Annotated in this window: 92 protein-coding genes, 2 tRNA genes, 1 pseudogene, 1 riboswitch and 1 other annotated feature (1 of these 97 running past the window's edge); of the genes and pseudogenes, 33 read left to right on the top strand and 62 right to left on the bottom strand. The window is 37.8% G+C overall.

Annotated elements, in window-relative coordinates; translation table 11 throughout:
• A protein-coding gene (locus tag AC07YC_RS11340) for a bifunctional 3-deoxy-7-phosphoheptulonate synthase/chorismate mutase (protein ID WP_008176746.1) crosses the window boundary here: on the bottom strand, positions 1 to 880 show its 5' portion. The gene continues 206 nt to the left of window position 1, outside the view; 880 of the gene's 1,086 nt are visible here — the first part of the coding sequence; its start codon is at positions 878 to 880; its stop codon lies beyond the left edge, outside the window.
• A gap of 174 nt (positions 881 to 1,054) precedes the next feature.
• Here AC07YC_RS11340 and pilM point away from each other — a divergent pair, with 174 nt between their 5' ends.
• Positions 1,055 to 3,208 (top strand): pilus assembly protein PilM, encoded by a 2,154-nt coding sequence (gene pilM, locus AC07YC_RS11345; protein ID WP_336635353.1) that lies wholly within the window; start codon positions 1,055 to 1,057, stop codon positions 3,206 to 3,208.
• A gap of 53 nt (positions 3,209 to 3,261) precedes the next feature.
• Here pilM and AC07YC_RS11350 read toward each other — a convergent pair whose 3' ends face one another.
• The 9 genes from AC07YC_RS11350 to AC07YC_RS11390 form a co-directional block, all read right to left on the bottom strand.
• The gene (locus tag AC07YC_RS11350) at positions 3,262 to 3,753 is read right to left on the bottom strand and encodes a YtxH domain-containing protein (protein ID WP_336635352.1); all 492 of its coding nucleotides are present in this window, start codon (positions 3,751 to 3,753) and stop codon (positions 3,262 to 3,264) included.
• Positions 3,754 to 3,890: 137 nt separating this feature from the next.
• Entirely contained in the window at positions 3,891 to 4,388 is a 498-nt protein-coding gene (locus AC07YC_RS11355) for a DUF948 domain-containing protein (RefSeq protein ID WP_043990204.1), read from the bottom strand.
• A gap of 108 nt (positions 4,389 to 4,496) precedes the next feature.
• Positions 4,497 to 5,810 (bottom strand): UDP-N-acetylmuramate--L-alanine ligase, encoded by a 1,314-nt coding sequence (gene murC / locus AC07YC_RS11360; RefSeq protein ID WP_008176739.1) that lies wholly within the window; start codon positions 5,808 to 5,810, stop codon positions 4,497 to 4,499.
• Positions 5,811 to 6,039: 229 nt separating this feature from the next.
• Entirely contained in the window at positions 6,040 to 9,177 is a 3,138-nt protein-coding gene (locus AC07YC_RS11365) for a DNA translocase FtsK (RefSeq protein WP_336635351.1), read from the bottom strand.
• Positions 9,178 to 9,438: 261 nt separating this feature from the next.
• On the bottom strand, positions 9,439 to 10,053 hold the full coding sequence (ytpR, locus tag AC07YC_RS11370) for a YtpR family tRNA-binding protein (protein WP_336635350.1): 615 nt from the start codon (positions 10,051 to 10,053) through the stop codon (positions 9,439 to 9,441).
• Positions 10,050 to 10,874, bottom strand: a complete 825-nt coding sequence (locus AC07YC_RS11375) for a DUF1444 domain-containing protein (protein ID WP_036149456.1) — start codon at positions 10,872 to 10,874, stop codon at positions 10,050 to 10,052. Before AC07YC_RS11375 ends, ytpR begins: the two co-directional genes overlap by 4 nt.
• A 72-nt stretch (positions 10,875 to 10,946) precedes the next feature.
• Entirely contained in the window at positions 10,947 to 11,465 is a 519-nt protein-coding gene (locus AC07YC_RS11380) for a hypothetical protein (RefSeq protein WP_336635349.1), read from the bottom strand.
• Positions 11,466 to 11,570: 105 nt separating this feature from the next.
• Positions 11,571 to 12,092: a DUF84 family protein gene (locus AC07YC_RS11385; protein WP_336635348.1), complete on the bottom strand. Its 522-nt coding sequence runs from the start codon at positions 12,090 to 12,092 to the stop codon at positions 11,571 to 11,573.
• Positions 12,093 to 12,152: 60 nt separating this feature from the next.
• On the bottom strand, positions 12,153 to 13,229 hold the full coding sequence (locus AC07YC_RS11390) for a M42 family metallopeptidase (protein ID WP_494919403.1): 1,077 nt from the start codon (positions 13,227 to 13,229) through the stop codon (positions 12,153 to 12,155).
• Between the two features lie 164 nt (positions 13,230 to 13,393).
• On the opposite strand from AC07YC_RS11390, the gene AC07YC_RS11395 reads away from it, so the two are divergent.
• Positions 13,394 to 13,708, top strand: coding sequence for a peptidase M4 (locus AC07YC_RS11395; protein ID WP_025116981.1), 315 nt, complete (start codon positions 13,394 to 13,396; stop codon positions 13,706 to 13,708).
• A gap of 54 nt (positions 13,709 to 13,762) precedes the next feature.
• Here AC07YC_RS11395 and AC07YC_RS11400 read toward each other — a convergent pair whose 3' ends face one another.
• The 7 genes from AC07YC_RS11400 to pepV all read right to left on the bottom strand — a co-directional run bounded on the left by AC07YC_RS11400 (position 13,763) and on the right by pepV (position 21,192).
• A complete protein-coding gene (locus AC07YC_RS11400) occupies positions 13,763 to 14,989 on the bottom strand; it encodes a carboxylate--amine ligase (RefSeq protein ID WP_494919405.1) in 1,227 nt (408 codons plus the stop codon).
• Positions 14,990 to 15,107: 118 nt separating this feature from the next.
• On the bottom strand, positions 15,108 to 15,971 hold the full coding sequence (locus AC07YC_RS11405) for a YtnP family quorum-quenching lactonase (RefSeq protein WP_336635345.1): 864 nt from the start codon (positions 15,969 to 15,971) through the stop codon (positions 15,108 to 15,110).
• A gap of 11 nt (positions 15,972 to 15,982) precedes the next feature.
• Positions 15,983 to 16,633: a tRNA (guanosine(46)-N7)-methyltransferase TrmB gene (gene trmB / locus AC07YC_RS11410; protein WP_494919407.1), complete on the bottom strand. Its 651-nt coding sequence runs from the start codon at positions 16,631 to 16,633 to the stop codon at positions 15,983 to 15,985.
• 97 nt (positions 16,634 to 16,730) lie between these two features.
• Positions 16,731 to 17,666, bottom strand: coding sequence for a diacylglycerol/lipid kinase family protein (locus AC07YC_RS11415; RefSeq protein WP_494919409.1), 936 nt, complete (start codon positions 17,664 to 17,666; stop codon positions 16,731 to 16,733).
• A 2-nt stretch (positions 17,667 to 17,668) separates the two neighbouring features.
• Positions 17,669 to 18,673: a nuclease-related domain-containing protein gene (locus AC07YC_RS11420; RefSeq protein ID WP_336635343.1), complete on the bottom strand. Its 1,005-nt coding sequence runs from the start codon at positions 18,671 to 18,673 to the stop codon at positions 17,669 to 17,671.
• A 230-nt stretch (positions 18,674 to 18,903) separates the two neighbouring features.
• Complete coding sequence (gene dat / locus AC07YC_RS11425; RefSeq protein WP_336635342.1) at positions 18,904 to 19,758, bottom strand: D-amino-acid transaminase; 855 nt, start codon at positions 19,756 to 19,758, stop codon at positions 18,904 to 18,906.
• A 27-nt stretch (positions 19,759 to 19,785) separates the two neighbouring features.
• Entirely contained in the window at positions 19,786 to 21,192 is a 1,407-nt protein-coding gene (pepV, locus tag AC07YC_RS11430; protein WP_494919412.1) for a dipeptidase PepV, read from the bottom strand.
• 357 nt (positions 21,193 to 21,549) lie between these two features.
• Here pepV and AC07YC_RS11435 point away from each other — a divergent pair, with 357 nt between their 5' ends.
• Both AC07YC_RS11435 and AC07YC_RS11440 read left to right on the top strand, forming a co-directional pair.
• Positions 21,550 to 21,771: a DeoR family transcriptional regulator gene (locus AC07YC_RS11435; protein WP_004226074.1), complete on the top strand. Its 222-nt coding sequence runs from the start codon at positions 21,550 to 21,552 to the stop codon at positions 21,769 to 21,771.
• A 327-nt stretch (positions 21,772 to 22,098) separates the two neighbouring features.
• A complete protein-coding gene (locus AC07YC_RS11440; RefSeq protein ID WP_336635340.1) occupies positions 22,099 to 23,268 on the top strand; it encodes an MDR family MFS transporter in 1,170 nt (389 codons plus the stop codon).
• 57 nt (positions 23,269 to 23,325) lie between these two features.
• Here AC07YC_RS11440 and AC07YC_RS11445 read toward each other — a convergent pair whose 3' ends face one another.
• The 4 genes from AC07YC_RS11445 to asnB form a co-directional block, all read right to left on the bottom strand.
• Positions 23,326 to 24,843: a GGDEF domain-containing protein gene (locus AC07YC_RS11445; RefSeq protein WP_494919414.1), complete on the bottom strand. Its 1,518-nt coding sequence runs from the start codon at positions 24,841 to 24,843 to the stop codon at positions 23,326 to 23,328.
• A 160-nt stretch (positions 24,844 to 25,003) separates the two neighbouring features.
• A complete protein-coding gene (locus AC07YC_RS11450) occupies positions 25,004 to 25,717 on the bottom strand; it encodes a pseudouridine synthase (RefSeq protein ID WP_336635338.1) in 714 nt (237 codons plus the stop codon).
• Between the two features lie 10 nt (positions 25,718 to 25,727).
• Positions 25,728 to 27,341, bottom strand: a complete 1,614-nt coding sequence (locus tag AC07YC_RS11455) for a putative polysaccharide biosynthesis protein (protein ID WP_336635511.1) — start codon at positions 27,339 to 27,341, stop codon at positions 25,728 to 25,730.
• A gap of 269 nt (positions 27,342 to 27,610) precedes the next feature.
• On the bottom strand, positions 27,611 to 29,458 hold the full coding sequence (gene asnB / locus AC07YC_RS11460; protein ID WP_089985632.1) for an asparagine synthase (glutamine-hydrolyzing): 1,848 nt from the start codon (positions 29,456 to 29,458) through the stop codon (positions 27,611 to 27,613).
• A gap of 287 nt (positions 29,459 to 29,745) precedes the next feature.
• Between asnB and AC07YC_RS11465 the strand changes: the two genes are divergently transcribed.
• Together AC07YC_RS11465 and AC07YC_RS11470 are read left to right on the top strand one after the other, a co-directional pair.
• Positions 29,746 to 30,996 (top strand): BaiN/RdsA family NAD(P)/FAD-dependent oxidoreductase, encoded by a 1,251-nt coding sequence (locus tag AC07YC_RS11465; protein ID WP_336635336.1) that lies wholly within the window; start codon positions 29,746 to 29,748, stop codon positions 30,994 to 30,996.
• 331 nt (positions 30,997 to 31,327) lie between these two features.
• A pseudogene (locus AC07YC_RS11470) lies at positions 31,328 to 31,501 on the top strand (transposase); the annotation flags it as partial.
• Positions 31,502 to 31,688: 187 nt separating this feature from the next.
• Here the strand turns inward: AC07YC_RS11470 and AC07YC_RS11475 are convergent.
• The 6 genes from AC07YC_RS11475 to AC07YC_RS11500 all read right to left on the bottom strand — a co-directional run bounded on the left by AC07YC_RS11475 (position 31,689) and on the right by AC07YC_RS11500 (position 39,801).
• The gene (locus AC07YC_RS11475; RefSeq protein ID WP_008176687.1) at positions 31,689 to 32,381 is read right to left on the bottom strand and encodes an AIM24 family protein; all 693 of its coding nucleotides are present in this window, start codon (positions 32,379 to 32,381) and stop codon (positions 31,689 to 31,691) included.
• 254 nt (positions 32,382 to 32,635) lie between these two features.
• Positions 32,636 to 33,904: an L-lactate MFS transporter gene (locus AC07YC_RS11480; RefSeq protein ID WP_494919417.1), complete on the bottom strand. Its 1,269-nt coding sequence runs from the start codon at positions 33,902 to 33,904 to the stop codon at positions 32,636 to 32,638.
• Between the two features lie 762 nt (positions 33,905 to 34,666).
• Positions 34,667 to 35,572, bottom strand: a complete 906-nt coding sequence (locus tag AC07YC_RS11485; RefSeq protein WP_336635333.1) for a DMT family transporter — start codon at positions 35,570 to 35,572, stop codon at positions 34,667 to 34,669.
• 168 nt (positions 35,573 to 35,740) lie between these two features.
• Positions 35,741 to 36,952, bottom strand: coding sequence for an amidohydrolase (locus tag AC07YC_RS11490; protein WP_494919418.1), 1,212 nt, complete (start codon positions 36,950 to 36,952; stop codon positions 35,741 to 35,743).
• A complete protein-coding gene (locus tag AC07YC_RS11495) occupies positions 36,949 to 38,199 on the bottom strand; it encodes an amidohydrolase family protein (RefSeq protein WP_494919419.1) in 1,251 nt (416 codons plus the stop codon). Before AC07YC_RS11495 ends, AC07YC_RS11490 begins: the two co-directional genes overlap by 4 nt.
• Positions 38,200 to 38,241: 42 nt before the next feature.
• Positions 38,242 to 39,801 carry a glutathione ABC transporter substrate-binding protein gene (locus AC07YC_RS11500; RefSeq protein WP_336635330.1) on the bottom strand — a complete coding sequence of 520 codons (1,560 nt, stop codon included), beginning with the start codon at positions 39,799 to 39,801 and terminating at the stop codon, positions 38,242 to 38,244.
• 181 nt (positions 39,802 to 39,982) lie between these two features.
• Between AC07YC_RS11500 and AC07YC_RS11505 the strand changes: the two genes are divergently transcribed.
• Genes AC07YC_RS11505 through AC07YC_RS11535 form a run of 7 tightly spaced genes read left to right on the top strand, consistent with a single transcriptional unit; the run spans position 39,983 to position 46,626 of the window.
• Positions 39,983 to 40,885, top strand: coding sequence for an ABC transporter permease (locus AC07YC_RS11505; RefSeq protein WP_336635329.1), 903 nt, complete (start codon positions 39,983 to 39,985; stop codon positions 40,883 to 40,885).
• A 14-nt stretch (positions 40,886 to 40,899) separates the two neighbouring features.
• Entirely contained in the window at positions 40,900 to 41,820 is a 921-nt protein-coding gene (gene nikB, locus AC07YC_RS11510; RefSeq protein WP_008176673.1) for a nickel ABC transporter permease, read from the top strand.
• Positions 41,821 to 41,835: 15 nt separating this feature from the next.
• On the top strand, positions 41,836 to 42,849 hold the full coding sequence (locus AC07YC_RS11515; RefSeq protein WP_494919421.1) for an ABC transporter ATP-binding protein: 1,014 nt from the start codon (positions 41,836 to 41,838) through the stop codon (positions 42,847 to 42,849).
• Positions 42,846 to 43,838, top strand: a complete 993-nt coding sequence (locus AC07YC_RS11520; RefSeq protein WP_008176669.1) for an ABC transporter ATP-binding protein — start codon at positions 42,846 to 42,848, stop codon at positions 43,836 to 43,838. The genes AC07YC_RS11515 and AC07YC_RS11520 overlap by 4 nt, the downstream gene beginning before the upstream one ends.
• A gap of 37 nt (positions 43,839 to 43,875) precedes the next feature.
• On the top strand, positions 43,876 to 44,628 hold the full coding sequence (locus tag AC07YC_RS11525; protein ID WP_336635326.1) for a sensor histidine kinase: 753 nt from the start codon (positions 43,876 to 43,878) through the stop codon (positions 44,626 to 44,628).
• A 38-nt stretch (positions 44,629 to 44,666) separates the two neighbouring features.
• Positions 44,667 to 45,365 carry a response regulator transcription factor gene (locus tag AC07YC_RS11530; protein WP_008176665.1) on the top strand — a complete coding sequence of 233 codons (699 nt, stop codon included), beginning with the start codon at positions 44,667 to 44,669 and terminating at the stop codon, positions 45,363 to 45,365.
• A 4-nt stretch (positions 45,366 to 45,369) separates the two neighbouring features.
• On the top strand, positions 45,370 to 46,626 hold the full coding sequence (locus tag AC07YC_RS11535) for a permease (RefSeq protein WP_494919422.1): 1,257 nt from the start codon (positions 45,370 to 45,372) through the stop codon (positions 46,624 to 46,626).
• Between the two features lie 36 nt (positions 46,627 to 46,662).
• Here AC07YC_RS11535 and AC07YC_RS11540 read toward each other — a convergent pair whose 3' ends face one another.
• Both AC07YC_RS11540 and AC07YC_RS11545 read right to left on the bottom strand, forming a co-directional pair.
• The gene (locus AC07YC_RS11540) at positions 46,663 to 47,610 is read right to left on the bottom strand and encodes a DUF4181 domain-containing protein (protein WP_494919423.1); all 948 of its coding nucleotides are present in this window, start codon (positions 47,608 to 47,610) and stop codon (positions 46,663 to 46,665) included.
• Entirely contained in the window at positions 47,597 to 48,118 is a 522-nt protein-coding gene (locus tag AC07YC_RS11545; protein WP_494919424.1) for a sigma-70 family RNA polymerase sigma factor, read from the bottom strand. Before AC07YC_RS11545 ends, AC07YC_RS11540 begins: the two co-directional genes overlap by 14 nt.
• Positions 48,119 to 48,606: 488 nt before the next feature.
• Between AC07YC_RS11545 and AC07YC_RS11550 the strand changes: the two genes are divergently transcribed.
• Positions 48,607 to 49,788, top strand: coding sequence for a NupC/NupG family nucleoside CNT transporter (locus AC07YC_RS11550; RefSeq protein WP_036119714.1), 1,182 nt, complete (start codon positions 48,607 to 48,609; stop codon positions 49,786 to 49,788).
• Positions 49,789 to 50,325: 537 nt separating this feature from the next.
• Here AC07YC_RS11550 and AC07YC_RS11555 read toward each other — a convergent pair.
• Entirely contained in the window at positions 50,326 to 51,054 is a 729-nt protein-coding gene (locus AC07YC_RS11555; RefSeq protein WP_391538288.1) for a hypothetical protein, read from the bottom strand.
• A gap of 661 nt (positions 51,055 to 51,715) precedes the next feature.
• Here AC07YC_RS11555 and AC07YC_RS11560 point away from each other — a divergent pair.
• Positions 51,716 to 51,862, top strand: coding sequence for a hypothetical protein (locus AC07YC_RS11560; RefSeq protein WP_494919426.1), 147 nt, complete (start codon positions 51,716 to 51,718; stop codon positions 51,860 to 51,862).
• A 33-nt stretch (positions 51,863 to 51,895) separates the two neighbouring features.
• On the opposite strand, the gene leuS is transcribed toward AC07YC_RS11560, so the two are convergent.
• The 4 genes from leuS to AC07YC_RS11580 all read right to left on the bottom strand — a co-directional run bounded on the left by leuS (position 51,896) and on the right by AC07YC_RS11580 (position 58,149).
• Positions 51,896 to 54,313: a leucine--tRNA ligase gene (leuS, locus tag AC07YC_RS11565; protein ID WP_494919427.1), complete on the bottom strand. Its 2,418-nt coding sequence runs from the start codon at positions 54,311 to 54,313 to the stop codon at positions 51,896 to 51,898.
• 86 nt (positions 54,314 to 54,399) lie between these two features.
• Positions 54,400 to 54,610 (bottom strand) — a binding site (T-box leader).
• Positions 54,611 to 54,675: 65 nt separating this feature from the next.
• On the bottom strand, positions 54,676 to 56,418 hold the full coding sequence (locus AC07YC_RS11570; protein ID WP_494919428.1) for a SulP family inorganic anion transporter: 1,743 nt from the start codon (positions 56,416 to 56,418) through the stop codon (positions 54,676 to 54,678).
• Positions 56,419 to 56,475: 57 nt separating this feature from the next.
• Positions 56,476 to 56,823 (bottom strand): ArsR/SmtB family transcription factor, encoded by a 348-nt coding sequence (locus AC07YC_RS11575; RefSeq protein ID WP_008176651.1) that lies wholly within the window; start codon positions 56,821 to 56,823, stop codon positions 56,476 to 56,478.
• A 144-nt stretch (positions 56,824 to 56,967) separates the two neighbouring features.
• The gene (locus AC07YC_RS11580; RefSeq protein ID WP_008176650.1) at positions 56,968 to 58,149 is read right to left on the bottom strand and encodes an MDR family MFS transporter; all 1,182 of its coding nucleotides are present in this window, start codon (positions 58,147 to 58,149) and stop codon (positions 56,968 to 56,970) included.
• Positions 58,150 to 58,375: 226 nt separating this feature from the next.
• Here AC07YC_RS11580 and mnmL point away from each other — a divergent pair, with 226 nt between their 5' ends.
• Both mnmL and mnmM read left to right on the top strand, forming a co-directional pair.
• Positions 58,376 to 59,332, top strand: coding sequence for a tRNA modification radical SAM protein MnmL/YtqA (mnmL, locus tag AC07YC_RS11585; RefSeq protein ID WP_036220958.1), 957 nt, complete (start codon positions 58,376 to 58,378; stop codon positions 59,330 to 59,332).
• On the top strand, positions 59,329 to 59,907 hold the full coding sequence (mnmM, locus tag AC07YC_RS11590) for a tRNA 5-(aminomethyl)-2-thiouridylate-methyltransferase MnmM (protein ID WP_336635320.1): 579 nt from the start codon (positions 59,329 to 59,331) through the stop codon (positions 59,905 to 59,907). The genes mnmL and mnmM overlap by 4 nt, the downstream gene beginning before the upstream one ends.
• A 59-nt stretch (positions 59,908 to 59,966) precedes the next feature.
• On the opposite strand, the gene AC07YC_RS11595 is transcribed toward mnmM, so the two are convergent.
• Positions 59,967 to 61,475 carry an alanine/glycine:cation symporter family protein gene (locus tag AC07YC_RS11595; RefSeq protein WP_336635319.1) on the bottom strand — a complete coding sequence of 503 codons (1,509 nt, stop codon included), beginning with the start codon at positions 61,473 to 61,475 and terminating at the stop codon, positions 59,967 to 59,969.
• A gap of 126 nt (positions 61,476 to 61,601) precedes the next feature.
• On the bottom strand, positions 61,602 to 62,408 hold the full coding sequence (locus AC07YC_RS11600; RefSeq protein ID WP_249659245.1) for an alpha/beta hydrolase: 807 nt from the start codon (positions 62,406 to 62,408) through the stop codon (positions 61,602 to 61,604).
• A gap of 134 nt (positions 62,409 to 62,542) precedes the next feature.
• On the opposite strand from AC07YC_RS11600, the gene AC07YC_RS11605 reads away from it, so the two are divergent.
• On the top strand, positions 62,543 to 63,055 hold the full coding sequence (locus AC07YC_RS11605) for a gamma carbonic anhydrase (protein WP_494919431.1): 513 nt from the start codon (positions 62,543 to 62,545) through the stop codon (positions 63,053 to 63,055).
• Positions 63,056 to 63,225: 170 nt separating this feature from the next.
• On the opposite strand, the gene metK is transcribed toward AC07YC_RS11605, so the two are convergent.
• Positions 63,226 to 64,422: a methionine adenosyltransferase gene (gene metK, locus AC07YC_RS11610; RefSeq protein ID WP_494919433.1), complete on the bottom strand. Its 1,197-nt coding sequence runs from the start codon at positions 64,420 to 64,422 to the stop codon at positions 63,226 to 63,228.
• A gap of 283 nt (positions 64,423 to 64,705) precedes the next feature.
• A riboswitch (SAM riboswitch) is annotated at positions 64,706 to 64,824 on the bottom strand.
• Positions 64,825 to 65,217: 393 nt separating this feature from the next.
• On the opposite strand from metK, the gene pckA reads away from it, so the two are divergent.
• Positions 65,218 to 66,804, top strand: a complete 1,587-nt coding sequence (pckA, locus tag AC07YC_RS11615) for a phosphoenolpyruvate carboxykinase (ATP) (RefSeq protein WP_494919434.1) — start codon at positions 65,218 to 65,220, stop codon at positions 66,802 to 66,804.
• A gap of 87 nt (positions 66,805 to 66,891) precedes the next feature.
• Entirely contained in the window at positions 66,892 to 67,848 is a 957-nt protein-coding gene (locus AC07YC_RS11620; RefSeq protein WP_494919435.1) for an alpha/beta hydrolase, read from the top strand.
• Between the two features lie 80 nt (positions 67,849 to 67,928).
• On the opposite strand, the gene AC07YC_RS11625 is transcribed toward AC07YC_RS11620, so the two are convergent.
• From AC07YC_RS11625 to AC07YC_RS11670, 10 genes are all read right to left on the bottom strand, one after another.
• Positions 67,929 to 68,705, bottom strand: a complete 777-nt coding sequence (locus tag AC07YC_RS11625) for an alpha/beta hydrolase family protein (RefSeq protein ID WP_494919436.1) — start codon at positions 68,703 to 68,705, stop codon at positions 67,929 to 67,931.
• Positions 68,689 to 69,180: an NUDIX domain-containing protein gene (locus AC07YC_RS11630; RefSeq protein WP_494919437.1), complete on the bottom strand. Its 492-nt coding sequence runs from the start codon at positions 69,178 to 69,180 to the stop codon at positions 68,689 to 68,691. The genes AC07YC_RS11625 and AC07YC_RS11630 overlap by 17 nt, the downstream gene beginning before the upstream one ends.
• 216 nt (positions 69,181 to 69,396) lie before the next feature.
• The gene (locus AC07YC_RS11635) at positions 69,397 to 70,320 is read right to left on the bottom strand and encodes an aminopeptidase (RefSeq protein WP_494919439.1); all 924 of its coding nucleotides are present in this window, start codon (positions 70,318 to 70,320) and stop codon (positions 69,397 to 69,399) included.
• An 11-nt stretch (positions 70,321 to 70,331) separates the two neighbouring features.
• Positions 70,332 to 71,093: an IclR family transcriptional regulator gene (locus AC07YC_RS11640; protein WP_494919440.1), complete on the bottom strand. Its 762-nt coding sequence runs from the start codon at positions 71,091 to 71,093 to the stop codon at positions 70,332 to 70,334.
• A 133-nt stretch (positions 71,094 to 71,226) separates the two neighbouring features.
• Entirely contained in the window at positions 71,227 to 72,495 is a 1,269-nt protein-coding gene (locus AC07YC_RS11645) for a M20 family metallopeptidase (protein ID WP_494919441.1), read from the bottom strand.
• Positions 72,488 to 73,441, bottom strand: a complete 954-nt coding sequence (locus AC07YC_RS11650) for a DUF1177 domain-containing protein (RefSeq protein WP_336635310.1) — start codon at positions 73,439 to 73,441, stop codon at positions 72,488 to 72,490. Before AC07YC_RS11650 ends, AC07YC_RS11645 begins: the two co-directional genes overlap by 8 nt.
• A gap of 61 nt (positions 73,442 to 73,502) precedes the next feature.
• Positions 73,503 to 74,510: an ABC transporter ATP-binding protein gene (locus tag AC07YC_RS11655; protein WP_336635309.1), complete on the bottom strand. Its 1,008-nt coding sequence runs from the start codon at positions 74,508 to 74,510 to the stop codon at positions 73,503 to 73,505.
• A complete protein-coding gene (locus AC07YC_RS11660) occupies positions 74,494 to 75,516 on the bottom strand; it encodes an ABC transporter ATP-binding protein (protein WP_494919442.1) in 1,023 nt (340 codons plus the stop codon). The genes AC07YC_RS11655 and AC07YC_RS11660 overlap by 17 nt, the downstream gene beginning before the upstream one ends.
• A 17-nt stretch (positions 75,517 to 75,533) precedes the next feature.
• On the bottom strand, positions 75,534 to 76,400 hold the full coding sequence (locus AC07YC_RS11665) for an ABC transporter permease (protein ID WP_008180364.1): 867 nt from the start codon (positions 76,398 to 76,400) through the stop codon (positions 75,534 to 75,536).
• A 2-nt stretch (positions 76,401 to 76,402) separates the two neighbouring features.
• Positions 76,403 to 77,365, bottom strand: coding sequence for an ABC transporter permease (locus AC07YC_RS11670; protein ID WP_036220980.1), 963 nt, complete (start codon positions 77,363 to 77,365; stop codon positions 76,403 to 76,405).
• A gap of 216 nt (positions 77,366 to 77,581) precedes the next feature.
• Here AC07YC_RS11670 and AC07YC_RS11675 point away from each other — a divergent pair, with 216 nt between their 5' ends.
• The 4 genes from AC07YC_RS11675 (at position 77,582) to AC07YC_RS11690 (ending at position 82,131) form a co-directional block, all read left to right on the top strand.
• The gene (locus AC07YC_RS11675) at positions 77,582 to 79,183 is read left to right on the top strand and encodes an ABC transporter substrate-binding protein (protein WP_494919443.1); all 1,602 of its coding nucleotides are present in this window, start codon (positions 77,582 to 77,584) and stop codon (positions 79,181 to 79,183) included.
• 61 nt (positions 79,184 to 79,244) lie between these two features.
• Positions 79,245 to 80,315, top strand: a complete 1,071-nt coding sequence (locus tag AC07YC_RS11680) for an amidohydrolase family protein (protein WP_494919445.1) — start codon at positions 79,245 to 79,247, stop codon at positions 80,313 to 80,315.
• Complete coding sequence (locus AC07YC_RS11685) at positions 80,312 to 81,487, top strand: amidohydrolase (RefSeq protein ID WP_494919446.1); 1,176 nt, start codon at positions 80,312 to 80,314, stop codon at positions 81,485 to 81,487. The genes AC07YC_RS11680 and AC07YC_RS11685 overlap by 4 nt, the downstream gene beginning before the upstream one ends.
• Complete coding sequence (locus AC07YC_RS11690; RefSeq protein WP_494919448.1) at positions 81,460 to 82,131, top strand: AroM family protein; 672 nt, start codon at positions 81,460 to 81,462, stop codon at positions 82,129 to 82,131. Before AC07YC_RS11685 ends, AC07YC_RS11690 begins: the two co-directional genes overlap by 28 nt.
• Before the next feature lie 66 nt (positions 82,132 to 82,197).
• Here AC07YC_RS11690 and AC07YC_RS11695 read toward each other — a convergent pair whose 3' ends face one another.
• Entirely contained in the window at positions 82,198 to 82,515 is a 318-nt protein-coding gene (locus tag AC07YC_RS11695) for a transposase (protein ID WP_494919469.1), read from the bottom strand.
• 137 nt (positions 82,516 to 82,652) lie between these two features.
• On the opposite strand from AC07YC_RS11695, the gene ytzI reads away from it, so the two are divergent.
• The 4 genes from ytzI to AC07YC_RS11715 all read left to right on the top strand — a co-directional run bounded on the left by ytzI (position 82,653) and on the right by AC07YC_RS11715 (position 84,376).
• On the top strand, positions 82,653 to 82,799 hold the full coding sequence (gene ytzI, locus AC07YC_RS11700) for a YtzI protein (RefSeq protein ID WP_094029594.1): 147 nt from the start codon (positions 82,653 to 82,655) through the stop codon (positions 82,797 to 82,799).
• Positions 82,800 to 82,850: 51 nt separating this feature from the next.
• On the top strand, positions 82,851 to 83,012 hold the full coding sequence (locus AC07YC_RS11705; protein WP_175423068.1) for a hypothetical protein: 162 nt from the start codon (positions 82,851 to 82,853) through the stop codon (positions 83,010 to 83,012).
• Positions 83,009 to 83,242, top strand: coding sequence for a membrane protein insertion efficiency factor YidD (gene yidD / locus AC07YC_RS11710; protein WP_008180348.1), 234 nt, complete (start codon positions 83,009 to 83,011; stop codon positions 83,240 to 83,242). The genes AC07YC_RS11705 and yidD overlap by 4 nt, the downstream gene beginning before the upstream one ends.
• 108 nt (positions 83,243 to 83,350) lie before the next feature.
• Positions 83,351 to 84,376 carry a metal ABC transporter solute-binding protein, Zn/Mn family gene (locus AC07YC_RS11715; protein WP_494919450.1) on the top strand — a complete coding sequence of 342 codons (1,026 nt, stop codon included), beginning with the start codon at positions 83,351 to 83,353 and terminating at the stop codon, positions 84,374 to 84,376.
• On the opposite strand, the gene AC07YC_RS11720 is transcribed toward AC07YC_RS11715, so the two are convergent.
• From AC07YC_RS11720 to AC07YC_RS11750, 7 genes are all read right to left on the bottom strand, one after another.
• On the bottom strand, positions 84,370 to 85,548 hold the full coding sequence (locus tag AC07YC_RS11720) for a transglutaminase domain-containing protein (RefSeq protein ID WP_494919452.1): 1,179 nt from the start codon (positions 85,546 to 85,548) through the stop codon (positions 84,370 to 84,372). The two genes, AC07YC_RS11715 and AC07YC_RS11720, sit on opposite strands and share 7 nt — an antisense overlap.
• A 143-nt stretch (positions 85,549 to 85,691) precedes the next feature.
• The gene (locus tag AC07YC_RS11725) at positions 85,692 to 87,116 is read right to left on the bottom strand and encodes an o-succinylbenzoate--CoA ligase (RefSeq protein ID WP_494919453.1); all 1,425 of its coding nucleotides are present in this window, start codon (positions 87,114 to 87,116) and stop codon (positions 85,692 to 85,694) included.
• 34 nt (positions 87,117 to 87,150) lie between these two features.
• On the bottom strand, positions 87,151 to 87,366 hold the full coding sequence (locus AC07YC_RS11730) for a hypothetical protein (RefSeq protein WP_494919454.1): 216 nt from the start codon (positions 87,364 to 87,366) through the stop codon (positions 87,151 to 87,153).
• A gap of 151 nt (positions 87,367 to 87,517) precedes the next feature.
• Positions 87,518 to 88,336, bottom strand: a complete 819-nt coding sequence (gene menB / locus AC07YC_RS11735; protein ID WP_008180343.1) for a 1,4-dihydroxy-2-naphthoyl-CoA synthase — start codon at positions 88,334 to 88,336, stop codon at positions 87,518 to 87,520.
• A 66-nt stretch (positions 88,337 to 88,402) separates the two neighbouring features.
• Positions 88,403 to 89,212 carry a 2-succinyl-6-hydroxy-2,4-cyclohexadiene-1-carboxylate synthase gene (menH, locus tag AC07YC_RS11740; RefSeq protein ID WP_494919456.1) on the bottom strand — a complete coding sequence of 270 codons (810 nt, stop codon included), beginning with the start codon at positions 89,210 to 89,212 and terminating at the stop codon, positions 88,403 to 88,405.
• Positions 89,209 to 90,924: a 2-succinyl-5-enolpyruvyl-6-hydroxy-3-cyclohexene-1-carboxylic-acid synthase gene (menD, locus tag AC07YC_RS11745; RefSeq protein ID WP_494919458.1), complete on the bottom strand. Its 1,716-nt coding sequence runs from the start codon at positions 90,922 to 90,924 to the stop codon at positions 89,209 to 89,211. The genes menH and menD overlap by 4 nt, the downstream gene beginning before the upstream one ends.
• Entirely contained in the window at positions 90,917 to 92,302 is a 1,386-nt protein-coding gene (locus AC07YC_RS11750; RefSeq protein ID WP_494919459.1) for an isochorismate synthase, read from the bottom strand. The genes menD and AC07YC_RS11750 overlap by 8 nt, the downstream gene beginning before the upstream one ends.
• A gap of 248 nt (positions 92,303 to 92,550) precedes the next feature.
• Here AC07YC_RS11750 and AC07YC_RS11755 point away from each other — a divergent pair, with 248 nt between their 5' ends.
• Positions 92,551 to 93,468, top strand: a complete 918-nt coding sequence (locus AC07YC_RS11755) for a 1,4-dihydroxy-2-naphthoate polyprenyltransferase (RefSeq protein ID WP_008180339.1) — start codon at positions 92,551 to 92,553, stop codon at positions 93,466 to 93,468.
• A 14-nt stretch (positions 93,469 to 93,482) separates the two neighbouring features.
• Here AC07YC_RS11755 and AC07YC_RS11760 read toward each other — a convergent pair whose 3' ends face one another.
• From AC07YC_RS11760 to AC07YC_RS11770, 3 genes are all read right to left on the bottom strand, one after another.
• On the bottom strand, positions 93,483 to 94,412 hold the full coding sequence (locus tag AC07YC_RS11760; RefSeq protein ID WP_494919461.1) for a dipeptidase: 930 nt from the start codon (positions 94,410 to 94,412) through the stop codon (positions 93,483 to 93,485).
• A gap of 45 nt (positions 94,413 to 94,457) precedes the next feature.
• Positions 94,458 to 94,910, bottom strand: coding sequence for a TraR/DksA C4-type zinc finger protein (locus tag AC07YC_RS11765; RefSeq protein ID WP_494919462.1), 453 nt, complete (start codon positions 94,908 to 94,910; stop codon positions 94,458 to 94,460).
• Between the two features lie 73 nt (positions 94,911 to 94,983).
• Complete coding sequence (locus AC07YC_RS11770; protein WP_336635293.1) at positions 94,984 to 95,745, bottom strand: MerR family transcriptional regulator; 762 nt, start codon at positions 95,743 to 95,745, stop codon at positions 94,984 to 94,986.
• A 176-nt stretch (positions 95,746 to 95,921) separates the two neighbouring features.
• Here AC07YC_RS11770 and AC07YC_RS11775 point away from each other — a divergent pair, with 176 nt between their 5' ends.
• Positions 95,922 to 97,235 carry a trypsin-like peptidase domain-containing protein gene (locus AC07YC_RS11775; protein ID WP_494919463.1) on the top strand — a complete coding sequence of 438 codons (1,314 nt, stop codon included), beginning with the start codon at positions 95,922 to 95,924 and terminating at the stop codon, positions 97,233 to 97,235.
• A gap of 52 nt (positions 97,236 to 97,287) precedes the next feature.
• On the opposite strand, the gene AC07YC_RS11780 is transcribed toward AC07YC_RS11775, so the two are convergent.
• Both AC07YC_RS11780 and AC07YC_RS11785 read right to left on the bottom strand, forming a co-directional pair.
• Positions 97,288 to 98,496: a diaminopropionate ammonia-lyase gene (locus AC07YC_RS11780; RefSeq protein ID WP_494919464.1), complete on the bottom strand. Its 1,209-nt coding sequence runs from the start codon at positions 98,494 to 98,496 to the stop codon at positions 97,288 to 97,290.
• A gap of 118 nt (positions 98,497 to 98,614) precedes the next feature.
• Entirely contained in the window at positions 98,615 to 99,610 is a 996-nt protein-coding gene (locus AC07YC_RS11785; RefSeq protein ID WP_494919465.1) for an ABC transporter substrate-binding protein, read from the bottom strand.
• 146 nt (positions 99,611 to 99,756) lie between these two features.
• Here AC07YC_RS11785 and AC07YC_RS11790 point away from each other — a divergent pair, with 146 nt between their 5' ends.
• The 3 genes from AC07YC_RS11790 to AC07YC_RS11800 are packed head-to-tail and all read left to right on the top strand — an operon-like array spanning position 99,757 to position 102,626.
• On the top strand, positions 99,757 to 100,758 hold the full coding sequence (locus AC07YC_RS11790) for a FecCD family ABC transporter permease (RefSeq protein ID WP_336635289.1): 1,002 nt from the start codon (positions 99,757 to 99,759) through the stop codon (positions 100,756 to 100,758).
• A complete protein-coding gene (locus tag AC07YC_RS11795) occupies positions 100,758 to 101,813 on the top strand; it encodes a FecCD family ABC transporter permease (RefSeq protein ID WP_008180327.1) in 1,056 nt (351 codons plus the stop codon). Before AC07YC_RS11790 ends, AC07YC_RS11795 begins: the two co-directional genes overlap by 1 nt.
• Before the next feature lie 15 nt (positions 101,814 to 101,828).
• Positions 101,829 to 102,626 carry an ABC transporter ATP-binding protein gene (locus AC07YC_RS11800; RefSeq protein WP_494919466.1) on the top strand — a complete coding sequence of 266 codons (798 nt, stop codon included), beginning with the start codon at positions 101,829 to 101,831 and terminating at the stop codon, positions 102,624 to 102,626.
• Positions 102,627 to 102,746: 120 nt separating this feature from the next.
• On the opposite strand, the gene AC07YC_RS11805 is transcribed toward AC07YC_RS11800, so the two are convergent.
• Both AC07YC_RS11805 and AC07YC_RS11810 read right to left on the bottom strand, forming a co-directional pair.
• Positions 102,747 to 102,818: transfer RNA gene (locus tag AC07YC_RS11805), tRNA-Glu, on the bottom strand.
• A 2-nt stretch (positions 102,819 to 102,820) separates the two neighbouring features.
• Positions 102,821 to 102,911: transfer RNA gene (locus AC07YC_RS11810), tRNA-Ser, on the bottom strand.
• Positions 102,912 to 102,991 lie beyond the last annotated feature (80 nt).

Consider the following 102,991-nt stretch of genomic DNA (forward strand, 5'->3'; position numbering starts at 1 on the left):
CATCTACGAATACTGGCAAATGCGTTTCTTGTTTTAACACTGGTACGGCAGAAATATCTAATGTATTACGAGTCGCTTTTTCATAAGTACGAATACCACGTTCACAAAGGATAATATTTTCATTTCCTTTAGACATAATGTATTCCGCTGCATGGATGAACTCATCAATCGTTGCAGCTAAGCCTCGTTTTAGTAGGACAGGTTTATTAGTTGCACCTGCTGCTTTTAATAATTCAAAGTTTTGCATATTTCGTGCACCGATTTGAATCACATCAATATAATCTAATGCTTCCTCTAAATGACCTGGCGTCACAATTTCAGTAATAACACCTAAACCATATTCCTCAGACACACGTTTTAAGATTTTTAAGCCTTCTAATCCAAGACCTTGGAAGTCGTATGGAGAAGTACGTGGCTTATAAGCACCACCACGGATTAGCTTTTCACCTTTTGCCTTAATAGAAGCCGCTACTGCAGCTACTTGCTCATAAGATTCAACAGCACAAGGACCAAATACGAAAGATGGCTTCCCTTGTCCAATTAATTCACCATTAATATTAATGACTGTATCTTCGGATTTTTTCTTACGAGATACAAGTAATTCTTTCTTCTTATCAGCTTCAAGTTGTTTTAAAGCTGTTTTAAAGATTTGTTTAAATATATAATCTACCGTCATTTGGTTTAATGGACCTTGGTTGTGTTCTTTAATAAGATCAAGCATGTGTCTTTCACGCAGTGGGTCATAGCGATTTACACCTTGTTTTTCTTTAATTTTACCGATTTCATCAACTACAGCTGCACGTTCGTTAATAAGACGAAGAATTTCTAAGTTTAATCCGTCAATTTGACTACGTAAGCTTTCTAAATCTTTTTGGCTCATGCTTTCTTGCTCCTCTCCTCATGACAGACACTTTCAGAACTCTGAAATGTATGTTACATTTTTAGATAATAGCAATATTATAATCAATGTTGTTCAGAATGTCACGCATTTTTAATTTAGCGCTTCAACTCGCTAAATTGAAATTGAGATATAACGCGAAAGGAAGCGATTACATTGAGTTCTAAATTATTTGCACTTGATATTGGTACACGCTCAGTGGTCGGCATTATTCTTCAAGAAGAAAATGACCATTATCATGTAGAAGATATTGTAGTGAAAGAGCATAAAGAACGTGCCATGGTGGATGGTCAAATACATAATGTCATGTATGTGGCAGAATTAATAAATACAATAAAATATGAACTTGAAGAGAAACACGGTCCTCTGACGAAAGTAAGCGTTGCAGCAGCGGGCCGATCCTTGAAAACTGAACAAGCTAGCGTGACGATCAATATACGTAATCGTCCTATTTTTACAGAAGAAGATATAAGTCGCTTAGAGCTCCAAGCAGTTCAACAAGCCCAACAGCAACTTTTACAACATAAAGAAGATGCCAAAATAAGCCACTATTACTGCGTAGGCTACTCAGTCCTCTACTATCGCTTGGATGGTGAAGAAATTGGCAGCCTCTTGGATCAACAAGGAGACGAGGCACAAATCGAAGTCATCGCTACGTTCCTACCTCGTGTTGTAGTCGAATCACTAATTGCCGCTTTAAAACGAGCTGATTTAGAAATGGAAGCTTTGACATTAGAACCTATTGCAGCTATTAATGTCCTTATCCCTTCCACGATGCGTCGTTTAAATGTGGCTCTTGTCGATATAGGCGCGGGTACTTCTGATATTGCCATTACCGATAAAAGTACTGTTGTAGCCTATGGTATGGTTCCAACAGCAGGCGATGAAATAACAGAGGCTTTAAGTGACCATTATTTACTAGATTTTCCTGTTGCCGAAATAGCAAAGCGTCAGCTTCAAACGGCAGAAGAAATATTAATACAAGATATTCTTGGTTTTGATCAGTATTACCCAAAAGCTGAAGTTTTATTAGCAATTGAACCTGCTGTCAAACAGCTTGCAAAGTCCATTGGAGAAGAAATTTTACGTCTCAATAACCGTGTGGCTCCAAAGGCTGTTATGCTTGTTGGCGGAGGTAGCTTAACACCTAACTTAACAACAGAACTTGGACTAGTCCTTGATTTACCAGCAAACCGTATAGCTGTTCGAGGCATTGATGCTATTCAAAACCTTACTAAGGAAGAGCATATCAAAGCATCGCCAGAGTTAGTTACGCCAATCGGTATTGCCATAGCAGCGAAAAAAATGCCTATTCAATATATGAGTTTAACGGTAAATAATCAGGTGGTTCGTCTTTTTGAGCTAAAAGAAATGACGGTTGCAGATGCATTTTTAGCGGCTAATATCCGTGCTAAACAATTGTATGGAAAACCTGGTCACGGCTTATCTATTAGTGTTAACGGACAAGATATATTCATTCCAGGTGGTCATGGACAGCCAGCTGAAATAATAGTCAACGGACAACAAGCATCAACGAAAACACTAATTAAAACAGGCGATGAAATTCAGCTAGTGGAGGGACAAGATGGACAGCCAGCCACAGTAACGGTGAGAGATCTTATTGATGATGCTGCAATTAAAACCATTACTATCCAAAATACAAAATATGTCATTGAGCCGAAAATTTTAGTCAATCACTCCCCCGCATCGCTGGATACAGCTTTGAATGATCGGGATAGTGTCGTTTTTGAGATAGCTGAAACCATTGAGGAAATTTTTAAAGTCACAAACAACTGGCATTTATTGAAGCAATTTGAGTCTTATACAATACATGTCGATGGACAGCCATTATTTTTACCTGAGTTTTCTTCCCAATTAACGATTAATGGGAAAACTACTAAATTGAGCTATGCAGTGCAAGATGGTGACATGATTAACTTTCAGCAGCAATCATTGCCAACTGTTCAGCGCATTGCAGACCAAATGAATCTTTTACTGGAAGATAAAATCATCATTCATTTCCAAAATGAAGTAGTGGAGCTTTCCAAAACAGTACATGAAGCACTGGTCAATCAAATGATTGTAGCTCCTCTTTCAACTGTGCCCAATGGAGCCACTGTATTATTTACAGAGAAGGATCGCAGTCGTTGGATTTATCAAGATGTATTTCGCTTTTCTAATTGGCAGCTCCCAAGCACATTCAAAGGAAATTTCACGATTTTAAGAAACGGCCAACCTGCAAGTTTTGATATGGAAATTTTCGGTGGCGATCGACTTGAAATATTATTAGCTGAAACCCCTATCGCATAAAAAAAGGGATACGTTACACGATGATCATGTAACGTATCCCTTTTCGTTATGCATTATGCACGTACTTCTTCATTTGAGTCTTTTGTTTCGCCTTTTTTCTCTTCTGCTTTTACTTCTTCGTTAGGAACAAAATCCTCAAGTGGTTCTTCACCCTCAAAGGAAACCGTCCCATCATCAAAAACTGTAGGAGCCTTTGCTGTTTTTAAAGTTTTTACTTTCTCCACTAATTGTGTAGATTGTTCTTGAATTTGTTTAGAAAGTTGAACCGTTTTATCTTTTGCAGTTGTCGAGAAGTCTGCACTCTTATCTTTTAAATGAACAGCTTGTACAGCCACATCACTACGTAAATCTTTTCCTGATTTTGGAGCCAACAGTAGACCTGCTGCAGCACCTACAATTCCACCTACTAATGCGCCAATCACAAAATCTTTCATGTTTACACGCTCCTCTTCATAAATCGAATCTTGCGAATGATAAAGCTGAGGCAATGAACTTTCAAGCTGTTTTTCCTTTACTTCGTTAAAATTTGGCTTTTGAGTTGTCATGCAACAATTCCTCCCCATCGTATTATCAAATTTGTCTAGACAGGTTGTCCATCTACTTTTTACAGATGCATGTTCAACTTATGTCCAAGACTTTATTTTTATTCAGACCGTACCATGTACTTACTGAATAATTTTTACTATTTACGACCCCATTTTCTTTTCGGCTTTTCTACTTGAACTGTTTCAAAGCCATACACATCCTCAGATACAGTTTCTTGCTCTATGATTTTGCGCTTTTTCCATTTATCGGCAATGCCCATTGCAACATTGCTCCACTGTACTACTTGCGCAATTTTTTCCTCATTTTGTTCTACACTTTTAGAAACAGAAGAAGTAATTTGCTGTACAGAGTTATTTAAACCATTGACAGAATCACCAATACCTTTAACAGCTTGAACCACTGAATTTAACTGTTCAGATTTATGTTGAATATCCTCTGCTAAGCTATTTGTTTTGGATAATAAAGAAGTTGTTTCTCGTGTGACCCCTTCCATTTGTCCCTCAATACCTGATAAAGTGCCAGATAAACTACTTAAGATGGACTTGAGCGAGAATAATGTCATTCCTACACTCACGCATAAAATTAAAAACCCGATTGCAGCGATAATGGCTGCAATATACAAAATCACTTCCATAAGTTGACCTCCTGCTAGTAAATTCTCTTTACTATTACTTTCCCTATCTTCGACAAAAAAAACGGAATTCCTGCTCAAATTTTAAAAAAACAGCTTAACCCCTACGGACTAAGCTGTTTCATCGTTTTTAAGCACAGCTTCAAAAGCATCTTGGAATTTAGGAACATCTCCAGCACCCATAAATAAGAATACTGCGCCTTGATGTTTTGTTAGTATATCAATTCCTTCAGTGGTAATCACTGCACTGCCCTCGATTAATGACGCCAAATCTTGAATAGAAAGCGCGCCTTGCGTTTCTCTTGCAGAGCCAAAAATATCACATAAATAGGCTGTATCTGCAAGGCTTAGACTATCTGCGAAATCTTGTAAAAAAGCTTGTGTACGTGTAAATGTATGTGGTTGGAATATAGCAACTAGCTCACGATCTGGGAACTTTTGGCGCGCTGATTGAATGGTAGCACGGATTTCCGTTGGATGGTGGGCATAGTCATCTATTAATACATTATCCCCTATATCTGTTTCAGTAAAACGTCTTTTTACACCTTTATACGTGTGCAAACGATCCTGAATAATATCAGGTGAAATTCCTTCATATTCGCATAGAGTAATGACCGCTAATGTATTTAAAATGGCGTGATCCCCAAATAACGGAATGAAGAAAGTGCTATAAAATTCATTGCGAACAAAAACATCGAATTTTGTACCTTCTGTCGTTTTTTCAACATTACGAGCTTCGAAATCATTCTCAGATCCAAATCCATAATAAACAACTGGAACTTTTGCTTGGATACGTTGAAGCTGTTCATCATCACCACATGCAATAATAGCTTTCTTTACTTGTAAAGCTAATGATTGAAAAGCAGAATAGACATCATCTATATTTGCAAAGTAGTCTGGGTGATCAAAATCAATATTTGTCATCACCGCATAGTCAGGATTATATGCTAAAAAGTGTCGGCGGTATTCACACGCTTCCATCACAAAGAAGTCAGCATTTGCATGGCCAGCACCAGTACCATCACCAATTAAATAGGATGTTGGTTTATAACCACCTACCACATGTGCCATTAAACCAGTAGTTGAAGTTTTACCATGTGCACCTGTTATGGCAATGGATATATAGTTACCAATATATTCTCCTAAAAATTTATGGTAACGAATAATCTCTACGCCGATTTCTCGGGCACGAATTAATTCTGGATGATCATCAGGAAAAGCATTACCTGCAATTACAGTCATGCCTTCTTTAATATTATCTGCATTAAATGTAAAAATTGGAATATTACGTTCACGTAACGGCTGCTCCGTGAAGAAATATTTATCGACATCTGAGCCCTGTACTTGTTCACCAGCATCAAATAAGATTTGTGCAAGTGAACTCATGCCAGAACCTTTAATGCCTGTGAAATGAAAAACTGTCATTAATTAAACCCCCCGGGAATTTCAATATCCCATCTATCATCTATTAGGTGTAACGTATTATTTCACGATTGATTAGGTATTAATACCTTCACAAGTATTAAAAAATACGTACTATTCAACACATCTTGTCTATTATAGCACTTTTTATGCATAAGGATAGATGTGTAACTTTTCTAAAAAAACTAATTTCGGCGTAAATTAGATAATGTAGACGAAAACAAGACAATTCTTATTCAAACATAGTAATTAAATCTTCTTCCGTAATGAAACTTTCACGCGGCTTACTACCTCTTGCCTCTGAGATAAAGCCATGTGATTCCAACATATCAATTAAACGAGCAGCACGATTATAGCCAATATGATATTTTCGTTGAATCAAGGACGTAGAAGCTCCACCTTGTTCAAAAACAAAACGGCAAACATCTTCAAACAAATCATCCTGTTCTGCGGATACCTCTGTTTTCTTCAATAGCTCCTCTTGATCAAAAATATAATCGGGCTCTCCTTGTTCACGAACATGCTCGATGATCGCTTCAATTTCATCATCTGTAACAAATGTACCTTGGAGACGTACTGGCGCTGACATACCGTTACCTAAATATAGCATATCGCCTCTTCCAAGTAACCTTTCTGCTCCCTGCCCATCCAAAATTGTACGAGAATCAATTTGTGAAGATACTGCAAAGGCAATACGTGTAGGAATATTGGATTTAATTAACCCTGTTATAACGTCTACAGATGGTCTTTGTGTTGCAACAATTAAATGGATTCCACATGCACGTGCCTTTTGAGCAATACGGCAAATTGCCTCCTCTACATCTGCTGGAGACATCATCATTAAATCGGCTAACTCATCAATAACAATTAAAATATATGGCAATTTCAAACTATGTTCATTATTTTTATCTGCTATTGCATTATAGCGCGTAATATCCCTTGCCCCTGCATGCGCAAACAGTTGATATCGACGTTCCATTTCCTCCACTGCCCATTTAAGAGCTGCAGTTGCAGCCTTCACATCTGTGATCACAGGGCTAACTAAGTGTGGGATATGGTTAAATGGTGCCAATTCCACCATTTTAGGGTCAATCAACATTAGTTTTAACTCATGTGGTGCAGCTTTATATAATAAACTAACCAAAATAGAATTGATACAAACGGATTTACCTGAGCCCGTCGCACCGGCAATTAAACCATGAGGCATTTTTCGTAAATCCAGTGTCACAGGCTTACCTGTTAAATCAAGACCTAATGCTGCCTCTAATGGCGAATCTGATTCAAGGAAGGATGCACTATTCGTCACTTCTGATAATCGTACAGCTCTTGATACGCGGTTTGGAATCTCAATACCAATCGAGCTTTTCCCAGGGATCGGTGCTTGAATACGAATATCCTTTGCTGCTAAAGCAAGCTTTAAATCATCTGCTAAATTTCTGATTTTGCTTACCTTCGTACCATGACTCACAGTAATTTCGAATTGAGTAACTGCAGGTCCCTGCATAATCGATTCGATTTGGGCAGAAACCTGGAAATAAGAAAGTGCTTCCACCAATGTATCCCCTTGTTGCTCCATCCAATCTGTATCCTGTGTTTTTTCCTCTGGTAGCTCTAAATATTCGTCAGTTGGCTTTTGATAAACGTGCACAGGTATTGCTTTTTCCTCAACTGGTAGCTCTAGTTCAGCTTCTAAAACCTGTTCTAGATTTTCCACGGGTTTTACTGGAGAATCCTCTACAATTTCAGAATGAACTTCAGTTACTGAAATGATTTCTGATTCTAGTTCTGTTGTTGCAGCAACTTCATCAGCACTAATTCTTGCAATCTCTGCTTCTTCATTCGAGGATACACGAGTCATAGTTGTTACAGGAGCCATTGTAATAACCGCTACTGGATTATCTGATTGGGCTTCTGTAATGAGATCTTGTCTTTCATTTTCGTGCCGATTGTACTCAACATCTCCTTGAATTTGACTGAATAAAGCAGATTGTGAATCACTTTCTTCCTCTAGCTGTGGTTCAACTAGCTGTATAGCATCTGTATCTATGCTCACCGAAGGCAGGGATTGTTCCTCTTCTTTAGCTTCCGTCACATCCATCAGCACATCTTCTACTGCTTCCGGATTACTTTCCACACGAATAGGCTGCGCCATTTTGATTTGTTGTTGAATCCGCCATTTTTCTTTATCCGTTTTTAACATGAGGACATTGAATGGAATACGACTTTTTTCTTCCTTTGGCATAGCATCAGATGATTGTTCATCCATCCCCATCTGATAGTCCTCTTCATTACTCGAAGGCTGTACGACAGTTACCTCTCCAATATGAATGGTAGAATTTTCAATTTGAACTTGTTCCACAATCAATTCTTTCACATGAATCTCAGACTGATCTGCAGAAAGCTGCTGTAAGGTTTGATCTTGCATAGCAGCTTCCTTCACTTGATCTTCAAATGCCATGGCAAGAGGTGTGGTTGGTGGCACCACGATATTTGTTGGCGCACTGTCGGGTACACCCTTTTCTTCATCCAACAAATCAGCATCAAATGTAATAGGTTCGACAGTAGGTTCATGGAATTCTTGTTCCATTTCAACTTGATGACCTGTACTAGGCGGCTCTTTTTCTTCTAGTATATTTTCATTAGCCTCATTTGTTGTCGCTTCTTTTAATGGCTGATGAATTGTCCATACATCAGGGGTTGTCCTAGCCGTTTCTTGTAGCTCATGTTCTTCTTTTCTTTTATCTAATAATTCATTGATAGGACTTGGTTTTGCAAATCCATAAACGGGTGAAGGTACATCCGTTGGGATAAAGCGTTTCCGATTTTCAAGAAAATCGCTATCTACTTTTTGAGCTTTTTGTTCTTGCCACTGTGGTTTATCTTTTGGTGCAGATGTTGTCTTAGGTATAATTGACTCTTCACGATCTTGTGCATCTCGAAATACTAAACTTGCTCTTGAACGGTGTTCCTGTTCGACCGGCTGACTTTTCACAGTTGTTTTTCTACCAGTGCGTTTTGAACGACTCGCTAATAAATCTCGAATCCCTGATACATCTACATCATAAACGCTTGAATCAACAATATGATGATTTAAATGCTTGGGTAAGGATAAATCCTCGATTTGCCCATAATAATCATCATTCTCTACCTGATTGAACATTTCTTTTGGGGGTGCTTGTGATACAACGCCTTCCTCATCATCGTCAATCAATGGGAAACGGAAAGTTTTTTGCTTAGTCATTGGTGCCTCTTGCTGAGTATGTAACTGTTCTACTTGTTCCTCTCCGTAGTCCTCATAAAATTCTTCATACTCGTATTCATATTCATCTTTATTTAAAATTTTATTTATTTGTTTTTTAAACCAGTTCACTTCGTTTCACTCATTTCTCTTACACTTCATTTATAGCATTGTCTAGTATTGCACAAATCAATAGCTCAATGTCTATATCAAAAGCATACCATAAAAACGCTCGCGAAACTTGCATTTAGAGGCTCATTCTACACAAAAAAATCGTTATGTTACTAGCATATTAGTAACATAACGATTTAGGGAATTTCACCTTGATACATTGGATAATATCATGATAAAAATTTTGAATTTTAATAATTTTATTATCAAAAAATGAGTTTATTATTTACCCGATGATTCAAATGCACTACCTACGATAGCATCTTCAGGCAAAACTAAAATTCCTTTTTCAGATGGAGCATTAGGAATAGCTAGCTCACGTGCTGAACAAAGCATGCCAAATGAATCTACACCTCTTAAATTTCCTTCTTTTATAAGCATTCCTGAAGGCATTACCGCACCAATCTTTGCAACTACTACCTTTTGCCCTGCTTCTACGTTAGGTGCGCCACAAACAATTTGTAAAGTCTCATCTCCAACGTTTACTGAACAGATACTTAATTTATCAGCATTTGGATGTTTTTCTTTCGTTGCTACAAAACCTACGACAAATTTCGGAGAGAAATCAACATCTAGGCTAATGTTAGCACCGTTCTTTTCGATTGCTGCTACTAATTGTTCTACTAACTCTGGCGTAACCTCAACTAATCCTTTTGCATCTGTTTGTACATATTGGCTCGCATTAAATAAATTAAAAGCTTTAATTTCACCCGTTTGAGCTTCTTTTAATATAGCAATATCCCCAGCACGCTCTACTACTGTGTTAACGATAGACTCCGTTGCTAGTTGAACTAGTAATACATCTCCTACATGCTCTTTGTTGTAAAATACGTTCATTGTTTTTCTTGCTCCTTTTTCACTCTGTTTTTTGCTAAAATAAAGATCGGTTCTAATTCCCCGTCTTCATAGATAAAAGATAATGACGTGATCGGTACTGTACCGACTGCAAAAAAATGCATCGTCATCTGTGCTAATACATCATACCCTGTTTCATTCCGAATATCACCTATAATTAGCACATCTTGATGGGGCACAGATAATGTCATATCCCCCTCCACTTGCGTACGCATTTCTTTTAAAAAGCTCTCATTTAAAATTCGGCTTGCATCATAACCATCATTCATATTAACAAAATAAAAGATATTATTGGCGACCTCATCCTTTTTATAAGAGGTTGGTAATTGTTTAACTGAAAAACGTGCCATTTCACGAATTTGCTCTACACTTAATTGTAAAGCTTCCAGCATAGATTCATCGATAAAACGATAGGTTTTGCCTAAATCAAGCGCATAAAAGATGCGTGTTTCCGCTGTATGGTCTGTTGTAATAAACGCATGTCCCTCTTTTGATGCTTGAGGATAGGATGTCGCACGAATAACAGGATAAATTTGTGTAGCCGTTTGGAAACCCTGTTCTTTTTCTTGTTCCATCGCATTAAAAGTTTGCGTAATCGTATACACAACCTCATCAATAGCTGCTTCTTGCTTATCATTGTATTTGGCTAAAATCCCAGGTAGCGAGAGCTCCATACCTTTTTCAATCGTCTTATGATTCAATCTTAATTTATCGTGCTTTTTATCGAAATGAAAATCGTATTTCTCTTCGTTTAATCGTTTTCTTAATAGCTCTACAAGCTGCTCTGATTTCAATTGCTTCATATTTTCTCACATCCTATCTTCAAAATGAAACGGCTCACATGTTTGTGAACCGTCTTGTTCAATCTTGTTTATTTACTTCATCTTAACCGAATGAACGATTTTCGTCATCTCACGCAAATTATCTTCTATATGTTTGGCTGGAGAAATCGTGGTCATTTTCACGCCACCACTACTCACAATGAGCTCCATTTCATTCTCATCATCTGTTTTTAGTATAGCTGTAAAGCCAAAGCGACCATCTTTATCATAAGTAGTCTCCTCAATGATTTTATCAGCTTCATTGTCTTTTAAAAGATGATAGTAAAGTTTACTATCTTGTGCTTCTTTATCGTTAATGAAGAGGATATAGCTTTCTTTTCCTTTTGAAATAACAATATTGTAAGCATCTGAACTATCTTCAACTTTAAAATTTGAAGGTAAGTATAAATTAATATTCCCAATTTCCTCGGTATGTTCTTCAGGCTCTTCTGCAAAAACCGTTTCTGTGATTTGAAGTCCGTTGGCAATTTGCTCATCGATCGATTGATTGCAGCCAGAAAGCATCAGAAGTAACAGCGTCAGGCCAATAACTTGTAGCCATTTATATGACATGTCTCTCTTCCTTTCTCTTGCACTACTAACTAACTTTTTTTCTATTTTAAAAAAATTATTAGGAAGATGCAACCTCTCCGCATGCGCATCACTAATTCCATTTAACTATTTTTCGGTAAATGTGAACAAATATTGACCAACCAATAGTGATACAATATGCTCAAACATCATTTGTCTGCTTACTAAACCTTGTGTAAAAATCCCTACTGCTCCAGTGCCCTGACGAATATCCCTGCGCTGTGTATATTGCTCCATGAGTGGACCAAGCTCTCCGCCAGATCTGATTTCCTGGGCAATTTCTTTTGGTAAAATAATTTGTGCACCTGCCGCTGTAAATGTTGTCCCATCGGATACTGTTAATGCACCCCAATTACATACATATATTTCACCTTCTATTTCAGTTACACCACCTTCTAAACCAAAGGATAGTGATGCATCGGTTTTTATTATGGCATTTTTCGCGCGGTTCATCGCACCTAATCTCGTTTCTTCATTCGACATAGGCTGATCTGATACTTCTGAGGCAGCTTTCACATAGCTAAAGGTTGTATCCTCAAAATATTTTTGAACTACAGCTTCAACTGCTTCAGTTTTCGCTTTATTAGTTGTTCCAATTGCTATTTTCATCAAACCCCTACTTTCTTTCCATAGAAAAAGATGCCTTTTTACAGGCATCTTTCCAACTTCTTATACATTAGCGCGAATAGACTCTAAAGTCGAACGATCTGCTTTTTTCACTAATTCAACAATTAATGCTTTTGCAGCAGCATAATCATCAATGTGAATGATAGACGCAGATGTGTGAATATAACGTGAGCAAACACCAATTACTGCACTTGGTACACCGTCGTTAGCTGTATGTACTCGTCCAGCGTCAGTTCCACCCTGTGATACAAAGTATTGGTAAGGAATATGGTTGGATTCAGCTGTATCTAAAATGAATTCTCGCATACCACGATGTGTCACCATTGTACGGTCAAGAATACGAAGTAATGTTCCTTTACCAAGCTGTCCAAATTGATCTTTTTTACCTGATGTATCATTTGCTGGTGAAGCATCTAATGCAAAGAATAAATCCGGTTTTATCATGTTTGCTGACACTTGAGCACCACGTAAACCAACCTCTTCCATTACATTTGCACCTGAATATAAATGAGACCCAAGCTTATCATTTTTGACTTCTTTCATTAATTCAATTGCTAAACCACAGCCATAGCGGTTATCCCAAGCCTTGGCCATAATTTTTTTCGGATTGGCCATTGGTGTAAATGGACAAACAGGAATGATGGATTGTCCTGGACGAACGCCCAATGCTACAGCATCTTCCTTGCTGTCAGCGCCAATATCGATTAACATATTTTTTATTTCCATAGGCTTAGAGCGTTCTGCATCCGTTAATAAATGCGGTGGGATAGACGCGATAACACCAGGAATAGCCCCATTTTTCGTATAGACTTCTACACGTTGTGCAAGCATAACCTGGTTCCACCAGCCACCTAACGTCTGAAAACGGATCATGCCATTATCAGTAATAGAAGTAACCATAAATGCTACTTCATCCATATGACCTGCAACTAAAATTTCTGGTGCATCTGCAACATCACTATGCTTTACACCAAAAATCCCCCCCAAATTGTCTTGAACGATTTCATCTGAATACTTTTCCAACTCAGATCGCATGAACGCGCGAACAGCGTGCTCATTACCAGGAGCACCTGGTAGCTCTGTTAATGTTTTAAATAATTGCAATGTTTCCTCATTCATGTTGACTCTCTCCCCACGAAGTAGAATATTCTTCCTCGCCTATTGTAACATATTTATTTCCGAATTCGAAATATTGATACATTTCCTAAAACGGTTATCATGTGAACGTGCATTCACTCTATAGGCTATGCTAAAATATAGGTACAGAAAAAGGAGGAAGATGTATGAAATTACGTGATTTTTTAATTGGTGTTGCAACTGGCTTAGCTGCCGCAGTCATTATTAAAGAAGCTAGTGAAAAAGTTTCTCCGTTCGTACCTGCAGGACAAGTACTTGAAAACATAAAAAAAGAATTTAAAAAGGATGCACCGATTGACGGTTCCTGGATTTTTATGAAAACAGAAGATTTTACAAATGGTATCATTACAATTCCTGTCTACCGTGGAGGCATCTCCCGCATGCATGAGGGTGACATGCAAACATTTGAATTTGCAGCTGATGCACGCTCGGGCGTTGTAGTGGAATTAACAGAGGTTTAGCCCTAAAATAAGCAAAAGAAGCCATCTCATTTTTATTGAGATGGCTTCTCTTTATTATTCTGATAAACCTTTATTATTAAAGTATTTTTTATACTTGCGATAATAATTTAAGTTATTGAGTGTTAGCTTCACCCAACGCTTTGTATTCATATCTTCATTATAGTAAAGGGAGTTTGTGTATTTACCTTCACTAATTAATTTTTTCGCCTCTAATTTAAGCTTTTCGTTCGATGCATATTTGAATAATACACCTTTTGGAATAACCATCCACAGATGTTTATCCTCCACATAAGTAACTTCTTGCTCGATGTCTAACATATGATCATCAGCAACGTATTTCATTAAATTATGGCCACTTGCCGTAACATAATAGCTGGAACGTCCATTACGTAAATTAATTTCAAACAGCTTGTACTGCTTATCACGAATATCATATTTCATATCGAAATTGGCAAAGCCTGTATAGCCGATGTCCTCTAAGAAGAAACGTACTTGATCCATTAATTCCTTATCATATGTTGTTACGATTGCGGCATAACTTCCGATACCTTCAGGTGAATGCTCTTCTAGAATAGGATTTCCTAGACACATCAGCTTCACTTTCCCATCTTTGCCCACATAAGCGTTAAGCACACGCATATATGAATCATCACCAGGGATAAATTCTTGAATAATCATTGTATCTTGATAGCTTGAGCTATAAATCGCTTTTAAAATAGCTATTTTTTCTGCCTCATCATGCGCAACAAAAACTTTTTTCTTCCCTGGGAATTTACATGCCCAGTATTCAACAGAATTTGATGCCTTTAAAATAATGGGATACTCAAACGGAGGTGTAAAATTGTCATAATTATCTGCTGTTACAGTCGTTGTCCCTGGATATTTAAAATCGTATTTATCACACATCTTGTAGAAATTTTCTTTGAGTAAAATTTCATCCATTAGAGACTCATCGATGTAAGGTACTGTGAAATGCTCCTGTAGCGCTGGCTTATTTTTAATAATAAGCTTGGCATAATCGTCACCACACGCTAAGAGCAATAGTTTTTTATCCGCATATTGCTTTGCAACTTGTGCAAGGGCAGGAGCAAATACATCCTGTTCATTCAAACGGTCGATTTCTTGAAATTGTAAGATATGGCTATCTTGAGTAGCTGTTAAATGCGAACGTCCTAAGACAAGTGGTTTAATTCCATATGCTTCATAAAATGCACGGGCCATCCCATATGCATTCATATCTGATCCTAGTAAAACTGGTAAAAATGGTTGTTCAGTTGCCATGTTTATATCAACTCTCTTTTATATTTTAGTTTCGTGTTTAGTGTATCATATTTTCCATCATCATCACGAACAAAAAAGCGAGGTATCGACATTTTACATGTCAACTACCTCGTCATGGTTAGAATGTAATTACAGCTTGTCTACTACGCTCGAGCTTAGCTTTGATTTCTTTCCCCGTTTCATCCCATTTAATCATACGGTAATAGGCATCATGGTAGAAAATAAAGCCATAGTTATTGGCAAGAGCTTCTTTCATAAGACGCTCTTTGGCAAAAACACTTGTCATTGGGTAGTCATCATAAGCTAAAACCCATAATGGATTTTGATGAGCATGAGTAGGCATAATGTCTGCCATATGCAAAAGTACTTCACCTTGTTGAGTAAGTTTAATAACAGCATGTCCTTCACTATGACCACCTGTATGAATCATCTCGATTCCTGGTACTACTTCCAACATATCTTCATAGGTTTCAACTAAGTGCTGCACAGGCTCCCAATTTTCTTTCCAGTACGTATTTTTTGAGCGAATATTTGGGTTACGCATCTCATCCCATTCAATTTTTGTTACAAAAATTTTAGCATTTGGGAAAGTAGGCACAAGCACATCATCCTGCCACTGAGTTAAGCCACCCGCATGATCAAAATGTAAATGTGTCATTAGCACTGCATCAATATCTGCTGTCGTTAAGCCAAGCTCTTGTAAACTATCCGCTAACGAAGATTCCTCTGTTACCCCAAAGTTTCTTAGCTGTTTTTCATTTAATTTGTTAAAGCCAACACCCGTATCAATCAGATAGTTTTTGCCCTCATATTGAATAAGAATTGGTTCTGTTGGTAATTCAATTTGGTTTTTTTCATTGACTGGATATTTACGTGACCAAAGTGGTTTCGGTACAACTCCAAACATCGCACCACCATCTAGGCACGTAACACCCCCGTTAAGCCATGATAATGACATATTGTGAAACTGTAACTGATCCATCCATATTCCCCCTACAATTTAGTGATAAATTGCGACTCTAAGCGATAAATCGGTTGTCCTTTTGCAGAAAATTTCTGCTCATATTCAGTCATCACATTATCCTCAGGCATGTTTGCATGTAGGTTGAGTGATACATACTTTAGTAACATACCATATTCAGATATACTGATTAACGAAAATTCAAACAAACCACGGTTATCCGTTTTAAAATGGATTTCCCCATTATCCACCAAAATCGACTCATATAATTTCAAAAAACCCTCATGCGTCAAACGTCTTTTGGCATGACGTGTTTTTGGCCAAGGATCTGAGAAATTCAAATATACACGTGCTACATCATTTTTGTTAAAGAATTTATTTAAATCCGCACCATTTACTTTAAGCAAACGTAAATTGGCTGGAGATTTTGCTTCTAGAATTTTCTCTAATGCACAAACGATTACACTATCATAAAGCTCAATGCCAATATAATTAATATCTGGGTTTTGTAAAGCCATTCCCGTAACAAATTGTCCCTTTCCAGTACCAACTTCTATATGAATTGGGTTGTCATTTCCGAAAACAGCCTGCCAATTCCCTTTAAAGTCTTCAGGATTCGGAACGATTACCTCTGGATGATTTGTAATCATTTCCTCTGCCCAAGGCTTATTTCTTAATCTCACTGTTGTTCCTCATTTCTTTCTTATAAAATTATTGATTTTTTTATAGTATAACGTATTCCTCTTACATTCGCATAAAATTATTGCGCAATGATATTATTTAAGAATTCTTTGTCATAATGTTCCATGCATTCTGTTGCACTGTACAGTGAATGGTAGAACCCTGATGGACACTTCCACTATAATTACCATCCATATGACAATCAACCTTGTGATCATTCACGATAATATCGAAATGTTGTCCTTGTAAAAATGTGATTTCTTTAAATTTCGTATGCTTTTCAAAAAAAACAGTCGCAAAAATAAGTAATAATTTCAGACGGGAAATATCATGGACGATTGTCATATCGACTCGACCATCATCCGCTTTTGCAGCTGGTGATATTTTCATCCCTCCGCCAAAATAGGGCTGATTGCACATGGCGACAAACCATGCTCGTTGGAATTGCCACTCTTGTTGATCAGAACGTATCGTGACGTTAAAACATTCAAAGCTAAATAAGCCTCTAATGACAGCAATAGCATACGACAGCTTACCCAATCCTATTTTATTGAGGTAAAATTTAAGGCGAGATGTATTAATCGATTTTGTGACATAAGCATCAAACCCTATGCCAGCATTGTTGACAAAGTTTCCATCCCATCTATTGCTGAGCTGAATACTTCCCGCATCTATTTTTGTATAGGCCGTGGAAGCATTCAATACATAGTCCTCGATTTCCTGAGCATTGTAAAATGTGGGAAACGAACGCGCAAAATCATTACCAGAGCCTGCACGAACCACACCAAGCACTAACAATTCATTATGTACAACACCACTAAACACCTCATGGATGGTACCATCTCCACCAACAACTATTAGTAATTTTTGATCCTGCTGTTGTCGAGCCCATTGTTTGGCAAGTTCTCGTCCATGTCCTTCATATTCCGTAAAAGCCACTTCATAACCTATTGTTAGCTGCTTTCGAAGTTGAGACCATACTTTCTTCCCTTTACCATTCCCTGCAGCTTCATTGACAATAAATAGAATTTGCATACTCAATCCTCTGTTGTTTGTGAAGCTTGCTGCCAAATATCTCTATTAAACGAAGTAGTTTGTACAGTATTTAGAATCGCTTGAGCTGCACGTATTTGCATATGCTTCATTGGAGAGGATGCCTTTCGCAAATGCTCCATCCACTCTCCGTAATTTCGACGATCCACAAAACGAATCCCATACGGTGATCCCGGATAATCAAAATAACCATTTCGAGTTAATACCACTTTTCGAATAGGCATATCTATATTCTCTTCTTTAAACAATTGGGATAGTACCGACTCCATACGGGCTAAGTTTATCGTTGGATTCAGAACTTTAGAGTCCTTTGTCCCCACTTTTTTCATCCAAAAGCGATCACTTCCACCAACATATACAGCTTGATTATCCGCTTCCAAAACGGTAATACAAATACACTCCGTCGGAGACATTAACACAACATCAAGCTCAATCGGTGCTTTTCTTATTTGTAGAATAGGGTAATAAAACAACAAGAAATTATCTGGTAATGTTTGTAATAAAGTACGTAGTAACGAGTCACGCATGAAGCGAGGATCTACATATGATTTTTCACGTAATGTTGAACTGGCCCATTTCATTTGGAAATGGAAAAATTGATCAATAAACATGCGCTTCAATTCATGGATGGATTGCGGAGCATACACAATCTTAGGTTCAAATGTTAGTGTTGTTTCTTCTTCTGGAATGGTATCCTCACTGCTTATGAGCTCGTTTGATATTTCTATATCTTCAACGTCTTCTGCTGCTTCTTTTTGTCGTCCTGTAAATATTTTTTTAATAAAGGAAAATCGCTCTTTCTCCTCGAAAGTATCCGCTTCTGTCTCATTATCAATATGTTGCCATTCGCTTATATCTTCTCCCAATTCCCATTGACGCTTAATGCGATCCCATTGGCTTTTCTTCAAGCGTACAAATTGTGTAGGATATCTTGCTAAGTCAATTTGATAGCGAGAAATATAATCTTGTATTTTCACTAATTGTGCCATGTAAAGGTCACTCCAATCTTCCTTACCATCTCGTTAGTTCTCTCTTTTCTCGATTGCTTAAGAGATAAAAGGGTTTATGCATTCTTATGTATTCATTACATCGACATTTGTTCTACAAATTTCAATCTGTAAGATTATGCTACTATCCTTTTCATTTTACATGACGAGACCCAACATTACACCATAAATAAAGAGAACTATCCATACAGATAGTTCCCTACACGGTTCTTTTATTTTGTATTGATTGAAAGTGGTAATTTCGCTTCAAATGTTTGCTGTAATTGACGAGTCCATTCACCTGGAACGCCAGCACCAATTTGGTTGCCGTCCACATCAATGACTGGCGTAACCTCAGAAGATACAGACGACACAATGATTTCATCCATTGTTAGTAAGTCTGCTTTCGTCATCGGCTCTTCGATCACTGGTAAATTAATTTCTTCCGCACATTTTAAAATGACTTGACGAGTAATACCGTTTAAGATGAAATTATTAGCTGGATGTGTATAAAGTTTACCATCTTTAATGCCATAAACATTTGCTGAAGAGCATTCTGTCACGATATCTCCGCGATGTAAGATCGCTTCATAGCAACCTTTTTCAGCAGCTTCTTGTTTTGCTAAAACTGCACCAAGCAGGTTTAAAGATTTAATGTCACAACGTAACCAACGAATATCCTCAACAAAAGTAGCTTTAACACCTTTTTCAAAATTTTCATATGCACGTTCACCCGCTTTTACATTACCAGTTAATATAGCTGGAATACTTGCATCCGGGAAAACGTGATTACGGGAATTAGCTCCACGAGTGATTTGAAAATAAATATGTCCTGTTTCCAAATTATTCTTTTCAATTAACTCATGTAGTAATTTGTGTAAAACGTCTTTTGTATAAGGAATAACAAGGCGAATTTTTTCGGCGCTCGCATAGAAACGATCAATGTGCTCTTGTGCTGTAAACATATTTCCGTTATATACTTTGATTACTTCATAAATACCGTCACCGAACTGATAACCTCTGTCTTCTGGTGAGATTGCAATAGATCCTTCTTCAACAATTTGATCATTCCATAATGAATATGCCATTTTCCGTTCATCCTTTTCGTCTTTATGTTATTTTTTTCCCGCAAGCTCAACAATTGCTTCCGCATAAATAGCCGCTGCTTTTACAAGATTTTCAACCACTACAAACTCATCCGCTCGATGCGCCACATCCTGCTCCCCAGGGAATAACATGCCAAATGCCACGCCCTTTTTCAGCACACGTGCATACGTCCCACCACCTGTAGATAATAGCGGTGTTTCTGTATCACCTGATTGACGTCTATAAATGGACGCTAATGTTTGGATAAATGGGTCATCTTCGCTAACATAATGAGGCTTGGAGTCGTCTTGAATATCTAATGAAAATCCTCTTTTTACAACTAAACGTTGAGCCTCTGTAATTTTTTCATCGAATGGATAGGACACAGAATAGCGCATACTAATTACTAAACTGCCACCTTTACTAACATCATAGCTAACAATGCCTGGATTTAACGTTGTATGACCAGACATGGCGTCTTCAAATTGTAATTCAAGCTGATGGCCATAATGATCCTGATAAAAAACATCTGCGATAAAGTCGACAAATTGTTTACTTGACTCAGTCGTCAACTCTTGTTGTAAAAACGCAGCAAGATAAACAGCTGCATTGACACCTTTTTCTGGTTCCATTGCATGGGCTGCTTTACCTTTGATAGTTATTATATAGCGAGAGTCCTCCATTAATAAAGAGCCATCTAGCTGATTTTTGTTTAAAAATGTTTGAAAATTCTGTTCGAATTGCGCTGATGCATGCTGAACTGTTGCTTTGGCCAAATCTGGTACCATATTTGGGCGCTTTCCTGCATTAAATAGTAGTAGTTGTTCTTTCGTAGCATCACCTACTTTATTTTGAGAGAACACAAGCTCAGCAATGCCTTTCTCAGCATTAATGAGCGGGAAATCTGCATCGGGTGCAAAACCGATTGACGGCATTTCCTCCTGTTTGAAATAGTGGTCGACACAGCGGAACCCTGTTTCTTCATCCGTACCAACGATCATTCGCACTCTTTTATCTAATTGAATACCTGCATCTTTGACAAGTTTCATGGCCATCCATGCCGCAACTGTAGGGCCTTTATCATCAATTGCACCACGTGCATACAGCTTACCATCAGCTACAGTGCCGCTAAATGGTGGGTATGTCCAATCAGCTTCATCTCCAATTGGAACCACATCAACATGACATAAAATTCCTAATAAATCTTCACCTGCACCCATTTCGATATGTCCAGCATAGTTATCAACATTTTTCGTTAATAACCCTTCTTTTTGGCCCTTTGCTAGTAACCATTCAAGCGCTTGAAGTGGACCATTACCAAAAGGTATCTCAGTAGTTTTCGTATCCTCATCAAGAATACTATTAATTTGCACAAGCTCCTGTAACTCTTGTACTAATTCATCTTGCCTTTCTTTTGCAGCCTGTAACCAATTCATACCATGTACCTCCTTCAAGTATTAACATTATTCTACACCTTACAACATATATGACAATCTTCTTTCTGACAACTATTTTCAGTAACTTCTACTGACACTACCACATATAGCATGTTTTTCAGGTATTCCCACAAAATACAGTGAAAATTTTATGTTTCTATTGTAAATTTCTATTGCATTCACTAGAAAATCATGTAGTTTTTCTATATAATGAAGTTATCAGAATAATTCTTCTGACTATAAAAATTAGAAAAGGGGATGTCTAAGGCAGCTACTTAATAGCCTAAGTGCACTCCGCACATATTGTCGTCCGCTAGTCTTTGCCAAGAGAATTAAGATGAAGGAGTGGTTCATTTAATGAAACCAACTACTGATCGAATGCTTAATCGTATTAAAGACGTGTACATGTTTATTTTAGACAAAGGAACCGTGTCTACACAGGATTTAGTCGAAGAGTTTAGTATCACTCCTCGCACCGTTCAAAGAGATTTGAACGTGTTAGCCTTTAACGATTTGGTGACGAGTCCAAGTCGAGGCAGATGGACAACGACGAAGAAAAAAGTAAAATTGACGTCTTAGTTTTACGTAGAATGCGTAAAGCATTATGTATGGAAAAGAATGACCTTTCGTCGGGGTCATTCTTTTTTTGTTGTTAGAAGATTATTAGATATTGCTGATCTTCTTGGATCAATCGAAGACAATCATTATTTTGCTGTTTCATTGGCAGTTGGAATAAGAAAATAAATGAAAAGCTCATCTTGCTCCTTTAAATAAAATGAAGCTCGTTCAGTCATTTCTCGTTTAACGTTACTGAAACGTATCTCTCGAGAGTATTTTGACTATTTACAGTTGCTTAACAATCCGTTAAACTCGAAACATTCTAAATTGTTGAGAGGAGGATTTTATATGAAATTGTCAAATTTGTTTCATCCATTAGTTTGGATTATTTTAGGTGGAACAGTTTTCACACGTATTGCAAGCTTTATGGCGATGCCTTTTTTAGCTATTTATTTACATAATGAAATTGAAGCCTCTCCTTTACAAATTGGATTGACGATTGGGATTGCACCCCTTATATCTACAGTTGGGGGGTTTTTTGGTGGATATTTAACGGATCGTTTCGGTAGGAAAAGTGTCATTTTATTAACGATCATTGTATGGAGCCTCGTATTCTTTGGCTTTGCCACTGTCCATACAGTTTGGTTATTTATTCTATTCAACGCCTTGAACGGTCTGTGTCGCTCATTTTTTGAACCTTCTACTCAGGCATTAATGATTGATTTTACACCTGCTGATAAACGGAAAAGGCTTTTTTCATTACGGTACACGGCCATTAATATTGCCGCAGTCATTGGCCCAATAATAGGTGTCTATATCTCGCAGTTAGCAAGTCCAAGTATCCCTTTTATGCTAACCGGTATTATGTATATTATTTACGCCATATTTTTATTTTTCGTGTTAAATCGTTATCAAATGCAACAACAAAAAGCTGTTACGCAAACAAAAATTTTGCACACCTTTACAATCCTTTTAACAAATCGTGTGTTACTTAGCTTTATTTTTGGGGCGATCCTTATCAATATCGGGTACTCTCAATTTGATTCGACCTTGCCACAATTCATTGAATTAACTGTTGAAAATGGAACAAAACTGTATTCCCTATTGATTTCACTTAATGCAGCGGTCGTCTTATTATTACAATTACCTATTAGTATTGTGTCTGAACGATTCTCATCATCCGCCACTTTATTAATCGGTATTCTATTTTTTGCGATCGGCCTATTCATGTTCGGGCTCTCCGACAACTATACGCTCTATATCATCGCCATGATTATTTTTACGATTGGAGAAATCTTTGCCTTCCCTACAATGAATGTCATGATTGATGAAATTGCGCCTGACACTCAAAAAGCGACCTACCTTGGCGCTGCGCAGTTTAAAAATTTAGGGGGCTTTATCGGACCCATTATAGGAGGTTGGCTATTAACGCACTATATGGATGCCATGTTTGCAATTATAGCTGTCCTAGTATTGTGTAGTTGTATCTTTTATCGATCTAAAACATCAACACATTAAAAAACGCTCCATATCTATCAAATAGCTTAATTTGCTATTTATAGTATGGGGCGTTTTTTAAAGCTTGGCATCTTCGTCAGCAGCGACTTCAGCATAACTAGAGTATTGGTCTTTACCAGCATTTTTCGATTGATATAGTGCTTGATCCGCTCGCTCAAATAAGCTCATCTCTGAATCTTCGGGATGATGATAAATAGCCCCTCCCATACTCACCGATAGTACCGACCATTTCTCTATGGCTTGACCTTCGAATTTGAGCGTCCTTATTTGCGCCAAGATGGCATCTGCTAGCTGTTGCATATGATGCTCTGTTGTATCATACAAAACAATGGCAAATTCATCTCCACCAAACCTTACGACAAAACCATCTTTTCTCACTACTTTTTTTAAGATTTTTGCCGTTCCAATTAAGATATGATCCCCTTCCGCATGGCCAAACTGATCATTTACTTGTTTAAAATTATCTAAATCGATTAACAATAATCCAGGCTTATTTATTTTTCGTTTCTTTAGTAAGCTATCCATTTTTCGAATATAGGCTGCACGATTATAGACACCTGTTAACGGATCAAAAGTGGCGAGATGGATTGTTTTAGAGAGTATTTTATTAATAACTAACAGCATGACAAAGGCGGTTACTAAAGCAATGACTAGTAAAATCCAAAACTGTTTTGTGTTTTTTTGAAGCGCTTCCATTTTTGTGAAATTGGTATATTTCACATAAACAATTCTTTTGGAAGACTCCCCTCTGACCGTCTCAGCTTCATAGGGTAAAAAAAGATGTGTTTCAATCTCCCCCTGATTAAATGCTTGTTGATACTCGACAGGCTGCATCTTCTTCCTTGCTAGCTCAAAATATTTCTGAAACTGTTCGGATTGTTCTTGAACGGTTATCCGCTTCGATCTTGAATCATTAAAGAAAACCCCACCAGCACTAATCGTTTGAACTTCTACTAAATCAACATATTTTGCTACCAAATATTCTGAAGTTTTCTCAAAGTTAAAGGTTTGAAAGACTGAGTTTTTCAATAAGTCTATACTTAGTTCAAGTAGATATTTCTTATCATGTGTAGCAAGGTAGGCAAATTTTCGGTATTCTCCTGTCGTTGTGGAAATGTCTATCCCGTCTGTAAAAAACGCTCCACTCGCACGTCGCTCATCCAATAATGCAGAAAAACGCTGACAGCACTTAGAAAAATTAAAACCAATATCTTTATCAAATGTTGTGTATATCACTGTGTTAGACTGATCTACTATGTATATATCCATATTATGTTTATTTTTCATTTGTTGTAAATCCCATGTAGCAACATTCGGATTCTCACGATAATAGTTTTTTAAAGCTCTCAGTTCCTGCTCCATCTCGTCTGACATGTCTTCATCAAAATATAGATGAGCATTATCTACTGTTCGCATATCTGTAAGAATATGATTTTCTATTAACACTCTATTCCTGGCAACTTGTTCTTCTATATCATCAACTAATATTTGCCTATTCACACCTGAAATTACAGCAACCAGGATAACTGCAAAAGCTATTAAAGATAGTAATAATTTAATTCGCAGGTTCTTCATTATTGGCCCTCTACTTATTTTCACCATCATTTTTTGGAAATATTTTAGACAATAATACGCTTCTTCACTATACTAAGATAACACATTACATATTATACAGTTACTGTCATAAGGCTGTATATAAAAAATCCCCGATGCTAACTTAGCACCGAGGAACTTGTTAAGGGTTATTTTGTAAGCAGTTTAATTCTTCTGCAGTTAGCTCACGATATTCTCCTAACGCCAGGTGATCATCTAATTTTAGATTCCCCATAGATATACGCTTTAGATAGGTTACACGTTTACCTACAGACTCAAACATTCGCTTCACCTGGTGAAATTTGCCCTCCTGAATGGTTAGCTCAATTTCAGATTGTGGCGCAGATTTTAGAATAACAAGCTTGCCAGGCTTTGTCATATACCCATCATCTAGCTCCACACCTTCTGCAAATTTCTCTACGTCCTCTTCCGTTACAACACCTTCAATATGTGCGTAATAAACCTTTGGCACGTGTTTTTTAGGAGACAATAAATTATGAGCTAATATACCATCATTCGTTAATACGAGTAGGCCTTCTGTATCTTTATCGAGTCGGCCAACCGGAAAAGGTTGAAAATGCTGGTCTAACGGCTCCAATAGGTCAATAACTGTTTCATCTCTTAAATCTTCTGTTGCAGAAATAACACCTGGTGGTTTATTCATCATAAAATAGACAAACTCTGTATAAACGACACGCTCTCCATAGACGGACACATTTTGCTGTTCTGGGTCAACATGCATAGCAGCATCCTTAACAGAAGTACCATCTACTGTGACAGCTTTTTGCTTTAATAGCTGTTTCACTTCCTTGCGAGAGCCATATCCCATATTTGCAAGTAATTTATCTAACCGCATCTTACCACTCCTATTTCATTCCCAGCTTGCTCATAATACGAGTTAATCGTTCACCTAATAGCTTTTGTGCCAAACCTATACGGAGTGACAAGAAGCCATAGACAGCTACGCCAACAACTGCACAAATAACAGAGAACAATAATGCTGAGAATTTACTATCAACTGGACCCATTAGTAATTCCAGTAGCTTATGGACAATCATCACACTGACCGCCATCGCCATAGTCAATAATGCAATTAACATGACACGTCGAACGACCATCTCTGATCGATAATTTAATGTTTTACGTAACACAAGAATATTAATAATAATCGATACACTATACCCGATTGCAGTTGCTACAATAGCGCCATCTGCCTCCAACAAACGAATTAATGGGATATTTAGCGCTAGTTTAACGAAAATTCCTGATAATAAGCTGAAGACAATCCATTTTTGAAAATCAATTCCTTGTAATAGGGCAGCTGTCACTTGGAATAACGCAAATAAAATGGCAACAGGTGCATAGTGGGCTAAAATCATCGAACCCATTTCACTTTCTGAATACAGCATAAAGTAAATTTCATTTGCTAATAGAGAAATACCAACTACAGCTGGTAATGTAATGAAAATTAAAATTTGGTAGGTTTTATCCATCGCATGACGTAGCGATAAATATTCGCCCTGTGTGTAATATTTTGTAATCGTCGGGACAAGCGCCATCGAAAAACCTGTTGCTAGCATGACAGGAATAATGACAACCTTATGTGTCATAAAGTTAATCATTGATAGATAGGTATCTGTCACCTCAGCCAAGCCAATGGATGTCATAGCCCCATTAAATGTAAGCATATCGACTAATTGGAATAGTGGATTGGCTACACCTACAAACACCATTGGTATGGAGTAGGTAATAACTTCTTTATAAATATTGGACATGGGCAGCTGTGTAGAGGTTACACTTTGACTGCGTAATAAGTTAAATTCAGGCTGATATTTTTTCCAATAATAATAAAGAACACCTAAGCCACCAATCGCTCCGATAAAGGCTGCAAATACTGCGAAGGAAATGGCAGTCTCTGGTTTACCTTTGAACACAATCACCACGATGAAGGAACCGCCTAGTAACACGACAATTCGCACAATTTGCTCGACTAATTGTGAAACAGCGGTAGGCTCCATTTTGTCATAGCCTTGGAAGAATCCTCGCCAAAGACTCATAAAAGGTACAACAATTAAGGCAAAGCTAACCCATCTTATGACCGAAGCAATCTGATCTACTGTAAAAACTTGTTCTTCACTTTTAATCACCAATCCTGCTATCGGTGTAGCAAGGAAAAAGAGAGCAATAAATGCTGCAAAACCTGTCATCATCATAATGAGTATGCCCGATTTCATCAGCTTCCGACCTGATTGATAATCCCCCATTGCATTATATTTAGAAACAAATTTGGAGACAGCAATGGGCGCACCTGATATGGCGATTGCCAGCATAATAGAGTAAGGGATATATGCATATTGGTAGAGCGCGATATTTTTCTCTCCGACAATTGCATAAAACGGAAAAATATAAATTAATCCGAGCACCTTCGATAAAAACATCCCCAATGTTAATATCGCTGTACCTTTCATTAAATTGGACATCATACCCATCCATTCATTGTAAAATCAATATTATAGTTATATTTCCAAGTATACATATAAAAATCTTTTCGTTTTTTATAGTCACAACATGCAAGCGCTGTCGCTCGAAAGTTTCATAAGTAAACCAACTGTAATCTTAACATATTTATAGGAAATGAGACGCATAAAATCAGCAAAAAGTTCATTAAAAAGTATACTTGATGAAAAAAGACCTGAAAATAATCGGTGAGGATTACAAAAAACCCCACCGATTAAAGCCCATTTCTTTATTACATGTCCACAAAGAACTTTTTATACCACACTAGGAATACATAGGCTGTCCAAATATAACGACCTCGGTTTGCTTTTCCTTCATAGTGTTCATCTAAATAGCCAACTAATTGTTTTGTATCAAAAAATTCATTGGCAAAGTCAGTAGTAAACATTTCTTTTACCATGTTGTAATACTTTTCTTCACGCAACCAGTGACGAATTGGTACTGGGAAGCCTAACTTCGGACGTTTAGCCCATTCTTCTGGTAATTCCTGATGTGCAGCTTGGCGCAGAACATATTTTGTATCAATGTCGTTGACGCGATATTGAGAAGGAATATTTTTAGCTAATTCCATTACTTCTTTATCTAAGAATGGTACACGTAATTCAATCGAATGCGCCATACTCATCTTGTCAGCTTTTAATAAAATATCGCCTGGCATCCAAAGATTTAAATCTAAATATTGCATTTTCGTCACATCATCTTCACCTGGTACTTCGTCATAAATACGTTTTGTAATAGATTTTACAGATGGTGCATTTTTATAGTCAGGTTTTAAAACATTAATTGCATCTACTTCATCCCAAACTACTGCTTCCCCTATAAAGCGTTCCTCTACCGTTTGACCACCTTTAATAAGGAAGTTCGTATATTGGCTTTTAGGCAGAGCTTCCGCGATTCCACGTAACGTTTTACGAACACCCAATGGAAGTTTTTCATATTTTTGCATTCTTCCTGAGTTTTGATACCAAGAGTAGCCACCGAAAATTTCATCCGCTCCTTCACCTGATAGTACAACTGTTACATCTTTAGAGGCTAGCTCCGAAAGGAAGTACAGAGGTACAGAAGAAGGATTCGATTGTGGCTCATCCATATGCCATTGGATTTTTGGAAGAGCTTCAAAACACTCATCTGCCGTAATATACTTACGTTCATTTTGAATATTTAACGTATCAGATAAATCTTTTGCTAGGTTCGTTTCATTAAACATATCTTCATAATCAGCAAACCCAACTGAAAATGATTTATCTGGACGTAATAAGGACGTAATATAACTTGAGTCAATACCACCTGATAAGAATGAACCAACTTTTACATCACTGATTTTATGAGCTTCTACTGATTCTTTAACAGTTGAACGTATTTCTTCAATGTATTTTTCAATGGAAGCTTCTTTAGCATGGAATTTTTTATCCCAATATTGCACAATTTGCTTTTTGCCATTTTGAATGAGCATATAGTGTGCTGGTGGTAATTTAAAGACCCCTTTAAAGAAGGTCTCATCCATCGAAGAATATTGGAATGTTAAATAAGGACGTAATGCCTTTTTATTTAATTCTTTAATAAATGAAGGATGTGGTAAAAATGATTTAATTTCAGAGCCAAAAATAAACGTACCATCTGTTGTATGTTCAGAGTAATACAATGGTTTAATACCAAAGCCATCACGAGCAATGAATTGTAAATCATTCTTTTTATCCCAAATACAGAAAGCAAACATACCACGTAGCTTTTTCACAAAGTCTACACCGTACTCTACATAGCCATAGATAATAACTTCACTATCTGATTGCGTTTTAAAAGTATGTCCTTTTTCAATAAGATCTGCACGCAGCTCTTGGAAATTAAAAATCTCTCCATTGAACACAAGCACAATATTGCCGTCTTCACTATATAATGGTTGATTTGCTACATCTGATAAATCAATAATACTTAATCGTCTGAATCCTAACGTTACTGTATCGTCACTGTGAATACCACCACTATCTGGCCCGCGGTGAATAATTGTATTCATCATATTTTCAATTGTTTGATGATGATCAATCACATTTGTTCCATTAATATAACCTATAAATCCGCACATTCTATTTTTCACCTCATAATTTAGTGCATAACCTTTACCATAATAGCATGAAAAGACATTCATTTCATGCTGACAATGCTCATAAAGGAAACTTTCATCGATATAATTGTATAACAAAATTTATTGTGTTTCATTCTACTATAAAATACCCTTCAATACGAAGGAAGGGATAAAGAATTATAAAACACTTTGCTATTATTTTCAATGTCAAAGAAGCCCCTACTCTATATAGACTTCATGTATAATAGGAAAGATTCCTAAATTGAAAAGAAAGTGAGTTTCTAACTATGTATGATGTAATCGTGATCGGTGGTGGTCCATCGGGTTTAATGGCGGCGATTGCTGCTGGAGAGCGGAAAAAGAAAGTTTTATTGTTAGAAAAAGGTGCAAAACTTGGCAAAAAATTAGCTATTTCTGGTGGTGGACGCTGTAATGTGACCAATCGTTTGCCTGTTGAAGAAATCGTGAAGCATATACCTGGTAATGGTCGTTTTCTTTATAGTCCTTTTACCGTTTATAATAATGAAGATATTATTGCATTTTTTGAAGGGCTTGGTGTTGCTCTAAAAGAAGAGGATCACGGTAGAATGTTTCCTGTATCTAACCGTGCACAAGATGTTGTCGATGCGCTAATTCGTCAGCTTCAACGTTTACATGTTGAAGTTCGTTTACACACAGCCGTTAACAAGCTTGTCATGGATGAAGAAAAAATTCTCGGTGTTCGTCTTACAGATGGCTCCGAGATTCGTAGCCAAGCTGTCGTTGTAGCCGTTGGTGGCAAGGCTGTCCCACAAACGGGATCGACAGGCGATGGCTATCCATGGGCAGAGCGAGCTGGCCATACAATCACAACTTTATTCCCAACAGAAGTCCCTGTTATCTCGAAAGAGGATTTCATCCAAGCACGTGAACTACAGGGTCTAGCCTTACGTGATGTTGCTGTCTCTGTGCTAAACAAAAAAGGGAAGGTACTCGTTACCCATCAAATGGACATGCTCTTTACACACTTTGGCTTAAGCGGTCCTGCCGTTTTACGCTGTAGTCAATTCGTTGTGAAAGAATTAATGAAAACAGGCTATGAGCCCGTAACAATGCGTATACAAACTTTAACGAATTATAATGAAGAAACATGTCTACAATATTTAAATAAGTTGATCAAAGAGGATCCGAAAAAGGCTGTGAAAAATGTTTGGAAAGGCATCGCCCCAGAACGTTGGCTGTTATTTTTATGTGAACAGGCAAATATCGATGTACAAGTAACGGGTGCCGAATTATCCCAAGATAAAATTCGTCAGCTAGCTCGTTTACTCGTTAGCTTCACTTTGACAGTAAGCGGCACCCAATCACTTGATAAAGCATTCGTTACAGGTGGTGGTGTCTCCGTAAAAGAAATTGAGCCAAAAACAATGGCTTCCAAGAGAAAAGAAGGACTATTCTTCTGTGGTGAAATCCTAGATATTCACGGCTATACAGGAGGCTATAATATTACCTCCGCCCTTGTAACGGGGCGTATTGCAGGAATGAATGCCGCATTATAATAATAGAAGAAAAAGCGTGTCCGGACAAAACGGAGGGCACTGAAAAAGTCTATATCTTCTCACATCACGAGGTATTTAACGAGTAAATTGTTGAATACCTCGCTTTTTTCATTTTGCACTGTGACTCTACTGTTGTTTTCCGAAGCATTCCGCTCGCTTTCCGCGGGTGAGCGCCGAGCCTCCTCCTACGCTTCGCTTCGTGCGGGGTCTCGTCTGTCTCACTTTCCCGCAGGAGTCGAGCGATGCTTCTCCAAACAACGCAATGTATCACACTATTATTTGTCACGCTTTCCTTTATAATAAAAGAATGAATGTGCAGGTGGTATCCCCGATGATTTCAAATCAAGAAACCCTTAATTTAAGTCTATATATGGCGATCTACGATATTGTTGTGCCAAAAGATAATATACTTCGCCAAATCAATGAACTTGTTGATTTTTCATTCATTTTAGAAGAGTTAAAAACAAAATATTGTTTAGACAATGGACGAAATGCCATTCCTCCAACGATATTCGCTGTTAATTTGAAACGGATATTAAAGCTACTAAACGAAAATGAATAAGGAATAGAGACAGAAATAAGGCACTTCCTGTTCAAAATTGAACAAGAAATGCCTTATTTTCAACTGAAAAAGGTTCGCTTTTATGAAAACGTAAGTTTTTCAGTGCCCTCGACAAAACGGACACGCTTTTTTAGCTTTCACTAGACATATATACTTCTTCAAATGGCTGGATAATGACAAAGCCCTCACCCGAAAACGCCATCTGGATTGATTCGCCACTTCCACGACCAATAAATGTACGGAAGCTAATATCTGTTTTAAACTCGGGTGTTAAATTCCCTGACCACGCGACAGTGGCATGTGGGTCAGTATAAACCGTTTCACCTGGTTTTACTAATAATGTTAATGGTTCGAAGTGTGTTGTAATCGCTACTTTCCCTGTCCCTTGTAACGTTACATTAAATAAACCACCTGACATGATGCCAGCCATTTTCCGCATTAACCGTATATCCCAGTTGATGCTAGGCTCAAAGGCAAGTAGATCATTACCATTTACACAAAGACTGTCGTTTTTCAAATCAAAGACGGTTACTTTCTTACCTTGATCGGCTAAATAAAGTCTGCCCTTCCCACTCGCTTTCATCAATTGTGTACCTTCACCTGTTAAAGCCTTTTTAAACATCTTACCAAGTCCGTGCTCCAACACGCGCTCACGTTCAAATTTAATGTCTCCTGTATAGGAAATCATTGCGCCCATTTTGGACCATACTTCACCGTTTAAATTAACCTCTAATACACGCTCAGTTTCCAATTCAAAATAATCATTTTCTTGATCATCCTGCTGTGTTTTATGAACAAATTCATCTAAAGAAAATTTCCCCATAGTAGATCCCTCCCTAATTACTTTATATACGATTATTTTTGAGAAAAGATTCAAATTTTAGCGGTTTATCCCTTATCCCGTTTTCTCTTTTACTAACGAAATCTTTTTATTTCCAGTAATGGTATTGACATCAGGCATGTACTGTTATACATTAAACGAGGAATCGAAAATTGTTATATAACAATCGATACAAAAAAATAACTATATAAGTGCCATGTGCGAAATGACACCTATAGAGTTATCGTAAAAATAGATTATTGAGTTGCGGAAACGTCTCCAACATTTTGTGCCGCTTTTAAAGCAGTTTGTTTACGTACATCAGCACGTAATGTGATTGAAATGATTAATGAAGCAGCGATTAACCCTGCAAATACATAGAATACAGGAATATAGCTTCCATAAGCATTTTTGATAGTGCTTACTAACAACGGTCCGAAAATACCACCCAATGACCAAGTTGTTAATAAATAACCATGGATTACACCAAGTTGTTTCGTTCCAAATAAATCACTTGCAAAAGCAGGTAAATTTGAGAATCCTCCACCATAGCAACTAACAACTAAGAAAATAAGTGCTTGGAAAATAATTACGTTCGTTGTATGTGGTAAAATGATAAATGTAATTAGCTGTGCTGTAAAGAAAATAACAAATACATTTGAACGTCCAATATAATCAGACACAGCGGCCCAAATTAAACGACCACCACCATTAAATAACCCCATGATTCCTACCATCGCTGCAGCTCCTGCAACTGATAGCCCCACAATTTCCTGCGCCATTGGTGAGGCAACAGAAATCATCATAATTCCTGCCGTAACATTGACTAAATGCATAGACCATAGCATCCAGAAATGCTTTGTTTTGACAGCCTCACGTGCTGACATAACTGCTAAATCTTTCTTTACTACTTCTTTGCCGTTATCGGCTGCTGCCTTCATATTAGCTGGCATATAACCAGGCTTAGGCGGCGCTATATATGAAGCCCCTAAAATCATTAACGTGAAATAACATGCCCCTAAAATAAAGTATGTTGTAGAGATGCCAACTGCCTCCATTAAGTTGGCTGCGACCGGCGCTGTAATTAGTGCACCAGATCCAAAACCAAGTACGGCCATCCCTGTTGCTAGGCCTCGTCGATCTGGGAACCATTTTACAAGCGTTGATACTGGCGCAATATAACCAATCCCCATACCTAATCCACTAAGTACGCCATATGTTAACCAGTACAACACGACCGAATCCATTGAAATTGCAACTCCTGCACCAGCTTGTCCTGCTCCAAATAAGACAGCTGCTACCATCGCCGATTTACGTGGTCCCATCTTCTCTACTAAACTACCAAATAATGCAGCTGAAAACCCAGCAAGCCCCATCATAATGGTAAAGGCAACCGTTACCTTTGTTTCACTCCATCCCATTTCTGTGACAATCGGTATCTTGTATACACTGTATGCATAGGCTCCACCGATTGAAAGGTGAATAGCGATTGCAGATAATGCAATTAACCATCTATTTTTATTCATAAATTCTCATTTCTCCCCTCTTTTGCTACCTGTGAAAATTCTATGAACGTCCATGTTAAACAATTTAACACTTAGAATTATTCAAATGCAAGATGTTTTTCTAAAAAATATTATTTCTCCAAAAAGTATTTTGTTTTTCCATTAATGGTTTTCATTAAATAAACCTTACAGTCTCTAAGAAAAACAGCGTTTATCCTACAAAAAGCATAACACCTTTTAGCTATTATTACTTTTCTACTCTATTTTACAAATAACCATTAATTATATCGAAATAATTATTTTTGTGCATAATTTCACATTCAACAGATACATACGTCTCTTTTTACCATTTTTAACAGGAGGCAACAACACTTGCAATGCAGCAAATGCAGCACGCGGAATGTAGAAATTTTTAGAATAAGTGAGAATTTTACAATAGAAACAGACAATTTTTTTATATTTAAAAATATCCTTAACAATGGGATAACACCTCTTTTTTTACTTAAAATTGTAAAACAATATTTTTATAACAATACAGAGAATGTATAATTTTTAAGCCACTTTCAATTTTCCTTCATTTTTATTATTCAAATATATATTTTTTTCATCTGAAATTGAACGTTCAACACTCTAAGTCACAATGAATTGCTTCTATCAGGTTATAAATATGCTAGAACAAGTCCATTTTTCGCGAAATATTATTTTTGTAAAAAAATAAAACATATACAAAAAAAACAGCATGCTAGAAATATTTCCAACATACTGTACAAAATAATTGATTTTTTAAGTTGTTTTTCTTTTCATAAAAAGCAAAGTTCTTATTTCCTTATAGTAAATACATAGCAGAATTCCTAGTAAAATCAATAAGGAGCCATATACTTGGACACCTGTAGGAAATTGCTTTAAAAAAATTGCACTTAATAGCATAGCGATAGCTGGCTCAAAATTCAATAATAGCGAAGCATTCGTTGAGCCAATCTCTTTCATTTTTTGATTCCAAAGTAAATTACTAATCCCATGAATAATAATCGCTGATAAAACGAGCAGCATCCAATAAGGGTATGTTACTTGCCAATCTATTCGTGTCCACATCGTAAACGAAAAAGGGACAAGCACCAGCAAACCGATTAGATTTGTATAAAAGGTGATGGACTGGGCTGATAATTTCAGGCTGAGATGATTCACAATAATAAGGAATAAGGCAAAGCTTAGCATCGTAATTAAACTTAGCACCTCCCCCTTTCCAATAGAAATGGTGATGAGGGCTCCTTTAGTAATGATGAGACCAACCCCTATAAATGAAATGATTGCCCCTAACCAAAATATACCGTTTCGTGATTCATGATACATCATTTTATTAAGTAAAGATGTGACAATCGGTGCGCAGGCTAATATTAATGCCGCGGTAATAGGAGAGGTATGCTGAAGACTTGCATAAAAGCTATAGTGATTGATGGAAACACCTAGTATTCCTGCAATGATCAGCAACAGCAGGTCATTACGTGTAAACGTTGTACGAATAATTGCCTTCCAACTAATGCAGCCTAAAAATAGGACAATGACCATTAATCTAAAAATGGCAACCATGATTGGAGACCAATGTTCAATTAAAATAGAGCCAATAATAAAGTTACTGGCCCAAAAAAATACACAGCTAAATAAAATCATATAGATCGTTAGTTGCTTCATATTTATCGCACCTGTATATAAGAGACTTCTACATAGTTCATGATCAACTCTTTTAAAAATCTACTTTCCTTTCTTGTACTTCTTCCTATCTATTAAAACATAAGTATAGCAAACTAGAAATTTTCTAGTTTGCTACGGTATCTAAATAAGGGGGATTTAGATTGATACTTAATGGATAAACTTGCCTTTTGACATAACCACCCGTTTTGATGGTTTACGTGCAATGACTTCAGCGCTAGAAACGGCGTCAAAGAAAACAAAGCTTGCTTCATCTTGCACGTTTGGCCAAACCTTTTGACCATTGGCATCCAATGGTGTGACACCATTTGTAATGTATTTTAATGTTTGTCGAATAGAACGCTCATCTAGCTTACGTGTATTGTCTGCAAAAGTCGTTGCTTTTTCTAAAATATCTCCCGAGCCATATGGACTCCATGAATCATAAAAGCCATCACAACCAAAGTGAACATCCACTCCATGCTCTGTTAGTAAATCAATTGGTGGGATTAATCGTCTTAAATCAAATGGCACCGTTGACATAATTTTTACTTGCTGCTGTGCTAGACGATCTGCAATTTTATGCTGTTCCAAAGCTGAAACATCTCCAAGAGAAAAGGCATGACTAATAGCCGTTCTCCCTTGATAGTTTGCATCCTCCACCATATCGATCCATTTATCGATTGTATAATAGCCAACATGGCCACCATCATGTAGGTGAATATCAACATCTACGTTAAATTCTTGTGCGATATTCATGACTTCATAAAGAGAAGGCTCAATCGAATTATCAATACCAGCAGGATCTAGCCCACCAATCATCGTCGCCCCATTGCGCAAGGCTTCACGTAATAATTTAGGCACATCGTCTCTTAGTAAGCCATGCTGTGGAAAGGCAATGACTTCTGATGTCACAACATCTTTATAATCTTCTAATGCTTCTAGCACACCCTCTAAGTTTTTTAAGCCAATGTACGGATCGATATTGACATGTGTACGAATATGATTGGCACCATTATTGAGGATTTTCTCAATCATGGCTGCAGCCCGTTGTTTCCCAGTCGTTGCAAGGACCGATAATTCTTGTGCTTCACGATCCAAGCGTTCTTTCAGGTTTTTTACAGGCACACATGCTTTCCACGGTAAAGATAAGTATGTCTTATCTAAGTGATTATGCATTTCTTTAAAGGCTGGTAATAGCAGCTTCCCTTTCATATCCGTTACTTCATCTAGAGAATCAATTGCTTGTGTTGCTGGTACAATTCGAGAAATAAAGCCATCTGTAATTTCAAGGTGAAAAAGCTCCACCTTTGTACCGACAGTATCATTTTCTTTTAGATATTCTCCTGTTTCAAGTAGAACATTTGTAAGCCAGTGCTTCATCTGTATTCTCCTTTCAACTCTCCAACTTCCTGTTGGTGAATAATACGTCCCTGTGAAATAACTGTAGAAATAGGGCATCTTCTTGCTACAACATGCGCAGTACTAATACCATCTACTAAAAGCATATTGGCTTTATCACCAACCTGTGGCCAAACACGTTCTCCTGCATCATTCAATGGTGTAATGCCACCCGAAGCATATTTCCAAGCGCGACTTAGTGAATATTCATCAATAAAACGGAATCTCTCCGCCATTACATTTAACTTCATAATGGTGTTTCCTGTACCATAAGGAGACCAATGATCTGTTAAACTATCATGTCCTACAGAAACTTTTACACCATTGTTATAAAGGTATGGAATCGGTATCGTCGAGCGATTAATATCCGTTGGTACCGTTGTTGTAACATCCATTTGAACAGCAGCCATCGCCTGAACTAAGTTTTCTAATCTTGATTGTTCTAAATCCGCAAGCGCCATTGCATGACTAATCGTAACTTGTCCTTCTTTTTTCGCCTGTTTTGTTAATTCGATTAGTTTATAAAATTCAAATTCACCTAAAGTATTAGCTGTATGAATATGAATATCAATCCCTGCCTGATAGTCTTGAGCAATAGCCATCGTTGTTTGCAATGATTTCTCAATATTTCTATCTACAATGGATGGGTCAACTCCTCCAACAAGCGTTGCACCCATTGCCATCGCTTCACGGATCAGTCCTTCCACATTAGAGCGCAGTAAACCATGCTGTGGGAAAGCCACAATATCATAAGTAATTTGATCTTGATATGTTTCTAACACTTGCTTTGTAATTTCAATATGCTTGGTCCCAATTTGTGGGTCCACATTACAATGCGACCGAATATGTGTATGTCCTTGTGAAATAAACCACTTAACCATTTCCTCAGCCCGATAAGCCGAGGTCGGTAATTGTTTAGGAAGCAGTGTTTGTTCTTCCTCAATGCGCGTTAATATCCCTTTTGTAATAGGTCTTGGCGCCTGCCACTCTCCACCAAAATAAGTTTTATCAATATGAATATGCATTTCTCGGAAAGATGGTACTAATAATTGCTTCTGAGCATCTACTATCTCTACATCGCCATCGACTACTATATTCTTATCTATTTGTTGAACATATCCATCTACAATTAGAACATCATAAATAGCAGTACGCGTTGCAACAATGCGTTCATTTTCATGCTCAAATGCCTCTTCTAATCTCACATTTTTCAGCAGTAATTTATTCATAGTTTCCTCCTCATTGGTATTTGTAGGTTTCACCAAGTTTGATTATTCTACAATTTCAACGCCACTGATCATCGTATAGTTTGATGCATCTAACCAGAACCCTTTGACAGCATTACTGTAAACAGCTAAATGCTCGTAGTTACGAACTGGAATATACACAGCATCATCTAACTCCATCTGCATTGCTTTTTTGTAGATTTCATTACGTGCCTCTTGATTTGATTCAGAACGTCCTTGCTCAATTAGCTTGTCTATTTCTGGATTTGAATAGTAGAAATGGTTTCCTGGAGGTCCCATAGAAGCAGTATGGAATAGATTAAATTGGTTATAATCAGCATCTCCAGTTGCATTACCCCAGCCACTAATAAATATTTGGTGTTGTTCTTTCGTAATTTCAGAAATAAATGCGCCGTATTCCATTACTTGAATATCAACGTCTAGACCAATGCCCTTCAATTGAGATTGAATAACCTCTGCCATATTAATACGCTCTTTGCGGTCGCTTGTTAGTAATTTAACTTTTGTTCCTTCTTTAACACCCGCTTCTTTTAGTAGTTCTTTTGCTTTTACTACATCATAATCATATGGCTTTGTTTCACTAGAGTAACCGATAATTTTTGGACTCATTGCGGAATTGGCAAGTGTGCCTACATTATCATAAATACCGCTAATAATTGCTTCACGGTCCACTGCATAACTAATTGCTTGACGAACTTTAACATCTGATAACAATTCATCTTTCACATTGAAACCGATGAATTCTACTGCCAATCCTTCTGCGCGGAATAAATTCATAGTTTGTGAATTTTCAATACGATCAATTTCAGTTACTGGCACTTGCTCAGCGATATGCGCTTCTCCGCTTTCAATCATCGCTAAACGTGTAGAATCCTCGGGTACTACTTTAAATGTTACTTTATCTACTTTTGGTACTGTGCCCCAATAGTCTTTGTTTGAATTTAATGTAATTTCTTGACCTGATTTCCAAGCATCAAATACAAATGGACCTGTTCCTACTGGATGTGTTGCTAATTCATCTGCCGCTTCTGCAATAGCCTTCGGGCTGATCATACTACCTTCCTGGCTTGCTAAAATTGATAAAAGCGGTGCATATGGCTCCTTTAATTTCAACGTGACAACATACGTATCATCGACTACTACTTCACTAATCATTGATAATTTATCACGCTGTGGTGAACCAGTCTCCGGATCTAAAATGCGATCGAATGTAGCTTTTACAGCGTCCGCATTAAAATCAGCGCCATCATGGAATTTAATGCCTTCATTTAAAGTAAACGTCCATGTGACATCATCTTTTTGTTCCCACTCTTTTGCAAGTAATGGAGCAATTTTACGATCTCTATCAAAAGCAACAAGTGTTTCATATACTTTGCCATGAATAATATTCGCTGAAGGGATATCTGTTATAAAGTGAGGATCAAGGCTTGTTGCATCTGATGCTCTTAAAACAACTAATTCCCCTCCTACACTTTTAGCTCCCTCATTGGAACCTTCAGCACTCTTATTACTAGCAGTTGAGCATGCCTGCAAAACTAGAACAGTAATTAGTGTCATCAATAAAAAAAGCTTCATTCTCTTCATAAACATTTCCTCCTTTTATGTTTTCGTCCTTACATCTCGAATTATAAAGAAATAAAATTCACTTGTTTTTTAAAATCTTTACTTGTTTTTTAAATTTTCTGACTAATACCTTCTAAAATATTTACATTCTTTACGCTTTTCACTAAATTGAAATCAAATCAAATAGAAAAGGAGTTTCATTATGGATAAAGTAACTACTACTATCGACCATGCTGTTTTAGTGAATGCACGTAAAGCTTCTAGAAAAAAGAATCTTGTCTCGTTCCTAAACAAAATCAAAAAAAATAAGGCCGCTGTCGCAGGGGGTATCATCATTCTTCTATATATATTGATGTTTCTTATCGGGCCAATTATAGCTCCTTATGATCCATTCGATGTTCAGTTAGATCAAAAGTTACAAGGACCCAGTTTAGATCATTTAATGGGTACAGATGACAAAGGACGAGATATTTTAAGTCGAATCTTATATGGCTCCCGTTTATCTCTTGGTGTTGGTATTTCAGCCGTGTTATTTGGTGGAACAATTGGGACAATCCTCGGCCTTATCTCTGGCTACTATGGAAGATGGATTGATTCGATTATTAGTCGTATTTTAGATATCATGCTTGCCTTTCCAGGTATATTACTAGCTTTAGCGATTGTCAGCGCATTAGGACCAAGTCTTATTAATGTAACTATCGCTGTTGGATTCTTCTCCATCCCTATGTTTGCCCGTATTGTTCGTGGATCGACAATGGAAGTAAAAAAATTAGAATATATCGATGCGGTTAAAACACTTGGTGCGAATGATATGACCATATTAATCAAGCATATCTTTCCGAATATTTTATCACCTATTATTGTCCAAGCATCTATGCGTTTAGCAACAGCCATTTTATCTGCTGCTGGTCTGTCATTCTTAGGATTAGGTGCACAACCGCCATCTCCTGAATGGGGTGCCATGCTATCAAATGGTAGGGATTTTCTTTTTACGGCCCCATATATGGCCCTTTTCCCAGGTATGATGATTTCCATCCTTGTTCTAGGATTTAACCTATTCGGAGATGGTTTACGAGATGCTTTAGATCCAAGAATGAAAAATTAAAGGAGAGAAGTTATATGACATTATTTATCCTCAAACGACTTGCTCAAATTATCCCCGTGACGCTCGGTGTAACGCTTGTTGTTTTTCTAATTATGCAAATGATTCCAGGCGATCCGGCCATCATTTTAGCCGGTGAAGGAGCTTCACAAGAAACCGTTAATGAATTACGTGAAAATTTAGGACTGAATAAGCCTTTAGCCATTCAATATACAGATTACATTAAAAATCTTTTACAAGGTGACATGGGTCATTCTTTAAAAAATAATCAACCTGTCTTTGAAGAAATTACGGCTCGTTTACCAATTACAATTGAGCTGGCCTTTTATAGTATTTTAATTACCATTGTTCTCGGGCTGATTGCCGGCATCATCTCAGCAATCCGCCCTTATTCCTTCATGGATGTTGGTTTAATGATTGTGGCATTATTAGGAATCTCGCTCCCTAGTTTCTGGTTAGGTATTTTATTAATGTACGTTTTCTCCGTACAGTTACATTGGCTACCTGTTGCAGGCTGGGACAGTGCTAAACATATTATTCTACCTGCGGTTACACTCGGCGCAGGTGGTGCTGCCATCGTTGCACGTATGACACGTTCAAGTATGTTAGAAGTCGTCAATCAAGATTATATTCGAACGGCTAAAGCTAAAGGTTTAAAAGGTTATATTATCATTTTAAAGCACGCATTACGGAATGCTTTAATTCCAGTTATTACAGTAGTAGGCTTACAGTTTGGTAGTTTACTTGGCGGCACAGTATTAGTAGAATCTGTTTTCGCCGTGAACGGATTAGGTCGAATGATTGTCGATGCCATTCGTACACGAGATATACCAATCGTTCAAGGAGGCGTGCTAGTCGCTTCATTAATATTCGTATTCATTAATCTTTTCGTCGATATTTTGTATCGAATCTTTAATAAACGGATGGATTTAAACTAGGGAGGGAAAAAACAGATGAAACAAGATACAGTGTTAGAAGTAAAAAATTTACAAACTTATTTTTATTCGAGTGAGGGAGTCGCTAAAGCTGTGGACGGTGTTTCCTTTACACTTCAAAAAGGAGAAACACTAGGCATTGTCGGAGAATCTGGTTGTGGGAAATCCATGACTTCCCTATCACTACTTCGGTTAGTCCCTTCACCCCCTGGCAAAATTATTAATGGTGAAATTCTTTTAAACAATACAGACATCTTGAAATTATCAGATGAAGAATTACGTAAAATTCGAGGTAATAAAATATCAATGATTTTCCAAGAGCCTATGACAAGCTTAAATCCTGTGCTATCCGTTGGTGAACAAATCGCTGAATCCATTCGTTTACACCAAGGTTTATCACGTAAAGAAGCATGGCAAAAAGCGGTGGATATGATTCGCCTAGTTGGCATTCCAGCCCCTGAAAAAAGAGCGAAACAAGAGCCGTATCAGCTAAGTGGCGGGATGCGTCAACGTATTATGATCGCGATGGCACTTGCTTGTACGCCAGATGTTTTAATTGCTGACGAACCGACGACTGCCCTAGATGTAACCATTCAAGCTCAAATTATTGATATTATTCAAAATTTGCAAAAGCAGCTAGGAATGAGCATTATCTTCATTACCCATGATCTTGGTGTTGTAGCTGAGATTTGCGATAAAATTGCCGTTATGTATGCAGGGCAGGTTGTAGAGGAAGGCACAACTGATAGCCTTTTTGCAAAACCATTACATCCATATACTAATGGTTTAATTCAATCCTTGCCAAAACTATATGAGGATCAAGAGGAATTATCTACTATTCACGGAACCGTTCCAAGTCCATATCATTATCCAATTGGCTGCCGCTATGCAGAACGCTGTCCATTTGCTACAGAATTATGCCTTGAAAAACAGCCTGAACTTCTTACGATTGAGCCAGGGAAAAAGGTAAGATGCTGGATGTACAGTAAGGAATGGCAGGGAGCAACACTTATGGAGGAGATGACCGTATGATAAAAGAGCAGCAAGCACAGCCACTATTACAAGTAAATAATTTAAAACAACATTTTTCCTTAAAAAAAGAAAAACTCTTCGGTCCACAGCAGGTGGTTAAAGCGGTGGACGGTGTTTCCTTTGAGATTATGCCTGGTGAAACACTTAGTATTGTTGGAGAATCTGGCTGCGGTAAATCAACGACAGGTCGCTCTATTTTAAGATTAGACGAACCTACATCTGGAGAAGTGTTATTATTCGGCAAAAATTTAGTAACGATGAATAAAAAAGAGCTACGAGTAGCGCGCAAGGACATTCAAATAATTTTCCAAGATCCGTATGCATCTCTGAACCCAAGGCGCACTATTCGCAAAATGTTAACAGAGGCCATGTCTATTCAAAAAATAGTTCCTCCAGAGCAGCAAGAGGCACGCATGATTGAATTAATGTCACTTGTCGGACTGCGACCAGAATATTTGGAGCGTTATCCACATGAATTCTCTGGTGGGCAACGTCAACGTATTGGGATCGCAAGAGCACTTGCCGTCAATCCCAAAATTATAATTTGTGATGAATCGGTTTCTGCCCTGGACGTATCTATCCAAGCACAAATTTTAAATTTATTGAAACAGCTACAAAGAGATTTAGATTTAACCTTTTTATTTATCTCACATGATTTAAGTGTAGTGCGCCATATATCAGACCGGATAATGGTTATGTATCTTGGAAAAGTCGTAGAAATTGCTGATAAGCAATCCCTTTTCACCCAGCCGCATCACCCTTATACAAAAGCACTGTTTTCGTCGATTCCAGTTATTGACAAGGAGCATCGTAAGGAGCGTATTATTTTAAAGGGAGATCTACCATCACCGTTAAATCCCCCTACTGGCTGTAGCTTCCATACACGTTGTCCGTTCGCTACAGATAAATGTAAAGCAGAGGTTCCTGCTTTACGGGAAATTACGGCAACCCATAAGGTAGCTTGCCATTTTGCAGAAAATTTAGTTTAATGTAACTTACACTTATAAATTCAATGGAGAGGTCATTATGTTACAACTAGAAACCTTCAACATATATATTCTCCTATGTGTAATCGCTCCAATTATTGGAGCTTTTCTGCTTACTTTTATATTTATTTTCGAAAAACAAATTGATAGCCTAGAGGAAGAAAAAAGAAATTTAGAGCTAAAGCAAGATTTACAAAGAGCCAATATTCTTCAGCTAAATCAGCAAATACAGCCCCATTTCTTTTTTAACGCATTAAATTCATTACTGAGCCTAGCCCGCATCAATCGAAAGGAAGATTTGGTAGCGGGCATTGAGGCCTTAGCAACGTTTTTTAAATTTAAATATAATAATCATGAGGTTTTAATTGCTTTAAAAAACGAGGTGCTATTTGTCGATAGCTATTTAAATATTCAACAGCTACGCTTTGGACATCGTTTGACAGTCCATAAGTATGTTGATGATGCAGCATTATCTGTACAAATACCACCATTTATTCTCCAGACCATTATTGAAAATGCATATAAACATGGCTTTGAAAAGCATATAGGACCTGCTGAACTTTTCATTAATATAAAGAAAATGGATAAGTTTTTATTAATAGAAATAAAAAATACACAACCATCAGAAAAGATAGAATCGGCTATTGAGCAAGTAGAAGATGAATTGCAGCAAGGTTATGGTCTTGAAAATATTAAAAAACGTCTCGAGCTTATATATGGACTCGAAAGTATTTTATTTTCAATTCAAAACGATCAACATTTTTACACTGTAACGATCCATGTTCCCGCTTAGGCTTTCTACTAATTTGAATATGAAAGGAGAACCTCAACATGAATATATTAATCGCAGATGATGAGCCTTTAGAGCTTGAGCAAATGATTTATTTATTAAAGCCACATTTCCCTAATTGGACATTCCATACTGCTCAGGACGCTTCACAAGCTCTGCAATTAGCTAAAAAGCACCGTATGACTATCGCCTTTTTGGATATTCAAATGCCTGGGAAAGATGGAATCACTTTAAGTAAAGAGTTAAAAGAACTTTATGATGTAGATATTATAATGGTAACAGCCTATCAAACCTTTGAATATGCGCAGCAGGCGTTACGTATTGGAGTAAAGGACTATCTAACAAAGCCTGTTATTGCTAGTGAATTAAATGCTATTGTGGAGAAATATAAAGTATGGAGCTCTAACCATGATGCGATCCAAAGCGCTCTTTCCTATATTCATGAAAACTATCATGAAAAACTGAGTTTAAATATTATTGCTGAAAAAATCCATTTGAACCCTAGTTATTTAAGTCGTAAGTTTTTGGAGGAGCAATCCATCGGCATTAATGAATATATTAATAATTATCGCCTAGAGATGGCCGTGAAGAAAATAAGTGAAAATCTGGATGCCAGTATGTCAGCAATTGCGGAGAGCTGTGGTTTTAATAGCCAACACTATTTTAGTGTAGCTTTTAAGAAAAAATATAATCAATCACCTCGTCAATATAAATCCTCTAAAACGAGTAAAGGTAATTGAAGATATGCTAAAGAAATTTTCATTGCTCGTACCATTTGCAAGTTTAAGCACAGCAGCAGGTGTCATCATACTTTTAGCGAGATGGATTAATGGTAATTTGCTATTGTCCTCTCCTTCTGCCCTTATTTCGTACGGCTTTATGGCGGGCATTTGTTATACATTAGCGACAGCTATTTCTTTTGTCATACTGGGCTCATTATTAAAAAAGAGTGATTACACACAAAACCAGCAAACACAAAGCTTTTTACTCTTTACGATACAGAAAAAATTGAGTGGTATGAATTTAAACGTCATACGATTTTTTTACCTTTTAACAGGCATTGAGCTTTGGTTAATACAATTAATAAGCATTAGTGTGTTATCTGAAATTATGTTAACTATCCCAGTCCCCATCACCATTTTTTTATTTTTGGTGGGAATGCTACTTCTGGATCGCATTATGTCTGTGAAAAGTATATTGTGGCTAGAAATATTATTTATCATCGCTTTATTTTCTTTACTTATTTTTATCCCTATTTATTATTTTGTACAAAATGGTGCTAGCACCGTTTATGAAGGTATTCGCTTGTATCATCCTTATTTATTTTATTTTAAAAATAGTGAAATCCTACTGTTCTATGTCATTATTCAACTAGCCGTTTTAGGACAAGTTCTCTTTGATAAATCAACATGGTATTTAATCGCCTTTATTAAGCCAAAAAAAGTACGCCGCAGCCTGTTTTCTTCAGGTGTGATTTTAGCTTTATTAACGCTATCCTTTACAGCTATTTTAATGATTGCTTTATATAGTGGCTCATTTGGTCAGTTTCAAATTCTAATTTTTACGTTTTTATATGAAGTACAGCCCGGGTTTCTGACATTTGCCTTCCTTGTCATTGTACTGTTGGCTATTGTCACAACCTTACTTGTGGATTTGCGCGCAACCAAACGATTTTTTGTGAAGAAAAGGCCCTATTATTTTTATTTAATTGGACTACTCATCCTTTTATTTACCTTTTTCTTATCTATCGATTTAACGATTTTAGGAGTTATCTATTCTTTCGCATTTCTTCACATTACCTTGCTACCATTTATGTTTATTCTTTTATTTACGAATCGTCATATTCACAAACATAACTGGCTTGTCATACTGTTTTCCATCATCATTGGGATTGGTGTTGGTTTAAGCTTCAATGCCCTTTACGGATTAGCAGCTAGCTTTATGATATCTAGTATTTATCAATTAATGCTACAGACAGAAACGGAAGATAAAAACGCCTGAATTCGCAAAATAGCGTGTTCAGGCGTTTGTCTTCTTTTAACTGATATAAATAATGAATATGCCAAATAATAGTAGACCAACAATGGCTGAACTAATGGAAAGATAATGTCTTTTTTCTTCTCTACCATAGTAATAGTCAATGAAAATAGAACTGACAACTATAACAGTTAGATAGCCTATTATTACGACGGTCAATAGGATCAACCCTTTCAGTACGAACAAACAGACCAAAACAATATTTACAATTTTAATGATCCAACTGACTCGCTGATGACCTTTATTAATATACCCTTTTGGAATGTTGAACTTTTTTCTCATTAATTTTTCGACAAAAAAATGACTAACGAATAAGACTACTAGAAATATAGATAGGCCCTTCATTCCAAAAGCTATATCATCTTCTTTTAGGGCAAGGTCTAAATAAGCCTTTGCCAAATCTTCATTATTTACTCGATAAAAGGATTTATTGTGATAATCCTCTATAACGATATATTCCTCGTTTAAAAATATTTTCATTTTAATTACTTGGCCATTTTCAAACTCTGCCCATACATCACGCATGGCTCCAAATCTAAATGGATTATCCCCATACATCTGTATTACAGTGGCCTGCTGTAATAACTGTTGTAATAAATCCTTGTCATCATTCAGCTCAAATATTTTCTGTCCAATCGTCCATCCAGGTCTCCCTGCCATAAAGGTCTCCATATCCGCGTTGAAAATCATTGTATACCTTTTTATTGTTTCTTGCTGTGCTAACTCTACAAATGAAGTTTGTTTAGCTTGTTCGCTCCGTCCTAGTGGACCGAGTTCTATGATAAACAATAGCATAACAATCGTACCTAAAATAATTAATGGATATTGCCAGCGTCTTGTTGTAGGATTTACTCGGTGTGCCTGCTGTAAAATATTTTTCTGTAATGACTGTGTAAATCGTGGCGTTGTGCCAAGCTCTTTATCCAACCTCTCCTTAAAAGCTGTCATCCATTAACACCTCCCAATCACTAGGGTTTAATTTAGACTGCAACATTTTCCTTGCTCGATGGAGCCTAGTTTTAACTGTATTTTCTGCACATAAAAGGATGTCAGCTATCTCTCGAACCTTTAATTCCTGATAATAATAAAGAATAATGACTTCTCTATAAGTAATAGGTAATGCAAATAATGCTATCATTAATGTATTTTGCTCATCCTTCGCTAATAATGTCATTTCTGGTGTACGTTTATTTGCCCCTATATGTATTTTTTCAAATAATTCATGTCGCTTATTTTTCCAACTTCTTAAATAGTCATGACTTTTATGTACAGTGATTTTTACTAAATACGTCTTTAGAGAAGATCTTTGTTCGAAGCGATCCCGTTGACGATAATAGGCAAAAAATACATCTTGAACAATTTCCTCAGCTATCGTCCAGTCCTTAACATATAAATACGCCACTCGTAAACAATATTCTCCATGCTCCTCCATGACCTCCTCTAAATGCTCACTCACCGTAACACCTCCAATGTATAGTCACTTTATAGTCGTAATGATGGGTCATTTGGTTTCCAAAAAAGAAATAATCTTTTCAAAACTATGTTTCATTTAAACGATGGACATAATATTTCAAAAACATCACACAATAAAATATGTTTCCACATTTGAAGGTGATGTTATTTTGAATGGATGTGAACAACTTTATACAAGAAGTGTTTTGAGTTCATCCATTCAGGGAAATCACCCTGTAAATAAGCCTTATAAAGAAATGATTTAGTTGTTTTGATACTGGATTTGTCCTTTTCGTATGCCAAGTCGCATACTTTTTTTCTTTTAACTCTTGAATAGCTAGTTAAAAAACTGTTATAGTGAGATTGTTTGTCTGACGTCTGACAAATTAAGTTCTTTGGTTGTTCTGCAAATTTTTAGATGGAACATTATGTTTAAAAGAATATTTGTTGTCTTGGATTCAAACGGCCTAAATTATACTTATGGAGGAATTTATGAAATACTTAATATCCCTTTGTGGATTGCTACTTGTTTTTGGTTTAGCTCTGTTAATGAGTAAAAACAAAAAAGAAATAAAATATAAATATATATTGATTATGTTAATCATTCAATTTATATTAGCGGCTTTACTTCTAAATACAACGATTGGTTATGTTCTAATCAAAGGAATAACAAATGTATTTGATCATTTATTATCCTACGCAAATACAGGTATATCATTTGTTTTTGGTGGTTTAGCGAATGAAGGAGAATCCCCATTTTTCTTAGGTGTTTTATTACCAATTGTCTTTATCTCTGTGCTAATTGGGATTTTACAGCATTTCAAAATCCTTCCTTTCCTCATGAGATGGATCGGTTATTTTTTAAGTAAAGTAAGTGGCATGGGAAAATTGGAGTCCTATAATGCTGTTGCTTCTGCAATGGTAGGTCAATCTGAAGTATTCATTACAGTCAAAAAACAACTAGACAAGGTCACTCCTCAGCGTATGTATACATTATGTGCATCCGCGATGTCGACCGTCTCTATGTCAGTTGTTGGCGCGTACATGACGATGATTGAACCAAAGTATGTCGTAACGGCGATTGTTCTAAACTTATTTGGTGGTTTTATAATTGTTTCCATCATTAATCCGTATACGGTAAAAGAAGAGGAAGATATCTTAACCATTGAAGATGAGCAGAAGCAAGCTTTCTTCCAAATGCTTGGTGAATATATTATGGATGGCTTTAAGGTGGCCATCATTGTTGGAGCAATGCTAATTGGTTTCGTAGCATTAATGGATTTAATCAATTCATTGTTTGATATGATTATCGGTGTTTCTTTCCAAGAAATATTAGGCTATATTTTTGCACCAATAGCTTTCTTAATGGGTATCCCATGGGCAGACGCTGTTTCAGCTGGTGGAATAATGGCCACTAAATTAGTAACGAATGAATTTGTTGCTATGATCAACCTTGGAGAAATTGAGAACACAATGAGTGAACGTACGTTAGGTATTATTTCTGTATTCCTAGTATCCTTTGCTAACTTTTCATCCATTGGTATTATTTCTGGGGCAGTCAAAGGGTTAAATGAAAGACAAGGAAATGTTGTTGCACGTTTCGGCTTAAAGTTGCTTTATGGAGCGACACTGGTAAGTATTTTAACGGCAATAATTGTTGGCTTGATTATTTAAATTGAATATGGGATTATTCTTAAAACTGCACTCGATGGTTGGGTGCAGTTTTTTTGTATTGTAACTTCCTATCATCTCACTTTGGCAAGACAAAATAGATATGTGGAAACGAGTATGCATTTAATTGTAATTTTATGACAAAGGAAATTTACTTGTAGTATAAGTAAAGGTATGGGCACACGTGAACTGGAATAGCATAAAAAAGAACACTCATTTGTTTTAACTATTAAACAAATGAGTGTTCTTTCAGCTTTTCAACGTTCTGAATAATAGTTTAAAGAGGTTCTGCTCTTGAATGGGATCTATCCATTCCTTCACTTCAAAAAATTTAACAATATTATTTAATGAAAAAGCGCAGAATACAATAGTACTAAAAAACTAAGTAGAGTGAAACTAAATAGAATTATTAGAGGTAATTTCTCTTTCCGTTCTTTGATTTGATTCATTCTAAGAAATAGTACAATACAAAGGGCGAGTGAAATACCAAAAAGAATAATAGGAACTATAGATAACAAAACTATTCTCCTTTTCTAATAATTAACATTGAGAACCTATCCAGAAAGGATCTGGATTTACTGTACCTGTCCATTTAATCCATAATCCACATTCCTTAACGCTTGATAGGTTTAAGGCGGTTGCCCCAATATCAATTAATCCTACTGCTATAATAGTAGCTAATCCAAGAGGAGGAGCAATAAAGGCAGCGATAGCAGCTCCAAGTGTAGCTATTCCCGCTCCAATTTGAATATAAGTTATTATCGTGGAAGCTTGACAGCTATTAAAGTAAGTATAGAATCCAACTGAAGTCTTTTCATACTTACTTTTACCGTTACATGCAGCTAATGGCTGTACAGAATTCATTAATTCTATGTCCTTTGAAGTAGACTCAATTAAGTCTTCAGATACATTTTCTTTTCTAGCTGACTCTTCATCGAAATAAAAACTATTTTCATCATATATTACAAATGGCTGTATAGCCAATGTATCCTTTATTATTTGATTATGTTCATTTACTTTTGATATTGCAAGCTTGATATCAGAATCTGTTGCACCTTGTTTTTTTGCTAAATTAATATCAATAGCAATATAGTCTCCATCAAAACCTATTGTTTTATCAAACTCATTATCTAATTCTAATACACTTGTAAGAATAGTTGATAAATTGTCTTTTTTTTCACCTTCTATTTGTGCCGCAGTTGCTGGAAACTGTGCTGTTATTGAAAACATTAAAATCATTGCAACGATTCCTGTAATAATTTTTTTCATTTTCAACCCATCCTTTTAATAATATGATTCCCAACACTTTGTGACAACCAATATCAAAAATAAACTATATTATTTCCATTTAGATACCCTCCTTCTAGTATATTAATACTTATAATATCACAAAAATACACTAAAAAATACAAATATTTCTAATTATATACTAAATAACCAATTATAAATAGATGGTTTCGACGTAGTGACCCCTAAAGCTGCTTGTAATTTCTAGGTTCTCGTGTTAAACGGGATCTTTGTCCCAACCAGCTTGAAACATGTTTATACAAGTAAGGGGAGAACAGTTTTGCAGCCGGGATCGAGTCCAATGGGCGCTACATTCTACCCCGACTAACGTTATAATAAGACCTATAACAAAAAGGCCAACAAGAAAAATCTGGATAACCTTATATTACGATCGGGTGCGATTGTTGAACTACATATAGCAAACTTTTTTAAAAGATAAAATCCATTTTAATCAATCTTTTTCACAATGGATTTTTTAATTTGCCGTAAAGTGCTGCTTTGTTCGATATTTTTAATAAAATTCTATATACAACCAACATTTCAGGTAATATATTAAAATAGTATTATCTAGATTTTAATTTTAAAATACAAAAAGTGTTAAAAGAATTCCGTTTAATCATTGTATCTAAGGAGGTTTTTAAAAATGAGAAGAAATAGTGAATGTGCCGAACCTGAAGATTTTTTAGTATTTCGTTATACTAATTTAAAAAGGACAAAACATATTAGTGATATAAAATATGTTTTGTCCTTTGATTTATTTAACTTTTTTAATTTAGGTTTTGATAACTAAGTTTTAGTAATGCACATTTGAAATTATGTCTCTTTATTTAACGACAATATTGACAAGTTTGCCTGGAATAACGATAACTTTTACTAAGTTCTTTCCAGCCATATATTCTTGTACTTTTTCATCTGCAAGCGCTATTTTTTCAATGTCTTCTTTTGAAGCATCTTTAGCTACGACGATTTTTGCACGAACTTTACCAGCAACTTGCACCGCTACTTCCACTTCATCATCTACAAGTTTTGACTCATCGTATGTTGGCCATTGCTCATACGAAAGTGTTCCTTCATGACCTAATAGCTTCCAAAGCTCTTCTGCGATATGAGGAGCCATTGGTGCCAACATTTTAACAAAGCCTTCCGCATAAGCTGTTGGGATTACTTCAGCTTTATAGCAATCGTTGATAAATACCATCATTTGTGAAATAGCAGTATTAAAGCGGATACCTTCATAATCCTCTGTCACTTTTTTCACTGTTTGGTGGTATGATTTTTCTAATGTTGTATCATTAGACACTTGAATTTTCGCTGAAATCGTTCCATCCTCTTCATTGACAAGTAGACGCCAAATACGATCTAAGAAGCGACGTGCCCCATCTAAACCATTTGTAGACCAAGCTACAGAAGCCTCAAGTGGCCCCATGAACATTTCATAAAGACGTAATGTATCTGCACCATGTGACTCAATGATTTCGTCTGGGTTCACAACATTCCCTTTAGATTTAGACATTTTTTCATTACCTTCACCAAGAATCATACCTTGGTTAAATAATTTCTGGAATGGCTCTCTCGTATGAACAACGCCTAAATCATATAACACTTTATGCCAGAAACGTGCGTATAGTAAATGCAATACAGCATGCTCTGCTCCACCAATATAAATATCAACTGGTAACCAGCGTTTTAGTAATTCAGAGTCCGCAATTGCTTCTGTATTAGTAGGATCGATATAGCGTAAGAAGTACCAGCTAGATCCTGCCCATTGCGGCATTGTATTTGTTTCACGGCGTCCTTTTTTACCTGTCTCGGGATCTACAACATTGACCCATTCTGCAATGTTGGCTAATGGTGATTCACCAGTGCCTGAAGGACGGATATTATCTGTTTTCGGTAGCATTAACGGTAATTCCGATTCTGGAACTGCTGTTATCGTACCATCTTCCCAATGGATCATTGGAATAGGCTCTCCCCAGTAACGCTGACGAGAGAATAGCCAGTCGCGCAGACGATAAGATATCTTCTTCTCTCCAACGCCTTTTTGCTCTAACCATTCAATAGCTTTAGCAATACCCTCTACTTTATTTAAGCCATTTAGGAAATCAGAGTTAATATGTTGCCCATCACCTGTAAATGCTTCTTTACTAATGTCCCCACCTTCAAGAACAGGAACGATGTCTAAGTTGAATGCTGATGCGAATTCATAGTCACGCTCATCATGTGCAGGAACCGCCATAATAGCACCTGTTCCATAAGACACTAATACATAGTCTGCAATCCAAATTGGCACTTTCTTACCGTTAATCGGATTTACTGCATAGGCACCTGTAAATACGCCAGTTTTTTCTTTTGCTAAATCTGTACGCTCTAAATCAGACTTCATTTTAACTTTTTCTAAATAAGTTTCAACCGCTTGACGCTGATCAGCTGTCGTTATTTGTTCCACTAATTTATGCTCAGGTGCAAGTACACAATATGTAGCGCCAAATAATGTATCAGGGCGAGTTGTGAACACAGTAAAGTTCTCATCAGTCCCATCGATACCAAATGTTACTTCTGCTCCTTCTGAACGTCCAATCCAGTTACGCTGCATATCTTTAATAGATTCTGGCCAATCAACTTCCTCTAAGTCATCAATTAAACGATCTGCATAGGCAGTAATTTTAAGCATCCATTGCTTCATTGGTCGACGTTCTACTGGATGCCCACCACGCTCTGATTTGCCATCAATTACTTCTTCATTCGCCAATACCGTACCAAGCGCTGGACACCAGTTAACAGCTACTTCATCCACATAAGCTAAACCTTTGTTATAAAGCTGAATAAAAATCCATTGTGTCCATTTATAATACTCTGGATCAGTCGTGTTAATTTCACGATCCCAATCATAGCTGAAACCTAGCTCTTGAATTTGACGTTTAAATGTTGCAATATTTTTCGCTGTAAATTCTGCCGGATCATTGCCCGTATCAAGTGCATATTGCTCCGCTGGTAAACCAAACGCATCCCAGCCCATTGGGTGTAATACATTATAGCCTTGCATACGTTTAAAGCGTGATAGAATATCTGTCGCCGTATATCCTTCTGGATGTCCTACGTGTAGTCCAGCGCCAGATGGATATGGGAACATATCTAATGCAAAGAATTTAGGCTTTTCTGTTTCATTTTCAGTTTTGAATGTTTTGTTATCAGCCCAATATTGCTGCCACTTTTTTTCAATTTGTTGATGATTAAAACTCATTTTTTTTCCTCCTTCAATGAATCTTGCTGCTCTTCATTATAATTGACAAAATATTTAAAAAATAAAAAAACTCGCCCCTTCCTTATAGAAGGGACGAGAGAATTTGCACTCCCGCGGTACCACCCAAATTAGTGATTACACTCGGCTCAAGCTTCCTTAACGCGGAAGAAACGACACGCGCTATTTCACGCGGGCAGACTCAGTAGGCGAGTTCGATTTGCTTTCCTACTAGCTTTCACCAGCCGCTAGCTCTCTAAAAAGACCCACAAATCTACTATTCCTCATCACAGTCTTTACATGATATTGCATTTATTCTAATGGAAAGTATTGAAAAGCACAAGCCTTTGTTTACAGCTTACCCATTACTGAACAATTAATTCCTTTTCTTCCTTATATTTAGAGAATTCTTTGCATTCATGAAAAGCAAAATGCTGACATCCAATACATCGATGTCTGTCCAAATAGTTGAAGGCTTTTGTAATCGCTTCTCCTGTATGCTGATAAAAATGATGGGCTCCTATTTTATCGTAAAGGCCATTTTGCTGAAGGGCTATCTTTAAGTCATCCTGTACCCCTGTTACTAGAATGTTGCCACCTTGTGCTGTAAAATTGTCAATGATATTGCTAAAATATGCTTCACCCGTAGAGTCCATAAAGGGCACTTTCCCCATGCGTAATATCAAAACTCTAGATTGTTGTTGTAAAGTGCTTGCTATCGTTTGTTCAAATCTTTGTGCTGCACCAAAGAACAGTGGACCTTCAATGGTATACAAGCTTATTTGTGGACAATCATGCTGTTGATGAACGACATGAGGCTGTACCTTCTCGCCTTTATTCGAATGGTCTGGTAATACCTTTGTCACAACAAGCTTTTCACTCATTCGTTTTGCAAACAATAGCACGGCTAACACAAGCCCTACTTCTACCGCTAATGTAAGGCTAGTAAATACGGTTAATAAAAAGGTAATGAACAAAACGAGCGAATCACCAGATTTCAATTTTATAATATGAGCAAAATGCTTACGTTCACTCATATTCCAGGCAACTACCATTAATACGGGTGCCATACTTGCTAAAGGTATATGGGAAGCATATGGTGCTAATAACAATAAGGTGATTAATACAAACACACCATGGATGATACCCGACATTGGGGATACTGCCCCTGTTTTAATGTTAGTTGCAGTACGAGCTATCGCTCCTGTCGCAGGTATTCCTCCAAACATCGGTGTTACGATATTGGCAATCCCTTGACCGATTAGCTCTCGATTACTATTATGCTTGCTATTTGTCATCCCGTCTGCCACGACTGCAGATAACAACGACTCGATACCTCCAAGCATCGCGATGACAAATGCAGGTCCAATAAGCTGTTGTAGGCGCTCGATTGTAATAGTAGGTATTGCGAAATTGGGTAATGTATTAGGTATTTGACCATAGGCTGTGGCAATCGTAGCCACTTGTCCTGAAAAAAAGAAAGTCGCCACAAGAGTGGAGACTACAATCCCCACTAATGCCCCGGGAACCTTTGGAAACAATTTAGGTGTCATCATTATTGTTATGAAACAAATGACTGCTGTTAAAATACTAAAAATATTAGTAGTCCCAATTTGCTTTCCTATCTCTTGAATATTCGCTATAAAATACTCATGTCTTGTCATATTGGTTAGTCCTAAAAAATTGGCGATTTGACCTGTAAAAATAATTACTGCTATACCTGCTGTAAAACCAATTGTTACAGGACGGGGAATAAATTTTATTAAGGTCCCTAGCTTAAAAACGCCCATTAAGCAAAGCAATACCCCCGCCATTAAACCTGCCAGTAATAAATCCTCATAGCCATACGTTAGGACAATTCCTAAAAGAATCGGCACAAAAGCCCCTGTAGGTCCTCCAATTTGATATTTTGATCCACCAAAAATGGAAATCAAAACACCTGCAATACAAGCCGTATAAATGCCATATTCAGGCTTTACACCTGATGCAATAGCAAAGGACATAGCAAGTGGAATAGCAACGATTCCAACAATGATTCCGGACAATAAATCCTTTTTAGCATGATGGACTGAATACCCTTCAAAACGTCCTGTAAACAGTGACCTCATAGATAAATCTTCCCTTCCCAATAATAAGCAAAGCATAACTTTTCCACATTATGGAGGTTACTTATTTTCTTCGTCACTATCATTACTTGTCATTTCCTCTAATCTTGAAATGGTATGAACTAAATGGTTATTAAAAATATCCTTGGCCACACCAAGTAATTCACCAATCATCGGATCGCTTAAAGAATAGTAAACTTTCTTGCCTTCTTTCACTCCATAAACGATATTTTTAGCACGTAATACACTTAGCTGCTGAGAAACAGCGGAGCCCTCTTTCTCTAAGCAATCTTGAATCTCATTGACACTCTTCTGACCTTCTACAAGAAGTTCCAGTATTCTAATACGTAATGGATGTGCTAACGCTTTAAAAAAATCTGCCTTAAACTGCTGCAATCCTTCTTCCATAAAATAAATCCCCCCATACAACTACATATTCAAATATTTGAATATGTATGATTGTAAGCCTATATTAATAATTTTTCAATATCCACTATGAAAAAAAGAGCAAACCAAGTGTGTAACACTCGATTCGCTCTTTGCATTTATTCACTATGAATCTACTACTATGTTGTTCTTCTTGAGAGGGTAATCATAAATAAGACATGGTATAATCGCGAACAGCACAATGACTACTAAAGTTAAAACAAGAGGAATCATGCCATATTGATCCACCATAATTCCACCAAATAAAGGACCAATCATACGTCCACCAGTCGCAGCACTGTTAATAATACCTTGATAGAAGCCTTGTCGACCTTTTGGCGCAAGTTGATTTGCAATAGTTGGTAATGCTGGTGTATAAAACATTTCTCCGAAAGTTAAGACAAGCATGGCTACACCAAACATTTTAAAATCACTCGCAAACGCGATAATACCGAAGGATATAGCGATTAAGATGACACCAAAAACCAATTGACGTTTTAACTGATGCTCCCAACGTTTGATAAGCGGTGCAATGAGCGGCTGCCCGATCACAATTAGCAGACCGTTAATCGTCCATAGTAAACTATACTGCTTTAACCCTAAACCTAAATCTTGCGTATAGGATGAAATTGTTGCACTCCATTGCGAATAGGCTAGCCAACATAAAACGGAGGATGAACTAATAATTAATAAGGCATAGAATGGTGCCTTGTTAATGATTCGCTTACTTTCACCAACCACATTCTTCGGTGCAATACTCCCTACCTCTAAACGTTTAAATGTCAGCAAAGCAATAATAAAGAATAAAATATACATCCCTAAATTGACCTTAAACACGTAGTCAAATTGATAATCGGCCACCACACCTGCAAGTGCAGGACCTACAGCTACGCCGACATTTTGAGCCAAATAGATGGCATTAAAGGCCTTTCGCCCCCCCTCTGGCCAGGCAGCTCCAGCCAATGCGAACATACTAGGAAAAACAATACCCCCACTAAAGCCTAATATCGTTAAAAACCATACATAATGCGGCCACCCGTGCCAAAGCGTTAAACCTATTAATGAAGCAATTGTTAAAAGGATTCCAAGCATGATGGCTTTATAGCCACCTATTCTATCAAATAGGTAACCACCTAATAGATTGCCTAAAACACCTGCAGCAGAATTTAGCATCAGCACAAAGCCAGCCATCGCCAGCGTTTTCCCTAAATAATCATGCATATATATGGCATTTAAAGGCCATAAAAATGAGTTGCCTGTTGTGTTCACAAGCATTCCGATAATTAAAAACCAAACACGTTTTGGCATTTGATGTCCTCCATTATTTCGCGTCTCTAAATAGCTAGTTTATGCTGAAATACTTAAAAGTACAAGGAAAATAATTTTACCCTTTTTACAATTTATTAATGGCTATAAATAGCTATAAATCACTAGATCCAAGCGAAAATTGGAGCAACATCTTTCATGATATATCCTTACCCCATGACGGAACGAGATGCTCATGATAAAATAAGGCGTTAGAGGAGTGAAATAAATGACAGAAATAAATTTTCCTTTTCCTTCTGAAGGGAAAAGATACTATACATGGAACCGCTATTTACGCGATCACTTTGGTCACAAAGTATTTAAAGTAGCATTAGATGCTGGCTTTGATTGTCCAAACCGTGATGGTACGGTTGCCTTTGGCGGCTGTACATTTTGCAGCGCTGCAGGCTCAGGTGATTTTGCAGGCAACAAGGTTGATCCAATTGAAGTTCAATTTGCTGAAATTCGGGACAAAATGCACCAAAAATGGAAAGATGGCAAATATATGGCTTATTTTCAGGCCTATACGAATACACATGCCCCGCTCCCGGTGTTAAAGGAAAAATTCGAAGCTGCTTTGGCGCAGGAAGGTGTTATAGGTCTTTCTATTGCTACTCGACCCGATTGTTTACCAGATGATGTTGTAGAATATTTAGCAGAATTAAACGAGCGTACGTATTTATGGATTGAGCTTGGTCTTCAAACCGTTCATGAAAAAACTGCCAATCTTATTAATCGCGCACATGATTATGCAACCTATGTGGAGGGCGTAGAAAAACTTCGGAAGCATGGTATTCGTGTTTGCTCACATATTATAAATGGTCTACCGCTTGAAGATTATGACATGATGATGGAAACTGCACGAGCAGTGGCAAAGCTAGATGTCCAAGGTATTAAAATCCACTTACTTCATTTATTAAAAGGGACACCAATGGTGAAGCAATATGAAAAAGGGATGCTTGAGTTTTTAGATCAGGATGTTTATACAAAACTAGTCGCTGATCAGCTAGAAATTTTACCACCTGATATGGTCATTCATCGCATTACAGGTGATGGACCTATAGATTTAATGATTGGTCCAATGTGGAGCGTTAATAAATGGGAAGTATTAAATGGCATTGATGCCGAATTGGAGCGCCGTGGTAGTTGGCAGGGGAAATTTTATAAGGCTGAGGTTGCTAAATGAAATTACAACGAGTTTTACAATATGCTCAACAGCTATTAAAAGATAGTGTGGAAGAAGGAGATACAGTTGTTGATGCCACTGCCGGCAATGGCCACGATACGTTGTTTTTAGCTCAGCAAGTTGGGGATGAAGGACAAGTTTATGCTTTTGATGTTCAAAAAGAAGCAGTCGACACAACACTACATCGTCTACTAGACCATGGTTTAGAACATCGCGCCCTTGTTTTAAATAAAGGGCATGAAGAAGTAGCCAATTTCGTACACAAGCCAGTAGCCGCAGCCATCTTTAATCTCGGCTATTTGCCGGGTGGCAATCATGATATTATTACCAAGCCTAGTACAACGATTCAAGCTATTGAAGACTTGCTTAAGCTTTTAAAGGTTGGCGGTTTAATCATCCTTGTTATTTATCACGGTCACCCTGGTGGCAAGGAAGAGCGAGATACTGTAATAGACTTTGTCAGCCAACTTCCACAAAAATATGTCCATGTCTTAAAATACGAATTTCTCAATCAGCAAAATGACCCTCCATTCGTCATTGCATTAGAGAAAATGAAGGATTATCCAAATATATAGACAATTTAAAAGGCTAACTAATAGTATCGTAGGAACTATTAGTTAGCCTTTCTCTTTACCTATTTATTTTTACGTTTCTCATTATAGTCTACCCAGAAATCTGCGCCTTTAATGCCTAGTTTACGAGGATCAAAGACAGGGTCTTTTCCTTCTTTTTTCTGTTTCTCGTAATCTTTTAAAGCAACGATGGCCGGTTTCATAATAATTAAAATGGCTAGAACGTTAATCCATACCATCAGACCAAGGCCTACATCCCCCATAGCCCAAGCAAGTCCAGACGTACGGATTGTGCCATAGAAAGCTGCAATTAAAATCGCTATTTTCGCAATCCAGATGAAGACCTTCTCGGTACTACCTCTAAATAAATACGCCACATTTGTTTCAGCGATATAGTAATACGCCATAATCGTTGTAAAGGCAAAGAAGAATAGTGCGATAGCTACAAATGGTGCACCAAGTCCAGGTAAGGATGATTCAACTGCATATTGCGTATACGCAGCACCTTCCTGAATACTCTTAGCAAATGTCATTTGCTCATCACCCGTTAAGCCGCCTTTATTGAATTCCCCAACATGGATAAATGGATCTGCTCCTTCGGCTGCCTTTTCATCTTGTACATTATACATACCCGTAAATAAAATCATAAAGGCTGTAGCTGAACAAATTAATAAGGTATCAATGTATACAGACGCTGCTTGGACAATCCCTTGTTTAGCAGGGTGGGATACTTCTGCTGCGGCAGCAGGATGCGCCCCAGTCCCTTGACCAGCCTCATTTGAATAGATTCCTCGTTTCACACCCCAAGCAATTGCGGAGCCAATAATACCTCCAAATATTTCTTGTGCTCCAAATGCACTTGAGAAAATTAAAGCGAAGACAGATGGTACCTCTGAAATATTCATAGCGATAATAATAATAGCCATAATAATATAGGCTATTGCCATGAACGGTACAATTACCTGTGCAGCGTTGGCAATCGATTTAACGCCCCCAATAATGATAGCACCAAGTAAAACGACAATAATTAGTCCTGTAATCCAAGTTTCAATACCGAAAGCGTTTTCAACAGCTCCTGCAATGGCATTCGATTGCACACCTGGCATAAGTATTAACATAGCAATTAAAGCAGCAATAGCGAAAATCACTGCAAACCATTTTTGACCCATTCCTTTTTCTATGTAATAGGCCGGTCCACCACGATATTCAGTATCTTTCTCTTCTTTATAGATTTGTGCTAATGTTGACTCTACATATGCGGTTGCCGCACCAATAAAAGCAATTGCCCACATCCAAAAGACAGCACCAGGTCCACCCATCCCAATAGCTGTTGCAGTACCAGCAATATTCCCTGTACCTACACGACCCGATAGTGCGATAGACATTGCTTGGAAGGAGGAAATCCCTTTTTCTGATTTCTCCCCCTTAAACATTAACACAAACATATCTTTAATAAGTCTTACTTGCAGGAATCTTGTAATGACTGAGAAAAAAAGCCCAATCAACAAGATACCATAGATAAACCAAGGTCCCCATAATATGTCATTCAATTTGCCAACAACTACATCCATCTTACCCCTCCAATTTGAATTACCTTACTTTAAGTCACTATATTATTACACTTTTCAGAAAATTACAATATTATATTCAAGTAACAATATTTAAGTAAGGATCCTATTATTTGGAAGGTGTCAAACCTATTTTATTATATATCCAATCCGTCTAAGAGCATTATTGATAAAATCTCGAATATACATAAAAATCTCTTCACGCTCTACTTCATGAAATAAATTATGATAACAATTTGCCCATTCTTTAAATTGAAACTCGGTTAGCTCTTGTTGATGAAGCCAATTGCGCATTTGTCGAGTTTCCGTTATTTTATCTTTTTCAGCTGTCATAATTAACATAGGCATATTAGGAAATTCATGCTTAGGTAGCATAACTAAATTTTTCATCATCTGTTGAAGCTCCCGATACCATTTTACTGAAACAACAGACATAAATGGGATATCATCCTTCATTTCCTCTCTACCCTCAACACTGCGCGTTAATGTCTCAAATGTCAGCTCATGCGTCAATTTAACATTTGCTGTTAAAGCACTCAAGCTCGTTAAAGCATTTGATAATTTACCTGGTAAAAGCTTCAAATGTAGCCAGGGTGATGTCAAAATAATACCAGCACATTCATACTTTTTCTTTTGCATGGTATGAAGAACTAAAGTAGCGCCTAGTCCATGCCCAATTACAAAGGTTGGTAAATTATATGAAAAGGCATTCTCAATGAGATTTCTTGTATATTTATTGTACAATTTGAAGTCCTCATCATGGACACGCGCAAATCTTGCATTGATGCCATGATTCGGTAGATCCCCCATGACTATGTGGAAGCCTTCCATTCTTAATTTTTCTATAAGCCATGCATACCAACGGTGGTTTTCATAAGCACCATGAAGAATAGCAATCACAGCCTTTGCTTGTCCATCAGCTTCCCATTTCCACATTCACATAGTCCTCCTAAAAAATAATTACAATTTGATTATATCGAAATAACAGCACATTTTAATTTTATATTTCCTTAAAGTTGCGTATTTGATACGATAATACTATATCTACAGAAAGAAAAGAGGCGATTCTCATGATTTATCCATTTAAAGATAAAACACCAAAGATCGATCCATCTGTTTTTATTGCCGATTACGCAACTGTTACTGGAGACGTAACAATTGGAGCTGAAACAACTATTTGGTTTAATACCGTAATTCGTGGCGATGTTTCACCAACCATTATTGGTGAACGGGTAAGTATCCAAGATCTTTGCTGCTTACATCAAAGTCCTAAGTTTCCACTCATTATTGAAGATGAGGTCACAGTAGGACACCAAGTAACTTTACATAGCTGTACCATTCGAAAAAATGCCTTAATCGGTATGGGCTCCATTATTTTAGACGGGGCAGAGATTGGAGAGGGTGCATTTATTGGAGCCGGAAGTCTCGTGCCTCCTGGTAAAGTTATACCTCCAAATAGCTTAGCATTAGGTCGTCCAGCGAAAGTTGTCCGAGAATTAAACGCTGAGGATAAAAAGGATATGGAGCGTATCGTACGTGAATACGTAGAAAAAGGTCAGTATTATAAATCTCTACAAAAATAAAAGCTTATAAAGAATTTATTCATTATAAAAAATCCCTCGCTTTCCATGACCATTGTTCAAGGATACAGGCGAGGCATTTTTGCAAAAAAACAAAAGGGGCAGAAAAGCCCCTTTTGTTCATCATACATTAGAATAATTTTCTAACGACTTCAGCACTTTAGCACAATAGTTTACAGATGTGCTTTTACGCGTAATGCGTCAGCTTTATCAGTTTGTTCCCATGGTACATTTAAATCTGTACGACCGAAGTGACCATAGGCTGCAGTTTGTTTATAAATTGGACGACGAAGATCTAGCATCTTAATAATACCTGCTGGGCGTAAATCAAATAGCTCACGTACCCATTCTACGATTTCGCTTTCCTTCACTTTTCCTGTACCAAATGTATCAACAGCAATGGAAACAGGCTGTGCAACGCCAATTGCATACGCCAGCTGTACTTCCGCGCGTTCTGCTAAACCAGCTGCTACAATATTTTTAGCTACATAACGTGCCGCATAGGCAGCTGAACGGTCAACTTTTGTGGCATCCTTACCTGAGAACGCACCGCCACCATGTCGTGCATAACCACCGTATGTATCAACAATGATTTTACGGCCCGTTAAACCAGCATCTCCTTTTGGCCCACCAATGACGAAACGGCCAGTTGGATTGATAAAGTATTTTGTGTTTGAATCTAATAATTCGCTTGGCACAACAGGGGCAATCACAAATTGTTTTAGATCAGCCTGAATTTGTTCAAGTGTTGCTTCTTCATCATGCTGTGTTGAAATAACAATTGTATCGACACGCACAGGTACGTTATTGTCATCATACTCAATTGTTACTTGTGTTTTACCATCTGGACGTAAATAAGCTAGCTCACCAGATTTACGAACTTCTGTTAAACGACGTGCTAACTTATGAGCTAAGCTAATTGGTAATGGCATTAACTCAGGTGTTTCATTACATGCATAGCCAAACATTAAGCCTTGGTCCCCTGCACCAATCGCTTCAATATCTGCATCTGTCATAGAACCCTCACGTGCCTCTAAAGCTTGGTCAACACCTTGAGCAATATCTGGAGATTGCTCACCAATTGCTACAAGTACCGCTAAGTTTTCAGCATCAAAGCCATATTTCCCACGTGTATATCCGATTTCCGCCACCGTATCACGTACAATACCTTTGATATCTACATAAGTAGAAGTAGTAATTTCTCCCGCTACTAATACTAATCCTGTTGTTACAGTTGTTTCACACGCTACACGTGCATTTGGATCTTCTGCTAAAATTGCATCTAAAATGGCATCCGAAATCTGGTCACAAATTTTATCTGGATGTCCTTCTGTTACACTTTCTGATGTAAACAGTCGACGGTTTGTCATTTAGTTTTCCTCCTATTACTCTTACAAAAAGTATTTGAATACGGTACTCATTACCCATGTCAAGTCCGCTCCTAAGGATTGAACTCTCAAGCCGCTGTTGTTGTCATTTCACTTAATGTGAAAAAATAACTGCTACTTTTAACACGAGGATTTCGAAAGATCCGTCATTATAATAAGGAAAGAACTACATATACTTACCTTTACATTGATTTTTAACAATAAAAAAATCCTTTACTCACGTTACTATACATGAGGAAAGGAATAATGACTTCGCTACCTTTCACTCTTATCGTTCAAGGGATTTTCCCTTGCATCAGGTTGGCACCAACGCATGTAGTGAAATAGTTCATGCAGGTTGCCGGGTTTCACAGGGCCTGACCCTCCACCAGCTCGGGATAAGAGTATCCGTTCAATTTTCATGTTACTGAAAAGGTCGAACGTTGTCAAATATTTTCTTATGTATTACTGTATAGATAAGGAAGGAACAAATATTCACCATAAAACTTTTCATTCTTGGGTGATGATGTAAATAAAAGAAAATTAATCCCTACAACATACCTAGCATCTTGTGGTAACATATGTGTGGCTCAAATTTTAGACAATTTACTGTAGCATTGAATGTTTTCTACTCGAAAAACATTATTTTTTGTCAGTTTATTGAAAAGTAATAAAAACTCTAAAATAATTTCTTAATTAGTATAGATTATTTAACCAATTGTGTTATACTATTTTTGAAATTAAGAAAAAATCCCTCTAAATCAAGGGAATACTATAAAAAAGGATGGTATTTAATCGATGAATTCAGTAGAAATTGCAAACGAACTGAAGGAATTATTAAGCGGCGGTAACATTAACGTTCAACTTTCAGTACCACAATTAGCAGAAAAAGCTACTTCTCGTGGTGAGGCAATGTTAACAGTAGATGGCGCAGTTCGTGCAGAAACTGGCAAATACACTGGTCGTTCACCTAAAGATAAATATACAGTAGAAGAAGAAAGCACAAAAGATCAAATTGACTGGGGTAAAGTCAATCAACCAATTTCCTCTGAAGTGTTCGATAACCTGTATGTAAAAGTAATAAAATATTTAAAAGAACAAGATGAATTATTTGTATTCAAAGGATTTGCTGGTGCTGACAAAGATTCACAATTAAGCATCCAAGTTATTAATGAATACGCTTGGCACAACCTTTTCGCTCATCAATTATTTATCCGTCCAACTAAAGACGAATTAGCTTCGCATGTTGCAGACTTCACTGTCATCTCAGCTCCTAACTTTAAAGCAGATCCTGCGGTTGACGGTACTGCTTCTGAAACATTCATCATTGTATCACTTGAAAAGAAAATTATCTTAATTGGTGGTACTGAATATGCTGGTGAAATGAAAAAATCTATTTTCGGTATTATGAACTACTTATTACCACAACAAGGTATCCTTTCTATGCACTGTTCAGCAAACGTTGGTGAAGCTGGCGATGTAGCATTATTCTTCGGTCTATCTGGTACTGGTAAAACAACATTATCCGCTGATCCAGACCGTAAGCTTATCGGTGACGATGAACACGGCTGGTCTGATAATGGTGTATTCAATATTGAGGGTGGTTGCTATGCAAAAACGATCAACCTTTCTGCTGAGAAAGAACCAGAAATCTACAATGCAATCCGCTTCGGCTCTGTTTTAGAAAACGTAGCTGTTGATCCAGAAACTCGTATTTGTGATTATGATGATGGTTCATTAACAGAAAACACACGTGTAGCTTATCCGATTCAATACATCGAAAACATTGTTGATCCTTCTGTAGCAGGTCATCCAAAAACAATCATCTTCCTAACAGCTGATGCGTTTGGCGTATTACCTCCTATCAGTAAATTAACAAAAGAGCAAGCTATGTATCACTTCTTAAGTGGTTTCACTTCAAAACTTGCTGGAACTGAACGTGGTGTAACAGAGCCAGAACCAGTATTCTCTACATGCTTCGGTTCTCCATTCCTTCCACTTCCTGCAACAGTTTATGCAGAAATGTTAGGTCAAAAAATTGACGAACATGGCGCACAAGTATTCCTAGTGAACACTGGTTGGACTGGTGGAGAATATGGTACTGGTAGCCGTATGAAGCTTTCTTATACACGTACAATGGTGCGCGCAGCTATCGATGGTCAATTAACAAATGTTGAAACGACACAAGATGCTGTATTTGGTTTACACATCCCAACAGCAGTTGAAGGTGTACCTTCACAAGTGTTAAATCCTCGTGAAGCATGGGCAGATAAAGCTGCATACGATGCAAAAGCTGCTGAACTTGCTGGCTTATTCAACGAAAACTTCAAGAAATTTGCAAACGTTTCTGAAGCCATCACTACACTTGGTGGCCCATTAAAATAACAACTAGAACAAGAAAAGGGAACGAGATAATTCGTTCTCTTTTTCTTTCCCATAAAACATAAATAAAGCTAATTTAGGGAGATACATATGAAAAGAAAATACAAATTACTAGTAGCAATCATTTCTATATTATTGGCATTATTTATTGGTGCTGGTTTTTTTGCAGGCAACTACTTTTATAATCTGGCATTAAATCCGGATACTGATAAATCAGCTGTTCTAGATGCCCCCCATAATTTAATTGATAGCAATTCAAATGAGGCTCAAGAGAAAGAGGACCGTGAGCAATGGTTTAACAAGCATTATGAGGAGAAGGCGATTCAATCCTATGATTCTCTTAATCTGCATGCATACGCTATCCAAAACAGCCAGCCCACAGACAAATGGGCAATTATTTTCCATGGCTATTCAAGTGATGGTACACAAATGACTAAGTATGCTAAACAATTTTATGATATGGGCTATCATGTGCTCATTCCCGATGCAAGAGGACATGGTCAAAGTGAAGGTGATTATATCGGCATGGGGTGGCATGATCGTTTGGATGTTGTTTCATGGATTGATGACATTGTAAACGGGAATAAAGATGCTGAAATCGTGCTATTTGGAGTTTCAATGGGAGGCGCTACTGTGATGATGGCTTCAGGTGAGGATTTGCCGTCAAATATAAAGGCTATCATTGAGGATTGCGGCTATTCTTCCGTATGGGATGAATTTTCCTATCAATTACAAGCAATCTTTCACTTGCCTTCATTCCCAATTATGCAATTCTCTTCAGTCGTAACTAAACTAAAAGCAGGCTATACTCTGGGAGAAGCTAGTGCTGTTGATCAAGTGGCAAAATCGAAAACCCCTATGCTGTTTATTCATGGAGATAACGATACTTTTGTCCCTTCGACCATGTTGAATGACGTATTTGAGGCAGCAAATGGTCCGAAGCAAAAATTACTTGTCGAGGGTGCTGGTCATGGCGAGGCGGAAAGCGTAGCTGGCGAGCTCTATTGGGAAACGATTCAGCATTTCTTAGAAACTTATATGAAATAATAAAGTGCCCCTTCCTTTAGAACACCTATTCATCTCCAGATGATAGCTATTTAAGGAAGGGGCTTTAATAATTTCATTTTCTAGTGTTGCTTCATCCATTCACAAAGAGCACGTACGGTTTCACGATTTTTAGCTGGCGGGTATTGATGTGCATAATGAGGGTCGTACCATGTTTCGTATGTTTTATTAGCATCCTCTAAGAAAAATGCCAGTTGTCTAGCATGCTCTATATCCACATTCTCATCCTGATAGCCATGAATAATTAACACTGGAGCTGTTATATGCTCTACTTCAAACAACGGTGTACGAGCATCATAGGCTTCCGGTACACGGTTAGGTGTTCCTCCGATAACGCGTTTCATCATCCGTCGCATATCTGTACGTTCCCAGTAAGTGGCCGTTGCATCAGAAACCCCAGCCCATGTCACAACGGAAGTAATATCCCTTCGTAAAATTGCTGTCCATAGAGCCATGATGCCTCCACGCGAAAAGCCAAAAACATGTAGATTATCATTGCAAAATTGCTTCAGTACATCGACTGCAAAAACAGCATCATAACGGTCTGCCCCTGCAAACTCATCTTTGCCCTCGCCACCTCTATTTCCACGATAATACGGTGCAAAGACGATAAAGCCTTGTGCGGCAAATTGAGCAATACGTGAGGGTCTTACCATACCGATGCTTTGCATACCCCCTCTTAAATATAAAAAGCCATCATATGTACCCTCAGTCTTCGGCTCAGCTAGAAGTCCTTTTATTCGCAAGCCCTGTGACATATAAGTGATTTCTGTTAACCGAATTGCTGGATTGGGAGAAGGATAGGCACGCTTTTCCACGATATCACCATTTTTTGTCACGTCGTTTCAACTCCTCCAGCATTTTCTTCATTCCTTCATCCTTCATATGAAAGCTCAAGTTTGGATGATGGGTAAATTCCTCATCAGATAACCACAGCATACCGGATGTTTCTAAATCAAATTCAATGTCCTCCTGCCCAGCAAATTGTGCAGTAAAAACCGTTTTACAAAATAATATGTCATCATGAACCGCATATTCTGCAAACCATTGAAGATTTTTCACACGGACACCGGTTTCTTCAAATACTTCCCTTATAGCTGCATCCTCTAGCGTTTCACCTTGCTCCAATTTGCCTCCTGGCACCTCGACACCACGTCGTTTATGAATAGTACATAGCCACTTATTTTGATGCTTTAAAAATACAAGGACGTGTTTGGGTTCTACGATAAATTCCCCTCTCGTAAAACTCAAATCTACGCGCAGGCCATGTAAATCTGTAAATGTTAACATATCTTCAACCTCACGTTCTATCATGCTGAATAACAGAAGTCATTTTTCATTGCCTTCACTTACAGGCATCGCGAATTTCTAATTTCTGTTTTGTTGGGATTGCATTTCCACTATGTGAAAATCATCTAATTCCCTTTAGCTTATCTAAGTTAACTATAGAGTAATCATACAGAAACAAGCAACTTTAAATATAGTGTAAGCAAGCAAAAAAGCGCGCTTCAAATGAAGACACGCTTTTCATTAAATGACTCGTTCACCATCGAAATAAACAACCGGATTTTTCACTACACAATCAATATGGACATCCGCTACATTTGCTCCGCCGAATGGTACATTGCTACCAAATGCGATATGGATTGTCCCATAGACCTTCTCATCTTCTAATACATTCCCACATAACATAGCACTTTTATTTGCTCCAATGCCAAACTCTGCGATGATCCGACCATTCTCTTCGCCAAGTAACTCCAGCAATCGAGGACCATCCGGACCAATGGCTTCTACTAATCGTCCATTAGAAATTTTCAATAATAAGGGTTCCTTTAAGACTCCAATATTAGCAATAGAACCATCCACTAAAATTTCACCATTTGCAGATGTCTCTATTGGCGCAATATAGGATTCACCGGAGGGAATATTACCGTGCTCACCTGCATGGCGAATAACGCCAGTCGAACGAATGCCTAAACGGTTTACTGCACTAAATGTTAGCTCATGACCATCCTTAACAATTCGAATTCCTGCCGCCTTATCGAGAAGCTGGACATATTTTTCTACCATTTCCTCAATCTCTTGCGCATCTGCATGAAGCGCACCTTGTTCAAGCATCTCCAACGTAATACCTGGCATAGTCGCTACACGACCACCTCTTTCACAGGCATTCTTACGGGCTGCTGTATGTGTCAAGGAATGAGAGGTCAAACAAAGTGAGACATCAGCATTTGCCATAAGCGATGAAACGGCATGAATAGGCTCCTGCCCTGATTTTTCCAATAAAGGCATAACCATAAGCATGGTATTAGCCGTTATTGTTAGCCCCGCCTCATAAAAGATTGTGGCTAAGTCTTGCTTTTGAACATCGGTCAAAATTAAAAGCGTTTCTGACGATTGAACATTTAAATGATCTTTTAATACCTTCAGTGCAATATCATGTAAATGCTGCATAGTAGCACTCCTTAATTAAAATTCAAATGATATCTACGAATGATTCCTTCTATTTCATTTCTAGCCTCTGTTAAAGGCCATAAAAATTCAGGTACCCGTTGTTCAGTAAATCGGTAGATAGGGCCAGAAACAGTGATAGAGGCTACAACCTTTTCATCACTATTAAATATAGGCATAGCGAGTGCCAATACATCGACGGAATATTCACTGTTACTGAGCGCATAACCACAGCTACGAATTTTTTCAAGCTCTAACCGTATGTCATTTGCATTCGTCATCGTATTGGTCGTATAAGCGGTTAACGGTTCATCAATAACTTTAGAAATTTGCTCATCACTTAGGAAAGCAAGCATAGAACGGTAGGAAGCACCTACATAAAGCGGAGATCTACTTCCTCTTGAAACAGTAAACTTCACCTTATTCACAGGCTCCGCTTTTAATAAAGTTAACGCTTCCAAGCCATTTAAAACTGTAAATATGGCGGTTTCACCAGTAACATCCTTTAACTTATCAAGAACAGGCATACATAGCTGATCTATGTTTAACGAATCATACATATTCATACCAATTTCCCATAATGCAATACCCAAGGAGTACTTTTTAGTGACAGGATCCTTTGTAATAAACCCATTATTCTCAAATGTTTCAAGAATGCGATATAGATTTGTATGATTCATGTTCATCGCCATCGCTAACTCTCGACCACCCCATATAGGCTTTTCTTTTGTAAACATCTTTAAAACCGCAATTGATAAATTTAACGTCTTTAGCATATCTCTCATCCTTTTGATCTATTTCTCTGTACAAACGGCTGCAAATCCCTCTCTTAAGGGGGATTAATTGAAAGATTTAACAGCCGTCAGCACCTGATATCACTTTATCAAAAGTAAGAGAGTAGCTAATCTCTTACTTTTGATAGAGGAAATCAATCGCAGCAGTAATATATACTTTTGCACAGCGTACGATATCTTCAACACGCACTTTTTCATTATACCCGTGAATGCTTGGTAAATAGGCTGGCCCGTATTGTAAAACCGGAATATCATACTGTCTGAAATGTCGAGCATCACTGCTTGCCCATTGCATAACACCATAAGCTTCTAATCCTGTTACAAATGAAATATTATCCACAATCGATTGGCAAACAGGATTTTCAGCTGGGGTATAATTGGCTACACTTTTGAAACCAAAACGTCTAATCGAATACTCGATGTCTAAGGCATCTAATTTATTCTTCAAGATTTCTGTTACTTCCTCTTGTGTAATACCGAATGGTAAGCGACAATCGACCTGTACCTTACAATAATCTGGGATAACATTGGACTTCGTACCTCCCTCAATTGTACCAATATTTACAGTAATTTTCTCTAGTACTTCCTGATATTTCAGGCGGTCTTTCTCCACTTCACGCATATATTTTTTCGATACTTCTATTAGTGGCTGTACTTCTTCAGGAATGACTATATTGATGTCCCATAATGTGCGAATTTCTTGAATAGCTCGGATTGCATCATTAATTGCATTACGACCCGCTAAAGGTGATAAGCTACCATGTCCAGGTTCCCCATGCACTTCTAATTCAAACCAGTAGGAGCCTTTTTGCCCAATTGTCGGATTTAATGGAGATGAAGGCTCGGCAATTAAACATCCATCCCCGTTAACTAAACCTCGCTCCAACAACCAAGGAACACCAAATTCCCCACCAGTTTCTTCATCAGGTACAATGGCTAATGTTAATTTCCCTGGCAATTCAATATTCAATTTCTTGAGTAGTTTTGTTGCAAAAATAATACCTGCTAAACCAGCTTTCATATCGCTTGCTCCACGCCCAAGCATCCAACCATCCTTCACTTCTCCAGAGAAAGGATCAAAATCCCATTTAGATAAGTCTCCAACAGGCACAACATCTGTATGTCCACAATAAACAAGTTCTTTGCCTTCAGCATTTCCAATAGAAGCTACTAAATTAAACATTTTATCCGCAGCCTCATATTTTTGGTAAGCAATGCCTACATCATTTAGATAGTGCTCGATAAAGGCTGTTATTTCAGTCGTATCTCCTGGAGGATTCACACTTGGAATTTGAATGAGTTTCGAACAAAAGTCAATTAACTCTTCTTGATGATTTTCCACTTCATCTACTAGTTGCATTTTTAGTGCTTGTAAGTCATTCATGTGCTGGTACCTCATTTCCTTTAGTTTGTAAATGCTTCATGCTACCGTATAAATTTTTCATATGTGTAAACTGCTTTTCATCAAAGAAAGAGCATTTATGAGCACCGTACGTTTTCGCCACTTCTAAGACAAATCGAACAACATTCTCTACGTCTGTCACATGTGTTGCACCTGTTGCACAGCCTGCCACGATAGATTCGGTTGTAATTGCTACCCCTACTACAGGACTTGATGTCGCCACAGCAGGCTGTAAAATACTATTGATATGGAATAAACCATTCCCATATGGGGTAATGTCTTGCATTGTTAGCGGCAGTACAACTGGTGCAATACCTGCTGATTGTGTGTAAATTTGCAGCAAATCATCACTAATTTTTAATATGTAACCTTCTTTAACTGTTGGTGTAATGGCAAATCCTTTATGGTTACATACTTGGTTACCTTTTGTTGTATCAATCGAAAGAATAGCATCCATTGTTTCTTCCACTTCATTCTCGTTCATGACGCTAATATCGACTGGAGAATTCATAAATGGCACTGGCTCATGTGGTAAAGTGGGTGCAGTTGGACAAATATGAGTGGAGAAAATTACATCTCCCTCTAACTGGTCACCTTTTAAAGCCATATCAATCGCTTTTGCTGCGCCGGCCATACAGGCTAGTGCTCCATCTCCATCCGATACAAAGCCCGTCATTTCAGGGCGTGCCCCGATACCGCCTAAGCGACCGATGATACCTAATGTAGGCGCATGGCCCCCTGAGGATTTACCATTTTTACCTTTCACTAGAACGCGGACAAAATCGGTTGAGCCATTTTCACCTTTAATTGTTTTAACTACTACATCTGCTGCTGGATTAATATTGTGTAAATACTCTTTCATCACCTCACCATTTACATACATACTATCCATTACCTCGTATAACTCCATAACATGCTTCAATGACATAATTAGTCCGCTCCTTTTTCTATCAAAAATTCTTATTCATGAAGATTTATAAGATTTTCATCTATATTGTAGATACTTCTTGCTGAATAGCTTTCCATAAATGACATGATACTTGATGGGTTGCTGTCACCGTATCGAGTGTTGGTTGCTCTTCTGCACATTTGTCTGTGGCAAAACGACAACGTTTATGGAAAGCACAGCCACTCGGAGGATTCACGGGACTTGGAACATCCCCTGTTAAAATAATTCGTTCCTTTGTATCAAAAGGATTTTCCTTAGGAATAGCTGATAACAAAGCCTGTGTATAGGGGTGTTGAGGGTGATCATAAATTTCTTTATATGAGCCCATTTCAACAATTTTGCCTAAATACATCACTGCAATGCGATCACACATATAATTCACAACATTGAGATCATGTGAAATAAAAATATAGGTTAAACCAAAATCTCTCTGTAAATCTTTTAATAGATTGATGACTTGTGCCTGTACAGATACATCTAAGGCGGATACAGGTTCATCACAAACAACTATATCCGGTTGAAGTGCAAGTGCCCGTGCAATATTAATGCGCTGCCTTTGTCCTCCAGAAAACTCATGGGGATAGCGCTTTGCATGATAAGCACTCAACCCTACTGTTTCAAGTAGCTCCATGACACGCTTTTTACGTGATGATTCATCACCTATCCCATGTATTACTAATGGTTCAGCAATTAAATATTCAATAGTTTTACGAGGATCTAATGATGCATAGGGATTTTGGAAAACCATTTGTATCGATTTTCGAGCAGAACGAATATCCTTCGTATTTAAGCTTGCTAAATCGGTACCCTTAAACTCAACGATACCCTCGGTTGGTGCTATTAACTGGTTGATTAAACGTGCAACCGTCGATTTCCCGCAGCCCGATTCACCCACAATCCCAAGTGTTTCTCCTTTAAATAATTCAAAGCTTACTCCATCTACCGCTTTCACAAATTGCGTGGACTTTTTAAAAGGAATTGAGCTCTTAATAGGAAAATGCTTTTTTAAATTATTTACCTTTAACATCAATTCATTGGGCTGTTGCATGAAAAACCCCCACCTTTCTAGCGACAATTTGATCTTTTGATTGCAAATGGCAGGCTACAAAATGATTGTCCTGGACTTCCACTAAATCGGGTATTGTACTATGGCATAGATCCGTTGCTAACGGGCAGCGAGCTGCAAAATGACAACCACTTTGTGGCATGGTTAGATCGGGTGGACTTCCTGGGATGGCTGGCAACCTTTGCTGTCCTTGTGTCCCCATCGTAATCTGCGACTCTAATAATCCCCAAGTATAGGGGTGTAATGGTTTTTCATAGAGCTGCCTTGTTGTAGTCGACTCCACTGTACGACCTGCATACATGACATTCACTTTGTCGCAAAGCTCCCAAACTACACCTAAATCATGCGTAATCATAATAATGGCCGTATCATGTTCTTGCTGTAATTTTTTCATCAAATCAAGAATTTGAGCCTGTACAGTTACATCCAATGCTGTAGTGGGCTCATCAGCAATAAGTAGCTTTGGATTACAAGCAAGCGCGATAGCAATCATGACACGTTGACGCATCCCACCTGAAAATTCATGTGGATACATTTTCAAACGCTTTTCTGGCTCCGGAATCCCTACCATTTTGAGCATATCCACAGCTTTTTTTGACGCATCCTTCTTGGATATATGCTCATGTGCTTGGATCACTTCTAAAATTTGATTGCCCACTGTTAAAACGGGATTTAGACTCGTAATAGGGTCTTGAAAAATCATCGACATTTCATTACCTCTGACATTCCGCATTTCCTTTTCTGAAATCCCTATTAAATCACGCCCATTAAAACGAATTACTCCGTTCGTTATTTTTCCTGGCGGAGATGGAATTAAACGCATGAGAGCAGTGGCAGTAACACTTTTTCCCGACCCAGACTCGCCAACAATCCCTAGTGTTTCCTTCTTATTTAATTGTAAATTAACTCCATTAACAGCTTTCATTGTAGAGCCACCACTCTTAAATTCTACTGTCAAGTTTTCTACATCTAGTAAACGTTCAGTCATGACGCCATCCCCTTTCATTAAACTTTCATTTTCGGATCTAATGCATCACGTAATCCATCTCCTAACAGGTTTATGCCAAGGACTGTTAATAAAATACAGATACCTGAAAATGTCGCCATTTGAGGATTTAATACTAAAAAGTCTTTACCATCCTTTAAAATGCTACCCCATGAGGCTGTTGGAGGCTGTACCCCTAACCCTAAAAAGCTAAGTGCAGCCTCGGAAATAATAGCGCCTGCCGTACTCATCGTTCCATAGACAATTAATGGAGCTAAACAATTGGGTAGTATATGACTAAAAATGATACGTGAATGTGTAGCCCCTAAAGAATGCGTCACCTCAATAAACTCTTCTTCTTTAACACTTAAAACCTGACCACGAACAAGCCTAGCAAACCCTGGAATATTGGCTATACCAATAGCGACTATAACGTTTACAAGTCCTTGTCCTAATACTGTCATTAGCGTAATAGCTAATAAAATGAATGGAAAGGCGAAAAGGCCATCCATCGTGCGCATGATAATGGAATCACTACGCCCCCCAAAATATCCCGCAACAAGACCGAGTAATGTCCCAAACACAGCACCAAATAACACTGCTGCAATTCCGACAATCATAGATATTCGGGTTCCATAAACTAAACGACTAAACAAATCTCGACCATAGTTATCCGTTCCAAGCAAATGTCCATCGGTATTCATGGGTAAAAATGATTTACCAACAGTCATTTCATTTGGTGGGTGGGTTGCAATTAATGGAGCGAAGATAGCAACAATGGCCATCAAGGATACAATTACTAACCCAATTGTTGCTAATTTATTTTTAAGCAACTTACGTAACAATGTATTTCTTTTTCTAGTTTCATTGACAACTGCTTGAGTCATTGTTATTTCTTCCCTCCATTCGATTCAAGATTGACCTTTGGATTCACAACCTTATACAACACATCAACGATTAAGTTAATAAGGACAAAGATAAAGGCAATGAAAATAACTGTACCTTGTACAACGACAAAGTCACGTTTATCTATCGCATCTACAATTAATCGACCCATCCCAGGCCAGCTAAAAATCGTTTCTGTTAAAACGGCACCACCTAGTAAATTAGAAATTTGCATACCTAGTACCGTTAAGATTGGCGTTAAAGCATTTTTAAACGCATGCTTCCCAATAACCAAATATTCTTTTATGCCCTTAGAGCGTGCTGTTTTAATATAATCTTGTGAAATGACCTCTAACATACTCGAACGTGTAATACGTGCGAATGTCGCCATTGGAATTGTTGCTAAAGCAAAGGCTGGTAAAATTAAATGCTTTAAATATGGCCAAAAACCTTCACTCATATTCCCCATTCCAGTCGCAGGGAACCAGCCAAGATTGACACTAAAGAATAAAACAAGCATGATTCCCAACCAAAAAATCGGCATGGATACTCCTACTAGTGACACAAGCATGACCACATAATCAATGATCGTATTTTGTTTTCTAGCTGCCAATATACCTGCTGGGATTCCAATTACGACAGCTATTAATAAGGCTGCTAGTGCAAGTACAACTGTATTTGGGAATCTTTCGATAATAAGCCCCAAAACAGACTCACTATAAGAATAGGAATAACCCAAATTTAACTGCGCTAAGTCACCTACATATGAAATAAATTGTGAAGGCATTGACTTATTTAATCCCAGTTCTTCTCTTAAATTCTCTACATCTTCCACACTAGCCTGGGGACCAAGCATGACAGAAGCCGGATCACCGGGAATCATTCGCGTAATAATAAATACGATGATACCCACTACTAACAGTGTTGGAATAAGGTTTACTAACCTTCTTAAAATAAATGAGCCCATCTTATTAAGACCTCCTTTTCATTATTAGAATCAGTGGTTCATATTGTGAATAACTAAATACTACACCTAGCGATAATTATTTGTAAATATATTTTTTCTGAATTTTTTTAATTTTATATTTACTTCCTGTTTACAAATGTGCTACTTTTATTTCGAACCTACCATTTTTGAATCAACGGTTCATATTGTGAAACAAAATAAAGGAGGCTAGCACGGATGAAGAAAATAAACGTAAAAAAATCTTTCCTACTTTTCTTTTTAACTTTAATGATTGCTGTTTTAGCTGCTTGTGGTGGGAATACAGAAAAAAATAACTCATCAGATGTAAAAGATGGAGAAGTGACTTCTGGAGGCTCATTAAATGTTGGTCTTTCAGCGAATGCCAAAACGTTTGACCCGATCAAATATACGGGGGTTTATGAATCACAGGTAATGCGTCAAATGGGTGATACTTTAGTTGTGTATAACAAAGATCTGTCGGATATTATCCCCTCTTTAGCAACAGAATGGAAAGTATCGGATGATATGTTAGTGTATACGTTCCAATTACGTGATGGTGTAAAATTCCAAAAGGGACAATACCAAGATGGTCGTGAGATGACAGCTGAAGATGTGAAATATTCATTAGAACGTTCTGCTAAGGAATCGGCTATGAATCGGCTTAGTGGCGTGACAGAGGTTAAGGTACTATCTGATTATGAAGTAGAGATTCACTTAGCTACTCCTAATGCTGCCCTACTTGCTATGCTAACTGATGCTGGAAATATTATTATTCCAAAAGAAGAGATAGAAGGATGGGGCGATAAATTTTCTGAGCATTTCGTTGGTACCGGTCCATTCCAGTTAACTGAATGGAAAAAAGACCAGGAAGTAAAACTGGCACGCCATGAAAATTATTGGGGAGACAAGCCAAATCTCGACCATTTAACCATGAAATTTATATCCGACCAGAATATGATGACCAATGCATTACGTTCAGGTGATATTGATATCGCCATGGACGTAAAAGGCCAAAATCGAGAAATTATCAATCAAGATAGTAATCTTGAGCTGTTAACAAATCCGGGCTTATCCATTGTTTACCTGGATCTCAACAATAAAGTAGGTCCAACTGCTGATAAGCGTGTACGTGAAGCCATTTATATGGCAACAAATGTTGAGGAAATCATTTCAGGTGTTAATCAATGGGGTGGTGGTGATGTTTCCTATTTACCATTACCTCCAGGTTCTTGGGGCTATGATAAATCCTTAGTCGATATGGTACCGAAATATAATCCTGAAGAAGCTAAAAAATTATTAGCGGATGCCGGCTATGCTGACGGCTTCAAAACAGAAATTTACGTATCCGAGGCACGTGTTCCCTACGCAACGATTTTCCAAAGTCAATTGAAGAAAAATTTAAATATAGATGTTGAAATTAAAGTCCTTGAATGGGGTACTTACAGTGATACAGTAGCAAAGGGCAATGCTCCAATGAATATTGGTGGTTGGACATGGTATCCAGATCCATATTTCTTCCTCTATCAATTATTCCACACAAATCAAATCGGAGCGTTAGGTAATGGTAAAGGCTACAGCAATCCAGAGGTTGATAAATTATTGGAGCGTGCTGTATCTGAAACAGTCGTACAAGAAGAACGAGCAAAATTATACCAAGAGGCATTAAAATTGATACTAGCGGATGTTCCTCGTATCGAATTAGAAGCAACGCAAACTGTTGCAGGCGTAAATAAACATGTACAGGGCTTTGAAGTTTCAGCTGATAACTCTGTTCAAATTGTTCATCCAAATGGTACGAACGTATCCATTTCAAAATAACTCAACTAGAAAAGTGGAGATTCTTGTCTCCGCTTTTCTTCATAAGGAGAGATCTAATCCGATGACTCGATATATAAATGGGCTTGTCTTTAACTCTGACACTCGTAGCTTTGATAAACAGTCATTCCAAGTGCAAGGAGAATATTTCAAACAAGCTACACATACTGCCGAGAATGAAATAAATTTAGATGGCTATTATATTACCCCTGGCCTTATCGATAGTTGTTCACAAATTGGTTTAGCTGAAATTGGCATTCGTTGGGAAGGTGATGATAGCTATGAATTTGATTCGCACTTACAATATTCAGTTATTGATGGCATTTACCCCTTTGATGTAGCCTTTCAAAAGTCTGTCTCACATGGGGTTACAGCATCGCATATTGTTCCTTCTCCCAAAAGCTTAATTGGTGCCAAAACGGCTATCATTCATCATACACATACAACGGTAGATGAAATGATGATTGCCAAAGATGTTGCATATTCCTTTTCTATTGGGCACCAAGCAAAAAGTACATTTTTTGCTGAAAAGAAAAAGCCATTGACTCGTATGGGCATTGCTAAAATCTTAAGGGACACACTCCAACAAATTCAACAACAGGAACCTTTCATCCATAAAATTGTTGTACGGGCCCATAAAGCTGTCGATATTGAATTAATTCATCGACTACAACAAGAATTTAACAATGCTTTTGACTTTCATATTATTCATGGCACGGAAATTCCTCTTGTTGAAGAGACAGCTTTCCATACGGTTATTGCCGGGCCGACATTCCGTTATATTGAGCATAATGAGATGATGGAGCTGTCACCAAAGCTATATCGTCAGCTATTCACTCAAACAATTCCATTTGTTTTTTGTACAGATCACCCAGTTAGTAGCACATCCCATCTAACATTAGAAGGTTGTTTAGCTGTCAGAGAAGGTATGTCACGCTCCGATGTTCTCTATACATTGACAACGGGCGCTGCTAATTTCCTTGGCATTGCCCATAAAACTGGTGCTATTCGTGATGGCCTTTATGCTGACTTTGTAATCTGGGATAAACATCCATTAAATTTAGATGCACAGGTTATCGCTACTTTTATTAAAGGGGAAAAAGTTTATGCAACGGAAGAAGGTATGTCAAAATGAACATTTATCATCATGCAACGTTTCTCACAGTTAATGAACAAAATGATATTTTTGAGCAGCTATGGGTTGAAGATGGACGCATTGTTTATGTAGGGCCTGCCAAAGAAATTCCTCCTCATGCGCACTTAATCGATCTACAGGGAGCATATGTCACACCTGGATTAATTGATATCCATGCACATGTAGGGACATGGGCAGAAGTAACTGAAGATATTAATGATGCTAATGAATATAGCGAACCATTTACGCCGCTTATGCATGCTTTAGACAGTGTTGATATTCGCCATTTCTCCTTTCAGCATGCCCTTGAAGGGGGCGTGACAACTGTACAAACTGGTCCTGGTAGTGCCAATGTTATTGGTGGTATTTGGAGTATCCTGAAAACAGCAGGTCCCACTCTCGCTTCTCGCGTCCTAGTAGAACGAAGTGGATTAAAAGGAGCATTGGGGGAAAATCCAAAGAACGTCTTTGGTAATCAATATAAACGAAAGCCAATGACCCGTATGGCGATTGCTCAGCTGCTACGGGATGGCTTCCAACGGGCTAGCCTGCTGAATGAACCGGAGCAAGCTGAAGAGGTATTCCAAAATTCCGAATTACGACCATTTATTGAGGTACTCCGTGGAGAAATGCCCCTTCGTCTTCATTGCCATAGAGCAGATGATATTATGACCGCTATACGAATTGCCAAAGAATTTAATGTGAAGCTCCATTTAGAGCATTGTACAGAAGGCTATCTTATTGTTGATGCAGTAAAAAATAGTGGATTCCATGCAACGCTTGGTCCCTATATGTTAACACCATCTAAATATGAAACCCGGCATTCTACACCAGCCATTGCTGCGATATTTAAGGAGCATAATATTCCTTTTGCTATCATGACAGATCATCCCTTTGTACCCATTCAGTACTTAAAATATTGCGCCTCTGAAGCAATTCGTTATGGGCTAGATGAACAAACAGCTTTAAAAAGCATTACGTTACATGCCGCTAAGCTTGTACAGCTTGATCATCGAATTGGTAGTCTTGAGGAAGGGAAAGATGCTGATTTTGTTGTGTGGTCTCACCCTATTTTTGAAACCGAAGCGAAAGTACTACAAACCTATGTAAACGGAGAAAAATATTTTGAAGCGGAGGAAGCACAATGGAACACTCAAAAATTGCCATTGTAACTATTGGTCAAGCTCCTCGTAAAGATATGGCGGAGGATATTCAGCATTTAAGACAAGATGGCCTCCATGTTCATGAATTTGGTGTCCTTGATTCCCTATCATCATCTGAAATTGCGGCGCTATCTCCCTCACAGGAAGACACGGATGTTTTAGTGACTCTCCTGACAAATGGTCAGCAGGTAAGGCTAAGTAAAGCAAAGCTTATGCCTTATATTCAGCAATGCCTTCATGATCTCCATGGCTTTACTTGGATTTTACTAATGTGTACAGGCGATTTTGCCAATAAACTATCCTTTAAAAATCTTTTACTCCCGGATCGTATGATGACTAATTTAGTGAAAGGCCTTCATACGGAATTAGCCATTGGTTTAATAGGCCCTGAGCCTGATCAACAAATAACGGTTGCAGAAAAATGGCAAAAAGCGCATTTTGACGTGAACTTCTCAGCAAGTTCACCTTATCACTTTAATGCACACGATTTATTAGCAAAGGCACAGCAATTAGAATATGAGGGTGCTGATTTGCTCATTCTTGATTGTATGGGCTATTCCACATCGATGAAAAATATGATTAAACATCAACTGAATATACCTGTCATCGTCCCACGTGAAGCTGTTTTTACTATATTAAAGGCAATATATTAATATCCTCTACTGAGGTGATTGATTTTCACTGAGAGTGGCGACACTCAAAGTGAAAATCAGACCCCATTAGACTCTCTTATTAAAATAAGGTAGCTGCTCCACAAATGACTTCGTTTCCTCATCTCCATACTCATGAACTAATGCATAAATTTTCATCAATCTTAAATCAATTTCATCATTTTCTCTATCTAAGTGATATTGGATATACGGTAACTGTGCACGCCATGCATTGGAAATTTCTAATAACTGCATTTGCTGAAAAATTTTCTCAAAAACATCTAATGCTTGTCGATCCACATTCAGCTCAAAATTCCAAGGCCCTGCATATGGATTCGTATAATAGGTTCTATTGGCAAGTGAAAAATATACACGCTGACGATTCATCATTACGATTCACTCCTTTTCCCATAGTATGGAGAGAATGATGTTGTTTTATTCTTTGGAATGTCAAACTTCCTTCACAATTAAAATGTCCATATCACTTATAATAAGTATGATGAACAAAGAACGGAGTGAGTATGATGAGTTTAACTACGCTCTTAATCGTCGCAATCATCATCGTTATTATTATCACTATTGCGACAGTTATCAGTGTCAACCGTGCCTATGCTTTTAAACATACCGTTGATGAAAAACCTAAACAAAGCTATCATCAAGAGGAGAACTAGCAAGTCATTCATTATTGATAAATTTTACTAATTGAATTTGGAGTGAAAGCAATGGGTGTACCATTACCAATTATTATTATGATTGCTATGATGATGTTAATGTTCGGTCTTTCTGTCATTTTCATTATCAAGAAAAAAAATAATATCTTTACGCAAACAATTGACGCAAAGCCAGAACAATTTACATCGCAACAAGAGGAAGAACAACGATGAAATATCCCTTTATTTGGCTCATTAAGTTTTACAGAAAATATATCTCACCTATGACGCCACCTACTTGTCGTTTCCATCCCACATGTTCTTCTTATGGCCTCGAAGCTTTTCAAAAGCATGGGGCGCTAAAAGGTTTTATTCTAACTATTACACGTATATCCAAATGTCATCCTTTTCATCCTGGTGGCTTTGATCCAGTGCCAGAAAAATGGCCTTCGAAAAAGAATTAATTTTCGGAGGTCATTTTTTCTTGTACTTTTTGAAATTGTGCGTTATTATAATAACTGTTCTAAAAAATAAATCGTAATGGTTACTATTTAAAGAAGGGATTATATTATATGAAAAAAGTTTATGTATTATTGCTAGTCACAGTTCTTGCCCTGTTTACCGCTGCTTGCGGAGATCAATCATCTACTTCCCCAAAATCTTCGAATGAGACGGATAAATTAACAATTTATACTACTGTTTATCCTTTAAGCTATTTTGCACAGCGTATTGGCGGTGACTTTGTGGATGTTTCTTCTATTTATCCTGCAGGTGCTAATGAACATACATTTGAACCAACACAAAAGGATATGATGAAATTAGCAGATGCTACTATCTTTTTCTATATTGGCTTAGGACTTGAGGGCTTCGTTGAAAATGCTAAAAAGACTTTAGCCAATGAAGATGTCACAATGGTGGCAACTGCTGATGAGGTGTCTGATGAAAAATTAGCTATCAGCACAGGTCATGTGCATGCTGAAGATGAACACCATGATCATGAGCATGCAACAACAGAAGAAGAACACGATCATGCAGAAGAAGGTCACGGACATGACGACCATGAGCATGGAGATATCGACCCTCATGTTTGGCTGTCTCCAACAATTAGTCAGGATTTAGCACTTGCTATTAAAAACACGTTAGTGGAAAAAATGCCTGCACAAGAATCTACTTTTAATCAAAATTACGAGGCATTGGTAAAAGAATTACAAGATTTAGATGGTGAATTTAAAGCAATGGCTGATCAAGCACAAAATAAAACATTTTTTGTATCTCATGCAGCATTCGGCTATATTGCAGGTCAATACGGTCTAACACAAGTACCTATTGCTGGCTTAAATTCTCAAAATGAACCTTCACAAAAAGAACTAACATCGATTGTTGATAAAGCGAATGAATTGCATATTCACTATATTTTATTTGAACAAAATGTCTCTTCAAAATTAGCAGAGGTCATTCAAAAAGAAGTTGGTGCAGAATCACTTGTATTGCATAATTTAAGTGTATTAACGGCCGACGATGAAAAAAATAAAGAAACTTACTTCACATTGATGAAGAAAAACATTCAAACATTAGATAAAGCTTTAAGCAGTCAATAATTGATTGAAAGAAGGAGGTGCCCCGAAACTGGATGGGACACCTCCTTTATTATGACGTATTTTTCTTGCGGCATTTGTTTTTCTGTTCGCTCAATCGATAGGAACCGCTTCGTTGTTTGGAACACTTGAATTTCTTGTGAATAAGGCACTAGGAAAGCCACCATACTTTCTACTAAAATCGTTGCCCATTCATTAACGTCAAAAGAATCTATAGTGTTTGAATCGTTCTGGTTTTGTGAAACAAGTTTTGTAGGCTTTTCTATGAATGGTTTGTTAGCTAGCCTATTTTCGTCCATTATAGATATACCCTTATTTGGATTAAAACCTTCCTGCAAAGGCGTTGTTACACTTTGTCTTTTTGTTACTTCCTGCATTTCAGAATATTTCTCACTTGTTGCAGCAGGGAAGCTTGCATAGTCCCATGTATGATCCTGCGATAATTGGCGATCCGACACTAGGAAGTATTGATAACGTACTTCCCCCTTCCGGTCAGGTAATGGATCATCCCACGTCACATCGATATGATACCAATTATGATCAAGTTTCACTAATACCCAGGCATGGAGCTGCTCGCCCACTTTTCCAGGTACATATTGCACCTCAAAGCCCAGCATTTCTAGCATTCGATAAAGCACTAATGCATATGCCTGACAGACTCCCTTATTTTCTGTCAGCAGCGTATAAGGGGAATACTGACTTCCTTCTGTTTCTTTTGAATATTCCGCAGTTAGAACAATAAAATCATGTGCAGCCTGTAATTTTTGTATGTCGCTTAATCCTTGCATAGGTGCAATAATATCCGTCAATGTTTGCTCGACCATTGCTTCCTCTGTTTGTGAAAGATGATAGGTAAATGTAAAAGCAATAGCTATATTTTTGTTATAACCATCATACTTCCATTTAAAGCTAGAAATATTAGTATAAATATAAGAGTTTTGAATCGCACCTTTCGTAATGTCTGTTAGTTCATCTTTAATATCAGATATGTCACCAGTATAGTAAATAGAGAATTCCGTTGATAGCTGCATAACTTCTTTATTAATGAGAGATTGTAGTGTTTTAATTGAATCAGCAGTTGCTACATCATCTTTTTCATAGTTTGCAAAAACTTGCACATGACTCATTTGTAGAACAAATAATATAATGACAACATTATATATATATTTCCTCATATGAGTCATTCTCCTTTACTAAATAGTTTATGCCTCTCCTTTTTTATTATGTTAATGAATGATTAATTTCATGCTAAAAGTTCAAATATTTACAAAATAAAAAGAAGCCTAGCGTACAAAAGGCTTCTTTTTTTACGTGTATTTTATTGTAGTAATTTTCGTCTAAGCAGCTTATCTGCTCCGTTTCGTGGGAGACTGTTTGTGATAATAATTTCCTTTGGCAACTTATATTTAGCCAGCTTCTGTTGACAGAAGGCTTGTAATTGTTCGACTGATATTTGTTCATTCAACACAATAAAAGCAACCGGTACTTGTCCCCATTGCTTATCATCGGCACCACATACACCCGCCTCCTTAACAGCTGGATGCATAAGCAGTACATTCTCTATTTCTGCGGGATATATATTTTCTCCACCAGAAATTATCAAATCTGCTCTGCGATCTATGACAAATAGATAACCATCTTCATCTAGATAGCCAATATCTCCCGTATACAACCAGCCATCTCGCGTGGCGCTTTTTTGTGCAAAACGGCCGATATAGCCAGGTGTAACATGGGGTCCTCTAATGCAAATTTCTCCTTCACCTTGCACGTTGGGTTCTACAATTTTGATTTGATTAAAAAATAAAGGCTTTCCGGCAGAGCCAATTTTCCGAATCGCATCCTCACTTGCTAATGTAGCTGTTTGTGAGGAGGTTTCCGTCATACCATATGTTTGAGCTACAGCTAAGTTTAACGAGTGTGCTCGCGCTAGGTAATCAGCTGGCACTGGTCCTCCACCAGCAAGCATTAATTTAAAACGGGAGGAAGCCTTAGCTTTAAGTTGCTCCAACGTATGTAAAATTCTTTCCAACGTCACAGCTACAACTGACATATGCGTTACTTCACCATTCATAATATGATGCGTAATAGCTTCTACATCAAAATGATCATATAAATAGACTTGATTGCCATATAACAGTGAACGCACTAATATCGAAAATCCACTAATATGGAATAATGGAACAGCACATAGCCAAACATCATCAGCCTGTAGGCCAATATTTAAAACCGAGGCCGTTGCACTAGCCTGATGGTTACCTACCGTTTGACGGACCCCCTTAGGAAAGCCTGTTGTCCCAGAGGTATACATAATCGTTGTTGTTTGATCCAAAGGCCATTCCTTTCCGATATCGAATGCTCCTTCTTCCCCCTCTTCAATCGTTGAAAATAAATAATGAGCCGTATTTGCAGGCAACTTATTTACATCTTCATCCGCAATTAATACGGCAACTGCCTCAGAATCCGCCAACTGGTAGCCAAGTTCATCCTGTGACAACCTACGATTTAGCATAACCATCTCACATTGTAAATGCATGCAAGCATACATGGTAATGACAAGCTCTGGTTTACTTGGCCCCATGATGGCAATCCGATCACCCCGCTTTATACCCAGTCCCACCAATTGGCGAGCACGCTTACTAGATAAATCATTCAACTCTAAAAAAGTCCAACTTTGTTCTTTATAAGTTAATGCCTTACGTAACGGTGTTAAATAGGCACGCTGTATAATCCAATTCGGATACATATTTGTCACTCCAATCACCCTACATCTTAACGCTTTACCCTAGCGCTTGTCTATTCGTGATGCATTTGCTTTTAAAACGCTGTAGTTTTGTTTTATCCGTCACTTTTGTGTTTTTATCCGTCACTTTAATTGTTTTATCCGTCACTTTCCTTGCTCTATCCGTCACTTTAATTGTTCTATCCGTCACTTTAATTGTTTTATCCGTCACTTTCCTTGCTCTATCCGTCACTTTCCTTGCTCTATCCGTCACTTTCTGCTCTATCCGTCACTTTTTCGTTTTTATCCGTCACTTTCCTTGTTTTATCCGTCACTTTGCTTCTACATACTCCCAATTTCCCAGGCATACAAAAAAGCTCGTATCTCTAATAGATACGAGCTTTACAAGCACCCTAGCTAATAAATCAAGGGAATCTTGGGAATTGGCCAAAGTCTGGTTGACGTTTTTCTTTGAAAGCGTCGCGACCTTCTTTTGCTTCATCTGTTGTGTAGTAAAGAAGTGTAGCGTCACCAGCCATTTGTTGAAGACCTGCTAAGCCGTCTGTATCTGCATTCATCGCTGCTTTTAAGAAGCGCAATGCAGTTGGCGACATTTGTAGCATTTCTTCACACCATTGAACAGTTTCATCTTCTAATTGGTCATAAGGAACCACTGTATTAACTAAGCCCATATCAAGCGCTTGTTGTGCATCGTATTGACGGCAAAGGTACCAAATTTCACGAGCCTTTTTATGTCCAATAATACGAGCAAGATAGCCTGAGCCGTAACCAGCATCAAATGACCCTACTTTTGGACCTGTTTGTCCAAAGCGAGCGTTGTCAGCAGCAATTGTTAAATCACAAACAACATGTAATACGTGTCCTCCACCAATTGCATAGCCTGCAACCATTGCCACTACAGGTTTTGGAATTACACGGATTAAACGTTGTAAATCAAGAACGTTTAGACGTGGGATTTCATCGTCTCCTACGTAGCCACCATGACCACGAACTTTTTGATCTCCGCCTGAGCAGAAGGCATGTTCACCTTCACCTGTTAAAATAATTACACCGATATTTTTATCATCGCGTGCACGTGAAAATGCATCAATCATTTCCATAACCGTTTTTGGGCGGAATGCATTACGCACTTCTGGACGATTAATCGTAATTTTTGCGATTCCGTTATAGAACTCATACTTAATATCTTCATAAGTATGTAATGAAGTCCATTGACGTGTCATTGAATTGCCTCCTATATTCTAAATTCGTCTCGTTATTATCGAGGCGCTAACGTAACAAGTATAATATTACGTTATATACTCCTCTACTATTGTAGCAAACTCAGCGGGATTTTCCACATGAATTGCATGTCCAGCATCAATTACTGTCATATGCCTAACAGTTTTTAATAGCGCTTTCATTTCTAGTGCAATTTTACAAAATTTCTCATCTAATGAACCCGTAATCAGTAGCACAGGTATTTCTAGTTGGTCCAAGAGGTGCCAATTCGAAGGCTGGGTTCCTGTTCCAACCCCTCTTAAGCTACCAGCCAATCCTTCTTCCCTCTGTGAAAGTCTTTCTGCACGAATAGCCTTTCGCACAGTGTCAGGAAGATGACGATGTGATGCAAAAAGCGGTATATTCTCCCATGCATTCACAAAGGAGACTAACCCATTAGTGATGATTTTTTGTGCTAAAATGTCATCTCTCTCACTACGTTCACGTCTTTCCTCCACTGTTCGTAAACCGGGAGATGCACTTTCTAAAATAAGCTTTTGAACCCGATCAGGAAACGCAATGGCATAAGATAATGCAATTCTGCCTCCCATTGAATAGCCCAATAATGTAAACTTCTCCATATGGAGCTGACAAAACAATTCCTCTAAGTCCTGTAATTGTTCCTCCATGGAAAAACGCTTAATTTGCTCTGGAGTAGCTGTTTGCCCATGCCCAATTAAATCAATCGCAATAACACGGACATCCGGCAGAGCTTGTGCCAGATTGCACCAGGTAGCCGTGCTTCCCGTAAATCCATGTAAAGCAACTAATGTATGGCTACCGTTTTCATTCCATATGTCCACATGGGTTTTAAGTCCTCGGATTAATAAGCTCGTCATGCTTTAAACTCCGCATTAATACGATTCCATAACGCTCGATGAGACTGAACGTTCTCTGCTCTATCTGTAAATATTTCAATTAAGCGTAAAGGCTGTTTTTTGTCTGATGAAAACCTCTCTGATAATTCAGAGATAGCATCTACTCGAATATAATCCATATTATACATATGGGCAATATCATGGAATTCAAGTGCTGTTGGTGTGCCAAAAAGATCCTCGTAATGGGCTTCTACTGTTGATTGAGGTAAATATGAAAAAATACCTCCACCATCATTATTCATCACAATAATGGTTAAGTTACATTCTTGGTATCTAGAAGCAATCAGCCCATTCACATCATGTAGAAAGGCTAAATCACCAATCAATAAATAGGTTTCTCGGTCATTTCCTTCACTAAAGCCCAATGCTGTAGATACTACTCCATCAATCCCATTTGTCCCACGATTCGCAAAGAAACGTATATCCTTCGGTGTTGCTAATAAGAACGTATCAATATCACGCACTGGCATACTACTGCTAACGAATATATCGCTACCATCAGGAATCATTTTCAGTAAACGACTGACCATCGCACCTTCATCTTTTTCTATCTCTGAATACTGTTCAATATAAGTAGCAGCCAACTGATTGGCTTTTTGCCATTCGGCTAAGTATGCTTCCTCAAATGCCGTGTTAGTAATGGCTAATTGTGTTAACCATTGATCGATATTGGCATGAATAAAATGTGTAGATACGCCAGTAGCATCTCTAAACATAGGATCTTCATCAATAATGACATAAGCATTTGGCTCTGTTTTTGTAATAAATTGCATGATAAATTTAGAAACAGGCTGTGCCCCTATACGTAAAACTGTATCCGGCTGAACAAGTGCCTTAAAATCCTCACTCTTCATAATGGCATCGTAGGTTGTCACAAGATACGGTAAGCAATCCTCTGGTACAGCTGCACGCATATTTGACAAGCTTTCTACTAGGACTGGCCATTTCAACTGACGTACAAATTCCCAGACAAACGCTAGGTCCGTGCCAAGTGCTAATTCTCCAACAATAATAAAGCCTCTCTTAGTCGACGTTAATATAGCGGAAAGTTCCTGCATAGCAGCGCTTGTTGGGATTAATTGTCCCATGCTGCTATGTTTAAATGTCATGGTTGGCAATTCATCCTGTAAATCAATTAATAAAGGCTCTCGGAAAGGAACATTTATATGCACTGGTCCAAAAGGCGCACTGGTAGCAATTGCTACTGCTCGGGCAATATGACGTTCAATAAAAGGCAATGTAGGAGCAGCACCATCTGCTAATGGAAAATCTACACTCCATTTCACATGTGAACCATATAAATGAGGCTGATTAATTGCCTGCGGTGCACCTACCTCTCGTAGTTCATGTGGTCGATCAGCTGTGATGACAATCAGCGGCACACGAGCATAGCTTGCCTCAACAATTGCAGGAAAGTAGTTTGCTGCTGCTGTACCGGATGTACATAAGAGAACAACAGGCTTAGCAGTAGCTTTCGCAAGCCCTAAAGCAAAGAAAGCAGCTGAGCGCTCATCTACTTGACGATACATTTTTATTTGTTTTGTAGAAGCGACCGCGTAGGCAAGAGGTGTTGAACGTGAGCCTGGACTAACGACAACAGTTTCTACCCCAGCTTGTACGAACGACGCGACCATTTTATAAACATAATCTGTTAAAATTTTTCGTTCACTCATGTAATTGTCCTCCTAGCGCACGAAGCATTGGACGGAATTTTACTAATGTTTCATCATATTCAGATTGTGGTTCTGAATCTGCTACAATACCGCCACCGGCATATAAATAAGCCTTATCATGAAGCAATGCCGCTGACCGTATCGCGACTGCAAATTCTCCATTTCCCTCTGCATCTAACCAGCCAATTGGTGCAGCATACAAGCCTCGATTCATCGGTTCATACTTACGAATAGCTGCCAAAGCCTCCATACGTGGTACGCCTCCTAATGCTGGAGTAGGATGTAAAGTTTTTGTGAGCTGTAATATCGTAGCATCCTTATTGAGCTGACCTTCGACAGGTGTATATAAATGTTGAATATCTCTTATTTTTAATAGACGTGGACTTTCAGGAAGGGTGATATCCACACAATTTTTACGGAATGTGTCAGCAATCATATCGACAACATATTGGTGTTCCCCTCCGTTTTTTGGATCCTGTAACAAGCTTTGTCCATAAGCCTCGTCTTCTTCTGCTGTTTTTCCTCGCTTAATTGAACCAGCAACACATGAAGAAAATGCCCGACCATCCTCCACTTTTACAAGGCGCTCAGGTGATGCTCCGAAGAACAATAGATTTTCATGCTCTAAGCCGAATAAATAACTTTCTGGTTGTTCATGGATAATGTGCGACAGCACTTGTGGAGCAGTTATTTGCTCTTTAAATTGCAGTGCAAGTGATCGTGCAATAACAACCTTATCCGCTTTCTTTTGCTTAATTAAAGCTGTCACTTGGTCAATAGAAGCTAAATAAGGGTCTTTATAAGGCTCAAAGTAGCTTGATATTTCAGGTTTTGAATACGTTTTCACTTCCTTAACCTGTGCGGCATGAACTAAATGATCTCGCTCTTTTCTCAATGCCTCAAACTGAGCCTCACCATCCCGATCCTGTGTCAGAAGATGAATGCTCACATATGCCTTATCATCTCGTATGACAAGCTGAAAAGTCGCTAATGCAAAATAAGCCTCTGGAAAACCCGTCCATTCCCCAGCAACATTATTTTGTGGATCAAATGTGAAGCCCCCGAACAAAATAGGTTGAAGCTCGCTTTGTCCTTTCAGACAATTCTTTGTTAAACTCTTCCATTCAGCTTCTACAGCATCAAAACGATCATTTTTTTTATTATTTTGAATGGTATGGGCATGTCCTAGCCCAACTAATGTCATTGTTTTTTCTCTATTTTGCCAATAAAATCGTTCACCTTTATAGCACTCTTCACCTGCTGCATAAAATGCTAATGCAGATAGGTGACTCACTTCCATTGTTTCCATATAAAAATGAAGGCTTTGGCCCAAAGAGTCCACTTCTACTTCTGTGGCTTGGTACCACTTCTGTTGCATGAAAATTACCTCCGTTGTTGCAGTGTACATAATAAATGATGGCGAAAATACATCATTTTTTGGGCTGGCAACCGTGTCATTCGTACTGTTGCTATCCACCCTATTTTTATTTTCAGTTCATAAATGCATGTTCTATTGTATCACTTTTTTTCATTTTACAGTATGTAATAAGCTGTGAACCTACCCATTTTCTCAATCTTCGTTTAAAATAAGAAGAGTCGACAACATTTGAAGGAGAGAAAGACCTTATGACCAAAGTCATTGAAGCTGATAGGGGTTTTAAAGTTTGGTGGCATTTAACACGTCCACATACTTTAACCGCTTCATTTGTTCCAGTATTCCTAGGAACAGCAATTGCACTAGCAATTGAAAAAGAAACAATTGATTTTGGACTATTTTTTGCTATGCTCATTGCAAGTATGCTTATTCAAGCAGCAACGAATATGTTCAATGAATATTATGATTACAAATTAGGATTAGACAACGAGGATTCTGTCGGAATTGGCGGAACGATTGTCCGTCATGGTGTACAACCAAAAACGATTATGATGATTGCGCTAAGCTTTTATGCTATTGCCATGCTACTTGGCATTTACATATGTGCCTCCACATCTTGGTGGTTAGCTGCTGTCGGACTAGTTTGTATGCTGATTGGTTTCTTATATACAGGTGGGCCATATCCAATCGCCTATTCACCTTTTGGAGAAATTGTTTCTGGGGCAGTAATGGGAATGGGAATCGTTTTAATTGCTTTCTATATTCAAACGCTTACAGTAACACTGGATGCCGTCTTACTTTCCGTTCCAAGTATGATTTTAGTTGGTGCTATTATGCTATCCAATAATATTCGTGATATTGTTGGCGATACAGAAGGTGGACGCAAAACATTGGCTATTTTGGTAGGACGTGATAATGCAATCTCCGTGCTATCAGGATTTTTTATCGTTTCATACTTATGGGTGATCGCCCTTGTTGCAATTGATGGCATTACTTTTTGGGCTTTGATTATTTTCTTAAGTATCCCTAAACCATTGCGTGCCATTCAAATATTCAGAGATAAAAAAGAAGCCAAAGAAGTGATGCCTGCGATGAAATATACAGCGCAAACGAATACATTCTTCGGCTTCCTATTAGGAATTGGTTTATTAATTGATTATTTCTTTTAAAAAGTGCGGCAGCCTTATCGGGTTGCTGCTTTTTTTACATACCGTGTGAAATTTTGACTAGCAATGCCATGTACCTCTTCCTCTGAAAAGCGAGTTCGTAATGCCTCTAATAAATTTTGAGCCTCTCCGGCATGAGCTAACCCTTTTACAGTCACATCTATGCCATCAAAATCTGAGCCCAACCCTATATGCTCGACACCTACTAAATTGGCGAAATGCTCCACATGATTTACCAATTGTTCTAGCGTTGCATCTTGACCACCAATAAAGAGTGGAAAATAAACAACATGGATATGCCCTCCATGTTTTACAAGGGCCTTCGCTTGTGCATCTGTTAAATTACGAGGATGATCACATAATGCTCGTGCATTACTATGGCTAGCAATAATATGCTTTGCTAACGGTAACACATCCCAAAAGCTTTGTTCATTTAAATGGGAGACATCAATAATAATATCACCGTCATTTAATAGTTGAATGACTTCTTTACCAAATGGCTTCAATCCAAGACTTGCATCTTGTTCCGCTCCATGGGCAACAGCATTTTCTTCATTCCACGTTAAACCGACTAATTTGACACCTGCATCAAGTACAGCAATTAGCTTTGTTAAATCATCGCCTATTGCGCTACAACCTTCTAAGCTTAAGATAGCTCCTATTTCATGGGGAGCCAATTGTTCTAGCTGTGCCCAATCTGTAATATGCACCATGCCCTCTGTTTGTAAGACATGGGTATGAAATGCTTCTATTTGGCGAATGACTTCAAGAAATTGTTGGTTTTGAGGGATTGCTGGGTCAATAAAGATGGCGAATACTTGAGCTTTTATTTGCCCTAACTGCAGTCTTTTTTGATTGACGTGTATTCGCACATCCTCTGCAAAACTAGCCGCTTCAAGCGTTGTTAATTTCAAAAGTGCATCACAATGTAAATCAATAATGTTCATCTTCTCACCTCTACAGCTATTATACTGCTTTAGTAAGGAAAATACTTACTGATTTTTATCCTGTGGTGTATCAGAAGAACCAAATTCTTCAAGCTCTATAAAATCATCAGATCTTGGTGTTGAAGAAAGCACATCCTCCTCCACTGGTCGTAAATGATCTTCTTTCTTTTCCGCATGCTCGACACATGTCAGAGCTTGCGGCATAGCCTCTAAACGTCCAATTGGAATCTCTTTACCACAGACAGTACAGTTGCCATATGTTCCGTCAGCCATTGCTTGAAGAGCTTCTTTTATTTCCTCTGCATTGTCGCCACGATGCTCATCAATAGCCATTTCTGTAAGCTGATCTGTTAAATCACTGGCATTATCAGCTGGATGATTATCATAATTTGATAGCTCTGTCGCTTGGGGACGCTCTGATTCATCTATTCGCTTTTCGATTTCTTGTAATTCTTGCTCCAATTGTCTTTTTAACTTTTGCATAACTTGTTGATCCAAAAAAATCTCCTCCTTATGCTTTCATTTTTTCCTAATTTATTGTTTCTAAAACATCAGCATAAGGAAGGTTTATTTATTTACTCGTATAAGCTACGATTGCATCGTGTAAAAACTGCGCAGCTCCCACTACACTACGCTCGTCGTAATAAGCGGTGAAACGTTCATCTGCTATATACATTTGAGCGAGCCCTGCATGTGCCTCTTTAGAATATTCTTTCCATGAAAAGCTCAACCATCGTTTATGGAGCTCTGCGACTTCCATTGCAATATCACTTGTTGCGTCTCCCAACCCCATTGCTTCTGTTAAACGTTCAAACATTTGCTGCTCCAATTGCTGCATTGCCTGAAATTGTTCCTCTGTCATATTCATGAGCTTAGCATTCGAAGCATCTACCGTTTTATCTCCATATTTGGCACGAATTTCTTGACCATATTTATTTTCATTATCCTCGATTAGCTTTTCTTTAAATCCATTAAATTTCTCTTCATTTGACATAGGTCTTTCCCCCTCAATTGATAGTATCGTTTTTTCTACCGTCTGTAAGATCGTCTCAAGCTGTTCTTTTCGTTTAAGCAGAGCAGCTTTATGTGACTTCAGCGCCTCGGAATGTTGAAAATGAGGAGCTTGAATAATTTTCTGAATAGTTGCTAGCTTCATATCCAATGCTCGGTAAAATAAAATCTGCTGCAGCAAATCGACTTCAGATTGACCGTAAAATCGATAGCCTGCCTCATTGGTTCTAGCTGGTTTCAGTAGCCCAATTTCATCATAATAACGCAGAGTTCTCGTACTTACACCAGACAATTGGGCAAGCTCTTGAATTGTATATTCCATGTTTTCACCTCCATTACTGCTACTGTAAACTTTGACGCAACGTTAAGGTCAATAGGAAAAATAATTTTTTTCTCTTCCTATAATCATCCTCTCCGTTCATATAATTCCATAACTACCTATAAAACTATATTTTCCAACCGATATAAATAGTAAATATTTCATAGGAGGGTAATAGGATGAAATGTCCAAATTGTCAGCATGAGAATCTAAATGACAGTAAATTTTGCTCGGGTTGTGGTACTAAATTGACAAATACACCCTCAAAACAGGGTATCCCAACATGGGCCATTATCGTATTGTCCGTCTGTTTCCTTGCAATTGGTGGGCTGGGCTATGCCTATTGGGATTTCTTCTCCAATAAAAAAGGTAATGCAGCCACTTACTCGGAAATAAATGACAAGCAGAACTTAGAGACAAAGCAAGTTTCCTCTGAGGAACTGACGAAAAAGCAAGAAGCTCATGCACAGCAGGTTGATCGTGTCACTCTTATAAAGGAGATTCAACAAAAGGTATTCACCATTCTAACTAACAATGCGCAAGGTTCCGGCTTCCTCTATAAAAAAGGGGGGTATGTTATTACTAATGCGCATGTTGTCCAAGGTGAAGTCGAAGTAATGGTTCGAAATTCTATGGGTCAAGAATCACCTGGTACAGTAGTCGGTATATCTGATCGTTATGATATAGCTTTAATACATGTTCCTAGCTACCAAGACAAAGCACCATTAGGTATTGAAACATCAGAATCACCTATCGGCTTAGAAGTCATTGCCTTTGGAAGTCCACAAGGCTTTGAAAATTCAGCCTCCATTGGCTATATAACAGGCAATAAACGGGATATGAAGCTTGAAAATTTTATATACAAACAAATATATCAGGTCGATGCACAAATTGATAAAGGCAGTAGTGGTGGTCCCTTGGTGGATGTCAATACAGGAAATGTAATTGGGATTAACTCATTACTTTACACAACCGAAACAAGCACACACTTCGCCTTCTCTATCCCTCTATACAGTATGGTAGACCAATTTGATGGGTGGATTGCTCAGCCTCTTTCTGCAAATGAGGTTCGTTCTGTTGCTAATCAATACGAAAGCAGTGAACAACCTGCTAGTCATACAGAAACTACTACTGAAGCAGACAATTTGTTAGCAGGGCAATTCGTGCAAGCATTCCGCCTATACTATGAAATGGCCCTTAATGAAGGTGATTTTTATTGGATTGCCGATATGCTTGCACCTAGTAGTTCTGCTTATAAAGAACTAGAAAAATATATAAATGAAATTGCGTATCAGGGCAATTACTTCTATTTTACAAACAATGAAGTCCTTGATGTACAATATTCGAATGGCCAATACTATGTTGATATGAATGAAACCTTTGATTTCTATGATGCCCAAGGTAATTATCAATTTTACGATCGGTATAAGACATATACGGTAATCACAGATGAATATGGTGCTTATAAAATTGCCGCTATTAAAATTCACTAATATCGTCTGAAAGCCATCGAGAGTAACTCCTCGATGGCTTTCGTCTAAATTACTATTGATATTTTCCATGCCACACTATTTGTCGATAATTTTCTTTATCCGTGTCACCCTCTGTATTAATTAATAATACTCTCGCATCGCCATTTAACTGTAACGTATCTTTTAATTGTTTATAACGATCATTTGTCATGATTTCATAAAAACAACCAAATGGAGCTGCTCCCGATTCACCTGCTACAATGCGTGTATCGGTATTCAATGGATTTCCAAGGATACGCATTCCTGTTGCTGCTACTTCTTCTCCACAGCTAATGCTTACTTTCGTATAGGCCTTTAACAGCTGCCACGCCTGAGGATTTGGTTCGCCGCACGCAAGCCCTGCCATTATCGTTTGCATGTCGCCGCCAACAGTTACAAATTCATTGTTCCCCGCTTTAAAGCTTCTATAATAACAATTAGCTACATGCGGCTCCACTAAAACAATCGTCATTTCCTGCTCATAGTATTGTCTTAAAAAGGCAACTACTGCTGCTGCAAAGGACCCTACTCCAGCCTGTAAAAACACATGAGTCGGTGCTTGTTCTATCTCTTCAACAACCTCTTGTATTAGAGTTGTATAGCCTTGCATAATCCATAATGGAATTTCCTCATAGCCATCCCACATTGTATCCTGAATTAAAATCCAACCATGCTCTTCAGCTAGCTGAGAAGTATAACGAACAGTATCATCATAATTCATCGCGGTAATTTCACCATAGGCTCCCTCATTGATAATATTTTGTAATCGTTCCTTGGCGCTACCAGCAGGCATATAGATTCGTGCTTGAAAACCTAGCTCTCGAGCTGCCCAAGCTACCCCTCGACCATGGTTCCCATCAGTTGTTGAAATAAACGTTAACTCACCCAACTGATCTTTTATTTCTGATGACTTTAATTGTTCAAAGGAAAGATCTTCAATATCTTTATTGAGCATACTGGCAACATATTGTGCGATAGCATAAACGCCTCCTAGTACTTTAAAGGCATTCAAACCAAATCGAAACGATTCATCTTTTATCCAGATTTTTTCTACATCCATATAGGAAGCCAATGATGCTAAATGATGGAGTGGTGTTATTTCAAACTTCTCATATGTACGTTGGAATTGACTAACTTTCTTACACTGTTCTAGTGTAAAATTCGAAAGTAAGGCTGTTATTTGTTCGTCAGTATCTTGCCCTACATAATGTTGATTAGGAACCCATTTTAATTTTTCACTCATAGCTATACCCCCTCTCCCACATTTTAGTCTATATCGCTAAAATATACAAAACGCTCATACGGAAATAAAAAAACTATACACTCATCTTATTTCGATGAATGTATAGCTTATCCATTAATTATTTCGTAAAGATTTCTTCTACCTGATCTAGCATAATATCAGCAGCTAGAATTCCTCCAGCTGTATTCCAAATGACATCATCTACTTTATGTGCATTGCCTTTTTGAACAGCAGAAAGGTTTTTCCAAAGAGGATCGTGTGTCCACTCTTGTTCAGTTGCTAATGCTGAATCATCACCTGTTGGCATGTATGTGAAGTAGAAAATAACATCCCCATCCATTTGAGGAATTACTTCTTTCCCTACCTCTACAGCTAAGTTTCCTAGCTTTGCATTATCTTTAAATAAATCTGCTTGCGCTGGAACACGTTTAAATCCTAACGCATCAAAAATAATACCTGAGAATGAATCTGTGTAATAGATACGAGATTTATCTGCCATAAAGCGGACAAATGAAACTTCTTGGTTTGTTTGATCACCAAGTTTTTCTTTTAACGCTTGTAGCTTATCATCGTAAGCTGTTAACACTTCTTTACCTTTTGTTTCTTGATTTACTGCTTTTGCGTATAACTGAAAGTTCTCTTTCCAATCACCACGTAATGTTTCAGAGAACACGGTTGGCGCAATTTTGCTAAGTTTCGCATAATCTTTTTCTTGTCGTAATTTATTACCAATGATTAAATCTGGTTTTAATGAAGCAATTTTTTCTAAATTAATTTCATGTTCAATTCCGACTACTTCGACACCTTCCATCTGATCCTTAATATGATCATACCACGGATCACCTGTCCATGATTGTACCGCACCAACTGGCTTAATGCCTAACGCTAAAAGTGCCTCTGTTCCTTCATTTGTTAAAACAACAATGCGTTTTGGTGTGTCTTTTACTTCAGTTGTTCCCATAGCATGTTCTACACTGTAAGCATTGCTTTCTTTTGAACTTTCTTCTTTCTTATCATCGTTAGAATTACCGCATGCTGCCAGAACAAAAATAGCAACAATAGCTAGCAAAACTAAGAGTTTTTGAAATCCTTTTTGCACCTTTTCTTCCCCCATTGTATATGATAAAATGTTTAAGCATAATTGACGAGAATGAAAATCAGTTTCATTTGTCTCTTAGAACGTTACTAATCTTATTGTATGAGCTTATTAGTGTCAATACATATTTTAATAATTATGAAAGAAAAGAGTATAGTTTAAACATGATTTTAAAAAATAATTATTCTAAAACGTTCGCTTTAATCGTAGGGGTTTTGCTACTACTTCTTTGCATGGGCATTAGTATTGTCTATGGCTATGCAAATACTTCTATCCAAACTACCCTTGAATCTTTTTTTCATTTTAACCATTCAAATGAACATATCATTATTCAAAATGTTCGTATTCCAAGAGCACTTATAGCCAGTTGTGTTGGCGCATCGTTAGCGATTACGGGTGTGCTTATGCAAACTTTAACGAAAAACCCTTTAGCTTCTCCTGGAATATTAGGGATAAATGCTGGAGCAGGATTTGCCGTTGTCTTTGCCATGATTTTTTTCCATATTTCAGGTTTACAATCATTTGCATGGATCGCCTTTCTAGGTGCTGCCATCGCGGCATTAGCTGTTTATGCAATCAGTTTCTCCGGAAGAGATGCCGTAACACCCGTAAAAATTACTTTAGCAGGCGCTGCCATTAGTGCACTTTTTGCATCATTTACACAAGGGTTACTCGCTACAAATGAAGCAGAACTTGAGCAAGTATTGTTTTGGCTAGCTGGCTCTGTCCAAGGGCGAAAACTCGAAATTCTGCTCTCAGTTCTCCCATATTTAGTGATCGGGTGGATAGCTGCTCTAATCATTTCCCCTAAAATGAATACTCTTGCGCTAGGAGATGATGTGGCAAGAGGACTAGGATTACGTATAGGGTTAATGAAAATAATTGTAGGTTTGATTGTTATTTTTTTAGCAGGGGGTGCTGTTGCTATCGCTGGCCCCATCGGTTTTATTGGCATTGTAGTTCCCCATTTTGCGCGTAAGTTTGTCGGCACGGATCATCGATGGCTTATTCCGATGGCTGCCTTACTTGGAGGCATTTTATTATTGTTAGCGGATGTCGCAGCCCGATATATCATCATGCCACAAGAAGTACCAGTCGGAGTCATGACCGCAATGATTGGCGCGCCATTCTTTATTTACCTTGCGCGAAAAGGTGGAAAAAAATAATGAAAAACATACGAACAGTCCGTTTATTTCAGAAAAAAATATCCTTTTTATTAGATGTACAAGCTATGAAAAAATTACTGGTGATTAGCTTTCTAACACTAGCGGTTTTCTTTCTTAGCGCATCATTCGGGGATTCTTTTATTAGTCCTATTAAAGTTGTACAAACTCTCTTCGGCCAAGGCTCTGATTTTGATCAGTTGATCATTATTGATTTTCGAATGCCCCGAATTTTTATGGCTATGTTTACTGGTATGGCGCTAGCTGTAGCAGGTGCTGTTTTACAAGGAATCATTAAAAATCCACTGGCCTCTCCTGATATTATTGGAATATCTGCTGGGGGCGGTGCAGCTGTTGTTGGTTTCTTAGCCATTTTCAGTGATTCTAATCACTCTTTAACAGTCAGTATAGAATGGATGCCATTAGCAGGTTTTATAGGTGCTACTGTAGTTGGGTGTTTGGTTTACCTATTTGCATGGAAAGATGGTGTTACGCCAAATCGTCTTGTTTTAATCGGTATTAGTGTATCCGCATTGATGCAAGCCATTACGACCATGCTAATGATTATTGGTCCTATCTATCAAGCAAGTGAAGCAAATAAGTGGATTACTGGGAGCGTCAAAAGCGCAGACTGGGATCAAGTTCAAATCGTTGTGCCCTTAATACTAGTACTCCTACTTGTCACGTTCTTTACTACACGTCAGTTAAATGTACAAGAATTAGGTGATGATACAGCGGCAGGATTAGGACAATCCGTTCAAAAAACTCGTCTTTATTTAATTCTTTTATGTTGCTGCTTAGTAGCAAGTGCCATTTCCTTTGCGGGGGCAATTGGATTTGTAGGGTTGATGGCCCCTCATATCGCACGTCGTATCGTTGGTTCATCGTTCGGAGTACTTGTTCCAACTTCCGCAGCCATTGGAGCATTGCTCGTAATGGTTGCTGATATTATCGGTCGTACTGCGTTTAGCCCTTTAGAAGTGCCAGCTGGTGTCTTTACTGCTGCCATCGGTGCTCCTTATTTTATCTATTTATTATTTAGAAATCCTAATAAATAAAGGAGTCCATACAACATGACTGAATCCTTATTAACTAAATCCCTAACATTAAGTTATGGTGATTCCAATATTATCGAAGATCTCAATTTATCTATCCCTTTGAATGAAATTACTGTCTTAATTGGAGCGAACGGCTGTGGCAAATCTACACTTTTACGCTCTATCGCTCGATTATTAAAGCCCAAAAAGGGATCTGTGTTATTAGATGGCGAAGATATTTTTAAACTATCTACAAAGCAAGTAGCTAAAAACCTTTCTATACTTCCTCAATCACCAGTAGCACCAGAAGGCTTAACGGTTTTACAGCTCGTTAAACAAGGACGATTTCCTTATCAAAGTTGGCGCCAGCAATGGACGGAGAAGGACGAGGAAATTGTGCTGAATGCCTTAAAAGCAACAGGTACGGAGCAATTACGAGATAGACCAGTGGATGAGCTATCGGGTGGGCAACGTCAACGTGCATGGATTGCTATGACACTTGCTCAAGATACAGATATTATTCTTTTAGATGAGCCTACAACTTATTTAGATCTAACTCATCAAATAGAAGTGTTAGATTTATTATTTGAATTAAATCAACAGCAAAAGCGAACAATTATTATGGTCTTACATGATATCAACCTCGCTTGTCGTTATGCCGATCATATCATTACTGTACGTGATCGAGGAGTTTATCGCCAAGGTAAGCCTGAAGAGATCATGACGACAGAATTAGTTAGCCATGTATTTGATCTTGAATGTCAAATGACATCAGATCCAATCTTCGGAACACCTTTATGTATTCCTTATGGTAAAGGACGAAATATTACGTAAGTCTTCTAAAAACAACAAGCCTTCGCCGATTGAATATCTGGCGAAGGCTTTCTTGTTACCTGTTCTTTTCCGTTCATAAAAAAAGTGCAGTAGATGTAAATTCATCTACTGCACTTAGTATGACCCGTACGGGATTCGAACCCGTGTTACCGCCGTGAAAGGGCGGTGTCTTAACCACTTGACCAACGGGCCAATGGCGGAGAAGGAGGGATTTGAACCCTCGCGCCGGTTACCCGACCTACACCCTTAGCAGGGGCGCCTCTTCAGCCTCTTGAGTACTTCCCCACACAAAAAAATGGCTCCGAAGGCAGGACTCGAACCTGCGACAACCTGATTAACAGTCAGGTGCTACTACCAACTGAGCT

It is taken from the genome of Lysinibacillus sp. GW247-5R2A (assembly GCF_059424475.1).

Coding starts and splice junctions, on each gene's coding strand:
- AC07YC_RS11350 (WP_336635352.1), bottom strand. CDS start 3,753: ATGACAACTCAAAAGCCAAATTTTAACGAAGTAAAGGAAAAACAGCTT.
- AC07YC_RS11355 (WP_043990204.1), bottom strand. CDS start 4,388: ATGGAAGTGATTTTGTATATTGCAGCCATTATCGCTGCAATCGGGTTT.
- murC (WP_008176739.1), bottom strand. CDS start 5,810: ATGACAGTTTTTCATTTCACAGGCATTAAAGGTTCTGGCATGAGTTCA.
- ytpR (WP_336635350.1), bottom strand. CDS start 10,053: ATGAACGTATTTTACAACAAAGAGCATGTAGGAGATGTATTACTAGTT.
- AC07YC_RS11375 (WP_036149456.1), bottom strand. CDS start 10,874: ATGAAGCAATTGAAATCAGAGCAGCTTGTAGAGCTATTAAGAAAACGA.
- AC07YC_RS11380 (WP_336635349.1), bottom strand. CDS start 11,465: ATGTCATATAAATGGCTACAAGTTATTGGCCTGACGCTGTTACTTCTG.
- AC07YC_RS11385 (WP_336635348.1), bottom strand. CDS start 12,092: ATGAAAATAGCAATTGGAACAACTAATAAAGCGAAAACTGAAGCAGTT.
- AC07YC_RS11390 (WP_494919403.1), bottom strand. CDS start 13,229: ATGAATGAGGAAACATTGCAATTATTTAAAACATTAACAGAGCTACCA.
- AC07YC_RS11395 (WP_025116981.1), top strand. CDS start 13,394: ATGAAATTACGTGATTTTTTAATTGGTGTTGCAACTGGCTTAGCTGCC.
- AC07YC_RS11400 (WP_494919405.1), bottom strand. CDS start 14,989: ATGGCAACTGAACAACCATTTTTACCAGTTTTACTAGGATCAGATATG.
- AC07YC_RS11405 (WP_336635345.1), bottom strand. CDS start 15,971: ATGGATCAGTTACAGTTTCACAATATGTCATTATCATGGCTTAACGGG.
- AC07YC_RS11415 (WP_494919409.1), bottom strand. CDS start 17,666: ATGCAAATTCTATTTATTGTCAATGAAGCTGCAGGGAATGGTAAAGGG.
- AC07YC_RS11420 (WP_336635343.1), bottom strand. CDS start 18,673: ATGGCACAATTAGTGAAAATACAAGATTATATTTCTCGCTATCAAATT.
- dat (WP_336635342.1), bottom strand. CDS start 19,758: ATGGCATATTCATTATGGAATGATCAAATTGTTGAAGAAGGATCTATT.
- pepV (WP_494919412.1), bottom strand. CDS start 21,192: ATGAATTGGTTACAGGCTGCAAAAGAAAGGCAAGATGAATTAGTACAA.
- AC07YC_RS11435 (WP_004226074.1), top strand. CDS start 21,550: ATGAAACCAACTACTGATCGAATGCTTAATCGTATTAAAGACGTGTAC.
- AC07YC_RS11440 (WP_336635340.1), top strand. CDS start 22,099: ATGAAATTGTCAAATTTGTTTCATCCATTAGTTTGGATTATTTTAGGT.
- AC07YC_RS11445 (WP_494919414.1), bottom strand. CDS start 24,843: ATGAAGAACCTGCGAATTAAATTATTACTATCTTTAATAGCTTTTGCA.
- AC07YC_RS11450 (WP_336635338.1), bottom strand. CDS start 25,717: ATGCGGTTAGATAAATTACTTGCAAATATGGGATATGGCTCTCGCAAG.
- AC07YC_RS11455 (WP_336635511.1), bottom strand. CDS start 27,341: ATGTCCAATTTAATGAAAGGTACAGCGATATTAACATTGGGGATGTTT.
- asnB (WP_089985632.1), bottom strand. CDS start 29,458: ATGTGCGGATTTATAGGTTATATTAATGGAACAAATGTGATTGATCAT.
- AC07YC_RS11465 (WP_336635336.1), top strand. CDS start 29,746: ATGTATGATGTAATCGTGATCGGTGGTGGTCCATCGGGTTTAATGGCG.
- AC07YC_RS11475 (WP_008176687.1), bottom strand. CDS start 32,381: ATGGGGAAATTTTCTTTAGATGAATTTGTTCATAAAACACAGCAGGAT.
- AC07YC_RS11480 (WP_494919417.1), bottom strand. CDS start 33,904: ATGAATAAAAATAGATGGTTAATTGCATTATCTGCAATCGCTATTCAC.
- AC07YC_RS11485 (WP_336635333.1), bottom strand. CDS start 35,572: ATGAAGCAACTAACGATCTATATGATTTTATTTAGCTGTGTATTTTTT.
- AC07YC_RS11490 (WP_494919418.1), bottom strand. CDS start 36,952: ATGAAGCACTGGCTTACAAATGTTCTACTTGAAACAGGAGAATATCTA.
- AC07YC_RS11495 (WP_494919419.1), bottom strand. CDS start 38,199: ATGAATAAATTACTGCTGAAAAATGTGAGATTAGAAGAGGCATTTGAG.
- AC07YC_RS11500 (WP_336635330.1), bottom strand. CDS start 39,801: ATGAAGAGAATGAAGCTTTTTTTATTGATGACACTAATTACTGTTCTA.
- AC07YC_RS11505 (WP_336635329.1), top strand. CDS start 39,983: ATGGATAAAGTAACTACTACTATCGACCATGCTGTTTTAGTGAATGCA.
- nikB (WP_008176673.1), top strand. CDS start 40,900: ATGACATTATTTATCCTCAAACGACTTGCTCAAATTATCCCCGTGACG.
- AC07YC_RS11515 (WP_494919421.1), top strand. CDS start 41,836: ATGAAACAAGATACAGTGTTAGAAGTAAAAAATTTACAAACTTATTTT.
- AC07YC_RS11520 (WP_008176669.1), top strand. CDS start 42,846: ATGATAAAAGAGCAGCAAGCACAGCCACTATTACAAGTAAATAATTTA.
- AC07YC_RS11525 (WP_336635326.1), top strand. CDS start 43,876: ATGTTACAACTAGAAACCTTCAACATATATATTCTCCTATGTGTAATC.
- AC07YC_RS11530 (WP_008176665.1), top strand. CDS start 44,667: ATGAATATATTAATCGCAGATGATGAGCCTTTAGAGCTTGAGCAAATG.
- AC07YC_RS11535 (WP_494919422.1), top strand. CDS start 45,370: ATGCTAAAGAAATTTTCATTGCTCGTACCATTTGCAAGTTTAAGCACA.
- AC07YC_RS11540 (WP_494919423.1), bottom strand. CDS start 47,610: ATGACAGCTTTTAAGGAGAGGTTGGATAAAGAGCTTGGCACAACGCCA.
- AC07YC_RS11550 (WP_036119714.1), top strand. CDS start 48,607: ATGAAATACTTAATATCCCTTTGTGGATTGCTACTTGTTTTTGGTTTA.
- AC07YC_RS11555 (WP_391538288.1), bottom strand. CDS start 51,054: ATGAAAAAAATTATTACAGGAATCGTTGCAATGATTTTAATGTTTTCA.
- AC07YC_RS11560 (WP_494919426.1), top strand. CDS start 51,716: ATGAGAAGAAATAGTGAATGTGCCGAACCTGAAGATTTTTTAGTATTT.
- leuS (WP_494919427.1), bottom strand. CDS start 54,313: ATGAGTTTTAATCATCAACAAATTGAAAAAAAGTGGCAGCAATATTGG.
- AC07YC_RS11570 (WP_494919428.1), bottom strand. CDS start 56,418: ATGAGGTCACTGTTTACAGGACGTTTTGAAGGGTATTCAGTCCATCAT.
- AC07YC_RS11575 (WP_008176651.1), bottom strand. CDS start 56,823: ATGGAAGAAGGATTGCAGCAGTTTAAGGCAGATTTTTTTAAAGCGTTA.
- AC07YC_RS11580 (WP_008176650.1), bottom strand. CDS start 58,149: ATGCCAAAACGTGTTTGGTTTTTAATTATCGGAATGCTTGTGAACACA.
- mnmL (WP_036220958.1), top strand. CDS start 58,376: ATGACAGAAATAAATTTTCCTTTTCCTTCTGAAGGGAAAAGATACTAT.
- mnmM (WP_336635320.1), top strand. CDS start 59,329: ATGAAATTACAACGAGTTTTACAATATGCTCAACAGCTATTAAAAGAT.
- AC07YC_RS11595 (WP_336635319.1), bottom strand. CDS start 61,475: ATGGATGTAGTTGTTGGCAAATTGAATGACATATTATGGGGACCTTGG.
- AC07YC_RS11600 (WP_249659245.1), bottom strand. CDS start 62,408: ATGTGGAAATGGGAAGCTGATGGACAAGCAAAGGCTGTGATTGCTATT.
- AC07YC_RS11605 (WP_494919431.1), top strand. CDS start 62,543: ATGATTTATCCATTTAAAGATAAAACACCAAAGATCGATCCATCTGTT.
- metK (WP_494919433.1), bottom strand. CDS start 64,422: ATGACAAACCGTCGACTGTTTACATCAGAAAGTGTAACAGAAGGACAT.
- pckA (WP_494919434.1), top strand. CDS start 65,218: ATGAATTCAGTAGAAATTGCAAACGAACTGAAGGAATTATTAAGCGGC.
- AC07YC_RS11620 (WP_494919435.1), top strand. CDS start 66,892: ATGAAAAGAAAATACAAATTACTAGTAGCAATCATTTCTATATTATTG.
- AC07YC_RS11630 (WP_494919437.1), bottom strand. CDS start 69,180: ATGATAGAACGTGAGGTTGAAGATATGTTAACATTTACAGATTTACAT.
- AC07YC_RS11635 (WP_494919439.1), bottom strand. CDS start 70,320: ATGCAGCATTTACATGATATTGCACTGAAGGTATTAAAAGATCATTTA.
- AC07YC_RS11640 (WP_494919440.1), bottom strand. CDS start 71,093: ATGCTAAAGACGTTAAATTTATCAATTGCGGTTTTAAAGATGTTTACA.
- AC07YC_RS11645 (WP_494919441.1), bottom strand. CDS start 72,495: ATGAATGACTTACAAGCACTAAAAATGCAACTAGTAGATGAAGTGGAA.
- AC07YC_RS11650 (WP_336635310.1), bottom strand. CDS start 73,441: ATGTCATTGAAGCATGTTATGGAGTTATACGAGGTAATGGATAGTATG.
- AC07YC_RS11655 (WP_336635309.1), bottom strand. CDS start 74,510: ATGCAACAGCCCAATGAATTGATGTTAAAGGTAAATAATTTAAAAAAG.
- AC07YC_RS11660 (WP_494919442.1), bottom strand. CDS start 75,516: ATGACTGAACGTTTACTAGATGTAGAAAACTTGACAGTAGAATTTAAG.
- AC07YC_RS11665 (WP_008180364.1), bottom strand. CDS start 76,400: ATGACTCAAGCAGTTGTCAATGAAACTAGAAAAAGAAATACATTGTTA.
- AC07YC_RS11670 (WP_036220980.1), bottom strand. CDS start 77,365: ATGGGCTCATTTATTTTAAGAAGGTTAGTAAACCTTATTCCAACACTG.
- AC07YC_RS11675 (WP_494919443.1), top strand. CDS start 77,582: ATGAAGAAAATAAACGTAAAAAAATCTTTCCTACTTTTCTTTTTAACT.
- AC07YC_RS11680 (WP_494919445.1), top strand. CDS start 79,245: ATGACTCGATATATAAATGGGCTTGTCTTTAACTCTGACACTCGTAGC.
- AC07YC_RS11685 (WP_494919446.1), top strand. CDS start 80,312: ATGAACATTTATCATCATGCAACGTTTCTCACAGTTAATGAACAAAAT.
- AC07YC_RS11690 (WP_494919448.1), top strand. CDS start 81,460: ATGGAACACTCAAAAATTGCCATTGTAACTATTGGTCAAGCTCCTCGT.
- AC07YC_RS11695 (WP_494919469.1), bottom strand. CDS start 82,515: ATGAATCGTCAGCGTGTATATTTTTCACTTGCCAATAGAACCTATTAT.
- ytzI (WP_094029594.1), top strand. CDS start 82,653: ATGAGTTTAACTACGCTCTTAATCGTCGCAATCATCATCGTTATTATT.
- AC07YC_RS11705 (WP_175423068.1), top strand. CDS start 82,851: ATGGGTGTACCATTACCAATTATTATTATGATTGCTATGATGATGTTA.
- yidD (WP_008180348.1), top strand. CDS start 83,009: ATGAAATATCCCTTTATTTGGCTCATTAAGTTTTACAGAAAATATATC.
- AC07YC_RS11715 (WP_494919450.1), top strand. CDS start 83,351: ATGAAAAAAGTTTATGTATTATTGCTAGTCACAGTTCTTGCCCTGTTT.
- AC07YC_RS11720 (WP_494919452.1), bottom strand. CDS start 85,548: ATGAGGAAATATATATATAATGTTGTCATTATATTATTTGTTCTACAA.
- AC07YC_RS11725 (WP_494919453.1), bottom strand. CDS start 87,116: ATGTATCCGAATTGGATTATACAGCGTGCCTATTTAACACCGTTACGT.
- menB (WP_008180343.1), bottom strand. CDS start 88,336: ATGACACGTCAATGGACTTCATTACATACTTATGAAGATATTAAGTAT.
- menH (WP_494919456.1), bottom strand. CDS start 89,212: ATGACGAGCTTATTAATCCGAGGACTTAAAACCCATGTGGACATATGG.
- menD (WP_494919458.1), bottom strand. CDS start 90,924: ATGAGTGAACGAAAAATTTTAACAGATTATGTTTATAAAATGGTCGCG.
- AC07YC_RS11750 (WP_494919459.1), bottom strand. CDS start 92,302: ATGCAACAGAAGTGGTACCAAGCCACAGAAGTAGAAGTGGACTCTTTG.
- AC07YC_RS11755 (WP_008180339.1), top strand. CDS start 92,551: ATGACCAAAGTCATTGAAGCTGATAGGGGTTTTAAAGTTTGGTGGCAT.
- AC07YC_RS11760 (WP_494919461.1), bottom strand. CDS start 94,412: ATGAACATTATTGATTTACATTGTGATGCACTTTTGAAATTAACAACG.
- AC07YC_RS11770 (WP_336635293.1), bottom strand. CDS start 95,745: ATGGAATATACAATTCAAGAGCTTGCCCAATTGTCTGGTGTAAGTACG.
- AC07YC_RS11775 (WP_494919463.1), top strand. CDS start 95,922: ATGAAATGTCCAAATTGTCAGCATGAGAATCTAAATGACAGTAAATTT.
- AC07YC_RS11780 (WP_494919464.1), bottom strand. CDS start 98,496: ATGAGTGAAAAATTAAAATGGGTTCCTAATCAACATTATGTAGGGCAA.
- AC07YC_RS11785 (WP_494919465.1), bottom strand. CDS start 99,610: ATGGGGGAAGAAAAGGTGCAAAAAGGATTTCAAAAACTCTTAGTTTTG.
- AC07YC_RS11790 (WP_336635289.1), top strand. CDS start 99,757: ATGATTTTAAAAAATAATTATTCTAAAACGTTCGCTTTAATCGTAGGG.
- AC07YC_RS11795 (WP_008180327.1), top strand. CDS start 100,758: ATGAAAAACATACGAACAGTCCGTTTATTTCAGAAAAAAATATCCTTT.
- AC07YC_RS11800 (WP_494919466.1), top strand. CDS start 101,829: ATGACTGAATCCTTATTAACTAAATCCCTAACATTAAGTTATGGTGAT.